The organism is Pseudomonas sp. QS1027, from assembly GCF_002814235.1.
Lineage (GTDB): Bacteria > Pseudomonadota > Gammaproteobacteria > Pseudomonadales > Pseudomonadaceae > Aquipseudomonas.
The window spans coordinates 229,569-344,063 of record NZ_PHSU01000011.1 but is presented as its reverse complement, the minus strand read 5'-3'; the positions used below and the strand labels follow the sequence as shown (position 1 = coordinate 344,063).

Here is a 114,495-nt window from a genome sequence, read left to right as displayed (position 1 = left end):
GGTGTCGGCGGCCTCGAAGCCGAGAGCGTGATGCTCGGCCGGGCGTCCTGGATGCGCCTGCCGGAAAGCGTCGGCGTCGAACTGACCGGCAAGCTGCAACCGGGCATCACCGCCACCGATATGGTGCTGGCGTTGACCGAGTTCCTGCGTAAACAGAAAGTGGTCGGCGCCTGGCTGGAGTTCTTTGGCGAAGGCGCCTCGGCCCTGACCCTGGGCGATCGCGCGACCATTTCCAACATGGCTCCGGAGTACGGCGCCACGGCGGCGATGTTCTACATCGACCAGCAGACCATCGATTACCTGAAGCTCACCGGGCGTGAAGACGACCAGGTCAAGCTGGTGGAAACCTACGCCCGCCACACCGGGCTCTGGGCCGACAGCCTGAAAGGCGCGGACTACGAGCGTGGCTTGAGCTTCGACCTGTCCTCGGTGGTGCGCAACATGGCCGGCCCGAGCAACCCCCATGCCCGCGTTGCCACCAGCGACCTGGCGGCCAAGGGCATTGCCGGCCAGTGGGACGATGTGCCGGGGCAGATGCCCGACGGCGCGGTGATCATCGCCGCCATCACCAGTTGTACCAATACCAGCAACCCGCGCAACGTGATCGCTGCCGGCCTGATGGCGCGCAACGCCAACAAGCTCGGCCTGACCCGCAAGCCCTGGGTCAAGTCGTCCCTGGCGCCGGGTTCCAGGACCGTGGCGCTGTACCTCGACGAAGCCGGACTGACCAAGGAGCTGGAGCAACTGGGCTTTGGCGTCGTGGCTTTTGCCTGCACCACCTGCAACGGCATGTCCGGCGCGCTGGACCCGGCGATCCAGCAGGAAATCATCGACCGCGACCTCTACGCCACGGCCGTGTTGTCCGGTAACCGCAACTTCGACGGGCGCATCCATCCGTACGCCAAGCAGGCCTTCCTCGCCTCGCCGCCACTGGTGGTGGCCTACGCCATCGCCGGCACCATCCGCTTCGATATCGAGAAGGACGTGCTGGGCCTGGACGCCGACGGCCAGGAGATCCGCCTCAAGGACATCTGGCCGAGCGACGAAGAGATCGACGCGGTGGTCAAGGCCTCGGTGAAGCCGGAGCAGTTCCGCAAGGTCTACATCCCGATGTTCGCGATCCACGAAGACACCGGTCCCAAGGTCGCGCCGCTGTACGACTGGCGGCCGATGAGCACCTATATCCGCCGTCCGCCGTACTGGGAAGGCGCCCTGGCCGGTGCGCGGCCGCTCAAGGGCATGCGCCCGCTGGCGGTGCTGCCGGACAACATCACCACCGACCACCTGTCGCCGTCCAACGCCATCATGCTCGACAGCGCGGCTGGCGAGTACCTGGAGAAAATGGGCCTGCCGGAAGAGGACTTCAACTCCTACGCGACCCACCGGGGTGACCACCTGACCGCACAGCGCGCGACCTTCGCCAACCCGAAACTGTTCAACGAAATGGTCGTGGAAAACGGCAAGGTCAAGCAGGGCTCCCTGGCGCGGGTCGAGCCGGAAGGCCAGGTCATGCGCATGTGGGAAGCCATCGAAACCTACATGGCACGCAAGCAGCCGCTGATCATCATTGCCGGTGCCGACTACGGCCAGGGTTCGTCCCGTGACTGGGCGGCCAAGGGCGTGCGCCTGGCCGGGGTCGAGGCGATTGCCGCCGAAGGCTTCGAGCGTATCCACCGCACCAACCTGGTGGGCATGGGCGTGTTGCCGCTGGAGTTCAAGCCGGGTACGGACCGCAAGACCCTCGGCATCGACGGCACCGAGACCTTCGACGTGATCGGTGAGCGCACCCCGCGTAACACCCTGACCCTGGTCATCAATCGTCACGACGGCGAGCGTCTCGAAGTGCCGGTGACCTGCCGCCTCGACACCGCCGAAGAGGTCTCGATCTACGAGGCCGGCGGTGTCTTGCAGCGTTTTGCCCAGGACTTCCTCCAATCGGCCACGGCTGGCTAGGCGACCTGCCGGGGCGGCAGTCCGCCCCGGCCCTCACAGGACACGATTTCATGGCCCACGTAGCGCAAATCAAGATCCCCGCCACCTATATGCGTGGCGGCACCAGCAAAGGGGTGTTCTTCAACCTCAACGACCTGCCCGAAGCGGCGCAATTGCCCGGCGCGGTGCGCGATGCGTTGTTGTTGCGGGTGATCGGCAGCCCCGATCCCTATGAGAAGCAGATCGACGGCATGGGCGGGGCGACCTCCAGCACCAGCAAGACGGTGATCCTGTCCAAGAGCATCAAGGCCGACCACGACGTCGACTACCTGTTCGGCCAGGTCTCCATCGACAAGCCGTTTATCGACTGGAGTGGCAACTGCGGCAACCTGTCGGCGGCGGTCGGTTCGTTCGCCATCAGCGCCGGCCTGGTGGATGCCGGGCGGATCCCGCGCAATGGCGTGGCGGTGGTGCGGATCTGGCAGGTGAATATCGGCAAGACCATCATCGCCCATGTGCCGATCACCGAGGGTGCGGTGCAGGAAACCGGTGACTTCGAACTCGACGGCGTGACCTTTCCGGCCGCCGAAGTGCAGCTGGAGTTCATGGATCCGGCGGCCGAGGAAGAGGGCGCCGGCGGTTCGATGTTCCCCACCGGTAATCTGGTGGACGACCTGGAGGTGCCGGGTGTCGGTACCTTCAAGGCGACCATGATCAATGCCGGGATTCCGACGATCTTCGTCAATGCGGCGGATATCGGCTACACCGGTACTGAGTTGCAGGGCGATATCAACGGCGATCCCAAGGCCCTGGCGATGTTCGAGACGATCCGTGCCTACGGTGCCGTGCGCATGGGCTTGATCCGCCATATCGATGAGGCGGCGACCCGTCAGCACACGCCGAAGGTGGCGTTTGTCGCGGCGCCGGCGAGCTACACCGCGTCGAGCGGCAAGCCGGTGGCGGCGGCGGATCTGGATCTGCTGGTACGGGCCTTGTCCATGGGCAAGCTGCACCACGCGATGATGGGCACGGCGGCGGTGGCCATCGGCACGGCGGCGGCGATCCCCGGCACCCTGGTGAACCTGGCGGCGGGCGGTGGCGCGCGCAGTGCGGTGCGTTTCGGCCATCCGTCGGGCGCCTTGCGGGTCGGCGCCGAGGCCACTGAGGTCAACGGCGAGTGGACCGTGGTCAAGGCCATCATGAGCCGCAGTGCGCGGGTCCTCATGGAAGGCTGGGTGCGTGTGCCGGGCGATGCCTTTTGAGCTGAACCACCCACGGAGTGAAGCGAAGATGAGTGCCAACGTTGATCTGAACATCCGTCCCGATTACGACCAGGTCCTGCAGGACATCGCCGACTACGTTCTCGGCTACCAGATCGAGTCCGCGGAGGCGCTGGATACCGCGCGCAATTGCCTGATGGACACCTTGGGCTGCGGCCTGCTGGCCCTGCGTTTTCCCGAGTGCACCAAGCATCTCGGGCCGTTGGTCGAGGGCACCGTCGTGCCGTTCGGCTCCCGTGTGCCGGGGACGAGCTTTCGCCTCGATCCGGTCAAGGCCGCCTGGGATATCGGCTGCATCGTCCGCTGGCTCGATTACAACGACACCTGGCTGGCGGCCGAGTGGGGCCACCCCTCGGACAACCTCGGCGGGATTCTCGCGGTGGCCGATCATCTGTCGCAGAAACGCGTGGCCAACGGCGAGGCGCCGCTCAGCGTGCGGGTGGTGCTGGAAGCGATGATCATGGCCCACGAGATCCAGGGCGTGATCGCCCTGGAAAACTCCTTCAATCGGGTCGGCCTTGATCACGTGCTGCTGGTGAAAGTCGCTTCCACCGCGGTCACCGCCAAACTGATGGGCGCCAGCCGTGAACAACTGCTGGCGGCGCTGTCCCATGCCTTTGTCGATGGCCAGGCGCTGCGCACCTATCGTCATGCACCGAATGCCGGCTCGCGTAAATCCTGGGCAGCGGGGGATGCGACCAGCCGTGGCGTACGCCTGGCGGATATCGCCCTGCGCGGGGAAATGGGCATTCCCGGGGTGTTGAGCGCGCCGCAATGGGGCTTCTACGATGTGCTGTTCAGTCACACCAACAAGGATCTGGCGCTCAAGCCCGAGGACAAGCGCACTTTCAGCCTTTCCCAGCCGTATGGCAGCTATGTCATGGAAAATGTGCTGTTCAAGATCAGTTTCCCGGCCGAGTTCCATGCCCAGACCGCCTGCGAGGCAGCGGTGACGCTACATCCGCAGGTCAGGAACCGCCTGGGCGAGATCGAGCGGATCGTGATTACCACCCATGAGTCGGCGATTCGCATCATTTCCAAGGTCGGCAAGCTGGCCAATGCCGCCGACCGCGACCACTGCCTGCAGTACATGACGGCGGTGCCGCTGGCTTTCGGCAACCTGGTGGCCGAGCACTACGAGGACGATTTCCACGGGAGCCATCCGATCATCGACGTACTGCGCGAGAAGATGGTGATCGTTGAGGACCCGCGTTACACCCGTGAATACCTGGAGGCCGACAAGCGTTCGATCGCCAATGCGGTGCAGGTGTTCTTCAAGGACGGGACGAGTACCGCGCAGGTGCTGGTGGAATACCCGATCGGCCATCGCCGCCGTCGGGCCGAGGGCATTCCGTTGCTGGAAGACAAGTTCAAGGCCAATCTGGCGACGCGCTTTACCGCCCAGCGCAGTGCCGAGATCCTGGCCCTGTGCAAGGACCCGGCGCGCCTGGAGGCGACGCCGGTGCATCGGTTTGTCGATCTCTTCGTGATCTAGGCGCGTTACTTGAAGCGCCGCTCCACGCCTTTCTCGACGAGAATCTTCGCGGAAATCTCTTCCACCGAGAAATGCGTTGAATTGATATGGGCGATGTTCTCGCGGCGGAACAGGTTTTCCACCTCGCGCACTTCGAACTCGCACTGGGCATAGCTGGAGTAGCGGCTGTTGGGCTTGCGCTCGTTGCGGATCGCGGTGAGGCGGTCCGGGTCGATGGTCAGGCCGAACAGCTTGTGCTGGTGGGCGCGCAGGGCGGCCGGCAGTTGCAGGCGCTCCATGTCGTCCTCGGTCAGCGGGTAGTTGGCCGCGCGGATGCCGAATTGCATCGCCATGTACAAGCAGGTCGGGGTCTTGCCGCAGCGCGACACGCCCACCAGGATCAGGTCGGCCTTGTCGTAATAGTGGGTGCGGGCGCCGTCGTCGTTGTCCAGGGCGAAGTTCACCGCCTCGATGCGCTCCATGTAGTTGGAGTTGCCGCCGATGGAGTGGGACTTGCCCACCGAGTAGGACGAGTGTTCGCTCAGTTCCTGTTCCAGCGGGGCGAGGAAGGTGGAAAAGATGTCGATCATGAAACCATTGGACGTGGCGAGGATCTCACGAATGTCCTGGTTGACGATGGTATCGAAGATGATCGGGCGAAATCCGTCCTTTTCGGCGGCGATATTGATCTGTTGCACCATGGCCCGCGCCTTGTCCACGCTGTCGATGTACGGGCGGGTGAATTTGGCGAAGGTAATGTTCTCGAACTGCGCCAGCAGGCTTTGACCCAGGGTTTCGGCGGTGATGCCGGTACCATCGGAGATAAAGAAAGCAGATCGTTTCATTTGCGCCTTGGGCCTTAAGCTGGTGACGATTCTTGGATATGATAGGCGGGATTTGTCCGCCAGGAATGGCTGGCATTCTCACTTATTTTCCAGGTCCAGGCCACATGGCGGATAACCTGCCCATTAGAGCAGTCCGCTCCTGAGCTTTTCCAACACAGTTAGTGGAGAGATCACCTTGGTAGAGTACGTAGTTTCCCTCGATAAGCTCGGCGTCCATGATGTAGAGCACGTAGGGGGCAAGAACGCATCCCTGGGCGAGATGATCAGTAACCTCGCGGGTGCCGGTGTATCGGTCCCCGGCGGCTTTGCCACTACGGCTCAGGCGTATCGTGATTTTCTCGAACTCAGTGGCCTGAACGACCAGATCCATGCGGCGCTGGATGCGCTGGATGTCGATGACGTCAATGCCCTGGCCCGCACTGGCGCACAGATCCGCCAGTGGATCATGGAAGCCGAGTTCCCCGAGAAGCTCAACGCCGAGATCCGTACTGCCTTCGCCGCCCTGTCGGCGGGCAATCCGGACGTGGCTGTGGCCGTGCGTTCCTCGGCCACCGCCGAAGACCTGCCGGACGCGTCCTTCGCCGGCCAGCAGGAAACCTTCCTGAACATCCGCGGCGTGGAAAACGTGATCCGCGCGGCCAAGGAAGTCTTTGCCTCGCTGTTCAACGACCGCGCCATTTCCTACCGGGTGCACCAGGGCTTCGACCACAAGCTGGTGGCCCTGTCCGCCGGTGTGCAGCGCATGGTGCGTTCGGAAACCGGCACCGCCGGCGTGATGTTCACCCTCGACACCGAGTCGGGCTTCCGTGACGTGGTGTTTATCACCGGCGCCTACGGCCTGGGTGAAACCGTCGTCCAGGGCGCGGTGAACCCGGATGAGTTCTACGTACACAAGGGCACCCTCGAAGCCGGTCGTCCCGCCATCCTGCGCCGCAACCTGGGCAGCAAGGCGATCAAGATGATCTACGGCGACGAAGCCAAGGCCGGTCGTTCGGTCAAGACCGTCGACGTCGACAAGGCCGAGCGCGCGCGTTTCTGCCTCAGCGATGCGGAGGTCAGCGAGCTGGCCAAGCAGGCGATGATCATCGAGAAGCACTACAAGTGCCCGATGGACATCGAGTGGGCCAAGGACGGTGACGACGGCAAGCTGTATATCGTCCAGGCCCGTCCGGAAACCGTGAAGAGCCGCACCCAGGCCAACGTCATGGAGCGCTACCTGCTCAAGGAAACCGGCACCGTGCTGGTGGAAGGCCGTGCCATCGGCCAGCGCATCGGCGCCGGCAAGGTACGGATCATCAAGGACGTGTCCGAGATGGACAAGGTCCAGCCAGGCGACGTGCTGGTCTCCGACATGACCGACCCGGACTGGGAACCGGTGATGAAGCGCGCCAGTGCCATCGTGACCAACCGTGGCGGGCGTACCTGCCACGCGGCGATCATCGCCCGTGAGCTGGGGATTCCGGCGGTGGTCGGTTGCGGTAACGCCACCCAACTGCTGAAAGACGGCCAGGGCGTGACCGTTTCCTGTGCCGAAGGCGATACCGGCTATATCTTCGAAGGCGAGCTGGGCTTCGATATCAAGAAAAACTCCGTCGACGCCATGCCGGAATTGCCGTTCAAGATCATGATGAACGTCGGCAACCCGGATCGCGCCTTCGACTTCGCGCAGCTGCCGAACGCCGGTGTGGGCCTGGCCCGCCTGGAGTTCATCATCAACCGCATGATCGGCGTGCACCCCAAGGCGCTGCTGAACTACGCCGGGCTGCCAACGGAAATCAAGGACAGCGTCGACAAGCGCATCGCCGGTTATGACGATCCGGTCGGCTTCTATGTCGAGAAGCTGGTGGAAGGGATCAGCACCCTGGCGGCGGCGTTCTGGCCGAAGAAGGTCATCGTGCGGCTGTCGGACTTCAAGTCCAACGAATACGCCAACCTGATCGGCGGCAAGCTCTATGAGCCGGAAGAAGAAAACCCGATGCTGGGTTTCCGCGGCGCCTCGCGTTACATCAGCGAGTCGTTCCGTGACTGCTTCGAACTCGAATGCCGTGCCCTCAAGCGCGTGCGCAACGAGATGGGCCTGACCAACGTCGAAATCATGGTGCCTTTCGTCCGTACCCTGGGCGAAGCCAGCCAGGTGGTCGACCTGCTCGCCGCCAACGGCCTGGCCCGTGGCGAGAACGGCCTGCGGGTGATCATGATGTGCGAGTTGCCCTCCAACGCCATTCTCGCCGATGAATTCCTCGAGTTCTTCGATGGTTTCTCCATCGGTTCCAACGACCTGACCCAGCTGACCCTGGGCCTGGACCGCGACTCCGGGATCATCGCGCACCTGTTCGACGAGCGTAACCCGGCGGTGAAGAAGCTGTTGTCCAACGCCATCCAGGCCTGTAACAAGGCAGGCAAGTACATCGGCATCTGCGGCCAGGGGCCTTCCGATCACCCGGACCTGGCGCTCTGGTTGATGGAGCAGGGCATTGAAAGCGTGTCGTTGAACCCGGATTCCGTGCTGGAGACCTGGTTCTTCCTGGCTGAAGGGCAAGCGCAGGCCTGACTGAATAGGGCGCCGACCTGAACGGTCGGCGCCATTTTGAAGTTGGGTGTTACAAACCTTATTGTCAGGGCGAGTCCACATGGGCCGCCCTTTTTTGTGCAAGAGCCTTATGCAAAGCAGCAGCAATCTTTTTCCGGTGGCTTTGATCAGCGCCGAGCGTCGTGGCGATCTCTGTGAAGACGTCTATCGTTTGAAACCGGGCAACAGCCCCGATGGCACCGTCGAGCTGGCGGTCACCCGCCTGGGCCTCGCCGACGAGCCCGAGGCACGTGGCGTGCCGGTGATCCTGTTGCATGGCAGCTTTTCCAACCGGCGCTTCTGGTATTCCGCCAAGGGCATTGGCCTGGGCGCCTATCTGGCGCGTGCCGGGTTCGACGTCTGGATCCCGGAAATGCGCGGTCATGGGCTGTCGGCGCGCAATCACGGTTATCGACGCAATCGCGTGGCCGATTACGCCCGTTATGACCTGCCGGCCATTGCCGCCTTCGTGCGCGAGCAAAGCGGGCAGATTCCCCACTGGATCGGCCATTCCCTGGGTGGCACCACCCTGGCGGCGGCCCTCGGCGGTCAATACCTGGGGGCGCCCGCGGTGGCTTCGGCGGCCTTGTTCGGCTGTCAGGTCAGTCGCACCTACTGGCCGTTGAAGATTCCGCCAGTGGAGTGGGGCGGTCGCCTGCTGCTGCGGCGTTTCGCCCATTTGTCCGGTTCGCGCCTCAAGCGCGGCCCGGAGGACGAGCCCATCGGCCTGGCCCTCGAAAGCCTGCGCTGGTATGGCCTGTTCGGGCGTTTCCGGGACGCCGAGCGGGATTGGTGGGGTGGCCTGGCCGAAGTGGATGTGCCGGTGCTGGCCGTCACCGCTGTCGGCGATCACCAGGACCCGGCCTGGGCCTGTCGCAAGCTGTTCGAGCAGATCGGCTCGGCGCACAAGCACTTTCTCTGCCTGGGCCGCGAGCAGGGTTTCAGCTCGGATTTCGGCCATGTCGAGATGCTGGTGAGCAAGCCGGCACAGGCCGAAGTCTGGCCAAAGGTGGCCGATTGGCTGCGGGACCAGCAGGTTTTCCTACAGGCCGAGTCAGCCGTCGTTCAGGAAACGGTCTGACAAGGGCATTCCGCTCACGGGTGGTAAAGGCTAAGATATGACGCATTGAGCGGTTTGGGTCATTGTCTAAACATTCGACCGGGACAAGCGTTTCATCTTGTAGCGCGACCTGCGTAGTCTGGCATTCTCGATTCCACCTACAGGAGTTTCCCCCATGGACCATTACGTCACCCCCGACCTGTGCGACGCCTATCCGGAGTTGGTACAGGTGCTTGAGCCGATGTTCAGCAATTTCGGTGGCCGCGATTCCTTCGGTGGTGAGATCGTCACCATCAAGTGTTTCGAGGACAACTCCCTGGTCAAGGACCAGGTCGAGCTTAATGGCCAGGGCAAGGTGCTGGTGGTCGATGGTGGTGGTTCCCTGCGCCGTGCCCTGCTCGGCGACATGCTGGCCGAGAAGGCGGCGAAGAACGGCTGGGAAGGGCTGGTGATCTACGGCTGCATCCGCGATGTCGACGTGATTGCCCAGACCGACCTGGGGGTGCAGGCCCTGGCCAGCCATCCGATGAAAACCGACAAGCGTGGCATTGGCGACCTCAATGTCCCGGTCACCTTTGCCGGCGTGACCTTTCGCCCGGGCGAGTACATCTACGCGGACAATAACGGCGTGATCATTGCGCCCAGCCCGCTGAAGATGCCTGAGTAAATTTTTGCAACACAATGGGGTAAGGATGTTCGAGGAAGAAAACGCGCAGTGGGGGCTGGTTCATGCCCTGGTTCTGGATGGTAGGGGCGGTGCGCGCTCGATTGCTCGGACGGAGCTCGATGGCCTGCAGCTGCAGTCGGAGGAAAGCCTCTGGTTGCACTGGGATCGCAGCCATCCGCAGACCCATACCTGGTTGCGCACTTCCAGCGGCTTGAGCGAGTTCAACTGTGACCTGCTGCTGGAAGAGAATACCCGGCCGCGTTTGTTGCCGTTGCCCGAAAGCGAGTTGCTGCTGTTTCTGCGCGGGGTCAACCTCAACCCCGGCGCCGAGCCTGAAGACATGGTCTCGGTGCGGGTCTTCGCCGCCCATCAGCGGGTGATTTCCCTGCGCTTGCGGCCGTTGCGCGCCACCGATGAGTTGCTGGTGCAACTGGAACAGGGCAAGGGGCCGAAAAACGCCGCCGAACTGATTCTCTACATCGCGCAATACCTCACCCTGAAGGTGCAGGATCTGGTCAGCGACCTCTCGGAAGTGGTCGATGACGAAGAGGAAAAGATAGATGCCGACGAACGGTATAGCCCCGAACATGGCGCCATCGTGCAGATACGTCGCCGGGCCGCCGGGCTGAAACGTTTCCTGGCGCCGCAGCGGGATATTTTCGGCCAGTTGAGCCGGATCAAGCTGCCCTGGTTCGCCGATGAAGAAGCCGGTTACTGGAACGAATTGAACAACAGTCTGACCCGTTACCTGGAAGAGCTCGAATTGACCCGCGAGCGCGTGGGGCTTGTACTTGAGGCCGAGGACCGACGTCTGAACGTGCGCATGAACAAGACCATGTATCGCTTCGGGATCATCACCGGGATCTTCCTGCCGATGAGCTTCCTGACCGGTCTGCTGGGGATCAACGTCGGGGGTATTCCGTGGTCCGGAGACCCCTACGGTTTTGTCATCGCGTGTCTGCTGATCGTCGCCGTTGCCGTCGGACAATGGTGGCTTTTCCGACGTTTGCGCTGGGTTTGAAACATGTTTCATGTGACCTGCAAAAAAATGATCGCGTCTTTCACAGATATACCGAGAGGTGCGTATGCACGATCCGTTCGAACAATCCCTGCGTGACATGCTCAAGGCCTCGCCGTCCACCCGTGACGACGACGCTTGCCTGGGGCGTGTCCTGAAAACCGCCAACCGGCAGGTTGGCGCCGGTGATCTCTTCAGTCTGATGGGCCGTTGGCTGCAGGCGCTGATGATCGCCCTGAACAACGGATCGGCCCATGTTTCGCCGGTCTCCCGTCGTACCCCTGTTGCTCGCTCCACGGATAAGGCTGACTGAATATGGAACTTGATCTCTGGACCCAGAGCCTCGTCACGGCAATGACTGCCTTGTGGACCAAAGTCGCGAACTTCATCCCCAATCTGTTCGGGGCGCTGGTGGTGGTGTTGCTGGGCTTCGTCGTGGCCAAGCTGCTCGACACCCTGCTGTCCAAGCTGCTGGCCAAGTTGGGCCTGGATCGCCTGATGGGCGGTACCGGGTTGACCAAGTTGCTCGGCCGTGCCGGCCTCCAGGTGCCGATCTCGACATTGATCGGCAAGATCGTTTATTGGTTCATTTTGCTGATTTTCCTGGTTTCTGCGGCCGAATCCCTTGGACTTGAGCGAGTTTCAGCTACGCTCGACATGCTGGCCCTGTATTTGCCGAAGGTATTCGGTGCGGCCCTGGTGCTGCTGGTGGGGGTTTTGCTGGCACAGCTGGTCAGCGGGCTGGTGCGCGGTGCGGCCGAAGGGGTTGGCCTGGATTATGCCTCGGGCCTGGGGCGGGTTGCCCAGGGCCTGGTGATTATCATCAGTATTTCGGTGGCGATCAGTCAGCTGGAGGTCAAGACCGACCTGCTGAACCATGTGATTGTCATCGTGCTCATTACCGTTGGTCTGGCCGTTGCGCTGGCCATGGGGTTGGGTAGTCGGGAGATCGCCGGGCAGATCCTGGCGGGAATTTATGTGCGTGAGTTGTATCAGGTTGGGCAACAAGTGCGAGTGGGTGAGGTCGAAGGACAGATTGAAGAGATTGGCACGGTCAAGACCACATTGCTGACCGATGAGGGTGAGCTAGTCTCTCTCTCCAATCGGATCTTGCTGGAGCAGCATGTGAGCAGTCGCTAACCCGGCAAACCCTGCTACTCTATGCCGCCGCAAAAATGCCCGCAGCCATGGGCTGCGGCGGACATTGACCTGACTGTCGGCCCGACTCGTTTTGAATAAAGCTCAATCGCTCTCCATGCGCTACGACCCCCGCGAACTCACCGATGAGGAGTTGGTGGCGCGTGCGCATTCGGAGCTGTTTCATGTGACTCGCGCCTATGAAGAATTGATGCGGCGCTATCAACGCACCTTGTTCAGCGTTTGTTCAAGATATTTAGGGAACGAACGCGATGCGGACGATGTCTGTCAGGAAGTGATGTTGAAGGTGCTGTATGGCCTCAAGAACTTTGAGGGTAAATCCAAGTTCAAGACATGGCTATATAGCATCACGTACAACGAATGTATTACGCAGTATCGCAAAGAGCGCCGAAAGCGGCGCCTGATGGATGCGTTGAGTCTCGACCCCCTCGAGGAAGCGTCTGAAGAGAAGACGCCGAAACCTGAGGAGAAGGGCGGACTGGATCGATGGTTAGTGCATGTGAACCCGATTGACCGGGAAATTCTGGTGCTACGATTTGTCGCAGAGCTGGAGTTTCAGGAGATTGCAGACATCATGCACATGGGCTTGAGCGCCACGAAAATGCGCTATAAACGGGCCTTAGACAAATTGCGTGAGAAATTTGCGGGTATCGCTGAAACTTAGTTCAGCGCAAATGTCTCTTACGTGTAGGCAAGTTCTGCTACACTTGCCGCCGAGTTGTCCCCCGGTTTGTGGGACTGCTTTACAATCACCAGATGGGGATTTAACGGATGAAACTGAAAAACACCTTGGGCTTGGCCATTGGTTCTCTGATTGCCGCTACTTCGTTCGGCGCACTGGCACAAGGCCAAGGCGCGGTCGAAGGTGAGCTGACGTACGGCAAAACCTGGAACCACAGCGTCGATGACTACCAGAATGGTCGTACCAACGCCGCTTCGATCGGTTACTTCCTGACCGACGATGTTGAAGTGCTCCTGCAGTACGGCACTGACAAGTACACTCGTTCGAGCACCGACACTGGCAACCAGAACATCAATGGCGATCACTTCGCACTGAAGTCCCAGTACCACTTCGGCACCGTTGGCGACGCTATCCGTCCTTATGTTGAAGGCGGCGTGGCTCACGGCAGCATGACCAACGTAGCTGCTGATGGCCACACTGGCCGTGACCAGTCCTCCTACCTGACCGCTGGCGCTGGCGCCAAGTGGTACATCACCGACAACCTGTACACTCGTGCCGGCGTTGAAGCTGACTACAAGATGGACAACGGTCGTTGGGACTACCAGGCTCTGGTCGGCCTGGGCGTGAACTTCGGCGGCAGCGGCGGCAAAGTAGCTCCGGCTCCAGCTCCTGCTCCAGTAGAAGCGGCTCCAGCTCCAGTAGCTGAATCGGCTCCTGCTCCACAGGTTGTCAAAGTTGAGCTGGACGTGAAGTTCGACTTCAACAAGTCCGTGGTCAAGCCTAACAGCTACGGCGACGTGAAGAACCTGGCTGACTTCATGAAGCAGTACCCAGCAACCAACACCGTTGTTGCTGGTCACACTGACAGCGTCGGTCCAGATGCTTACAACCAGAAGCTGTCCCAGCGTCGTGCTGACGCTGTGAAACAAGTTCTGGTCAAAGACGGTATTGCTCCTAGCCGCATCCAGTCGGTTGGCTACGGCAAAACCCGTCCAGTGGCTGACAACGCCACTGAAGCTGGTCGCGCCATCAACCGTCGCGTAGAAGCGTCGGTAGAAGCCCAAGCTCAGTAATTAGCTTGCGGTAAGAAAAAGCCCGGCTTCGGCCGGGCTTTTTTTCGCCTGCGATTTGAGCCCGGCGCGAGCACCGACCTGCGCTCGGGTGCTTTCGGACAACGCTTCATCAGATTTTCATCATGATTGGCTGGCGCCACCCGGCCATCATCGCACCGCTCAATAAGAACGAGACGGGGCGCAGTGTGCAGAGTAATCAACTACCCGCGACCAGGTGTCCGGGCTTTTTATGTGGTGAACAGGTTGTACAGGTACGGGCGGGGGAGGCCGGCGTGTGCCTGGCCCATGACGAGGCGAACGTCTCCTGGTGCCTGCCGGCGGGCTGGCAGGGCTTGCTGGTGGCGCGGGGCATGTTGCGGGTCATTGGCGGTGACCTGCTCAGCGAGCGCCCCGTGGAGGCGAGCCTGGTCAAGCTGCAGGTGTTTATCGACCAGGGCATGAGCTTTGAACGGGCACGATCGGCCGCCGCGCCCTGGGCGGCCTTGCCCCTGGCGGCCGGGGTCTCGGCCAGCCGGACCTTGCTCGAATCCTGGTATATCGACTGCGCCTTGCGCGCCGATCCCGCCTATCAGCGTTTTGCCGAAGTCCTGCGGCAAAACCAGGACTACTGGCTGGTGCGTTTTCTCCTGGAGCAGGGCACCACCAGCGAGAAACTGATTGGCCTGGCCAAGCGTTATGGCGTGTCGGTCTCGCATTTTCGCCGGTTATGCCATCAGGCCCTGGGCTGTGCGGCCAAGCCCGAGTTGCGTGACTGGCGCACGGCCAAGGCGCTGCTGAGCATGATCGGCGGCGAGTGTTCGCTGACCGATGTGGCGCTGGAATTCGGTTATGCCTCTTCGTCGCATTTTTCCAAGGAGGTCCGTGAACTGCTGGGCGTGGCGCCCAGTCGCCTCTGCGATATCCAGGCGTCCATGGGTTTGATGATCTCGTGACAGTCAAGACGTCAGCCACTGACGTGTTCCTCGGGGGTGTGGTGATGGGTATCCCGAAAGAGGCGCTCAAGGAGATGAGCGAAACCGGTAACGAACAGGTGCAGGGCCTCTATGCCCACGCCTGTCAGTTCCAGGAGCAAGGACGCCTGGAGGAAGCGGAAAAACTCTTCCGTTTCCTGTGTATCTACGATTTTTACAACAGTCATTACTGGATGGGGCTGGCGGCGGTCTATCAGGTCTCCGGGCACTACCGCAAGGCCATCGAGCTGTATGCGGTGGCGTTTGCCCAGGACCGTGGCGACTACCGGCCGATGTTCTATACCGGCGAGTGCCAACTGGCGCTCGGCGCGCACGCCAAGGCCCGGGAGTGTTTTGACTATGTGCTCGGACAGGCGGTTCACGGCGAGCTGCCACGGCGCTCGCGGGCCTATCTCGAGGATTTGCAGGCGGTCCTCCTGTCGTCATGTTCCGGCGTGGTTTGCGGGAAAATGAACCCATGAGCTACCTGGTTCCGGGAGAGTGTGACTACTTTATCGAGCAACAGGTGATGGTGCTGCTCGCCGAGCATTTTTCAGTACCGCGCAGAAGGATCCGCTTCGAGTCGAGGCTGCTCGAAGACCTGGGCAGCAACGACATGGACCGTGCCGAACTGGTTGAGCGGCTCAATGCGGCGTTCCGTATCAGGTTATCGGTCGGTGAGGTCGTACGCTGGCGGACCGTGGCGGATCTGTGTCGCCTTGTAGGAAACGCCCGGGGAGAGGCGAGGAGCTACTAAAACTCCTGCATTTTGGCGCAGTTTGTATGAAGGAATCGGCCTCGGACCTGTAGGTTTTGTCGAGTGGGCTGCTTTGTTGAATATTCCTTTTCCATGCGGGAAATGTCCTACCGACATGGCTCGATGTGAATTCCTATAGTCGTGACGTTCCTCGTGAATAGGCCCTTTTCCCGGGTTTATTTTTGAATGGTCGTACATCTCTATAGAGGATTGCGTCGAGGTTATGGACAGCGTCACTGGAAAGACTCCGCGACAAACCTTCGTCTTTGGTCAATGGATATTGCAAAGCGATGGAAACCTGGTGAGATGCGGCCGGGGCGTTCATCTGCCGCCCAAGGAGTTGCAGGTGCTGCGCCTGTTGCTGGGTTCGGCTGGCCGGCTGGTGACCAAGGATCGTTTGCTCGACAGCGTCTGGCCTGGCATGGACGCGGCCGAGGAGTCGCTGACACGCTGTATCTATGTGCTGCGCAAATTGCTCGAGGAGAGCAAGGGCTACATCGCCACCGTCTACGGCAAGGGCTATCGTTTTACCGGTCCGGTGGTGCCGTTGCTGCCGGTGTTGGAGGACCCGCTGGGCGCCTTGCCGACCGAGCTGATAGCCGCCTGTTGCGAGCCCTGGAGTGCGCTGCAACTGGCCGATACCTGGCTGGCCTTGTCGATGCTCGGTTTGTGTGATCGCGGCGCGGGGGTCGAGCAGGCGCGGGCGGCGGTCGCCCGGGTCCTGGAGCTGGAAGCCGGCAATCAACAGGCGCTGGCCCGCCTGGCCCTGGTCACCAGCCTGCAAGGTTGCGCCGAGGCGACCGCGTTGCCGCCTTGTGGATGAGCCGGGCTCGTGGTGCGCCTATGGTTTTTGCCGGGTCCCGGCTATAATCGCCGGCCACTATCGCCGCCATCCGAGTCAAGCCCGCCCATGTATAACCTGGCCCGCCAGCTGTTGTTCAAGTTTTCTCCGGAAGTCTCCCACGATTTGTCCCTGGACCTGATCGGCGCGGGTGGCCGCCTGGGACTTAACAGCCTGTTGTGCAAGGCCCCGGCGTCGAACCCGGTGACGGTCATGGGCCTGGACTTTCCCAACCCGGTGGGCCTGGCCGCGGGCCTGGACAAGAACGGCGCGGCCATCGACGGTTTTGCCCAGCTGGGCTTCGGCTTCGTTGAAATCGGCACAGTGACGCCACGGCCGCAGCCGGGCAATCCGAAACCCCGGATCTTCCGCCTGCCGCAAGCCGAGGCGATCATCAATCGCATGGGCTTCAACAACCTGGGTGTGGACAACCTGGTGTCGCGGGTTCGCGCCGCGCGCTACAGCGGCATCCTCGGGATCAATATCGGCAAGAACTTCGATACGCCGGTGGAGCGTGCCGTCGATGACTACCTGATCTGCCTGGACAAGGTCTACGCCCACGCCAGCTATGTGACGGTCAACGTCAGCTCGCCGAACACCCCGGGCCTGCGCAGCCTGCAATTCGGCGATTCGCTCAAGCAACTGCTCGAGGCCCTGCGCGTGCGCCAGGCTCAGTTGGCCCAGCAGCATGGCAAATACGTGCCGCTGGCGATCAAGATCGCCCCGGACATGACCGACGAAGAGACGGTGCTGGTGGCCCAGGCGCTGCTGGAGTCGGGCATGGACGCGGTGATCGCTACCAACACCACCCTGAGTCGCGTCGGTGTCGAAGGCCTGGCCCATGGCGACGAGGCCGGTGGCCTGTCCGGCGCGCCGGTGCGCGAGAAGAGTACCCATACCGTCAAGGTGCTGGCTGCTGAACTGGCCGGGCGTTTGCCGATCATCGCGGCCGGCGGTATCACCGAGGGCGAGCACGCGGCTGAGAAGATCGCCGCCGGGGCGAGCCTGGTGCAGGTGTATTCGGGGTTCATCTACAAGGGACCGGCGCTGATTCGCCAGTCGGTGGATGCCATCGCGGCCTTGCGGCGCTAAGCCTGGGGCATTAAAAAGGGCTCCGTAGGAGCCCCTGGGCCGAAGCCCGCCGCCCGGATGGGGCGTGCATGGTAAGTCGGTTGTTGCTCAAATTGTCATGTCGGAATGTGCCCTGATCAGCCGACAGCGTGAAGTTCGTTGAGTCTGTGGATTCCCGCAGTGCCGGTCATACCGTCCCAGTTGTCGCCGCGTCCTTCTCGCCAGCCATTGATCCAGGCTTGGCGTACCGACGGTAGAGTAAAGGGGCAAAGCTCACGGGATTTGCCATGAACGCCGTATTGATATCCGCGTAAAAATGCTCTTTCCAACGGATCACGCTTAAGTCTTCTCATAGGGTGTTGCCCTCACTGGTTGACTGTTATATGTCCCGTCGACCTCTTGGCGAAGTCGGGCAGAATGCATCTACCTTGGTGCTCGCTGCCGGCGTGGCGAGCTCCGCCCTGGTACGAAAAAGCACTTGGGCGATTTCGCGGTAGGGCGGGGTGTTGACGCCATTGCGACGTCAACCTGATGTGAGTTCTAACCAATGCGCAGGGGCGTGTGAATGACCGTTTTGTCATAAGGACGTAACGATAATGGTGTTATGGCCATAAGATGTGATGGCCGTTGGCTCGAGTAGCGGAAGAAAACCCAGCTATGATCAGCCCTTAGATGAATGATGAGTTTCATTCTCTGTTGCGAATGCCGACCCGTTGTAGTCAGGTATTATTCGACGAAGGGTCACGATGTGACTTTTTGTTACGAGAGTTTTTGTTAAAAAAGGACTTTTATTACGAGAGTTGAGCTGTCCAGGCATCAAGGTTCTTTCAACCCCTCCGGTTGCAGGATCTGCCTGGATGGACAGGCGCAATGGTGCGCCACACGAGCGCTCTTCGAGAAAAGCGCTTGATCGAAACCGAGCGGGCGATGCGTTTGCCCGTTCCTTGAAGGCTTGAAGCCCGGGAATTCCCATGTCGGATCGTTACGAACTCTTCCTCACTTGCCCTAAAGGCCTTGAAGGCCTGCTTCTTGAGGAAGCCGTCGGGCTTGGCCTTGAGGAGGCGCGCGAGCACACCTCGGCCATCCGTGGCACGGCCGATATGGAGACCGCCTATCGTCTGTGTCTCTGGTCGCGACTGGCCAACCGTGTACTGCTGGTGCTCAAGCGCTTCCCGATGAAGGACGCCGAGGACCTTTACCATGGCGTGCTCGACGTCGACTGGCAGGACCACATGGTCTCCGACGGGACCCTCGCCGTTGAGTTCAGCGGCCATGGTTCGGGCATCGACAACACCCATTTCGGCGCCTTGAAGGTCAAGGATGCGATTGTCGACAAACTGCGCACTCCGACCGGCGAACGTCCGTCCATCGACAAGATCAGCCCGGACCTGCGCATTCACCTGCGCCTGGACCGTGGCGAGGCGATCCTCTCCCTCGACCTGTCCGGCCACAGCCTGCACCAGCGCGGCTATCGCCTGCAGCAGGGGGCCGCGCCGCTGAAGGAAAACCTCGCGGCGGCGATCCTGATCCGCTCCGGCTGGCCGCGGATTGCCGCCGAAGGCGGGGCCCTGGCCGACCCGATGTGTGGTGTCGGGACCTTCCTGGTCGAGGCCGGGATGATCGCCGCCGATATGGCGCCCAACCTCAACCGCGTGCACTGGGGCTTCGACGCCTGGCTCGGTCACGTACCGGCGCTGTGGAAGAAACTTCACGAAGAAGCCACGGTGCGTGCCGAAGCCGGCCTGGCCAAGCCGCCGCTGTGGATTCGCGGTTATGAAGCCGATCCACGGCTGATCCAGCCCGCGCGCAACAACATCGAGCGCGCCGGCCTGAGTGAATGGATCAAGGTCTACCAGGGCGAAGTGGCGACCTTCGAGCCGCGCCCGGACCAGAACCAGAAAGGCCTGGTGATCTGCAACCCTCCCTACGGCGAACGCCTGGGCGACGAAGCCAGCCTGCTCTACCTCTACCAGAACCTCGGCGAGCGCCTGCGCCAGTCCTGCCTGAACTGGGAGGCGGCGGTGTTCACTGGTGCCCCGGACCTGGGCAAGCGCATGGGCATTCGCAGCCACAAGCAGTATTCGTTCTGGAACGGCGCCTTGCCGTGCAAGCTGTTGTTGATCAAGGTCGTGCCGGATCAGTTCGTCACCGGCGAGCGTCGCACACCGGAACAACGCCAGATCGAACGCGAACAGGCTGAAGTCCTGGCGCAGGAGGTGGCCGAAGCACCGAAATTCAACAAGAACGGCAATCCGATCAAGCCGGCACCGACCCCTGCGCCAGTGGTCGAGCAGGCCCGCCTGAGCGAAGGCGGGCAGATGTTCGCCAACCGTTTGCAGAAGAACCTCAAGCAATTGGGCAAGTGGGCCCGGCGTGAAGGCGTCGACTGCTATCGGGTGTATGACGCCGATATGCCGGAATACTCGCTGGCCATCGACCTGTACCACGACTGGGTGCACGTCCAGGAATACGCCGCGCCGAAGTCCATCGATCCGGAAAAGGCCCAGGCCCGACTGTTCGATGCCCTGGCGGCGATTCCCCAGGCGTTGAACGTCGACAAGAGCCGGGTGATCATCAAGCGCCGCGAGCGCCAGAGCGGCACCAAGCAATACGAGCGCCAGAGCGCCCAGGGCAAATTCACCGAGGTCAACGAAGGTGGCGTGAAGTTGTTGGTCAACCTGACCGACTACCTCGACACCGGTCTGTTTCTCGACCACCGGCCGATGCGCCTGCGGATCCAGAAAGAGGCGGCCGGCAAACGCTTCCTCAACCTGTTCTGCTACACCGCGACCGCCAGTGTGCACGCGGCCAAGGGCGGTGCGCGCACCACCACCAGCGTCGACCTGTCGAAAACCTACCTGGACTGGGCGCGGCGCAACCTGTCGCTCAATGGCTTCTCCGACAAGAACCGCCTGGAACAGGGGGATGTGATGGCCTGGCTGGAGGCCAGTCGTGATGAGTTCGACCTGATCTTCATCGATCCGCCGACCTTCTCCAACTCCAAGCGCATGGAAGGCGTGTTCGACGTCCAGCGTGACCACGTGCAGTTGCTCGACCTGGCCGTGGCCCGCCTGGCACCGGGCGGCGTGCTGTATTTCTCCAACAACTTCCGCAAGTTCCAGTTGGACGAGCACCTGGCGACGCGTTATGCCGTCGAGGAAATCAGTGCCCAGACCCTGGACCCGGATTTCGCCCGCAACAGCAAGATCCACCGCGCCTGGAAAATCAGCGCCCGCTGATCACAACGGATCCCGGGCCCTGATATTCAGGGCTCGGGTTATTCGTCCGCGTCGGGCACGTTGGGTTGGCGGTACAGGTCCAGCAACACCTGATCGAGTACCGAGGAGGCACCCCAGGGTTTCGGGTCGTTGAGAATCGCCACCACCGCCCAGGTGGTGCCGTTATCGTCGCGGCTGAAGCCGGCAATGGCGCGCACGGTGTTCAGGGTCCCGGTCTTGATATGGGCCTCGCCACGCATGGCCGTCTGCTTCAGGCGTTTGCGCATGGTGCCGTCGGTACCGACGATCGGCAGCGAACTGATGAACTCCGCGGCATAGGGGCTCTTCCAGGCCGATTGCAGCATGCTCGCCATTTCCCGCGCGCTGACCCGCTCGGCACGGGACAGGCCGGAGCCGTTCTCCATCACCAGGTGCGGCGCGATAATGCCTTTTTTCGCCAGCCACTGACGCACCACCCGCTGCGCCGCCTTGGCGTCATCGCCGTCGGCATCGTTGCGATACTCCGCACCCAGGCTCAGGAACAGTTGCTGGGCCATGGTGTTGTTACTGTATTTGTTGATGTCGCGGATGATTTCCGTCAGGTCCGGCGAGTAGGCCCGAGCCAGCAGGCGGGCGCTCTTGGGCACCACGTCGGAACGGTCCTTGCCATGGATGCTGCCGCCCAATTCCTGCCAGATGGCGCGCACGGCACCGGCGGCGTAGGTCGGGTGGTCGAGCAGCGACAGGTAGGTCTGCGAGCTGCAGCCTTCGGCCAGTTGGCCGCTGACGGTGACCAGGGTACTGCCGTCGTCCTGGACCACCGGGTTGTAGCGCACGTCGCCGGAGCACTGTTTGGCATTGACCGCCTTGACCTGGTTGTCGATGCGGATGCTGGCAATCGGCGGCTCCACCGAGACCAGCACCTTGCCCGAGTCGTTGCGCGCGACGAAGCGCAGGGCCTTGAGGTTGACCATCAACGCATCGGGCTTGACCAGGAACGGCTTGTTCTCGTCGTTGCCGTCGTCATTGAATTCCGGCAGTTGCGGCTGGATGAAGAAGCTGCGGTCGAGGACCAGATCGCCGGTCACCTGGTTCACGCCATTGGCCCGCAGATCGCGCATCAGCAGCCAGAGTTTTTCCATGTTCAGCTTCGGGTCGCCGCCGCCCTTGAGGTACAGGTTGCCTTGCAGGACGCCGTTGCTCAGGGTGCCGTCGGTGTAGAACTCGGTTTTCCACTGGTGGTTGGGGCCGAGCATTTCCAGGGCGGCGTAGGTGGTGATCAGCTTCATGGTCGAGGCCGGGTTCACCGACACGTCGGCGTTGACCGCCGTGGGGATGCCGGGGCCGTCGAGTGGCACCAGCATCAGGGACAAGGCGTCGTTTTGCAGCTTGCTGGCTCTGAGCGCCTGCTGGACCTTGGGAGAGAGGGTGGTGTTGACGGGCGCTGCGTAGGAGGGGAGGGCCAGGGGAAGGAGAAGACCGGCGAGCAGCAGCGGACGTAAAGATTTGATCATATGAAATGGAACCCTACCGTCGAAGGGGAAATACGAGGGCATGTGGACAAAAATCCCTCAATGGTCGTGAAATTGACGGCATTATGCCCCAGGGCAGCGGAACTTGGGCCTTGGGCCGGCCACGTATTACTGATTTTTTTCCGCGGATCGGCCCGGCGGCAGCACAGATCCGGGCAATTGCAGCCTTAAACTGATAAAGTGCCGCCCGTTATTACTTTTGAGGATTGTTTCATGGCGACTAACCGTTCCCAGCGTCTGCGCAAAAAGCTGTGCGTCGATGAATTTCAGGAGTTGGGTTTTGAGCTGAACCTGGATTTCAAAGAAGACCTGAGTGAAGAGGCTATCGACGTTTTCCTCGACGCATTCCTGAAAGAAGCGATGGAAGCCAACGGTCTTGGCTATGTCGGCGGCGATGACTACGGTCTGGTTTGCCTGCAGAAGCGTGGCTCGGTCAGCGCTGAACAACGTGCTAACGTTGAAGCCTGGCTCAAGACCCGCAGCGAACTGACCTCCGTTGAAGTCAGCCCGTTGATGGACGTCTGGTACCCGGACAAGCCGATCAATCCGGTCGCCTGATTTCCCGGTAACGCATAAAAAACGGACAAGCCTGGCTTGTCCGTTTTTTTATGCCTGGGATTCCATCAATCGTAGATGGCTTTCTTCTTCCAGTCGGCGTCGGCTTCGACGTCCTTCAGGCCCATGGTCAGCTCGTTGACGTCTTCTTCAGTCGGCTTGATGTTGGTGAGCACCATGGAGTTGGCGCGGGCCAACAGCTTCTCCATGAAGATCAGCTGTTCGTTATAGACCGCCGGCTCAGGCTGCTTGCGCAGGTATTGCACGCCGCGCTCGAAGGCCAGGCGCGCCTGTCCCGGCTGTTCCTGTTGCAGGGCATGCTGGCCGAGGTTGTTGAAGAACTCGATATGCAGCAATACCAGGATATGCCGCACTTCACGGATCCAGTGCTTGGCTTCGGTGGCGGGGAGGAAACCGTCCTGGGCCGCGCGGGTGATCTGGCCGTGCAGGGCTTCCAACAGGAAGCGTACATCCTTGGCCTTGGCTTCGGTCTGGATCGGGCCGGGCGGGTTGTTGACCGGAATCGACTCGCCCTGGCTGACCAGCGCCGTGAGCTCGGTCACCCGGGCCTTGAATTTGCTGTTGGTCTTTTCCATGTTCAGCAGCCGCTGGTTCACGTTGAGTTCCAGGCGTGTCAGCAGCAGCTTGAGGGCCGGGCTCATCAATTGGCCGGGGAAGGTCTCGGTGATTTCTCCGCAGCGGCGCAGGCGGTCATTGAGCTCGACCTTGAGTCGGGCCTTCTCCAGCTTGCGGCTTTCCGCCATATGATTGAGGAAGCCGATGGCGATCAGGAGAAAGATCCCGGCTGCGACCAGCAGGGTGATCATGAATGGTGTCACCGTTAAGACCTCTTCAAGGTGTAATGCGAACGAGTGTAGTGGCTTGGCGTTTTCGCCGATAGCATTGATCGACGCGCTGCATGGCGCCTGGGATAGAGCACATCGCCACTATTTCCCGAGATCACTATAACGTCTTGTCGGGCGCCAGAATATAGGCGCCAAGGGGCAGACGCGAGGAGCGCCGGGAAAGCCCTGTAAAGGGTGGCGAAGTCATTGATTTAAATAAATTTATCCTTGGGGGTTGACGCCCCCTCGATCCATCCATAGAATGCGCGCCACTTGCAGCGTAAAGCACACAGCGAAGCGCGGCAGGGAGTGAAGTTGTAGTGTGTCCCCTTCGTCTAGTGGCCTAGGACACCGCCCTTTCACGGCGGTAACAGGGGTTCGAGTCCCCTAGGGGACGCCAATGCGGGAATAGCTCAGTTGGTAGAGCACGACCTTGCCAAGGTCGGGGTCGCGAGTTCGAGTCTCGTTTCCCGCTCCATTTTTAAACAGCACTGCTTTCGGGCGGGGCTGAGTGAAACCAGAACCGATATCTTCGGATGCGGATTTGGGCACTGGAATACACACCATGTGTTTCAGTTAGCGTGTCCCCTTCGTCTAGTGGCCTAGGACACCGCCCTTTCACGGCGGTAACAGGGGTTCGAGTCCCCTAGGGGACGCCATTTGCGGGAATAGCTCAGTTGGTAGAGCACGACCTTGCCAAGGTCGGGGTCGCGAGTTCGAGTCTCGTTTCCCGCTCCATATTCAATGAAAACGCCGCTCAGTGATGAGCGGCGTTTTTGTGTGTGCGTGATTCAGCAGTTGCTGTTCGACTTCGCGTCGGATCAAGGCAGTGGACCCGCCAGAAGGGCGGGTCCTATAGGGCTCAGAGCTTCGGCATCTGCCCGATGCTCCCCATCATTTCGGTCACGATCTGCAGGTCCAGGAGGAATTGCTCGACCGTCTTGAACTCGTTGTCGGTGTGACCGGTGTACTTGACCTCGGGCCTGGCCAGGCCGAACTGCACGCCATTGGGCAACTCATGGGCCGAGGTTGCGCCGGCCGAAGTGCCGAACTTGTGTTCCATGCCCAGGTTTTCGCTGGCCACCGCCAGCAATGCCTTGACCCATTCACCCTCGGGGTTGCGGTACATCGGTTCGGCGATCGAGTAGTCGAAGGCCGGCGCAATGTGGGTCTTTTCGCTCCAGGCGCTCAGCTTGCCGGCGATTTCGCCCTTGAGCGTTTCCGGAGACTTGCCCTTCGGCACCCGCAGGTTGACCGCGAGCTTGAAGGTTTTTTCATCCATCCCGACATAGGTCAGGGATGCCGTCAGCGGTCCCATGAAGGCGTCGGAAAAGCCCACGCCCAATTTGCCACCCAGGTAGTCCAGGCCCCAGTTGTCGGCGGCGTAGCGGGCGGCGTCGGTGATGTGGTTGTGCTTGAGCGCGATCTTGCCGTCCAGGCTGTTGATGAAGTCCAGCATTCTCGCCACCGGGTTGACCCCTGACTCGGGCTCGGAGGAGTGGGCGGAAACGCCGGTGACCGTCAGCTTGACCTCCTTGCCGACGACTTTGGCGGTGATATCGAAGTTGCCGCCATTGCGCTTGGCATAATCGGTACCGGCCTGCTGCAGGCTGGCGGCCAGTTCGGCGGGCTTGTCACTCGCCAGGGTGGCGACCGACGTCGACGGAATCTGGTTGGTGGCCATGCCTCCGGTCAGCGAGAGGATTTCCGCGCCTTTGCCCTCGGCTTTGCGTCGGGCAAAGTTGGCCATGACCGTGCCGTAGCCTTTCTCGGCAATCACCACCGGGTAGCCGCCATCCAGCGCCAGGTTATAGCTGGGGACCGGGTTGTGTTCGAAGTAATAGGGGATGGCGTCGCCGGTGGTCTCTTCGGTGGTGTCCACCAGCAGTTTGAAGTTTCTCGCCAGTGGCAGCTTTTCTTCCTTGATGATCTTCATGGCGTAGAGCGCCACCACGATGCCGTTCTTGTCATCCTCGGTGCCCCGGCCGTACATGCGGTCGCCGATCAGGGTGACCTTGAACGGGTCGAGGCGGGTGCCGTCTTTCAGTACCCAGTTCTCCGGTGTCACCGGCACCACGTCGGCATGGGCGTGAATGCCCACGAGTTCATCGCCACTGCCGTCCAGGGAAATTTCATAGACGCGGTTGTCGACGTTGCGGAAGTTCAGGTTGAAGGCCTGGGCCAGATCCTTGATTTTTTCGCCGATCCTGATGAATTCGGGATTCTCGTGCTGGGCCACGCCGTCCACGCGGACGGTCGGGATAGCCACCAGCTCACGCAAGGTCTCGGTGGCCGCGTTGCCGTATTTCACCCGAGCATAGAGGCCCAGCAGGCGATGGATCTCGTTCTGCTGTTCGGGGGAAAGGGTTTTGTTGTCGAGGAATGCACCGATGGCCGGGCCGAGGTCGTCGATCTTGGCCAGGTCGCTCTTGCCCAGGCGTCCGAGGAACTGCCTGAAATCCGTGACCGATGCGTCACTGAAGGTGCCCAGGATGGCCGCACTCTGTTGCGGGGTGATGTTGGCTTGTGCGGGCGTGGTGAGCAACGAAAGGCTGGCCAGCATCAGGGTGGTGGTGGCCAGGTGTTTGAGTGGGAAATTCATTACGGGAAGCATTCCTTTGCAGGTAGTTTGTGAGAAAAATCTGATCGATAGGACAGATATTTTCCCAAGCTAACACCATAGGGCCGCTGTGCGGGAGTCCTTGATGTAGGATTTTTCCTGGGGAAATACAAACCACGCTGAATCTTTTCCCGCTCAAGGGCCTCGTCGGTGGGCTGCTTATAAAGACAGCATCAGGCGCCCGGCAAACAGAATCAGCACCACGCCCATGGTGCGTTCGAACCAGTGACCCATTTTCAGGAACGCCTGGCGGACCCGCTCGCTGGAAAACAGCAGGCTGACCAGGATGAACCACAGCGCATTGACGCTGCACATCCACAGGCCATAGAGCGCCTGGATCTCCAGTGGGGTCGAGGCGCTGACCACCGTGGTGAAGATTGCCAGGAAGAACAGCGTGGCCTTGGGGTTGGTGGCGTTGGTCAGGAAGCCGATCATAAATGCCTTGGCCAGGCTTTGCCGTGGGAGGTCGTCGGCGGCTTGGCCGAAATCTGTGCGCGCTGCCTGGGCTTTGCTGCGCAGCAGGTTGATGCCCAGGTAGAGGATGTAGCCACCGCCGATCACCTTGGCGACGTTCAGCAGCCAGGGTGCGCTGTGCATCAGCGCGCCGACGCCGAGCAGGGTATAGAGCACATGCACCGAGATCCCGGCGCCGATGCCGAGGGCGGTGATTACGCCGATGAGCCGGCCGAAGCGCACGCTCTGGCGAATGGTCACGGCGAAATCCGGGCCGGGGGCGACCACGGCGAGAAAGTGAATGGCCGCCAGGGCGAGGAATTCGTTCAGGTATTGGCTGTGCATAGGTGTTCCTGAATATCTGCGCTGGAGGGGATCAATTCACGCGGTAGCTGACGGCGAGGGTGCCTTTCTTTTCGCTGATGGACAGGACTTCGACCTGGCCGATCTCACTCAGCGAACGGACATGGGTGCCGCCACAGGGGTAGGCGGGCAGTTCGCCGAAACTCACCTCCCGTTGCTCGCCCGCCACGTGCAGGTGGCGCGGTTTATCCGCCTTGATCCACTCTTCCAGGGCCTGCCGGATGGCGCTTGCCTCCATGGTTTTCGGCTGCTCGCCGCGGCTGAACGAGACACGGCTTTCCCCAGGCCAGTGATGGGCCTTGAGCGGTTTCCAGCCCTGGCTCTCGCCGTAGTGGCCGATCAGATGACCGGCAGAGTGCAGGCGTGCATGCAGCGAACGTCGCTCGGCATCGACCCGGGCCCGGGCCGATCCCTTGGGGAGCGCGCGATCGACATGGTGCGCGATACCTTCGGCGGTTTGTAGAACACGCAGCACCTGGCTTTCGCCGATCCAGCCGGTGTCGAAGGGTTGGCCGCCGCCCTGGGGGTGAAAGGGAGTGGCGTCGAGGGTTACGACGAAGCCCTCTTCATGGGCTGTGCAGGCAAGCACTTCGACCTCGCAGGTCAGTTCGTCGCTATTGAAAAAAAGGCGCTGGGTCATGATTCGGATCTCCATCAGGCTGTCGGTTGCCAGTATAAAAAGGCCATAGGCGTGTGATAATCCGATCAAATCTCAATGGACCTGTGCGTCATGAGCATCAATCTACCGCTGGCGTTGCTGAGCGAAATGGCGATTTTCGTCAAGGTGGTCGAGACCGGCAGCTTCTCGGAAGCCGCGCGCCAGCTCGGTTCATCGCCTTCGGCGGTGAGCCGCTCGATTTCCCGTTTGGAAAAGGCCCTGGCGACCCGGCTGCTGCAGCGCACCACGCGCAAATTGCGCCTGAGCGACAGTGGCGAGGAGACCTTCAAGCGTTGTCGGGAAATGGTCAGCGCGGCGCGCTCGGTGATGGAGATCAGCGGTCAGTACACCCACGAGGCCCAAGGGCTGGTGCGGGTCAGCGTGCCGAAGGCGGTGGGGCGCTTTGTCGTGCATCCGCATATGCCAGAGTTCCTGCGACGTTATCCGCAGGTGGATGTGCAGATGATTCTCGAGGACCGGCCAGTGGACCTGATCGAGGACAATGTCGACCTGATCCTGCGTATTACCGACCATCCGCCGGTCGGCTTGGTGGGCCGCCAGTTGATGCCCATCGAGCATCTGCTCTGTGCGACGCCGCAGTACCTGGCCGAACACGGTACGCCGCAGCACCCCCATGACCTGCTGGAGCACAGTTGCATCTATCTGGGGGATACGCCCAACGACGCGCGCTGGAAGTTCAGGCAGGGCAGCAAGTCGGTGACCGTCGGGGTCCGCGGGCGCTATGCGGCCAACCACACGGGGGTGCGGCTGGATGCGGTGTTGCAGCATATCGGCATTGGCAGCCTGCCGTATTTCACGGCGCGGCATGCCCTGGAGCAGGGCTTGATCGTCCAGGTGCTACCGGCCTGGACGTTTCTGGCGTCCTATCACGGCGGCCTCTGGCTGCTGTATACGCCGACGCCCTACCTGTCGCCGAAGTTGCGGGTGTTTATCGACTACCTGGTGGAGCGCCTGGCCCGGGAGCCGACGTTGCGCAAGGCGTTGTAGGCGCCCAGCCAGATGGAGCGGTTTTGATCAGTGCTTGCTGTCCTGGGTCGAGAGCGCCAGCAGCTGTTTTTCCTGGTTCCAGTCGAACGGTTCGTCGTTCTGTTCGGCTTCATAGCGGCGCTCTTCCAGCGCCTGGTACAGCTCCAGTTCGTCATCCGGCATGTAATGCAGGCAGTCACCGCCAAAGAACCACAGCAGGTCGCGTGGCACCAGGTGGGCAATTTGCGGATAACGCAGGATCACCTGGCACAGCAGGTCCTGGCCCAGGTACTGGCTTTCCACCGGTTCGACCGGCAGTTGCGCACGCAACTCATCGAAACGTTCGAGGAACAGCGCGTGACTTTCTTCGGGGACCTGCTCGGCTTCGCCGACGGCGACCAGAATGCTGCGCAGGTGGTCGAGCAGGACCAGGTGATCGGCAACGAGGTTGGACATGACAGGGGTCCTCAAGGGTAAAACGGGCGCGAGAGTATAAGACTCTCGGCGCCCGTTGTCGTGTCAGGCTGTCTACCTGGGCCCCTAACGAACCTTGCCTTGGCCCGGGCGCAGTTCTTCCTTGCTGAAATCGTCCACGTCGATGACCTTGCGCCGGGCTGCTTCCGCCTGGCGCAGGGTTTCGGCTTCGGCGGGCTGCAATACACCGGCCTCCAGGGCGGCATCGATGGCCGACTCTTCGGCACGAGGCTTGACCTGGCCGCTCTTGAGCGCGCTGTGGAGCTTTTTCTGCAGCTCATGACTGGCACCCAGCAAGTCGTAGGCGTGTTGCAGGGCGCCGACCGGATCGCTTGCCGATTGCGGGCGATAGCAGCCTTCGAGCACGGCTTCCAGTGCCGGATCGCCCTTGGCCCGACCGAGTACGGCGGCGACTTCGGCATCCAGTTCGTCGGAAGGGCCGGTATGTCGACGACCGAAGGGGAATACCACCACTCGCAGCAAACAGCCGAGTACGCGGTTCGGGAAGTTTTTCAGCAACTCGTCGAGGGCCCGTTCCGAGTGCCCGAGGCTCTCTTCCATGGCCCAGGTGAACAGCGGTTGCAGATATTCCGGGGAGTCGAGGTCGTGATAACGCTTGAGTGCCGCGGACGCCAGGTACAGATGGCTGAGTACATCTCCCAGGCGTGCCGACAGTCGTTCGCGGCGCTTCAGTTCACCGCCCAGCAGCATCATGCACAGGTCCGCCAGCAGGGCGAACGCCGCCGCCTGGCGGTTCAACGCGCGGAAATAACCCTGGCTCAGGCGATTGCCCGGCGCCGCTTCGAAATGCCCGAGCCCGAGGTTCAGGACCAGGGTACTGGCGGCATTACTGATGGCAAAACCGATGTGATCGAGCAGCAGCTTGTCGAACTCCACCAGCGCCTGGTCGTGGTCCTCGCGGGCGGCCAGGGCCATTTCCTTGAGGACGAAGGGGTGGCAGCGAATTGCGCCCTGGCCAAAGATCATCAGGTTGCGCGAGAGGATATTCGCCCCTTCCACCGTGATGAAGATCGGCGCGCCTTGCCAGCTGCGGCCCAGGTAGTTGTTCGGGCCCATGATGATGCCCTTGCCGCCGTGCACGTCCATGGCGTGGGCGATGCACTCGCGACCGCGTTCGGTCAGGTGGTACTTGAGAATCGCCGAAAGCACCGAGGGTTTCTCGCCGAGGTCGACGGCATTGGCCGTGAGCATCCGCGCACTGTCCATCAGCCAGGCGTTGCCGCCGATACGGGCCAGGGCTTCCTGGATACCCTCAAAGGCGGCCAGCGGTACGTTGAACTGCTCGCGGACCTGAGTGTACTGGCCGGTCACCAGGCTGGTGAACTTGGCCGCGCCGGTGCCCACCGCCGGCAGGGAGATCGAACGGCCCACCGACAGGCAGTTCATCAGCATCATCCAGCCCTTGCCGAGCATGTCCTGGCCGCCGATCAGGAACGACAGCGGAATGAACACGTCCTTGCCCGAGTTCGGGCCGTTCATGAAGGCCGCGCCGAGGGGCAGGTGGCGCCGGCCGATTTCGACCCCCGGGGTGTCGGTGGGAATCAGTGCGAGGCTGATGCCCAGGTCTTCCTCGTCGCCCAGCAGATGTTCCGGGTCATGGGCCTTGAAGGCCAGCCCGAGCAAGGTCGCCACCGGGCCCAGGGTGATGTAGCGTTTTTCCCAGTTCAGGCGCAGGCCGAGGACTTCCTCGCCTTGCCATTGGCCCTTGCAGATAACCCCGGTGTCCGGCATGGAGCCGGCATCGGAACCGGCCAACGGGCCGGTCAGGGCAAAACACGGAATATCGTCGCCACGGGCCAGGCGTGGCAGGTAGTGATTGCGCTGCTCGTCGGTACCGTAATGCAGTAGTAACTCGGCCGGGCCCAGTGAGTTGGGCACCATCACGGTGGAGGCGAGGTCGCCGCTGCGGGTCGCCAGTTTCATCGCCACCTGGGAGTGGGCATAGGCGGAAAAGCCCTTGCCGCCGAACTCCTTGGGGATGATCAGGGCAAAGAAGCCGTGCTCCTTGATATGCGCCCAGGCTTCGGGCGGCAGGTCCATGGCCTGGCCGATCTGCCAGTCGCTGACCATGGCGCAGAGCTCCTCGGTCGGACCGTCGATAAACGCCTGTTCCTCCTCGGTCAACCGGGCCTTGGGATAGGCCAGCAGCTTGTTCCAGTCCGGGCGCCCGCTGAACAGCTCGCCATCCCACCAGACGGTACCGGCGTCGATGGCGTCGCGTTCGGTCGCGGACATCGGCGGCAGGACCTTGCGGAACCAGGCGAACAGCGGGGCGGTGAACAGCTTGCGGCGCAGATCGGGCAGCAGCAGCGTAGCCGCGACCACTGCCAGCAGCACCCACAGCACCAGCATCAGGCTGCCCGGCGCATGGCCGAAGCGGCCCATCGCGACAAGGTAGACGGCGACTATGCCGAGTACGGGAAGCGGAGCGATTCGGCGATGCGCCAGCCAGGCGACGCCGATCACCAGTACCAGTATCCACAACAGCAGCATATTCAATCCTCCTTAAAGACAGCGCCAAGGTGCCGATTGAGCTTAGTCGGCATCCGCTAAACGGGGCTTGGGGCTGTGTGTCCAAATCTGTAGGCACATGCGTGCAGGTGCAACGGCCCGGGCGACCTGGTCCAAAAGTGAGCAGGCTAACGATAGTGACCATCCCGTGTCGGTGGAGTTCGCTGGTTTCGTCACGGTCCAGGTTGCGATGAGCCTTATCCGCTCTGCTACTTTCCTCGTGTGCAAGGATTTGAGCCAGGGCCGTTCGGGCGTAGACTGCGTCGGCATTTATCCATAGAGAGGCTGTCATGCTGAAAATCTGGGGTAGGAAAAATTCGTCGAACGTCAGAAAAGCCTTGTGGTGTGCCGAAGAGCTTGGCCTGCCCTACGAGTCTCTGGATGCCGGCGGAGCGTTCGGTATCGTCGATACTCCCGAATATCGTGCGAAAAACCCTAACAAGCTGGTGCCGATGATCGAGGATGGCGATTTTGTCCTCTGGGAATCGAACACCATCGTGCGCTATCTGACCGCCAAGCATGCCGCCGGCTCCAACTGGTTCTCCAATGATCTGCAGGCCCGGGCCAGGGCGGACAAGTGGATGGACTGGACCACCTCGTCCTTTGCCACCCCCTTTCGCGGGGTGTTCTGGGGCGTATTGCGTACCCCCGTCGAGCAACAGGATTGGGCCGCGATCAACGCTTCGCTGAAGATCTGCGCCGACCTGCTGCTGCGAGTCGATGAGGCGCTGGCCGAGCAACCCTACCTGTCGGGCGACGAGATCGGCATGGGTGATATTCCCCTCGGCAGCTTTATCTATGCCTGGTTCGAAATGCCCATCGAACGCCCGCCGATGCCTCATTTGAGTGCCTGGTACGAGCGCTTGAAGCTGCGTCCGGCCTATCAGCGTGCAGTCATGACCGCGTTGACTTAATAGCCATTATTAACGCCGGTTGCTGTACTTGTGCGGCGAGGCCAAGCACCATGAGCCTGGTTCGCCGCCGTTGCATTGAAAACGGCGTGCCCTTATTTAGTTCTTTCCTCCCTTCTTGGTGCATGAATCCGATATGAGTTCCGCTCTGTCCATCCGGCAGCTAACCAAAACCTACGGCAACGGTTTCCAGGCCCTGAGTGGTATCGATCTGGACGTCGCCGAAGGTGATTTCTTCGCCTTGCTCGGCCCTAACGGTGCCGGCAAATCCACTACCATCGGCATTCTCTCGACCCTGGTGAACAAGTCCAGCGGTACGGTGAAGGTGTTCGATCACGACCTGGATCGCGAACCCGCCGCACTCAAGCGCTGCATTGGCGTGGTGCCGCAGGAGTTCAACTTCAACCAGTTCGAGAAGACCTTCGATATCGTCGTGACCCAGGCCGGGTACTACGGCATTCCGGCGAAAATCGCCAAGGAACGTGCCGAGCAGTACCTGACCCAATTGGGCCTCTGGGACAAGCGCGACGTGCCATCGCGGTCGTTGTCCGGCGGCATGAAGCGCCGGCTGATGATCGCCCGGGCGCTGGTGCATGAACCGCGCCTGCTGATCCTCGACGAGCCGACTGCGGGGGTCGACATCGAACTGCGTCGTTCGATGTGGACCTTCCTCACCGAGCTGAACCAGAAAGGCATCACCATCATCCTCACCACCCATTACCTGGAGGAGGCTGAGCAGTTGTGCCGCAATATCGGCATCATCGATCACGGCACCATCGTCGAAAACACCAGCATGCGCCAGTTGCTCGGCCAACTGCATGTGGAGACCTTCCTGCTCGACCTGAAGAACGACCTGCAGCACCCGCCGCAGCTGATCGGCTATCCGAGCAAGCTGCTCGACAGTCGCACCCTGGAAGTCCAGGTCGACAAGGCGGTGGGCATCACGGCGCTGTTCGGGCAACTGGCCACGCAGCAGGTCGAAGTCCTGAGCCTGCGTAACAAAACCAATCGCCTCGAGGAGCTGTTCGTGTCCCTGGTGGAAAAAAACCTGTCGAAGGTGGCGGTATGAGTTCGGAACTGCAACCCAACCTGGTCGCCCTCAACACCATCGTCTACCGCGAAGTCCGGCGTTTTACCCGGATCTGGCCGCAGACCCTGCTGCCGCCGGCCATCACCATGGTCCTGTACTTCGTGATCTTCGGTAACCTGATCGGCAGGCAGATCGGTGGCATGGGTGGTTTCACCTACATGGAGTACATCGTGCCGGGCCTGATCATGATGTCGGTGATCACCAACTCCTACGGCAACGTGGTCTCGAGTTTCTTTGGCAGCAAGTTCCAGCGCTCTATCGAAGAGTTGATGGTTTCGCCGGTCTCTCCCCATACCATCCTGATCGGCTACACCCTTGGCGGTGTCCTGCGCGGGCTGATGGTGGGGATTATCGTGACCCTGCTCTCGCTGTTCTTCACCCATTTGCAGGTCCATCACCTGGGCGTGACCCTTCTGGTGGTGATACTGACGGCGACGATCTTCTCGCTGTTGGGGTTCATCAACGCGGTCTTTGCACGCAACTTCGACGATATCTCGATTATCCCGACGTTCGTGCTGACGCCGCTGACCTACCTCGGCGGGGTGTTCTACTCGATTACCCTGCTGCCGCCGTTCTGGCAGACCGTGTCGCTGGCCAATCCGGTGCTGCATATGGTCAACGCCTTCCGCTACGGCATTCTCGGGGTGTCGGACATCCGCATCAGCGTGGCCATCACCTTCATGGTCGTGGCGACCCTGGCCCTGTACATCGGTTGTGCACGGCTACTGGTCAGCGGCCGCGGTATGCGCCAGTAAGGGTTTTCATGGATGGCGGCGTCGTTCCAGGCGCCGTTTCCATTGCCTGGCCACCCACCAGCGCCAGTAGCTCATGGTCAGGTAATAGCCCAAGGCGCCCAGCGCCACTCCCAATACCACTGAACCCAGCAACAGCGGTTGCCAGAGCGTCGACAGCTGCCCGCTGATCCAGGCCCAGGTCAACTCGTCCGGCAGGCCGCGGGGCGGCACGTGCAGCAACCAGGCACCGAGCTGGTAGGCGCAATAGAAAATCGGCGGGATCGTCAGCGGGTTGGTCAGCCACACCAGGCTGACGGCAATCGGCAGATTGCCGCGCACCAGAATCGCCAGGAACGCCGCCAGCAGCATCTGCAAGGGCATCGGCATCAAGGCCGCGAACAAACCCACTGCCATGGCCCGTGCCACCGAGTGCCGATTGAGGTGCCAGAGGTTCGGATCGTGGAGCAGGGGACCGAAAAAACGTAAGTGTTTGTGTTCCCTGATGCGGGTCGGGTCCGGCATGTAGCGTTTGAATAAGCGACGCGGCATAAGGCTTCTCGGGCAGTTCAGGCGGGCAGTATGCCCGGATTTTACGGGGGGCCGATTCAGACTTTGTGACAGTAAATAAAGCACCGCCCGCATAACCCGGCTATTCCGAGAGCTGAACAGGTTCAAGGAAGGCTTTATGCGAACAGGGATGTTGGCGCTGGCGGCGGGGCTTGTGCTCTTGCGATTGCTCCCGCAATTGCCGCCCGTTGGGCTGTTGCTGGTGCTGCCGGTGCTTGGCTTGATGCTGTTGTCATTTCGCACTTATCCGCTGGCGTTGTTTCTGCTCGGCTTCAGTTGGGCCTGTTTCCAGGCGCAACGGGCGCTGGACGATCGACTGGCGCCGGAGCTGGACGGCCAGACCCTGTGGGTGGAGGGCCGGGTGGTCGGTTTGCCGCAACGGGACGAACGGGTGGTGCGCTTCGAACTGGAGGGCGCGACTTCGCGTCGGGCCCGGCTGCCGGCGCGTTTGCGGCTGTCCTGGTTCGGCGGCCCGGATCTGCGCAGTGGCGAGCGCTGGCGCCTGGCGGTGCAGCTCAAACGTGGGCACGGCTTGCTCAATCCCGCCGGGTTCGACTATGAAGCCTGGCTGCTCGCCCGGCGTATCGGCGCTACCGGCACGATCAAGGACGGGCAATTGCTGGTGCCCGCCAGCGGTGCCTGGCGCGATGGGATCAGGCGGCGCTTGCTGGAGGTCGATGCCCAGGGACAATCGGCCACTCTGGTGGCGCTGGTGCTCGGTGACGGTTCGGGCCTGTCAACGCAGACCTGGCGGGTGCTGCAGGACACCGGCACCCTGCATCTGCTGGTGATTTCCGGCCAGCATATCGGTTTGCTCGCGGGATTGGTCTACGCCCTGATCGCCGGATTGGCGCGTTATGGCCTGTGGCCGGGTCGCTGGTCCTGGTTGCCGTGGGCCTGTGGCCTGGCGTTTGCGGCGGCGCTGGGCTATGCGCTGCTGGCCGGTTTCGGCGTGCCGGTGCGTCGGGCCTGCGTGATGCTCGCGATGGTGCTGCTGTGGCGTTTGCGTTATCGCCACCTGGGGGCGCTGGTGCCGTTGCTGGCGGCCTTGAACCTGGTGCTGTGGTTCGATCCGCTGGTGAGTCTGCAGGTGGGATTCTGGCTGTCCTTCGCCGCCGTGGCGGTGCTGATCTTCACCTTCAGTGGACGACTGGGGGCCTGGCGCCCCTGGCAGAGCTGGACCCGTGGGCAATGGGTGATCGCCCTCGGCTTGTTTCCCGCGTTGCTGTTGCTGGGCCTGCCGGTCAGCCTCAGCGCGCCGTTGGCCAACTGGATCGCCGTGCCCTTGATCGGTCTGCTGGTATTGCCCCTGGCCTTGCTCGGCACACTGCTGTTGCCGCTGCCCTGGGTGGGCGAGGGGCTGCTGTGGCTGGCCGGCGGTTTGCTCGCGGGGTTGTTTCAAGGGCTCGAATGGCTGGCCGCGCAAGTGCCGGCCTGGATACCGGCGGCGGTTCCACCCTGGGCCTGGGCGCTGAGTGGCCTGGGTATCCTGCTGTTATTGCTGCCGGCCGGTATCCCTCTGCGTCCCCTGGGTTGGCCATTGGCGGCGCTGGCGGTGTTTGCGCCTTCGACCCAGGTGGCGCCGGGCGAGGCCGAGGTCTGGCAACTGGATGTCGGCCAGGGCCTGGCGATCCTTGTCCGAACCCGTGAGCACACCTTGTTGTACGACGCCGGACCGCGTTTCGGCGAGTTCGACCAGGGCGAGCGGGTGGTGCTGCCATCCTTGCGCAAGCTGGGAGTGCGCCAGCTCGATACGCTGCTGCTCAGCCATGCCGATGCCGATCATGCCGGCGGGGCCCTGGCCGTGCGCCGCGGACTGCCGGTGAGCGAGGTGCTTGGCGGCGACGTCGAGGGTTTGCCCGCGGCGTTGCAGGCCCAGCCCTGTGTCAGTGGCCGGCACTGGCAGTGGGACGGCGTGCGCTTTTCCCTGTGGCGCTGGCCCTTGGCCCGGGACAGCAATCAATCTTCCTGCGTCTTGCAGATCGAGGCCAACGGCGAGCGCCTGCTGCTGACCGGCGATATCGATATCGAGGCCGAACGGGCGTTTCTCGACAGTCCGTTGGCCGTTGCCAGCGATTGGTTGCAGTCGCCCCATCACGGCAGCCGCAGTTCCTCGTCAATGGTCTTCCTGCAACGCCTGGCCCCGCGCGGCGTGCTGATTTCCCGTGGGCGCGGTAATTCCTTCGGGCATCCCCACCCGCAGGTCATCGCACGTTACAAAGCCTTGGACATGGCCATCTTCGACAGCGCGGAGCAGGGCGCACTGCGTCTGGTGCTGGGGCGTTTCGACGAACCGCAGTCCCTGCACGCCGCGCGGCGTTTCTGGCGGCAATAGTCCGCAGTGTTTCAATAACCCTGGGTTATTAAAGTCCCCCTGGATGCGACATCACGATCTTCGGCCCGCGCAACCCCTATGTTAGAGTGGCGCACTTTTTCGAGGGGACTGTCACTGTGTGGGAATTGGTCAAGTCCGGCGGCTGGATGATGCTGCCGATCATTTTGAGTTCCATCGCTGCATTGGGCATTGTCGCCGAGCGCCTGTGGACGTTGCGGGCCAGCCGCGTGACCCCGGAGCATCTGCTCGGGCAGGTCTGGCGCTGGATCAAGGACAAGCAACTGGACAAGGAAAAGCTCAAGCAACTGCGTGCCGATTCGCCCCTGGGCGAGATCCTCGCCGCGGGCCTGGCGAACTCCAAGCATGGTCGCGAGATCATGAAAGAGTGTATTCAGGAAGCCGCCGCCCGGGTCATCCACGAACTGGAACGCTACCTCAGTGCCCTCGGCACCATTGCCGCCATGGCGCCCTTGCTCGGGCTGCTGGGGACGGTGCTGGGCATGATCGATATCTTCAGCTCGTTCATGGGCACGGGCATGACCACCAATGCCGCCGTGCTCGCCGGGGGGATTTCCAAGGCGCTGATCACTACGGCTTCGGGCCTGATGGTCGGGATTCCGGCGGTGTTCTTCCATCGTTTCCTGTTGCGTCGGGTCGATGAGCTGGTGGTGGGCATGGAGCAGGAGGCGATCAAGCTGGTCGAGGTGGTGCAAGGCGACCGCGATGTCGACATGCCAGAGGGTAAAGCGTGAAATTCCGCCGCAAGCCCCTGGAGCCCGTGGATATCAACGTGACGTCGTTGATCGACGTGGTGTTCGTCCTGCTACTGTTTTTTGTCACCACCACCACCTTTACCCGCCAGACCGAGTTGCGGGTCGACCTGCCGCAGGCGGTCAGCGGCTCGCCAGCCGAAGACCATATTCCCAAGGAACTGGATATCGCCATCAGTGCCGAGGGGGTCTATACGGTGAACAACCAGCGCCTGCCAGCCAATGACCTGGCCAGCCTGATGGATGCGGTGCAGAAAGAGTCCGGCGGCGATACCAGCCTGCCGCTGTCGATCAGCGCCGATGGCAAGACCCAGCACCAGGCCGTGATCACCGCCATGGATGCGGCCGGCAAGCTGGGCTTCAGCCATCTGCGCATGACCACCGTCGAAGCGGCGCCGGCACCCTGATGAGTTTCTCCGAGCGTCTGCTCGCCGCCTGGTACGACGGTCATCCGGCGTTGAGCCTGCTGCGCCCGCTGGAGTGGCTGTATCGGTGGGTGGTCGATGGCAAGCGTGCGCGTTTCGTCGCGGGCGAAGGCACGATCTACCAACCACCGGTGCCGTTGATCGTGGTGGGTAATATCACCGTCGGCGGCACCGGCAAGACCCCGATGATTCTCTGGCTGATCGAACATTGTCGGCAGCGCGGCCTGCGGGTCGGCGTGGTCAGCCGTGGCTATGGCGCCAAGCCGCCGCAGTTGCCCTGGCGCGTGCAGGCCGACCAGGCCGCGGCGCTGGCCGGTGACGAACCTCTGCTGATCGTCCAGCGCAACGGCGTGCCGTTGATGATCGACCCGGATCGCAGTCGCGCGGTCCAGGCCTTGCTGGCGACGGAAAAACTCGACCTGATCCTGTCCGATGATGGCTTGCAGCATTACCGCCTGGCCCGCGACCTGGAACTGGTGCTGATCGACGCCGTCCGGGGCCTGGGCAATGGCCGTTGCCTGCCCGCCGGCCCACTGCGCGAACCGGTCGAGCGTCTGCAAAGTGTCGATGGCGTGCTCTACAACGGCGCCAGCGAGGACCGTGACAACGGCTTCGCCTTTCGCCTGCAACCGACGGCGCTGGTCAACCTGCTGACCGGCGAGCGCAAGCCGGTCGATCATTTTCCACCCGGACAGGCCGTGCATGCGGTCGCCGGTATCGGCAACCCGCAACGTTTCTTCAATACCCTCGAAACGCTACACTGGCAGCCAGTACCCCATGCCTTTGCCGACCATGCCGAGTACAGCGCCGGGGCCTTGAGCTTCGAACCGACGCTGCCGCTGGTCATGACCGAAAAGGATGCGGTGAAATGCCGGGCCTTCGCGGCGCCCGACTGGTGGTACCTGGCGGTGGATGCGTTGCCGTCCGAGGCCTTCACGGCCTGGTTCGACACCCAGCTGCTGCGCCTGTTGCCCGACCGTCTCTTGCCCTAAACCCGTTTTTATCCAGGGAATCCTCATGGACACCAAACTGCTCGACATCCTCGCCTGCCCGATCTGCAAAGGTCCCCTCAAGCTCAGCGCCGACAAGACCGAGCTGATCAGCAAGGGCGCGGGCCTGGCCTATCCGATCCGCGACGGCATCCCGGTGATGCTGGAAAGCGAAGCCCGGACCCTGAGCACCGACGAGCGCCTGGACAAATGAGCACCCCGTTCGTCGTTGTCATTCCGGCGCGCTTTTCCTCCACCCGCCTGCCGGCCAAGCCGCTGCAACTGATCGCCGGCAAGCCGATGATCCAGCACACCTGGGAACAGGCGTGCAAAAGCAGCGCCCAGCGGGTGGTGGTCGCCACCGACGATGCGCGTATTGTCGAGGCCTGCCGGGCCTTTGGTGCCGAAGTGCTGCTGACCCGCGAAGATCACGAGTCCGGCACCGATCGCCTGGCTGAAGTGGCCACTTTGCTGGGCTTGGCGGCAGATGACATCGTCGTCAATGTCCAGGGTGATGAGCCGCTGATTCCGCCGGTGGTGATCGATCAGGTCGCGGCCAACCTGGCGGCCCACAGCGAAGCGCGCATGGCTACCCTGGCCGAGCCGATCCATGACCTGGAAACCCTGTTCAATCCGAATGTGGTCAAGGTGGTCAGCGACATCAACGGCCTGGCGCTGACTTTCAGCCGCGCGACCCTGCCCTGGGCGCGGGATGACTTTGCCATCAGTCGTGAGCAGATGCCGTCAGGCGTACCGTTCCGCCGTCATATCGGCATCTACGCCTATCGCGCCGGCTTCCTGCATGATTTCGTCAGCTGGGGGCCGTGCTGGCTGGAAACCACCGAACGCCTGGAGCAACTGCGGGCCCTGTGGCACGGCGTGAGGATTCATGTCGCCGATGCCCTGGAGGCGCCACCCACCGGCGTCGATACGGAGCAAGACCTCGATCGCGTTCGTCGGTTGCTGGAGGTCTGATGCGGGTTCTGTTTGTCTGCCTGGGCAATATCTGTCGTTCGCCCACGGCCGAAGGTGTGTTGCGGCACAAATTGCGCGAGGCCGGCTTGGCCGAGCAGATCGAAGTGGCCTCCGCCGGCACCGGTGCCTGGCATGTCGGCAAGTCGCCGGACAGCCGCAGCCAGCGGGCGGCGCGGATGCGCGGCTATGACCTGTCGGCCCAGCGTGCCCGGCAGGTTGCTGCGGCGGATTTCAATCGCTACGACCTGATCCTGGCCATGGACCAGAGCAACCTGCGCAACCTCAAGTTGTTGCAACCGGCTCAGGGCAAGGCCGAACTGGACCTGTTCCTGCGACGTTATGACGGGGCGGTGGAGGAAGTGCCGGACCCTTACTACGACGAAGAACATGGTTTCGAGCAGGTCCTGGATCTGATCGAGCAGGCCAGCGATCGGCTGGTGATCGAACTCAAGGGGCGTCTATGACCCTGCCAGTGTTAGCCGGGGTGTCCCTCAAACCCTATAACAGCTTTGGCGTCGATGTCCGTGCGCAGTGGTTCGCCGAGGCCCACAGCGATGCCGATGTCCGTGAGGCCCTGGCCTATGCGGCGCAGCATCAACTGCCGTTGCTGGTGATCGGTGGCGGCAGCAACCTGTTGCTGACTGCCGATATCCAGGCGCTGGTGTTGCGCATGGGCACACGGGGAATTCGCCTGCTGCACGATGACGGCCTCAATGTCGTGATCGAAGCCGAGGCCGGCGAGCCCTGGCATCCGTTTGTGCTGTCGACCCTGGCCCAGGGCTGGAGCGGTCTGGAAAACCTCAGCCTGATTCCCGGTACCGTCGGCGCGGCACCCATGCAGAACATTGGCGCCTACGGGGTCGAGATCAAGGATGTGTTCGCTGGCCTGACCGCGCTGGATCGCGAGACCGGCGAGTTGCGCGAGTTCTCCCTGCAGGAATGCCGGTTCGGTTATCGCGACAGCCTGTTCAAGCACGCCGCCGGGCGTTGGTTGATCCTGCGTGTACGCTTTGCCTTGAGTCGTGCCGAGCATCTGCACCTGGGTTACGGCCCGGTGGCCCAGCGCCTGATCGAGCAGGGTATCAACCAGCCGACCGCCAGCGATGTCAGTCGGGCCATTTGCAGTATCCGCAGCGAAAAACTGCCCGACCCGGCCGTATTGGGCAATGCCGGGAGTTTCTTCAAGAACCCGTTGGTGTCGGCCGTGCAGGCTGGTGAATTGAAGCTGGCGCATCCCGGGCTGGTGAGTTATCCACAGCCTGATGGCCAGGTGAAACTGGCGGCGGGCTGGCTGATCGAGGCGGCGGGCTGGAAAGGCTTTCGCGAAGAAGATGCGGGTGTACATCTTTTGCAGTCGCTGGTGCTGGTCAACTACGGTACGGCGAGCGGCCTGCAATTGCTGGCCCTGGCACGGCGGATCCAGGCTGACATTTTGCAACGATTTGCCGTTGAGCTGGAAATGGAGCCGAATCTCTACTGAAGCTATGCTGCAAGGTGGGTTCACCCAGAAAGCCCTGTATATGTAGCGTATACAGGGCTTTTTTTATTGATACGGCTTTCCTTGAGCCGATTAACGCTGTAAATACTGACTTCAATAACGGATTCATGAAGCGTTCACTTCATGAAAAATCCGATCAGCCTGAGTTCATCCGCCATGCCGTCCGTGCGGCAACCCTTGGCAGAGGGCTCGACCCCATAACCTCGAACTATGCGGGCGTGCTTATGATTACCCTGAAACTCAACGGTCAAGACCATCCGCTGGACGTCACCGAGGACATGCCGCTGCTCTGGGCGATCCGCGACGTGGCGGGTTATACCGGGACCAAATTCGGCTGTGGCATGGGGTTGTGTGGTGCCTGCACCGTGCATATCGACGGATTGCCGGTGCGTTCCTGCATCACCCCGGTCGGTTCCGTGGCGGGGCAGAGCGTCAGCACCATCGACAACCTGCACAGCGACCCGGTCGGCCAGGCGGTGCAGCAAGCCTGGCTGGACGGTGGCGTCGCCCAGTGCGGTTTCTGCCAGGGCGGGCAGATCATGTCGGCGACAGCCTTGCTCAAGGTCAACCCCAAGCCCAGCGATGCCCAGATCGAAGAGGCCATGCTCGGCAATATCTGCCGCTGCGGCACCTATAACCGCATCAAGACCGCCATTCACCAAGCCGCGGCCCATCTCCAGGAGACCAAGGCATGAACCCGTCCCTGAACGATTTTGTCCTGAGCAACCTCAGCCGGCGCGGTTTTCTCAAGGGCGTCGGCGCCACCGGTGCGCTGGTCCTGGCGGCGAGTTGGGGCCTGCCTTCGGCCTTTGCCGAAGGTGAGCAGAAATACGGTGCCGATCGGATGCCGAATGGCTGGGTCGATGATCCCAAGGTCTATGTGAGCATCGAGGCCGACGGCAGCGTGACGGTGATCTGCAACCGCGCCGAGATGGGCCAGGGCGTGCGCACCAGCCTGAGCATGGTGGTGGCGGACGAGCTCGAGGCCGACTGGGCAAGGGTCAAGGTCAGGCAGGCGCCGGCCGACGAGGTGCGTTTCGGCAACCAGGACACCGATGGTTCGCGCAGCATGCGTCACTGGTATGAACCGATGCGGCGTTGCGGCGCGGCGGCCCGGAGCATGCTCGAACAGGCGGCGGCCGCGCAGTGGAAAGTCCCGGTGGCGGAATGCCGGGCGCAGTTGCACAAGGTTATCCACAGCCCGAGCGGGCGTGAGCTCGGTTATGGGGCCCTGGCGACCGCCGCGGCCGCGCTGGCGGTTCCTGCCCGCGACAGCCTGAAGCTCAAGCAACCATCGGAATTCCGCTATATCGGCAAGGAGTCGACCCGGGCCATCGACGGTGCGGATATCGTCAATGGTCGCGCGCTGTACGGTGCCGATGTGCATTTTGAAGGCACCGTCTACGCCACCGTGGCCCGCCCCCGGGTATACGGCGGCAAGGTCAAATCCTTTGATGCCACCGCTGCGCTGAAGGTCCCGGGGGTGCTCAAGGTCGTGGAAATCGAAAGTCGTCCGTTGCCTTCCGAATTCCAGCCGCTGGGCGGTGTGGCGGTGATTGCCAGCAACACCTGGGCGGCGATCAAGGGCCGCGACGCGCTGACGATCGTCTGGGATGACGGCGCCAACGCCAGTTATGACTCGATTGCCTACCGTCAGGAACTGGAAACTTCGGCACGCCAGCCCGGCAAGGTGGTGCGCGATACCGGCAATGTCGAGGAAGCCTTGAAGCGCGCCGACAGCCAGTTCGAAGCCGGTTATTACCTGCCGCACCTGTCCCAGTCGCCAATGGAACCGATGGTTGCCATCGCCCGTTTCAACGACGGCCACTGCGAAGCCTGGGCGCCGACCCAGGCGCCTCAAGTGACCCGTGAGCGCATCGCCGAACGCCTGGGCATAGGCTTTGACCAGGTGACTATAAACGTGACCCTGCTCGGCGGCGGTTTCGGGCGCAAGTCCAAGCCGGACTACATCATCGAGGCGGCCATTCTCGCCAAGGCGATGCCCGGCCAGGCCGTGCGCGTGCAGTGGACTCGCGAGGACGATATTCACTACTCGTATTTCCACACCGTGTCGGCGGAATACCTGCGGGCCAGCCTGAACCAGGACGGCACGCCTTCCGGTTGGCTGCATCGCACCGTGGCACCGAGTATCAGCGCATTGTTCGAACCCAATATCAGCCATGAGGGCGCCTCCGAGCTGGGCATGGGGTTTACCAACATGGCCTACAACATTCCCAATGTGCGCCTGGAGAACCCGGAAGCGAAGGTGCATACGCGGGTGGGTTGGTACCGCTCGGTATCGAATATCCCCCATGGTTTCGCCATCCAGAGCTTTGTCGACGAACTGGCCCACAAGGCCGGCCAGGACCCCTTGGCCTATCAGCTCAAGTTGCTGGCGCCGGATCGCCAGATCGACCCGCGTACCCTGAGCGATCAGTGGAACTACGGTGAGTCTCCCGAGCGTTATCCGATCGATACCGGGCGTTTGCGCGCGGTCCTGGAAACTGCGGCCAAGGCCGCCGGCTGGGGGCGTGAGCTGCCGCCGGGACGCGGCCTGGGGTTGGCGGTGCATTACAGCTTTGTCACCTACGTGGCAGCGGTGATCGAGGTCGAGGTCAAGGATGACGGCAGCCTGATCGTGCACAAGGCCGATATTGCCGTGGACTGCGGTCCGCAGATCAATCCGGAGCGGATCCGCTCGCAGTTCGAAGGGGCTTGCGTCATGGGCCTGGGCAACGCGGTGCTGGGCGAGATCAGTTTCAAGGAGGGTAAGGTCCAGCAGGACAATTTCCATATGTACGAAGTGGCGCGCATGTCCCTGGCACCGAAGCAGGTGGCGGTGCATCTGGTCACGCCGCCGGGGGAGGTGCCTTTGGGCGGGGTCGGTGAGCCGGGTGTGCCGCCGATTGCGCCGGCGCTGTGCAACGCGATCTTTGCCGCCACCGGAAAGCGTATCCGCAACCTGCCGGTGCGTTACCAGCTGCAAGGCTGGAACCAGGTGAAAGCCTGATGGACAGTGCGGATCTGAACGTCCTGCGCAGTGTCCTGCAATGGCGCCGCGCGGGGCAGCGGGTGGTGCTGTACAGCGTGGTCCAGACCTGGGGCAGCGCACCGCGCCAGCCGGGGGCGATGTTGGCCTTGCGCGGGGACGGGGTGGTGATCGGTTCGGTGTCCGGTGGCTGCATTGAAGACGACTTGATTGCCCGTTTGCAGGATGGCCGCCTGCCTGAGGAGGGGCCGCCGGTGCAACTGGTGACCTACGGCGTGAGCCGTGACGAGGCAGCGCGTTTTGGTCTGCCTTGTGGCGGGACCTTGCGCCTGACCGAGGAACGGGTCGGCGATCCGGCCTGGGTCGCCGAGCTGTTGCAGCGCTGCGATGCCCACGAGATCGTGGCCCGTGAACTGGACTTGCACAGTGGGACGGTGACCCTGCATCCGGCGGACAAACAGGAGGTCCTGGCGTTCGACGAACGGACGCTGCGGGCGATCTACGGGCCGCGTTGGCGCTTGTTGTTGATCGGTGCCGGACAGTTGTCGCGTTATGTGGCGGAAGTGGCGCGCTTGCTGGATTTCGAAGTCCTGATCTGTGATCCGCGCAGCGAGTTTGTCCAGGGCTGGGAGGCGCAGCACGGGCGTTTTGTGCCGGGAATGCCGGATGAAGCGGTACTCAGTATCGAAACCGATGAGCGTACGGCGATTGTCGCCTTGACCCACGATCCGCGCCTGGATGACATGGCGCTGCTCACGGCACTGAATTCCCGGGCGTTTTATATCGGGGCGCTGGGCTCGCGGGTCAACAGTCGCAAGCGCAGGGACAATCTGGCGTTGCTGGGCTTGAGCCGTGAGGCCATCGGGCGTTTGCACGGGCCTATCGGATTGCATATCGGCAGCCATACACCGCCGGAGATTGCCCTGTCCTTAATGGCGGAAATCGTCGCGATCAAGAACGGCGTCGAGTTACGGCAGAAAAAGCCGGAGTTGGCGACCAGTGAGTGAGTCGGTTGCGGCCCTTGTCCTGGCGGCGGGGCAGGGCAGTCGCTTTCGCCAGGTGGCGGGTGCCGATCAGGACAAGTTGCTGGCGCGCTGTGTCGGACGCGATGGTGTCGAGCGGGCGGTGGTGGAGTATGTGCTGCTGGGGTTGCCGCAGGGGCCTGGAGCCCGGTTGCTGGTGACGACGGCGGATCGGGTCGAGGTGATTCGCCTGGCGCAGGTGTATGGCTGCCGGGTGTTGCTGATCGAGTCGACGGGTATGGGCGATAGCCTCTGCGCCGCGGTGACGGCGACGGCCGATTCGGCGGGGTGGCTGGTGCTGCTGGGGGATATGCCGTTTATCCTGCCGGAGACCGTTGCTCGGGTAGTGGCGGGGATTGAAGATGACGCTATCTGTGTGCCGGTTTTTCAGGGGGAGCATGGGCATCCGGTAGGGTTCGGGCGCTCGTTTGGGCCTGTTTTGATGAGGTTGTCCGGGGATCGTGGGGCCAAGCCGCTGTTTGCGGGAGGTAACGTGCGAGAGGTGTCTGTCGAAGACCCAGGTGTGCTTTGGGATGTTGATAGGCCCGAGCATTTGGTATTTTTGCGGAATTTTTTTTGATATCGGAACAGGTTTAATCGTACTCGTATGTCGGTTCGGAGCAGGTGAGTGCTCCTATTTTTTGGCCTTTGATGGGGATCAGGCAGTCGTATCTCTCACGTGCTGCAGGTAATAGAGGAAATACAAGCAGGCTGCTTTTTATTCCTTTCTCAGAGAAAGTTATTTTTTCGAAATCGGAATAGGTAACCTGATCGATAAAGGATTTTCCATTTATAGAGCATATTTTCTTTCTGGACAGAATGATCCATTTTTTGTCCGGATCTAACACCTCTATGATCAGGCAAGGGTCGTCATGGGTTTTGATGTAACGGGCTACTACCTCACCGATTCTTCTTGAGTGAGCCTCGTATATGGTGTTGTAGTTTGCTTTCTCACTGGCTGCGTAGGTGGTGGCGGAAATGAGTAATAGAAGCATTGTGCTCTTCATTTTTTTCACCTGGATTTATCTAGGTAGTTTATGCGCCTGTTGAATCGGTCGCTGGGTACATTTGGCCAGTTTGACGGGGTGCTGATGACCGAATACAGTTTGTCAATGTCATTGTTTATAAAGTGTCGTTGCAGTAGTGCCCTGGATCGGGCGTCGTAATCCCCTCGGTATCTTAAATCGATTATTAGATCTTTAATTGTTTTGCGGATCGAGTGCCAGTTCAACTCCCCATATTTGTCTTTGTTGTCGACTTTTCCTGAGACCCTAATGACTTCGCTTTCCATAAAGTCGTAGATGGGGTGGAATAGTTCGTGCTGTTGTTTTCTGGAGATGGAAAACCTCTTTATCTCCGGACTGGCGGCTTTCAGGTAGTTTCTTGCCGCCTGCCCACGAAGCCCTTTGGCTCCAATCAGCCAGCTATACAACGGCTCAGGAATATTGGCGGCTGCCAGATCGGCTTCAGCATTTTTGTTCTGTCCTAGATCATACCCACGACCAATGGTTATCCCCGACGCCCCACCTGGCCAGTGCACCTTGCGACTGAAGTAGATATGCAACGGATGGGCAGGGTCATCAATATCATTACCCTCTACATCAAACGTCAGTTGCCCTCGCTCCACCGTGAGCCACTTGAGGTCGTTTTCATCTTCGATGGCCACAAAGTTCGCCAGTAATCCAATGGGATGGAAGTACCAGGCTTTCCCGTCCGGATTGATCCCATGTTTTCCCGCCAACTCGGCCCACCAGGACAGTTTCTGAATCCGCCTTTTCTCCTCCTCCCAGCGTTTATTGGGCTCGTTGTCACTATGCCGTAGCAGGTGATCCAGCTCATTCCATTTGTCGGGGTTCCAGAACCACTCGCTTTCGTAATGGACAATCAACTGCGAAATGGCCTGGGCGTGATGGGGATTGTCCAGCGCGGCGCGAATCCGCTTCGGCGTCAGCAGCGGACTGACCGCGATGGAATCAGCGTTGCCCTGGATAATCTGGCGCAGTCGGGTCCTGATCGGACCGTTGTTCGCCTTGTGCACCTGCAAGTCGTAGTCGGCCTGTCGCGCCTTGCTCAGCAACTCCAGGGCCTGGAACTGACAGGCCAGCTGTTCGCTATGGCAGGTCGTTTCGCGCAGGCAATCAAAGCCGGGCCAATCCCACGGACTGTAGTCGTCGAAGAACAACGTGCTCTCGCCCAGCCAACCGCTGACACGCTGGCCACTGGCATCGGCCATGCGGTTCTTGAGGTGCCACCATTGTTGGGTGTAGGGCTTCAGGCCGGGCGGGGCAAAGGTGTTGCGGATCCGATGATCGGACGGCAGGTTATCGAGGACCACCCGTGGCAGGATCAGGCCAGGGAGCGTCCGCAGGCTGCGCTTCGCCATCTTCGGTGGGTTATTGGCGTTGATATCAGGTGTGTGAGGCGCCAGCGCGCTGGCAATTTTACTGATGCCCGCCAGGCTTCTTTCACTATCGGGAAGGCGAGCGGCATAGGCCCGACTCTTTTCGACAAAGGCCGGTACATCGTCGCAACTGAAGACTTCCAGGTGCAGCAGGCCTTCGCCATCCCCATGGCTGGGGGTGCTGAAGGTGCCGGGATGACCGATCAGTTCCCCGGCCTTGATGGCGAAGGGGGGGTCGAGCGGGATGACCCGTCCCTTGGCTTCCGGCTCTTCCATCCAGAACCTGGGCCTGGTTCTGTCGGGTTCACGCTGGTAATGCTCCCAACTGAGCAAATGCATGTACAGGCTGTAGAACGTAAGCGCTGTCGGTAGTGGAGCGATAGCGCTGTGTGGCTCGGCAGGCAGGCTCAGGCGATGCTTGACCAGTACGAACCCCGTTGAATAGGCCGCCGGCTCGCCATTGGCCTTGGGGGCGGTGGGATAGGTCTGATCGATGCGATAGGCAATGACTTCGCCATCGGCAATGCAACGTACGTCTGTCTGATCGAGGAGCGCAGCAGTGTTCTTGTCGAAATGCACCCCGCCATGCCAGAGGCCGCCTTGCCCCAGCGGGTAGGTGCCGCCCGTGGCTTTGGCCAGGGCGTCGTAGCCGATTTGCGGATCAGCGATTTCGCGGCTGCGGGCGCCGGCCGTCTTGAAAGGAAAGCACCAGGCCAGCGTCTTGTTTGTGTTCTTCATGAACATTGCCCTCTCACCTGTCCCTGAGAAGCTGACTGTGCGCCGTCGAAAAGTGGGAGTCAGTCAGCGGGCTTCAGTTCGTGATGTAGGGCTTTTCCTTGTTGTATGGCGGCTGGATCTTCAGGCAGGAGAGGAGGAGGGCGCTGAATCGCGGACAAAAAAAGCCCCGCCTGCATCGCTGCAGGCGGGGCTTTTCAACAGCCGTCAGAATCAGGCGAGGGGTTTAGGCTCGTGGGCTTCTTCCAGGGCTTTGTGGCTGTGTTCAACCACTTCTTCGACGTGCTGCAGGTTTTCGTCGATGGTCGGTGCAGCCGCTTCGCTTTCAGCCGGCACGAACTCCGCTGGAGCCGCTTCAGGCGCAGGCGTTGGTTCGGCAGCAACCACGGCTTCTACTGCGGGGGCAGCAGCGGCACGTTCGGCAGCTTCCTGGGCCAGACGCTCTTCTTCACGCTTGCGACGACGCACTTCACGTGGATCGTTCGGGGCGCGACCGTTGCTGGTCAGGGCGCTGGCCGGAGCCGCCTCGACAACCGGTGCAGCGACTTCAGCCACGACTGGGGCAACCACCGGAGCAGGCTCTGGCTGTGCAACCACGGCTGGCTCTTCAGCCGCCACGGTTTCAATCACGGGGGCCTGAGGTGCTTCGACGGCTGGCTCGGACCATTGGAACGCGGCCTGGACTTCCTGAGCCGGCTCTGGCGCAGGTTCCGCAACCGGAGCTTCGACGACAGGGGCCTGGGCAACTGGTTCTTCAACGACTGGCGCTGCGATAACCGGTGCTTCGATAACCGGGGTTTCGATGGCCGGTTCAGGCGCCACGAATACTGGCAGTTCAGCGGCAACCGCTGGCTCGACAGGGGCGTGAGCGACAGGCTCGACGTCACGAACCGGATCGACTTCCACTTCCGGTACTGCTGGCGCTTCCACAGGAGTGGTTGCCTCAACGACCGGTGCTTCAACCGCTGGAGCTTCCTGGGTCGCGGCAGTGGCCAGTTCGGCCTGCTGATGCGCCTCGGCTTCGGCTGGAGCACTGATCACGCTGCTGGCGACGGCGGCGGTCACGGCCAGGCCGGCAGCCAGTTCGGCACCGGTGGCTGGTTCGTGGTGTTCTTCGCTGCCTTCTTCCGAGCCTTCGATCACATTGCCGTTGGCATCACGCTGACGCTCGCGACGGTTGCTGCGACGACGCTGACCACGGGAGCGGCGACGTGGACGATCGCCACCTTCGGCGTTGTCCTGGCCGTCGTCCTGCAGATGCTCTTCGCCCTGCAACACTTCTTCTTCACCGGCAACAGCAGGCTGCTCGGCACGCGGTTGGCGTTCTTCACGCGGTGCACGCGGCTGACGTTCTTCACGTGGAGCACGGGCTGGACGCTCTTCAGCGACTACCGCAGCCGTTGCAGCAGCGGCGACGGCCGGTGCGGCATCCAGCGGCTCACGCAGTTCACGCACGCGTTCTTCACGCTCGCCACGTGGCTTGCGATCTTCACGCGGGGCGCGTGGTGCGCGTTCTTCACGCGGGGCACGTGGAGCACGTTCCTCGCGGGCTACGGCCGGTGCTTCGTCACGCACTTCGCGGACTTCACGTGGCGCACGCTCTTCACGCGGAGCGCGTTCTTCCCGTGGGGCGCGTTCTTCACGCGGCTCGCGCGGTGCACGTTCTTCACGTGGCGCACGCTCTTCGCGCGGCTTGCGCTCTTCATCGCGGCGACCGTTACGGTTGCGGCTCTGCTGGCGACCGTTGCGACGCTCTTCGTTACGGGCCGGACGCTCGGCTGCCGGCTTTTCAACCACGGCCGGTGCAACAGGCTCTTCCTTGCTGGCGAACAGGCTGACCAGCGACTTCACCAGGCCCTTGAACAGGCTTGGCTCGGCGACAACCGGCGCAGGGGCTGCAACCGGAGCGGCGACTTCTTCGGCCGGAACCGGAGCGTTGGCGCGGACCGGAGCGGTCTTGACCGCGGCTTCCTGGCGAACCAGGGTGCGGGTGGCCGCAGCCGGCTGGACTTCTTCCACTTCGGCAGCGGCAGCGGCGATTTCGTAGCTGGACTGGTTGGTGTGGGCTTCCGGGCTGTCATCACGCAGACGTTGCACTTCGAAGTGCGGCGTCTCCAGGTGATCGTTCGGCAGGATCACGATGCGTGCACGGGTGCGCAGTTCGATCTTGGTGATCGAGTTGCGTTTTTCGTTGAGCAGGAAAGCTGCAACCGGGATCGGCACCTGGGCGCGGACTTCGGCGGTGCGGTCTTTCAGGGCTTCTTCTTCGATCAGGCGCAGGATCGCCAGGGACAGCGATTCGACGTCACGGATGATGCCGGTGCCGTTGCAACGCGGGCAGACGATGCCGCTGCTTTCGCCCAGGGACGGACGCAGGCGCTGACGGGACATTTCCAGCAGGCCGAAGCGCGAGATGCGACCGACTTGTACGCGGGCACGGTCGGCTTCCAGGCACTCGCGGACCTTCTCTTCCACGGCGCGCTGGTTCTTGGCCGGGGTCATGTCGATGAAGTCGATGACGATCAGGCCGCCGATGTCGCGCAGGCGCAACTGACGGGCGATTTCTTCAGCGGCTTCCAGGTTGGTCTGCAGCGCGGTTTCTTCGATGTCGCTGCCTTTGGTGGCGCGCGCCGAGTTGATGTCGATGGACACCAGGGCTTCGGTCGGATCGATGACGATGGAACCGCCGGAAGGCAGTTCGACGACACGCTGGAAGGCGGTCTCGATCTGGCTTTCGATCTGGAAACGGTTGAACAGCGGGACGCTGTCTTCGTACAGCTTGATCTTGCTGGCGTACTGCGGCATCACCTGGCGGATGAAGGTCAGGGCTTCGTCCTGGGCTTCAACGCTGTCGATCAGGACTTCGCCGATGTCCTGGCGCAGGTAATCGCGGATGGCGCGGATGATCACGTTGCTTTCCTGGTAGATCAGGAAAGGCGCGGAGCGATCCAGCGAGGCTTCTTTGATGGCGGTCCAGAGTTGCAGCAGGTAGTCGAGGTCCCACTGCATTTCTTCGCTGCTGCGGCCCAGGCCGGCAGTGCGCACGATCAGGCCCATGTCGGCCGGGGCCACCAGGCCGTTCAGCGCTTCACGCAGTTCGTTGCGCTCTTCGCCTTCGATGCGACGGGAGATACCGCCGGCACGCGGGTTGTTCGGCATCAGCACCAGGTAACGACCGGCCAGGCTGATGAAGGTGGTCAGGGCTGCGCCCTTGTTGCCACGTTCTTCTTTCTCGACCTGGACGATGACTTCCTGGCCTTCGCTCAGGACGTCCTTGATGTTGACGCGGCCTTCGGGGGCTTTCTTGAAGTATTCGCGGGAGATTTCTTTCAGCGGCAGGAAGCCATGGCGCTCAGAGCCGAAATCGACAAAGGCAGCCTCAAGGCTTGGCTCGATGCGAGTAATCCGGCCTTTATAGATATTGGCCTTCTTCTGCTCGCGTGCACCGGACTCGATGTCCAGGTCGTAGAGGCGCTGGCCGTCTACCAGGGCAACACGCAACTCTTCGGGTTGAGTTGCGTTAATCAGCATTCTTTTCATGTAGTACCGTCGGTTTCCGGGCTGCCGGAAACGGCGTTCGGCACACACGACTTCTCACGGTCGGTGTCAGGTGCGTCAGGAGTGGTTGGCCATTCCTGTGTCTGGCGAGGTTCATCCAGAGGGGACGAAGTCGCGACTCACGCGTCCTGCTTCTTGGGGTGACAAAAGACACCTCACAAGCAAAAGCTCTGTCAGGAGGAGGAATCAACCGCGGGTGTGGACGATATGAAGCGTCTTGATAAAGCCTAATGCTACACAGTCCGACGGTTGTGCATCTCCACCCTACACGTATCCCTGATAATTCGGGTGCGGCCGCGCGCAGAATCCGCAGCGGGTTGGCATTTACCGTGTTTTCCAAAAGGGAAAAGCACGCTCATGGCTAATTAGGCGTTGTTTCCGATGCCTTCGCCCAGGTGTGACTCGTGACCGACTGCACTTTGTGAACTGGCCGTTAATACCGGCTCGGGAAACGAGTGTTGACTCAGTTTTCCGGCGCGCTTCAGGCCTCATGTCACCTGCGCTTGTTACGATCGCGAACCTTTCCTCGAACGGCGAAAGCCCCGTAGGACGGCCTCGCATCCTGATGAATTGCGTTGGGCAGGGCCGGCTGTTGGCCGTTGGTCCTCTGTCCAGCCGCTTTTGGCGGCGTTCGCGACTATAGCAGCAATGATTAAGTGCTTCAATTCCATAAAAAATTGTTATCATCGCCGGCATGACGACGACTACCCCCCCGACTCCAGGCGTACAACTGCTTGAGGTCTCGCCGGAATATGCCGGCCAGCGCATTGACAACTTCCTTCTCGCTCGGCTCAAGGGTGTGCCCAAGACCTTGATTTACCGCATTTTGCGCAAAGGCGAAGTGCGGGTGAACAAGGGGCGCATCAAGCCCGAGTACAAACTCCAGGCCGGCGATATCGTGCGGGTTCCGCCCGTGCGCGTCCCCGAGCGCGACGAGCCGGTGCCTTTGGCCCAGGGGCTGTTGCAGCGCCTGGAGGCTTCGATTGTGTTCGAAGACAAGGCCTTGATCGTGATCAACAAGCCGGCCGGCATTGCCGTGCACGGCGGCAGTGGCCTGAACTACGGCGTGATCGAAGCCTTCCGTCAGTTGCGCCCGGATGCCAAGGAACTGGAGCTGGTCCATCGCCTGGACCGCGACACCTCCGGCCTGCTGATGATTGCCAAGAAACGCAGCATGTTGCGCCATCTGCACGAAGCCCTGCGCGGCGACGGTATCGATAAACGTTATATGGCCCTGGTCCGCGGTAACTGGGCGGCCTCGATCAAGCAGGTGCGTGCACCCTTGCTCAAGAGCAACCTGCGCTCCGGCGAGCGCATGGTCGAGGTCAACGAAGAGGGCAAGGAAGCGCTCACGGTATTCAAGGTGCTGCGCCGTTTCGGTGACTTCGCCACCATGGTCGAGGCCAAGCCGGTCACCGGTCGTACCCACCAGATTCGTGTGCACACCCTGCACGCCGGGCACTGTATTGCCGGTGACAGCAAGTACGGTGACGATGGCTTCACCAAGGAAATTCGCGATCTGGGCGGCAAGCGCCTGTTCCTCCACGCCTATATGCTGACCGTGCCGCTGCCCGATGGTGGCGAGTTGAAGTTGCAGGCGCCGGTGGATGAAATGTGGGCCAGGACGGTGGAGCGACTGAGTGCGGTCTGAATACAAGCTGCTGATTTTCGATTGGGACGGCACCTTGGCCGATTCCATTGGTCGGATTGTCGAGGCGATGGGGGTGGCGGCCGCGCGTTCGGGGTTTGTCCTGCGCGATGAGACGGCGGTGAAGGGCATTATCGGTCTCGGCTTGCCGGAAGCGATTTGCACCCTGTACCCGGCGATCACCGATGAAGAACTGGTGATCTTCCGCCAGCACTATGCCGACAGCTACATTGCCCTTGAGACGGTTCCTTCGCCGCTGTTTCCTGGCGTGTTGGAGTCCATGGAAGCGTTTCGCGCCGCCGGCTACCAGTTGGCGGTCGCGACCGGCAAGAACCGTCGCGGACTGGACCGGGTGTTGAAGGCCCATGGCTGGCTGGATTATTTCGATATCACCCGCGCCGCCGATGAAACCGCCAGCAAGCCACACCCGCTGATGCTCGAGCAGATTCTCGCCCATTGCGCTGTCCCGGCTTCCCAGGCCCTGATGATCGGGGACTCGGCGTTCGATTTGCAAATGGCGCGCAACGCTGGCATGGATTCAGTGGCCGTAGGTTATGGTGCCTTGTCGCTGGATGAGTTGCGGGTGTTCGAGCCGCGCTTGGCGATTGACAGTTTTCCACAGTTGCATGCCTGGCTCGATGGCCGGGTCAATTGAATTCGTTGGGGTGAGTACGCATGTCTGATGAATGGGGCGCGCCGCCAAAGGCGAATGCCGAATCCGGTGATGACAAGAGCTGGAAGTTGCTGGAAAAGACCCTGCTGGCTGGTGTGCAGGAGCAACGTCGCTCGCGGCGCTGGGGAATATTCTTCAAGCTGTTGACCTTTGTGTATCTGTTTGGCGCGTTGGTGATGTTCTCGCCGCTGATCAATCTGGAGAAGAGTGCCACTCGTGGGGCGCACTACACCGCCCTGATCGAAGTGCGTGGGGTGATTGCGGACAAGGAGTCGGCCAGTGCCGACAATATTGTCGGCAGCCTGCGCACGGCCTTCGAGGACCCCAAGGTCAAGGCGATCATCATGCGAATCAACAGCCCGGGCGGCAGTCCGGTGCAGTCGGGTTATGTGTTTGACGAGATTCGTCGCCTGCGTGGCCTGCACCCGGATACCAAGGTGTATGCGGTGATTTCCGATATCGGTGCGTCGGGTGCCTACTACATCGCCAGTGCGGCGGACGAGATCTATGCCGACAAGTCCAGCCTGGTCGGTTCCATTGGTGTGACGGCGGCCGGCTACGGTTTTGTCGGTACCATGGAGAAGCTGGGGGTGGAGCGCCGTGCCTACTCTTCGGGGGAGCACAAGGCGTTTCTTGATCCGTTCCAGCCACAGAAGGCCGATGAGACCAGGTTCTGGCAGAGTGTGCTGGACACCACCCATAACCAGTTCATCGCCAGTGTGAAGAAGGGTCGTGGTGATCGCCTGAAAGACAAGGATCATCCCGAGCTGTTCTCCGGGCTGGTCTGGTCCGGCGAGCAGGCGCTGCCGCTGGGGCTGATCGATGGCCTGGGCAGTGCCAGCTCGGTGGCGCGGGATGTGATCGGCGAGAAGGAGTTGGTGGACTTTACCGTTCAGGAATCGCCTTTCGATCGCTTCTCGAAAAAACTCGGTGCCAGTGTCGCGGAGCAGTTGGCGATGTGGATGGGCTTCCAGGGGCCGACCTTGCGCTGATAGTTGCATGGCAATAAAAAAACCGGTCGCCAGTGACCGGTTTTTTTATTGGCTCAGGGAATCTGCACGCCCTCGACCAGGAGCATGTCCACAAGGCGAATCAGGGGCAGTCCGATCAGGCTGGTGGCATCCGGCCCTTCCGTGCTCTGGAACAGGCTCACACCCAGTCCCTCGGCCTTGAAGCTGCCAGCACAGTCATAGGGCTGTTCGGCGTGCAGGTAACGTTCGATGCGTTCGACCGTCAGGCTGCGCATCTGCACACTGAAGGGGATGCAGTCCACCTGGCACTCCCCGGTCTGGCTGTTGAGCAGGGCCAGTCCTGTGAGGAAACTGACGCGGGTGCCGCTGGCGGCCAGCAGCTGTTCGCGGGCCTTCTCGAAGTCGTGGGGCTTGCCGAGTATCCGTCCGTCGAGTACCGCGACCTGGTCCGAGCCGATGATCAGGTGCGCTGGATGGTGGGCCGCCAGGGCCCGGGCCTTTTCCTCGGCGAGGCGTTTGACCAGCTCGATGGCCGCTTCGCCGGGGCGCTGGCTTTCGTCGATATCCGGCGAGGCGCAGGTAAAAGGCAGGCGCAGGCGGGTCAGCAATTCCCGGCGATAAGCCGAGCTTGAGGCAAGTAACAAAGGCAGCATGCGGTTCTCCTGAAGAAGGCCGCCGATTCTAGTCGGCTCGCCAGCTGACGGACAGGGCCTAATTTCCTTTGACAGTGGCAGGGTGCATCCCTAGAATGCTGCGCCTATGTTGAATGACCCGATTCCACCTCACGTTGACCCGCGCAAATTGGCTGATCGTGGCACCACCCTTCAAGGTGAACTGCTGCTGGCCGATTTGGAGAGACTCTGCGACTCGCTTTCCGACACTGTCGGTACGGTGCAGGCTAAATTCGTTTTTGAACGAGATGAACGTAAGGCTGTGATGATTCACAGTTTTATCGACACCGAGGTCAAAATGGTTTGCCAGCGTTGTCTTGAGCTGGTCACCCTGCCGATCCACAGCGAATGCAGTTATGCTGTGGTGAAGGAGGGTGCGAATACCCAGTCGTTGCCGAAAGGTTATGACGTGCTGGAACTGGGCGAAGATCCTTTGGATCTGCAGGCATTGATCGAGGAAGAGCTTCTGCTCGCCTTGCCCATTGTGCCTGCTCATCATCCGGAAGAATGCCAGCAGCCGGCGGGGCTCGATGAGCCCGAACCGAGCGAGGACGAGGTAACGCGGTCCAACCCGTTCAGTGTATTGGCGCAGTTAAAGCGTGACCCAAACGTTTAGGAGTTAATCAATTATGGCTGTTCAGCAGAACAAAAAATCCCGCTCCGCCCGTGACATGCGTCGTTCGCACGACGCCCTCGAGGCAAGCACCCTGTCTGTGGAAAAGACCACCGGTGAAGTTCACCTGCGTCACCACGTATCGCCAGAAGGCGTATACCGTGGCCGTAAAGTGATCGACAAGGGCGCTGACGAGTAAATCTTGTCCGCTCAGATCATCGCGATCGACGCAATGGGCGGGGACTTCGGTCCCCGCAGCATTGTCCAGGCCAGTATTGCCTGCCTGTCTGCTACACCCTCGCTGCACCTGACCCTCGTCGGTCAACCTTCCCAGCTTGAACCCCTGATCGCCAGTCATCCGACTGTGGATCGCGCGCGCCTGACGATTACCCCCGCCAGCGAAATCATCACCATGGACGAGCGCCCGTCCCAGGCCTTGCGTGGCAAGCCGGATTCGTCGATGCGCGTGGCCCTGCAATTGCTGCGCGATGACAAGGTCCAGGCCTGTGTCAGCGCCGGTAATACCGGTGCCTTGATGGCCTTGTCGCGGCATGTGCTCAAGACCCTGCCGGGAATCGATCGTCCGGCCATGGTCGCGGCCATCCCGACCCAGCGCGGCTATTGCCAGTTGCTGGACCTGGGGGCGAATGTCGATTGCAGTGCCGAGCACCTGTTCCAGTTCGCCGTGATGGGTGCGGTGGCCGCCGAGGCCCTTGGCGTGGTGCGGCCGCGTGTCGCGCTGCTCAATGTCGGTACCGAGGACATCAAGGGCAACCAGCAGGTCAAGCTGGCGGCGACCCTGTTGCAACAGGCGCGAGGGCTGAACTACATCGGCTTCATCGAAGGTGACGGGCTGTATCGCGGCGAGGCCGATGTGGTGGTGTGCGACGGTTTTGTCGGCAATATCCTGCTCAAGTCCAGCGAAGGCCTGGCGACCATGATCGCCGCACGGATCGAGGCGCTGTTCAGGCAGAGCCTGGCCTCACGGCTGGTCGGCGCCCTGGCCCTGCCGCTGCTCAAGCGCCTGCAGGCCGATCTCGCCCCGGCACGGCACAACGGCGCGAGTTTTCTCGGCCTGCAGGGCATTGTCATCAAGAGTCACGGCTCCGCCGGTGTCGAGGGTTTTCAGAGCGCAATTGCCCGGGCCCTGATCGAGATCCAGGAAAACCTTCCCGAGCGTCTGCACGGTCGCCTGGAGGAGCTATTGCTTTAGGCGTTTTCCCGCGGGAATGCTTAAATGTGACCGCTCAGTTCAATCAGCCATCCAAACTGACAGTTTCTTGCGTCCGCCAAGGCGGGACGTCAATTCTTCGACGACAAGATCATTAGGGGCTTGTTACATGTCTACATCCCTCGCATTCGTCTTTCCAGGACAGGGTTCGCAGTCCCTCGGCATGCTCGCCGAGCTGGGCGCGCAATACCCGCTGATCCTGGAGACCTTCAAAGAAGCCTCCGATGCCCTGGGCTATGACCTCTGGGCGCTGACCCAGCAGGGGCCGGAAGAGCAACTGAACCAGACCGACAAGACTCAACCCGCGATCCTTACCGCTTCCATTGCCTTGTGGCGCCTGTGGCTGGCTGAAGGCGGTGCGCGTCCGGCCTATGTCGCCGGTCACAGCCTGGGCGAATACAGTGCGCTGGTTGCCGCTGGCAGCCTGAGCCTGGGTGATGCGGTGAAGCTGGTGGAGCGCCGTGGCCAACTGATGCAGGAAGCCGTTCCGGCCGGGCAGGGCGCCATGGCGGCGATCCTCGGGCTGGACGATGCCGATGTGATTGCGGCGTGCGCCGAATCCGCCCAGGGCGAAGTGGTCAGTGCGGTGAACTTCAACTCGCCAGGCCAGGTGGTGATCGCCGGCGCCAAGGCCGCCGTCGAACGCGCCATGGAAGCCTGCAAGGCCAAGGGCGCCAAGCGTGCCCTGCCGCTGCCGGTCAGCGTACCGTCGCATTGCGAACTGATGCGCCCGGCCGCCGAGCGCTTCGCCGAATCCGTTGCCGCCATCGACTGGCAGGCACCGCAGATCCCGTTGGTGCAGAACGTCAGTGCCCAGGTGGCCACGGATCTCGCGACCCTCAAGCGCGACCTGCTGGAACAACTTTACAAGCCAGTGCGTTGGGTCGAGTCGGTCCAGTGCCTGGCGGCCAACGGCGCCACCGAGCTGGTCGAATGCGGTCCCGGCAAGGTGCTGGCCGGCCTGAACAAGCGTTGCGCCGATGGCGTCAATACTTCCAACCTCAACACCCCGGATGCCTTCGCCGCCACGCGCGCGGCGCGGGCCTGAATCAGGAGAAGCCTGCATGAGTCTGCAAGGTAAAGTTGCACTGGTCACCGGCGCCAGCCGTGGCATCGGCCAAGCCATCGCCCTCGAGCTGGGGCGTCTTGGCGCCGTGGTCATCGGCACCGCGACCTCGGCCTCGGGTGCCGAGCGGATTGCCGCGACCCTCAAGGAACATGGCATTCAAGGCACCGGCCTGGAGCTTAATGTAACCAGCGATGAGTCGGTTGCCGCAGTGCTGTCGAGCATCAGCGAGCAGTTCGGTGCGCCGGCGATCCTGGTCAATAATGCCGGCATCACCCGCGATAACCTGATGATGCGGATGAAAGATGACGAGTGGTACGACGTGGTCGATACCAACCTCAACAGCCTGTTCCGCCTGTCCAAGGGCGTTCTGCGCGGCATGACCAAGGCCCGTTGGGGCCGAATCATCAATATTGGTTCGGTAGTGGGTGCCATGGGCAACGCAGGCCAAGTAAACTACGCAGCAGCCAAGGCCGGCCTCGAAGGTTTTAGTCGTGCACTGGCGCGTGAAGTCGGTTCGCGCTCGATTACGGTAAACTCGGTGGCCCCAGGGTTCATCGACACCGATATGACCCGTGAATTGCCTGAAGCGCAGCGTGAGGCCTTGCTGACGCAGATTCCGCTGGGCCGTCTGGGCCAGGCTCAAGAGATCGCGCAAGTGGTCGCTTTTTTGGCCTCGGACGGTGCGGCATACGTGACTGGGGCTACAATCCCGGTGAACGGCGGGATGTACATGTAATTCAAATGTGACGGATTGCTTCAAAAAAATGTCATACCAGCTGTCTAAAATCCGTTATAAAGCTGCAACTTATTGAGGGGCAGAGGGCAAAGGGGGACAAAGGCTGAAGCTTTCGGTTGAAAAGCTGAAAAGCCTTTCTATACACTTACCTACCGGCCAGCTGCCTGAATTTTTCCATTAGGAGTGAAAACAAGGTATGAGCACCATCGAAGAACGCGTCAAGAAAATCGTTGCCGAGCAACTGGGCGTCAAGGAAGAAGAAGTGAGCCTCACTTCTTCCTTCGTTGAAGACCTGGGTGCCGACTCCCTTGACACCGTTGAGCTTGTGATGGCTCTGGAAGAGGAATTCGAGACCGAAATCCCTGACGAAGAAGCTGAAAAAATCACTACCGTACAATTCGCTATCGATTACATTGTGGCCCATCAGGCGTAATAGTTTGTAATCGTTGCCTGCTGTCATGGAAAAACCGCACTGCCATTACGGCGTGCGGTTTTTTCTTTAAGGTGTGAGGCAAAGTGTCGTCAACAGGATAAAGGAGAGTGCTGTGTCGCGTAGACGCGTCGTAGTCACCGGCATGGGGATGTTGTCGCCATTGGGTACGGATGTTCCGAGTACCTGGCAAGGCATCCTGGCTGGCCGTAGTGGCATTGGTCTGATCGAACACACGGACCTTTCTGCCTATACCACCCGTTTTGGCGGCTCGGTAAAAGGTTTCAATGTCGAAGAGTACTTGTCGGCCAAAGAAGCCCGCAAACTCGACCTGTTCATTCAATACGGCCTGGCAGCCGGTTTCCAGGCAGTGCGTAACGCCGGCCTTGAAGTCACCGATGCCAACCGTGAGCGCATCGGCGTGGCCATGGGTTCGGGTATTGGCGGCCTGACCAATATCGAGGAAACCTGCCGCACGTTGCACGACCAGGGCCCACGGCGCATTTCGCCGTTCTTCGTGCCCGGTTCGATCATCAATATGATTTCCGGTTTCCTGTCCATCCACCTGGGTGCCCAGGGGCCGAACTATGCCATCGCGACGGCGTGCACCACCGGCACCCACTGTATCGGCATGGCGGCGCGCAACATTGCCTACGATGAAGCCGATGTGATGATTGCCGGCGGCGCCGAAATGGCCGCCTGCGGCCTCGGCATGGGTGGTTTCGGCGCGTCTCGCGCGCTGTCCACGCGTAATGACGAGCCGGCCCGTGCCAGCCGTCCGTGGGACAAGGGCCGTGACGGCTTCGTGCTGTCCGACGGTGCCGGCGCCCTGGTGCTCGAAGAGCTGGAGCACGCCAAGGCCCGTGGCGCGACCATCTACGCCGAGCTGATCGGCTTCGGCATGAGCGGCGACGCCTACCACATGACCTCGCCACCCGCCGACGGCGCCGGTGCGGCCCGTTGCATCGCCAACGCGATGCGTGATGCCAAGCTGAACCTGGATCAGGTGCAGTACATCAATGCCCACGGCACTTCGACCCCGGCCGGCGACCTGGCCGAAGCCGAGGCGATCAAGCGGGTGTTCGGTGAGCACGCCTACCAGATGGCGATCAGCTCCACCAAGTCGATGACCGGCCACCTGCTGGGCGCCGCCGGTGCCATCGAGGCGATTTTCAGTGTGCTGGCCATCGCCGACCAGGTGGCGCCGCCGACCATCAACCTCGACGAGCCCGATGAAGGCTGCGACCTGGATTTCGTGCCCCACGAAGCCCGGCGGATGCCCATCGATGTGGTGCTGTCCAACTCCTTCGGCTTTGGCGGTACCAACGGCTCCCTGGTGTTCCGCCGGTTCGCCGGGTGATGGAAAGCTGGGTCGACGGCCAGCCGGGCGATGCGTTGTCCCTCAAGGACCGCGGCCTGGCCTACGGCGATGGTCTGTTCGAGACCTTTGCCGTCAAGGGCGGTCGACCGTTGCTGCTCGAGCGGCACCTGCAACGCCTGGCTGAAGGCTGTCGACGGCTGGGTATCGCGGCGGATCACGAGTGGGTTCGCCGCGAGCTGCTCGCTTACGCTGCGGCACTGGGGGAGGGCGTGCTCAAGCTGATCCTCACCCGTGGTGATAGCCAGCGCGGCTACGCGACCTCGGCGCAGGCTGTGCCGCGGCGTATCCTGCAAGGTAGCCCGTTACCCACTTATCCACAGGCCTACGCGCAACAGGGTATTGGTCTTTTCCCCTGTGCGACGCGTTTGTCCGAGCAGCCCTTGCTGGCCGGGCTCAAACATCTCAATCGCCTGGAACAGGTCCTGGCCCGTGCAGAGTGGCAGGGTGCCGAACATGCCGAGGGCCTGATGCTCGACACCTCGGGTCGGGTGATCGAAGGGGTGTTCAGCAATCTGTTTCTGGTGCGTCAGGGTATGCTCTTCACCGCTGACCTCAGCCGTTGCGGCGTAGCGGGAGTGATGCGGGCGCAGCTGTTGGAAGAAGCCCAGGCACTGGCGATACCCATAGATATTTCCGACATCAGCCTGGAGCAATTCCGGCAAGCTGATGAAGTCTTTCTCTGTAACAGCGTCTACGGTGTCTGGCCTGTTCGGGCTTTTACCGACCTGAGCTGGTCGGTTGGCCCGCTCACCCGTAAACTGCAAGGCATTGCCCGCGCGCTATTGGAAGTTTGAATTGAGACGTAAATTCTTGGTGCTGCTGCAAGCCGTTCTGGTGCTGGCCGGTTTGCTGCTGGGCGGTTCTGCCTGGAAGCTGCATTCGGCACTGGAGCAGCCCCTCAACCTGACGCAGGAACAACTGCTGGATGTCCCGGCCGGTGCGACACCGACGGGCACGTTCAATCGCCTCGAGTCCGAAGGCTTGCTCAAGGACGCCTTCTGGTTGCGCCTCTACTGGCGCTTCAATCTTGCCGGCGTGCCGTTGCACAGTGGCGAATACCGGATCACACCGGGCATGGACGTACGTGCGCTGCTGTCACTGTGGCAGCGCGGCGAAGTGGTGCAGTACAGCCTGACCCTGGTCGAGGGCTGGAATTTCCGCCAGGTGCGTGCGGCTCTGGCCAAGAACGAAAAGCTCCAGCAGACCCTGGCCGGTCTCAGTGACAGCGAAGTCATGACCAAGCTGGGGCACAAGGGCGTGTTCGCCGAAGGGCGCTTTTTCCCGGACACCTACCGCTTCGTGCGCGGCATGACCGATGCCGAACTGTTGGAGAAGGCCTATGATCGCCTGGACAGCGTCCTGGCCCAGGAGTGGCAGAAGCGCTCCCCTGATGCGCCTTACACCGAGCCCTATCAGGCCCTGATCATGGCCTCGCTGGTGGAAAAGGAAACCGGCGTGCCCCAGGAGCGTGGCCAGATCGCCGGGGTATTCGTGCGGCGGATGCAGCAGGGCATGTTGTTGCAGACCGACCCGACGGTGATCTACGGCCTGGGCGAGCGTTATACCGGCAAGCTCACCCGTGCCCATCTGCGTGAGGCCAACCCCTACAATACCTACATGAACGCCGGCCTGCCGCCGACCCCGATTGCCATGGTCGGACGCGAGGCGATCCATGCCGCGTTGAACCCGGTAGCGGGCAACAGCCTGTACTTCGTCGCGCGCGGCGATGGCAGCCATGTCTTCTCCGACGACCTGGATTCCCATAACAACGCGGTGCGCGAGTTCCAGCTCAAGCGCCGGGCCGACTACCGCTCCAGCCCCGCGCCGGCAACTGCACCTGCGCCAGCGGTTCCGACGTCTGCTCCGACAGCTGCACCTGCACCGACGATCCCGACGCCTGTTCCGGCAGCCGCACCTGAGCCGACGGCTCCGGCGGCCGCCCCGGCGACAGCGCCGACCTCGGTCCAGAGCCCGGCTCCCGAGGCGTCCGAGTCGGCGTCGAAACCCGCACCGGCCCCGGTTGTCGAACCTGTACCCGCGGCACCCGCGTCAACCGACGCCGAGGCGAAAGACTCGCAATGACCCAGATTAAGGATTGCCCGTGACTGGCTTGTTTATCACCCTGGAAGGCCCGGAAGGCGCCGGCAAAAGCACCAACCGCGATTACCTGGCCGAATGCCTGCGAGCCCGGGGCGTCGATGTCCTGCTGACCCGCGAGCCCGGCGGTACGCCGCTGGCCGAACGGATCCGCGAACTGCTGCTGGCAACCAGCGATGAAGCCATGTGTGCCGATACCGAACTGCTGCTGGTGTTCGCCGCGCGCGCCCAGCACCTGGCCACGGTGATCCGCCCGGCCCTGGCCCGCGGCGCGGTGGTGTTGTGCGATCGTTTTACCGATGCCACCTATGCCTACCAGGGCGGTGGTCGCGGCCTGTCCCATGAGCGTATCGCCACCCTGGAAAATTTTGTCCAGGGCGAACTGCGTCCGGACCTGACCCTGGTCTTCGACCTGCCGGTGGAAGTCGGCCTGGCCCGCGCCAGCGCCCGGGGTCGGCTGGATCGTTTCGAGCAGGAAGGCCGGGTGTTTTTCGACGCCGTGCGCAGCACCTACCTGAAACGCGCCGAAGCCGATCCGTCGCGCTACCGACTGGTGGAGGCGGCCCAGCCGCTGGCCCAGGTGCAACAATCCCTTGACCGCCTGCTGCCGGAAATCCTGGAGCGGCACCGTGGCTGAAGCCTATCCCTGGCAGGACAGCCTCTGGCAGCAAATGGCCGGGCGGCCCCAGCATGCCCACGCCTATCTGCTCCACGGCCCGGCGGGTATCGGCAAGCGTGCCCTGGCCGAACGGCTGATGGCGCTGCTGTTGTGCAAGAGCCCGGAGAACCTCAATGCCTGTGGGCACTGCAAGTCCTGCCTGTTGCTGAAAGCCGGCAGCCATCCGGACAACTACATCCTGGAACCGGAAGAAGCCGACAAGGCGATCAAGGTCGACCAGGTCCGCGATCTGGTCAGTTTCGTGGTCCAGACCGCGCAACTGGGCGGGCGCAAGGTGGTGCTGATCGAGCCGGTGGAGTCGATGAACATCAACGCCGCCAACGCCTTGCTCAAGAGCCTTGAAGAGCCTTCCGGCGATACCGTGCTGTTGCTGGTCAGTCACCAGTCGAGCCGTTTGCTGCCGACCATCCGCAGCCGTTGCGTGCAACAGGCCTGCCCGCTGCCGAGCGAGGCCATGAGCCTGCAATGGCTGGCGACGGCCTTGCCCGACAGCAGTGCGGAAGAGCGCGTCGAATTGTTGACCCTGGCGGCGGGTTCGCCCCTGGCCGCGGTCAGCCTCCAGGCCCAGGGTGTTCGCGAACAGCGGGCGCTGGTGGTCGACGGGGTGAAGAAATTGCTCAAGCAGCAGCAATCGGCCACCCAGTTGGCCGAGGGGTGGAATGCGATCCCCCTGTTGTTGCTGTTCGACTGGTTCTGCGACTGGTCGAGTCTGATCCTGCGTTATCAGCTGACCGAGGACGAAGCCGGCCTGGGTCTGGGGGACATGCGCAAGGTGGTGCAGTACCTGGCGCAGAAAACCGCCCGGGACAAGGTCCTGTCGATCCAGGACTGGATTCTCGCCCAACGCCAGAAAGTCCTGAGCAAGGCCAACCTCAATCGGGTGCTGTTGCTCGAAGCGCTGCTGGTGCAATGGGCAGCTTTACCTACCCAACACTGAGGCGATGGGCCTAGAATCGGCTATCTGCATGACCGGAGCGAGTATGAACGAACCCATTGGTCCCGGCCCGCGCAACGGCATCCTGTCCCTGACCATCAAGGACAAGTCCGTGCTGTACGCGGCCTATATGCCATTTATCAAGAATGGTGGCCTGTTCATCCCTACCAGCAAGAGCTACAAGCTGGGCGACGAGGTGTTCATGTTGCTCAACCTGATGGACGAGCCGGAAAAGATCCCGGTCGCCGGCAAGGTCGCCTGGATTACCCCCAAGGGTGCCCAGGGCAACCGCGCGGCGGGCGTCGGTGTGCAATTCAACGACGGTGACAATAGCGCTCGCAGCAAGATCGAAACCCACCTGGCCGGCGCCCTGAAGTCCGACCGTCCCACCCATACGATGTAGTTGTCGCCTTTTTATGCTTGTAGATTCCCATTGCCACCTTGACCGTCTTGATCTCGCCGAACATGCGGGCTCCCTGGATGCGGCGCTCGACGCGGCGCGTCAGCGCGGGGTCGGGCACTTCCTGTGCATCGGCGTGAGTGTCGATAATGCGGCAGACGTGAAGGCCCTGGCCGAGCGTTATGCCGATGTCGATTGTTCGGTCGGCGTGCACCCACTGGACGTCAAGGCCGATGCCGCGCCGGCGCTCGACTGGTTGCTGCGCGAGCTTGAGCATCCCAGGGTCGTGGCGATCGGTGAGACCGGCCTGGATTATCACTACGAGCCTGAAGCCGCCGAACTGCAGCAGGCGTCCTTCCGCTTGCACCTGCAAGCGGCCGGGCAGACCGGCAAGCCGGTGATCGTCCATACCCGTGGCGCGCGCGCCGATACCCTGGCGTTGCTGCGCGAGGCGCAGCTGCCCCAGGCCGGCGTGCTGCATTGCTTCACCGAAGACTGGGAGATGGCCAGGGCCGCGCTGGACCTGGGCTTCTACATTTCCCTCTCGGGTATCGTCACCTTCCGCAACGCCGACGCCTTGCGCGACGTTGCGCGGCAGGTGCCGGCCGATCGCCTGCTGGTGGAAACCGACTCACCATACCTGGCGCCGATTCCCCATCGCGGCAAACCGAACCTGCCGCAGTATGTGCGCGATGTCGCCGAGTACCTGGCGATGCTGCGCGGGGTGCCGTACGAGCAGTTCGCCGAGCAGACCACCGAGAACTTCAAGCGCCTGTTTCCCCTGGCCCATGTGCTCGGCTGAGCCGAGAGGGTAAATCGAAGGCAAAAAAAACCCGGGTTCTGGGGGGTGAATCCGGGTTAAGACCATTAGGAGTAAAACAAAGGTACACGGTCCTTCGGCACCTTTATCAGCGCGCCACTTGGGGGAGATGTCGCGCCGACAATTCAAGTATTGGTCAGGATCGCCTGACGTCCAGTCAGCATTGCTCATTTTTTAAACAGATTTGGAATACAGGCGCTTCTGTTGAGTTCTCATCGTGCCAGGAGGCTTTTCGACGGCCGACGGTGGCGACGATCCGTGACCCCGGCGAAGACTTTCTGACCGAGGCGGCCTGATTCGTCGACAGTGAAAACGAAAAGCCTCGGATGATTCGTGCAATTTGGCGCGAGTCAGGCATAATACTTGGCTTCGATTTTGCCCCTACAGACCTTTTCTTATGCATAAAGAACCCCGTAAGGTCCGTGAGTTTCGTCGCCGCGAGCAGGAAATTCTCGATACCGCGCTAAAGCTGTTCCTCGAACAAGGTGAAGACAGTGTCACCGTCGAGATGATCGCGGATGCCGTCGGTATCGGCAAAGGCACCATCTACAAGCATTTCAAATCCAAGGCGGAGATCTACCTGCGCCTGATGCTCGACTACGAGCGTGATTTGAACGAGCTGCTGCACTCGGCGGATGTCGACAAGGACAAGGAAGCCCTGTCCCGGGCCTACTTCGAATTCCGCATGCGCGATCCCCAGCGTTATCGCCTGTTCGACCGCCTGGAAGAAAAAGTGGTCAAGGGCCACCAGGTACCGGAGATGGTCGAGGAACTGCACAAGATCCGCGCGTCCAACTTCGAACGCCTGACCTTGCTGATCAAGGGCCGCATCAGCGAAGGCAAGCTCGAGGACGTGCCGCCGTACTTCCACTACTGCGCCGCCTGGGCCCTGGTGCATGGCGCTGTCGCGCTGTACCACTCGCCGTTCTGGAGCAATGTGCTGGAAGATCAGGAAGGGTTTTTCCAGTTCCTGATGGATATCGGCGTGCGCATGGGCAACAAGCGCAAGCGCGACCCCGAAACGCCAGCAGCCTGACCCGCGCGCGCGGCGTATACTCGGTGAAAACCTGTAGGAGCCGGCTTGCTGGCGATGAACGATAACGCGATTCAACTTGAGATTCGCGTCGCCTGGATCGCCAGCAAGCCGGCTCCTACGGATAGGGCTTGTCAAAACCTGATTTATGAGTCAAGTTTTGCGCGTTCCACAGTCCATCGCCGGAGTGTTCCATGATCGTTGACCGTCAAGGCAGGCGTTTTCGCAACCTGCGCATCAGCCTGACATCCGCCTGCAACTATGCCTGTACCTACTGCGTGCCCAATGGCAAGCGGCTGGTGGCTGCGCAGGACGAACTGTCGGCGCAGGCCATGGCGCGCGGCGTGGAATACCTGATCGAGGCGGCGGGGATCGAACGCCTGCGCATTACCGGCGGCGAACCCCTGGTCAGTCCGAAGCTGGAAGCCTTCATGGGCGCGGTCGGCCAGATGGGCCTGGAAGATATCAGCCTGACCACCAATGGCCAGTTGCTCGCGCGCAAATTGCCGCTGCTGGTGGACGCCGGGATCAAACGGATCAACGTTTCCCTCGATACCCTGGATGCCAGTGCTTTTCGTACGATCGCCCGTGGTGGTGACCTGGCCAGCGTGCTCGACGGCATGGCGCGGGCACGGGCGGCGGGGCTGAAGATCAAGGTCAATATGGTGCCGTTGCGCGGACAGAACCTGGATCAGGTGATGCCGCTGCTGGATTACTGCCTTGAGCACGGCTACGAGCTGCGCTTTATCGAACTGATGCGCATGGGCCACCTGGCCAGTGACGGCAATGCCTTTCTCCAGCAGTTCGTCAGTCTCCAGCAGTTACTGGGGCTGATTGGCGAGCGTTATGAATACCAGCAGGCCGACGCACCGGTGGATGCCACCGCCGTGCGTTATGCGATTCCGGGCCGTGGCCACTTCGGGGTGATCGCCAACGAAAGCGTGCCGTTCTGTCGGACCTGTTCGCGCTTGCGTTTGTCGTCCACCGGTTGGCTGCATGGCTGCCTGTCGTCGAGCAACCGGCACTATGTCGGCGACCTGCTCGACAAGCCGCGCCACGAGGCGCTGCCGGCGTTGCAGCGGTTGCTGGTCAAGGCCTTGGGCGACAAGCAGGAAGTGGCCTTCTCGGGCGGCGCGACAGTGATGAAAATCATCGGCGGCTGATCTGGCGCGGAAGCTGCATCCACGCGACTAATCGCCGGTTTTCCGTCACCGGCCTCTGGAGGGTAGGATGCGTAGCCTGGTTGTGCTGCTGGCGTTTTTGGCGCTGGGCGGCTGCATGAGTGTCAGTGACATGGGCGAAGGTGCTCGCCATCAGATGAGTGATGCGGGACTGCTCGATCATAGCGATACGCGCCGGATCCGCTCGTTCCGCATCCAGCCGGACTCCTTTATCTATATTGCCCAGGGCGCCTTTACCCCGCCCGGTAGTGCCTACCCGCGTCCCAACGTGGTGGCCGAGGAAGCCTTCAACGGTTTTATCGAGTACTTCCCGATGGTGCGCCGCGCCCGTGCGCCCCTCGGTCTCGACCAGGCCATGGCCGAAGCCCGCTCCGCCGGTGCGCACTATCTGCTGTACACGCGCTTCGCCAAGGCGGACGACCGTATCGGCAACGCCGACGAGTGGGCCGATCAGGAATCCGTCGACCGCCTGGGCGTGGATACCGGCGTGATCCAGATCATGTTGATCGAGACCGGCACCCAATACCTGATCGATACCGCGCGGATCAAAAGCCGTGGTGGCGTGCTGACGTTCCACAACAACAAGCCCGAAGACCTGATCGCCGCCCCCTTGGCCGAATATGCGCGTAGTCTGTTGGGTGTCGGTGAACAGTGGATGTCGGATTGAGTATGAGTGAGCCGGGCAAGGCCAGCGACCTGTTGGCACAAATCCCCAGGACGGAAAAAGGCCTGCCGCCGGTCCACTTGTGGAATCCAGCGTTTTGCGGCGATATCGACATGCGTATCGCCCGTGATGGCACCTGGTATTACCAGGGCACGCCGATTGGTCGCAAGCCGATGGTCAAGCTGTTCTCCACCATCATGCGCCGCGACGGCGATGATTATTTCCTGATCACGCCGGTGGAAAAGGTCGGGATCAAGGTCGACGATGCGCCTTTTGTCGCGGTGACCCTGGAGGTCGAAGGGCAGGGCGAGGCACAGCAGCTGCGGTTTACCACTTACGTCGATGAACAGGTGACGGCCGGTGCCGAACACCCAATCCGGGTGGTGATCGATCCGATCAGCCAGGAACCGGCGCCTTACGTGCATGTGCGCAGCAATCTTGAAGCACTGATTCACCGCAATGTGTTCTATCAGTTGGTAGAGCTGGCGGTCAGTCGTGAGATTGACGGCCAGTCCTGGCTGGGCGTGTGGAGCGGCGGCGAGTTTTTCCCGATCGGCCTCGAACCCTGAGCGATTCTCAATCACACCACCATTCATCTGCCTGAAACATAAATCCCTTGCACCCCGAGGCCTGTTTCGGTTATCAATTTGTACATGATTAGACATGTCCGATTTGATAAGAAAAAAAAGGTGGTCGATGAGCTGATCCGGCGCATCGAAAGCGGTCTTCTTGAAGACGGCTTGCTGTTGCCGGGTGAACATCAGTTGGCCGAAGAATTCTCGGTGAGCCGTGGCACGCTGCGCGAGGCCCTGGCCGAGCTCAAGCGGCGCAACTACATCGCGACCCAGAGCGGCGTGGGCTCCATCGTCACCTACGATGGCATTCCCCTCGACCAGCGCGCCGGCTGGGCCCAGGCCCTGGCGGACAGCGGGGCGCTGATCAACACCGAGGTGTTGCGCCTGGAAGCGGTGACGCGGCCGGACCTGTTCAGTCGCTACGGCACCGAACAGTTCATCGCCCTCGATCGGCGCCGGCGCAATACCGAAGGCACCGCGGTTTCCCTCGAACACTCGCTGATACCGGCCAGCGGCGGCCTGGAAGGCCTGCCCCGTGTCGGTCTGATCGACAATTCCCTGACCATTACCCTGGCGGCCTACGGCTATGTCGGCGATCGCGGCGATCAATGGATCGGCGCCGAACCCTTGTCCGATGAAGATGCCGAGTTGCTCGGCCGTCCACAGGGCACGGTCTTTCTCAAGGCCTTGCGCACCACCTATGACAAGCAGGGACGTTTCATGGAGCAGGTCGAAAGCCTGCTCGACCCTTTGCATTTCCGCCTGCACCTGGCGTTTGGAAACCCGACATGACCCCGATTCATCGCGCCCTTGGCGCCTTCTACGGCCTCGCCCTGGGCGACGCCCTGGGCATGCCGACCCAATCCCTGAGCCGCGCCCAGATCCAGGCGCGCTTCGGCAGCATCACCACGTTGGTCGACGCCGGTCCCGACCAGCCGATCGCGCCGAACATGCCCGCCGGCTCCATCACCGACGACACTGAACAGGCGATCCTGGTCGGGCAGTTGCTGATCGACGGTAACGGCCATATCGAACCGGCGCTGCTGGCCGAGCGGCTGATCGCCTGGGAAGCGGTGATGCAGGCCAAGGGGTCGCAGGATCTGCTCGGCCCATCGACCAAGCGCGCCATTGAAATGATCCTCGCCGGTCACAGCCCCGAGGAAGCCGGGCGCTACGGCACCACCAACGGTGCGGCCATGCGTATCACCCCGGTGGGCATCGCTGCCGATATCGCCCAGCCCCAGCACTTTCTCGAGGCGGTGATCCAGGCCTGCCAGGTCACCCACAACACCAGCCTGGGAATCTCCAGCGCCGCCGCGGTTGCCGCGGTGATTTCCTGCGGGATCAACCGCCAGAGCCTGGCGCACGCGCTGGATATCGGCACCGAGATGGCCTTTACCGCCGAGCAGCACGGCCACTGGGTTGCCGGCGGGCGCCTGGGACCACGGATTCGCTGGGCCCGTGAGCTCAGCCGCAATTGCCCGGACGCCGAATTGGCCGACCTGCTGTATGACGTGGTCGGCACTTCGGTGGCGTCCCAGGAGTCGGTGGTGGTGGCCTTCGCGCTGGCGCAACGGGTCGCCCTCGGCAAGCTCAACGCCTTCGACGCCCTCTGCCTCGCCGCCAGCATCGGCGGCGACACCGACACCATCGCCGGCATTCTCGGCGCCATGCTCGGGGCCTGCGACGGCCTGGACTGCTGGCCCGCCGAGATGATCGCGAAAATCATCGAAGTCAACGCGCTGGAACTGGTGCCACTGGTTCAAGGGCTGATCGCCCTGCGCAACGCCTGACACAAAAAAACACGCAATGGACTGCAGACGAAGGGGGCCCGGAAGTGGCCCAGGGGTTTCTACACCTTCCGCACTGCCCAACAACCACAACAATTGGCATCAGGAGCGCAATACCATGACCTCATCAAACGCCGGACAGAGTGCCGGCCAACTGGAAACCCGCGGTATAGAACCGGTCCCGGAAGCCGAGTGCAACGGCCATCCGCTGCAGCTGTTCTGGGTCTGGTTCGCGGCCAACATCAGTATTCTCGGCCTGCCGCTGGGGGCGACCCTGGTGGCCTTTCGCGGGCTGGCGATCTGGCAGGCGATCATCGTCGCGATTCTCGGTGCGGCGGGTTCCTTCGCCGTGGTGGGGATCATCTCCATCGCCGGTCGTCGCGGTCACGCGCCGAGCCTGACCCTGTCGCGAGCGATTTTCGGCGTGCGCGGCAATATCGGTCCGACCATCGTTTCGCTGATGTCGCGCCTGGGCTGGGAAACGGTCAACACCACCACCGCCGCGTTCGTGCTGCTGTCGTTGTGTTCGATCCTGTTCCACTCGCCGGTGGAGGCCAAGAGCGCGCCGGTACTGACGCTGCTGTTTATCGCCATCTTCGTGCTGCTGACCCTGTCGGTCTCGGGCCTGGGGCATGCCACCTTGCTGGTGATCCAGAAGTGGGCGACCTATGTCTTCGGTGCCCTGAATATCCTGGTGGGCGGCTTCCTCTGCGCGACCATCGACTGGAGCGCGGTGTTCAACGCCACCCCGGCACCGATGAGCGCGATGATCATCGGCATCGGCACCATGGCGGCCGGTACCGGGATCGGTTGGGCCAACGCCGGCGCCGACATGTCGCGCTACCAGCACAAGAGCGTCAAGGCGGTCCGTCTGGTGGCCTCGGCGGCTTTCGGCGCGGGGATCCCGCTGGTGCTGCTGATCACCCTCGGCGGCCTGCTGTCGGTGGGCAACCACGATCTGGCCCAGGCGACCGACCCGATCATCGCGATCCGCGACATGCTGCCGACCTGGATGGCCGTGCCGTACCTGATCACCGCGTTCGGCGGGCTGTTGCTGTCGAACAACCTGTCGGTGTACTCAGCGGGCCTGACCACCTTGACCCTGGGTCTGAAGGTCAAGCGCGTGCATGCGGTGATCGTCGATATCGTCGCGATCTTTGCCGGCTCCATCTACTTCATGTTGATCGCCGACAGCTTCTACGGCCCGTTCATCACCTTCATCTCGCTGCTGGCGGTGCCGATCACCGCCTGGGTCGGGATCTTCGTGGTCGACCTGGTGCATCGCCAGTACTACAGCCCCAAGGACCTGCTGGACGTCAGTCCGACCAGCGCCTACTGGTACAGCGGCGGCATCGAATGGCGCGCTTTCGGTGCCTGGGCCGTGGCGATTGTCCTGGGCTTCAGCTTCACCACCATCGGTACCACCGCCGAGACCACCTGGTTCCGTGGTTTCCTCTCCGATTCCTGGTTGGGCCACAACGGCCTGGGCTGGATCGTCACCTTCCTGGTTGCCGGCGGTATTTACGCCGTGCTCGGCGGTGCGGCGGATCGTCGTGCGGCCTTTGTAGAGAATGCCAATGGCTAGACTGATGCATACCGGCCAGGTCATGGTTGACCTGGTCATGTCCCTCGACCAGTTGCCAGCGACCGGTGGCGATGTGCTGGCTAATGCCGCCAGCTTTGAAGCCGGTGCGGGTTTTAATGTCATGGCCGCGGCCCGGCGCAACGGTTTGCCGGTGGTCTACCTGGGGCGCCACGGTAACGGGCGCTTCGGTGACATAGCCCGCCAGGCGATGGCGGCGGAGGGGGTCGAGATCGCCCTTGAGCGCGATGGCGAGAAGGACACCGGGCTTTGCGTGTCGCTGACCGAGGCCAGTGCCGAGCGCACCTTTATTTCCTATATCGGTGCGGAAGGCGGTGTGTCGGCTGAAGAACTGGCGCGGGTGTCGGTGCAATCCGACGATTACGTCTATGTCAGCGGCTACAGCCTGCAATACCCGGACAAGGCGCCGGCGCTGCTGGAATGGGTATTGGCCTTGCCGAAGGCGGTGACCGTGGTGTTCGATCCGGGGCCGTTGGTCAATTCGCCGGACGCAGAGCCGATGGCGGCGTTGTTACCGCGCATTGATATCTGGACCAGCAACAGTGTCGAATCCCTGCGGTTTACCGGTGCAACGGATATTGCCGGCTCCCTCGACAGTCTGACCGAGCGTTTGGCCGACGGTGCGCTGCTGGTGGTGCGCGACGGTCCGAACGGTTGCTGGGTCAGCCGGGCAGGGGAGCACCGGCATGTGCCCGGTTTCAAGGTGCAGGCGGTGGATAGCAATGGCGCGGGCGATGCCCATTCCGGTGTATTCCTCGCCGGGCTGGCGGCGGGGCTCGATGCCGTCGAGGCAGCCCGGCGCGCCAATGCGGCGGCGGCCCTGGCGGTCACGCGCTGGGGGCCGGCTACCTCGCCTGGGACCCGGGAAGTGGATGCCATGCTGGCTGAAGGCTGAACCCGGTTTCTGCTGTGGGTACCGCACATCACTGCAATCAACACGGTCCTTGTAGGAGCCGGCTTGCTGGCGATGCGATCTGGCCGTCGACACTGCCGTCGCCTGGAAAATCGCCATCGCCAGCAAGCCGGCTCCTACACGGTTCTATCGCGTTCACCAGGCGGTGACAGGTCCGTAGCGAGGGGCCGCGCCGGTACAACTGTAAGAAAATACTGTAATAGATAGTGGTTTTGCTTTCGCTCGGAAGACGAAACACTGGAAACCCATACGCCAGCTGTTCTACCCTAGTGCGTTGGCTACCTTTGCGACGCCTGGACCCCGGCCTGTGTGCACCGGGCCACCAGGTGCATGAGAGGTAGCGTGTCCTTTCGACTTCTGTGACGACGCCCGTGAAACTCATCATTATCGCTGTTTACGTCTTGTCCATCGCGTACGTACACCTGCGCGGCAAGGTCCGGCACAAGCTGGGCCGGCAACTGAGTGACCACTCGACCTTCCTGGCCCCGATCAACTGCTTCCTCTACCTGTTCTCCAAGGTGCCGAGCCGTCCGTACCTCGACACGGCCGGTTTCCCCGAGCTCAAGCCGCTGCAGGACAACTGGGAGGAAATCCGCACCGAGGCCCTGGCCCTGTTGCGCGCCGGTGAGATCAAGAAATCCGAGACGCCCAACGACGTCGGCTTCAACTCCTTCTTCAAGACCGGCTGGAAGCGTTTCTACCTCAAGTGGTATGGCGACAACCATCCCTCCGCCGTCGAGCTGTGCCCACGCACCACGGAACTGCTCAACAGCATCGGCAGCATCAAGGCCGCGATGTTCGCCGAATTGCCGCCGGGTTCGCGCCTGGTCCGCCACCGCGACCCCTACGCCGGTTCCTTGCGCTACCACCTCGGCCTGGAAACGCCGAACGACCCGGGTTGCTACATCAACGTCGACGGCCAGGACTACCACTGGCGCGATGGCGAGCCGGTGATGTTCGACGAGACCTTTATCCACTACGCCGAAAACAAGACCGACCAGAACCGCGTGATCCTGTTCTGCGACGTCGAGCGTCCGTTGAAGTATCGCTGGGCGACGGCGTTCAACCGCTGGTTCAGCCGCAACGTGATGTCGGCCGCCGCCTCGCCGAATGACGCGAACGACAAGACCGGTGGGATCAACAGGTTCTTTACCAAAATCTACGGTATCCGTCTGCGCGGCAAGGCCTTGAAGAAGACCAACCGCACTCGCTACTACCTGGAGAAGTGGGCGATCTTCGGCGGCTTGCTGGCGTTGTTCCTGCTGATCTAGTTCACGCTGCCGCTTGACGAATCCGGCCGGGTCCCCAATGGGAGCCCGGCCGTTTTTTTGCGCTATCGCCCAAGGTTGTCGCGGCGCTTGCAGGTCATGAGCGACTAGCGCTCCAGCACCCCACGAAACGCCGCACTCAGCGCCCGCAGGGTTTCCTGCGAGCGGGCATCCGTGTGCCGGGCGTGGAGGATGATTTCGGTGACCGGCAGGGTCGGCAGCCCGAGTTGTTCACCGACTTCTATCGCGCCGGCCGGTGCCACCCGTTTGGCCAGCGCCGCCACGCCGAGCCCGGCACTCACCGCCGCGCCCACCGCCATCACACCGCCGCCGATAAACACTTCGGTCCAGGGGATGCCGGCGTCGTCCAGCACCCGCACCGCCAGATGCCGCACGCCACAGGGCGCGGCCATGGTCGCCAGGCGCAGGACGCTGCCGGGGATGTGTTGCCAGGTGGGCGCGGCGAACCAGCCGAAGCGCTCCACCACCAGCACCTCACCGTCGTGACGATCGCCTTCGCTGCGCACGATGGCCGCATCCAGCTCGCCACGATCGAAAGCCGCGCTGAGGTCCCGGGACGAGGCGATCCGCACCTCGATGATCAGCAGGGGATCGTAGTGCGCCAGGCGACTCAGCAGGATCGGCAAGTCCGGCCCCGCCACGTGGTCGCTGATGCCGATGATCAAGCGACGATTGGGCGTGGCGCTCATATCCCCCAGCGCCCGCTCGTGGGCCTGGAGCAAGGCGCGGGCGGCATGGATAAATTGCTCGCCCGGGGGCGACAGCCGCACATGCCGGGGTGTGCGCTCCAGCAGGCGGTAGCCGAGACGCTCCTCCAGGCGCTTGAGTTTCAGGCTGATGGCCGCCTGGGAAGTGTCCAGCGCCTGGGCCGCGCGGGTGAAACTGGCGAAATCGGCAATCAGCACAAAGGCCTGGACGGTGTCGATATCGAGAGGCTTGACGGCTTCAGTCATATCTATCTCTTATCACACATATATCTATCGATATCTTGTTGTAATTATAGATCCTGCGCAAGCTGGCTCCAGGTTCTCGATAACCTTTTCCCACAGGAGTGTCGCCATGTTTGCCAAACAGTATTCACACCGCTTGCCCGCCAACTACGACCTGGGCTTGATCCGCAGCCGCGCCGCCGAACTGGGTCCGCTCTGGGACGATGCCCAGGGGCTGATCTTCAAGGCGTTTATCGCCGAGGAGCGCGGGGTCTTCGGGGCCCAGGCCAATCTGTATTCGTCGGTGTATCTCTGGTCCGATCCGAGCGCTGCTGCGGGCTTTCTGATGGACGAGCGTTTCCAGCGGGTGATCGACTCATTCGGCCGTCCGGATATCGAGGCCTGGCTGCCGCTGGACCTGCAACTGGGCAGCGCGCCGCGGGCCCGGGCGCTGTACCGCGAAGCCTTGCCGTTCGATGCAGAGGCGGATCGTGTGCAGTTGCTGGCGACGGAGGTGCAGCGTAACCAGGCCATCGTTCGTCAGGACGACACGGTGGCTGTGTTCCTCGCGCTGGATACTGCGGCCTGGCAGTTGATCCGGGTCACCCTGTCGTCGTCCGAACCTGACCGTCGTCGCGCGGGCAAGGCGTATGAGGTGCTGTACCTGGCACAACCGGGACTTGAGCAATTGCGCCATGGTGCGTGAAGAGGAGGGCAGTGGACATTGGCAGTGCCTGGGTTTCCATCTGCTCGGACTGGGTATCGGCGCCGGGCTGATCCTCGGTTTGACGCTGCTGGCCTGCCTGTTGACGGTGAATTTTTATTGAAGTGATTCAAGCCGTCGCACAATCCGCATAGCATGGGCGACTTCACCGACTCTGGAAGCGCCCATGTCCCTTGAAATACGCGAAGCCCGGCCCAGCGATGCGCCGCAGATCCTGGCCTTTATCACTGAACTGGCCGAGTACGAGCGGGCCCGCCATGAAGTGATCGCCAGCGTCGTCGACATTGAGCGCAGCCTGTTTGGCGAAGGGGCTACGGCCCACGGTTTGATCTGCCTGCGCGATGGCGAGCCGGTCGGTTTTGCGGTGTTTTTCTTCAGCTACTCCACCTGGCTCGGGCGTAACGGCCTGTACCTGGAGGACCTCTATGTGTCACCGCAACAACGCGGTGCCGGCGCAGGCAAGAAACTGCTGCGGCACCTGGCGCAGATCGCCTGTGCCAATGACTGCGGACGCCTGGAATGGAGTGTGCTGGACTGGAACGAATCAGCGATTCGCTTCTACGAATCCATCGGCGCGCAACCCCAGAGTGAATGGGTGCGCTACCGCATGGATGGCGAAGTGTTGAAGAACTTTGCCCACTCGCAGGATTGAGCGGAAATCCTGAAGTCACCACGCAATTGAACGTGCCGCGAAATCTGCAGGAGCCGGCTTGCTGGCGATAGCGGTGGTGAAGGTGACATCGCTATCGCCAGCAAGCCGGCTCCTACGGTAGAGCGTGTTCAATCAGTGGCGGCGGTTTACTTGAACCACTGCCACAACAACAGCGTGCCAATCAGCCCGACCACGGAAACGATGGTCTGCAACACCGACCAGACCCAGATCGTCTGCTTGAGTTGCAAGCCGAAGTACTCGCGGACCATCCAGAAGCCGGCGTCGTTGACGTGGCAGAAGAACACCGAGCCGGCGCCAATGGCCAGGGCCACCAGCGAGCTTTGGGTGGTTGCGAGGCCAGCCATCAGCGGCGCGAGAATGCCCGCCGTGGTGGTGGTCGCCACGGTCGCCGAACCGGTGGCCTGGCGCAGTGCCACGGCAATCAGCCAGGCCAGCAGGATGTAGGACATGTTCGCGCCGGTGGCGACCTTGCTGATGGTGTCGCTGATGCCGGCTTCCAGCAGGGTCTGTTTCAGACCGCCGCCGGCACCGATGGTCAGCAGCAGCACGGCAATCGGCCCGAGGCTCTTGCGCAGCACACTGCCGACTTGATCACGGGCCATGCCGATCGACCAACCCAGGCAGATCACCGCCGCGATCACCGCGATGCCCAGGGCGATCAAGGGTTCGCCGAGGAACTTCAGGGTGATGGCGAGGTTGCTTTGCGGCGCCATGGCGACCTTGGCCAGGGTGCTGCCGAGCATCAGCAGCACCGGCAGCAGGATGATCAGCAGCGAGATGGCGAAGCTCGGCTTGCGTCGGGTCTCGACCTTGGCGGTGAACAGGGCGCCGAGTTCGGCCGGTTCCTTCACATCCATGCGCCTGGACAGCCAGATACCGTAGAGCGGGCCGGCGAGGATCACCGCCGGGACCGCGATGCAGAAGCCCAGCAACATGGTCATGCCGAGGTCGGCGTGCAAGGCGCTGACGGCGATCAACGGGCCCGGATGAGGCGGCATCAGTGCATGCAGGGTGGTCATGCCGGCCAGGGCCGGAATCGCCACCCTAAGCAGCGGCTGGCCGGACTGGCGGGCGATCACGAAGATGATCGGCACCATCAGCACCAGGCCGACTTCGAAGAACAGCGGCAAGCCGATGACCATCGCCACCAGCGCCATGACCCAGGGCAGGGCCTTGCCCCGCGCATGGCGCAGGAGAGTCGAGGCGATACGATCGGCGGCCCCGGATTCGGCCATCAGCGCACCGAGCATCGCGCCCAGGGAAATAATGATCCCGGCTTCACCGAGCAGGCTGCCGGCGCCCTTGCTGAACGCCTTGGCCACTTCTTCAGGCGGCAGCGAAGCGCCGATCCCGGCGACAAAGGTGCCGATCAGGATGGACAGGAAGGGGGGCAATTTGGTCAGGCTGATCAGCACGATGATGGTGGCAATGGCCAGCAGGCAGCAGACGATCAGGCGGGTGTCGTGGGCAAGCCACGCGGCATGTGAAAGATCCAACGGGAACCCCTTCTTGTAATATTTTGTCACTCGTTTGGAAGGAATATACCTGATGGATTCATATAGATGATTACATGAGCGAGGTTTTTTTTACGAACGGGAGTATGAAAGTCCAGGCCGATTGACGTCGTTCGGCAGCCATCCCCGAGTGGGCTCAGTCCATCAGCATCGGCGGTAAGGTGCCCAGCAGCGAGACGGCGAGAATCGCCCCCAGCCCGAGCAGCCATTCGATCGTCACGCTGGTGCGCAAGACACTGAAACGTCCGCGCGGGCTCATCACCCGGTTGAACAGGGCCAGCCCCAGCATCAGCACGACCATCAGCACCTTGATCAGCAGGATCAGGGCGAAGCCGTTGAACAATGGCGTCGGCCAGAGGGCTCCCGTGAGGACCCGCACATTGATCAGGCCGGTGATGATAATCACGGCGACCAACAGGTAACCGAGGTTGCCGAAGCGTCGCAGGACCTGCTTGATGTCATGTTCCGCCGGTTTGTTCAGCATCAGGGCGAGCAACATCAGGCCACCGACCCAGGCACCGACGCCGCTCAGGTGGATGAGCTGGTTGAGCATCAGCAAGCGTCCGTCGAGGCCGTCGAGCATGGCGCCGTGGCCGACCGGGGCGAGGGTCGCCAACAGCAGGAAACCGAGCAGCAGGTTGATGGCCGGGCGGGTGTTGGCCTGCAGGCTGAGCACCAGCAACAGGCACAAGCCCAGGTGCCAGCTCCAGACCTGACCGAAAAAGGTCTTGCCCAGGACCAGTTGGAGAGTGGCGGGATTCAGGGTATCGGCCCAGTCGCCGGTCATATTGGCGGTGGTCAGCAGCAACCAGCCGCCAGCGCTGAGCAAGGCCAGCAGCGCCAGCCAGCGCTTGATCCTGAGCAGCTGTTGATCCAGTGCCGGGCTGGCTGCGCTGCCGATCAACCAGGGCCTGAACAGGCAGGCCCCGAACAACGACAACACCACGGCGAAATGCAGGAAGCGGCACAGGACCATGGCGTTTTGCATAGACTCAGTTGCCCACCGTGAAGCTGTAGTTGCCTTCGCTCTTGTGGGTATCGACCGACACGGCGTGCCATTCGACCTTGTACTCACCGGCCGGGAGTGCCGCGGCGGGGGTGACGATCAGGGTTTTCTTGTCAGACGGATCTGTGGCAATGCTTTTCAGCGTGACGGTCTTGCCGGAGCTGCTGACTTCGACCTTGGTCAATGCCGCTTCGACCCCTTCACTGAACACCAGGCGCAATTCGGCCGGCGCGCTGACGGTGGCGTCCTTGGCCGGGGTTTCGCTTTTCAGGTGGGCATGGGCGAAGGCGACGTTCGCACCGGCCAGACCGGCCAGCAGGAGCAGGGTACCGAGCATCTTCTTGAGCGGGGCAGCAGGCATCGATCAGTTCCTCGTGGGATGAAGTGAGCTGACTATACTAGCTCGCTCTGCAGCCGAACGTCGTATTTGAGCCTTTGTTCGCTTGAGCGATACTTGCAATACCGGCTGAGTGACTTCCCGGTATGTTGAGCCACGACACGGACTGCCTTTCGGAACACACCCTTATGTCGATTCGTTTGAGCTTTGTTTGCCACGCCCGCACCGAGGCTCAGCGCCTGGGCCGTTTTCCGCTGGACGAACCGGTCGAGCCCAAGGGCTTGCTCAAGGCGGCCGAGCTGGCGGCGCGCCTGAAGAAACCGGTGCGCATCCTCAGTGCTCCGGAAACCCGCGCCTGGCAGACCGCCGAGGCCTTGGGTGGAGAGGTCGAGATTGTCCCGGAGCTGGGTGACCTGGATGTCGGCGAATGGCAGGGTGTCATGTTGACGGACTTGCTTGAGAGCGAACCCGAATTGCTCGCGGCCTGGACCTCGGACCCGACGCAGGTCCCCCCGGCAGGCGAGTCGGTGGCGGCATTGTGTGCCCGGGTCGGGGCCTGGCTCGAGGGGTTTCGCGAGGAAGGGCATTTTATCGTGGTGACCCATCCCTTCGTGATCCGTGCGGCACTTCTGCATGCACTGGGAGCCAGCCCCGCCTCCTTTAATGCGATCGATATCGAACCGTTATCCGTGGTCGACCTGCGCCGTAACGGGCACTGGCGGTTGCGCTTCTGAGGCAGCGCGCTGTTGCCTTTTTTGATCGCGGGGGGGTTGCCAGATTCAAACCGACCGTAGGATGATCGAGCCCATGAACCGGAATCCGCTGAACCTCACCCAGAGCACCACGACCGCCTATGGCGGGCGTGAGGTCGGTGCGTGAGTCGGTAAACGCAGTGAACCCAGGCCCCGCCAGCAATGGACGGGGCCTTTTGGTTTCTGGGCCTTTGCTGGCATCACACGGAAGGAGCAATACCCATGCAAGCAGAAAGCGCAAAGCGTTCGGCCCTGTTGATCATCGATATGCAGGTCGGTCTGTTCCACGGTCCCGACCAGCCCTGGGAAGGGCTGCGGGTGCTGGAGAATATCAATCAACTGATGGGTGCGGCCCGGCAGGCCGATGCGCCGATTTTCGCGGTCCGGCATACCGGGCCTGAAGGCTCGCCGATTGCGGCGGGGAGTGCGCTGTGGCAACTGGTGCCGGAGTTGCGGGTCGATCCCGCGGTGGATCGTCTGGTCGACAAGACGCGCCCCAGTTGTTTCTTCAATACCGGGTTGGCCGAGCAGTTGGATGATGCCGGGATCGGACGTTTGGTGATTGTCGGGATGAAGACTCAGTATTGCGTCGATACCACTTGCCGGTTGGCGCGGGATCTGGGGTTCGAGGCGGTGCTGGTGGGTGATGCCCATACCTGCATGGAAACGCCCGGGTTGTCGGCCCGGGCGATTGTCGAACATCACAACGCGACGTTGAATGGAGCGTTTGTGCAGGTGTTGAGTACGGCTGACGTGCGGTTCTGAGGGGCGACCGCTACGCGGTCATCGCCAGCAAGCCGGCTCCTACAGGTTTTACGTCGTATACAAGATTTCGGTACGACGCGGACATTGTAGGAGCCGGCTTGCTGGCGATAGCGGGCTATCTGGCGCCGCTATCCTCAGGGCTTTTTCACCGGCGTCGGCAAGGTCACCAGCGAGACGTAGTCGTTCCAGAATTTCTTCTGGTCCACCGCGAAGACGATTTTGGCTTTCTGCGTCCCCACTGGCGGGCTCTTCTTGTAGCCCAGTGCACGACCGTAGTCCGGGCCGAAGTGGGTATCGACATCGATCCACATGTCGCGCGACTCGGTGACGATCTCAGGCTCGGCGAGGAACAAGGCCGGCAGGCTGTCCCAGGTAAAGCTGTGATAACCCGGGTCCTTGGCGAACTGCGGCCCGAACACGCTCTTGTACAGTTCCGGCACCGCGCCCTTGGCGGCAATCACCCGGTTGTAGACCGAGGCATCGAAGGTGACTTTCTCACAGACATCGTTGGGGAAGATCACATGTTCGATGGGCGAGCGCAGGACGATCTTCGCCGCCTCCGGGTCGAACCACCAGTTGAATTCCGCCGCCGGCGTGGTGTTGCCGGGAATCTCGATGGCGCCGCCCATGTACACGATGCGCTTGATCAGCGGCACGATATCCGGCGCCTGGCGGATCGCCAGGGCCAGGTTGGTCAGCGGACCGATGGCCAGCAAGGTCACTTCGTGGGGGTATTTGCGCACGCTGTCGATAATGAACTGCGGGGCGGTTTCGCTGCGCAGCTTGGTGTGGGTCGCCAGGCCATCGGGCGGTGCGACCAATTGCGCAGCCGAGGTCGGCCGCGGGTTCTTGAACGCCCCCGGCCAGCCGGCACCGAACATCGCCTGCTCCTGTGGATAAGTGGCGAAGTCATGCAGCAGCGGATAGGCCGCGCCGGAGTAGACGCCGATCTCCTTTTCCACCCCCATGCGTTCCACGGCCTTGAGCGCGTCGACCTGTTCCTGGTCGACCCAGGCGTTGCCGCTGACCAGGGTCATGCCCAGCAGGTCGATCTTCTTCTGCGCGTGCAACTGCGCCAGCATGATAAAGGCCTGGCCGTCGTCGTTCAGTACGTTGAAATCGGTGTCGATGATGACTTTTTCAGCCGCTTGCAGCGAGCCGGCGGACAGGCCGACAGCCAGCGCCAGCGCGCAGCCCTTGAGAAAGCGTTGCATGGTGATGTGCCCCAATGAGTTGTTGTTGTATTGCGGTAGCCCAGCATGCCTGCCGACGCCTGGAAAGGCCATCGGCAGGTAAGTGGCTACTTAACGATTGACCAGTTTTGCCGGCAGGGCGATCACCAGGAAGCTGCTCAGGATCAGGCAACCGGCGAAGAACCAGAGGGCCCCGGCGCTGCTGCCGGTGAGGTCGATGGCCACGCCCATCAGCGAGTTGCTGACCAGTCCGGCGATGTTCGCCAGCGAGCAGGCCAGGGCAAAACCGGTGGCCGCCGCGGTGCCCTTGAGGAAGGTCGCCGGCAGGCTGAAGAACACCGGCACCGCGCCGATGATCGCCGCCGAGGCAATGGCGAACAGGGCCACCGTCGCCACCACGTTATGGGTGAAGAAGGTGCTGGTGGCCATGGCAGCCGCGCCGATGAAAAACGGCACGATGATGTGCCAGCGACGTTCGCGATGCTTGTCGGAACTGGCGCCGATCAGCAGCATGCCGAGCAGGGCGGCGACACTCGGCAAGGCGGTGAGCACGCCGATATGGAAGGTGTCGGTGATCCCCGCGTTGCGGATGAAGGTCGGCATCCAGAAGCCCATGGCGTAGGCGCTGAGCAGGATCGAGAAGTCGATACCGCCGAGCATCCAGACCTTGAGGTTGAAGAAGCCGTCGCGAAAGTGCTGCTTGCTGTCGGGGCTGCTGGCCTCGTCGTTTTTCAGTTCGCTTTCGAGTACGGCCTTTTCTTCCTCATTGAGCCATTTGGCCTGGCGGAAGTGGTTCGGCAATGCCCAGAAGGTCAGGATGCCGAGCAACACGCTGGGCACGGCTTCGATCAGGAACAGCCATTGCCAGCCGCGCAGTCCGTTGACCTGGTCGAAGTGGCCCATGACCCAGCCCGACAGCGGTCCGCCGATAACGCTGGAGAGCGGCAGGCCGATCATGAACAGGGCAATGATGCGCCCGCGTCGATGGGTCGGGAACCAGGTGGTCAGGTAGAACAGCACGCCCGGCAGAAAGCCGGCCTCGGCGGCGCCGAGCAGGAAACGCAGGATGTAGAACTGGGTGGTGGAGGTGACCAGCATGGTGCAGGCCGAGAGCAGGCCCCAGGTGATCATGATCCGCGCGATCCAGATTTTTGCGCCGACCTTTTCCAGTACCAGGTTGCTCGGCACTTCGAAGAGGATATAACCGACGAAGAACAGCCCGGCACCGAGGCCGAAGGCGGTTTCGCTGAAGTGCAGCTGGTCGAGCATCTGCAGTTTGGCGAAGCCGATATTGATCCGGTCGAGGTACGCGGCCAGGTAGCAGAAGCACAGGAACGGGATCAGTTTCCAGGTGATCTTGTGGTAAAGCGCTTGGGTCGGGTCGGCGACCGTAGTCGCTGATGTTGCATTCGCAATGGGCATTGGTTGTCTCCTGGCGGTGACTTATGGTTTTTATTACAGCCGCTTTTTCCAGCACTCTGGAGCGCGGTAAAGGCGGCTTCCAAAGGCAGTGTCAGAAGACTGGGCGTCACGCTCCGCACGGAGGCGACGCTCAGTTTTTTACGCGACCATGCTCTGTGGCACGGTTCTGCGGTCAAGCTCCCTGGAACTTCGAGATCGCTTCCTGTTTGCTGACGACATCGCCGTACTTGCTGTCGATGTCGAACAGATTCGCTTCATGGGGCGCCGAATGGCGGTCGCCCACGCATTCACGTACCACGATGGTCCTGAAACCGTGCTGCACGGCATCCACCGCTGTCGCGCGGATGCAGCCGCTGGTGGAACAACCGGCCAGCACCACGGTATCGATGCCTTGGGCGTGCAACTGCGAGGCCAGGCTGGTGCCGAAAAACGCACTGGCGTACTGCTTGCTGATCACCACTTCCGACGGCAGCGGCAACACCGCTTCGCAGAACGCCGCGAGCGGATTGCCTTCGACCATGTCCTTCATCACCGGCGCCTTGCGCACCCAGATGCCACCGTCGGCGAAATGCCCCGGATGGTAGCGAATATTGGTGTGCACCACCGCAACGCCGTGATGGCGGGCGCAGTCCAGCAGCTCGACGCTTTCGGCCACGGCGCTGACCACGCCGGGGGCGAACAGCGGCGCGCCCTCGGTGGTGTAGCCCTGCATGAAATCGATCATCAGCAGGGCCGGTTTCTGGCCGAAGCCGATCCGCTGGCCCCAGACGCCCTGGTAATTGTCATTGGCGCTTTGTTCGCTCATGGCGAGGTTCCTCGATCAGTACGCGCCGGAGAGCAGGGCGCCGGCACCGGGCACGATCGGCTCCAGGTCCAGGGCCTTGAGCATGGCGTAGGTGGTGGCGATGGCGGCGGTCAGTACCGGCTTGCCGGTCTGTGCCTCGACCTTGGCCACCGCCGGCAGCGACTGCATCTGCACGCAGGCCGAGAGCACGATCACATCGACGCCCTCCAGGTTCATGCCGGCGACGATGCCTGGCAGGTTGGCCGGGTCGTGGCGGGCCACTTCGAGGTTGTCGGGGATCTCCAGGGCGCGCCAGTCGACCACCTCGAAACCTTCTTCGCGGATGTAGTTCACCACCAGTTCGGTCAGCGGCTTCATGTACGGCGCGACAATCGCGATGCGCTTGGCACCCATGACTTTCAGGCCTTCGATCAGGGCGCCGGCGCTGGTGATCACCGGAGCGTTGGCGTCGTTGTCGGCGGTGGCCTTGCGCAGGCGCGCTTCGGATTGGCGGTGATAGCCCAGGCCCATGGCCATGATCGCCACCAGGCAGGCGTAGCCCAGTACGTCGACCTTGGCGTCGGACAGCTCGACGGCGCAACGGTCGGATTCACCGTCCATGGCCGCCAGCTCTTCCTTGCGCACCTGCTTCATGCGCATGCGGCTGGAGTGAAAGGTGAAGCGTTCCGGACGGATTGCCTGGCGTGCGTTGAGCATCGCCGGGATCTCGGTTTCCATGGTGGTGTTCGAGCTGGGTACGATCTGACCGATACGGTAGGGCTTGATCATGCTTGTCTCCTTAAATCGATGATTCAGGTCACACATCACTCTGTAGGAGCCGGCTTGCTGGCGATCAGGCCTGTGAGCCTTGCATCGTCTGGTTGGTCGCCATCGCCAGCAAGCCGGCTCCTACAAGGTTTGTGTGTTGTTCAAGAGGTCAGGCTCACGCCGAGGAAGTCGCCGAAGGCGGCGAAGAAACCGTCCAGGTCGTCCCAGGGAATCATGTGGCCGGCATTGGGCACGTGGGCGATCCGGATGCCCGGTTGCAGCGCGCGGATTTCGGCTTCGTCCTCAGGCAGGATCACGCCGCCGCGACCGGCCACCAACAGCAGCGCGGGGGCGCCGAGCTGGGGCAGGTCCTGGTGGAAGTCCACCGTATGGAAGTCGTTGAACGCCCTGACAATGGCCGGCTCGTAGCAGGTGTGCAGCCATTCGGCGCGCAGTTGCAGTTGCTCCGGGGTCCAGGTGGCGCAGAAGGCGCGCATCGCCTCGGCATCCATCCCGATCAGCGACTGGTGGATCGAGTCGACGTACCAGGGCAGCTTGCTCGGGTATTCGCGACGACCCGGCCCGGATACCGGCGGGTCGATCAGCACCAGGCTCTTGACCCCGGCGGGGTTGAGCACGGCACTGCGCACGGCAAAGCGTGCGCCCATGGAATGGCCGACCAGGTGGTAGCTGTCCAGGCCCAGGGCGGCGGCGAAGGCGGCGATATCGTTCGCGCAGGTCTCGGCGCTGTAGTCCAGTTCCGGACCGCTGGAAGACAGGCCGCGTCCGCGGACATCCAGCACATAGGTGTCGAAGTGCCGGCCGAAGCGTTCGGCAACGAAGCCCCAGGTGATCGCCGGGCTGGTGATACCGGGGATCAGGATCAGCGCCGGGCCCTGGCCGCCATAGCGCAGGTAGTGCTGGCGAATGCCGTTGGCCTGGACGTTGCCGCCGTGGACGAAAGTGCTCACGCCGCCACCCCCGATTTCAGCACCTGGGCGTAGAGGTCGTAACCGTAGACCCAGGCCGGATCTTCCTGGGTGCGCAGCCAGGTGTTGGCGTTGGACACCGCCTGGACCCGCGAGGCGCGCTCCTTGCGGTTGGCTTCATAGAGTTCGAAGGCGGTGCGGTGGTCGCTGAGGCCGGTTTCCTGCAGGCAACGCGTGAGCATGGCGGCGTCTTCGATGGCCATGCCGGCGCCCTGGGCCATATGCGGTTTCATCGGGTGGCAGGCATCGCCCAGCAGCACCAGGCGCCCACGGCTCCACAGCGGCAGCGGGTTACGGTTGCGCAACGGCCATTTGGTCACGCTGTCGGTGGATTCGATCAGTGCCTGCACGGTGGGGTGGTAACCCTGGAAGGCTTCGAACATCTCTTCGCGGCTGCTGTCGACGAACGGGCCTTCGAAGTCCAGCTCCGGGTGCGGCACGCCGGTGACGTAGTAGTACTCGTCGCGCTTGCCGGTGGTGTAGTAGACCATCATGTGCCGGTCCTCGCTCCACCACTTGATGCAGTCCTCGAAGTTGAGGTCGTAGCGGGCCAGCTTGTCGCGGGTGATCAGTGCGCGGTGGGCGACCCAGCCGCTGTACAGCGGTGCTTCGTGGCCGAGCAGTTCTTCGCGGATCTTCGAGTTGATGCCATCGGCGCCGATGACGATATCGGCGCTGGCCGTGGTGCCGTCGGTAAAGCTCAGGCGCACCTGGTCGCCGGTGTCTTCGATCTTTTCCAGGCGCTTGTTGAAGTGCAGGGTGCCGGGTTTGATCGTCGACATCTGCAAGGCATGCAGGTCGCCACGGTGCACGGTGACATAGGACGCACCGTATTCCTTGCGAGCGAATTCGCCCAGGGGAATCCGCGACAGGTAGTCACCGCTCATGCCGTCGCGGCTGAACCAGTGATCGGGGTGCGAGCCCATCTGGTCGAGCTGCTGCTCGATGCCCATGCGCCGGAAGATCTTCATGATATTCGGACCCATGTGGATCCCGGCGCCCAGGCGGGAAAACTCCGGGGCCTGCTCGTAGATCGACACATCGAATCCAGCTTGTTGCAACAGCGTGGCGGCGGCGGCGCCACCCAGGCCTGCGCCGACGATGGCGATTTTTTGCGTGCTTGCCATGGGGCTTGCTCCTCGTTCCGAGTGTGGGGTGGCAGGTTCGGCCACCGGGTTTTTAAAGTGTATACGCTCTTTTTTTCAAAAGAGAAGATCCGCGATAAAAATTAAATTTTTACTGGTTTCAGCCTTTGGTAACGCTAAGTAACCTTTTTTTATTGGGTGTGTGTGGGTTGGTAACGTTTTGGTCTGCTGCTTGCAGAGCGCTGTGAATTCAGGTCTTATCGATATTAAATGGTGTATACGCTATAAAAACGCACTAGACTGAAGCGTCGCGCCTCGACTTGGTGCAGCGCGAGCGAAGAGGAGAGAGGAAAATGCCGGTAAGTGATTGCGAACTGACGCAAATGTTTGAGCACGTGTTGAAGCTGTCGAAAGTCGACTCGACCCAGAGTGTCGCGGTGCTCAAGAGCCATTACTCCGATCCGCGCACCGTGCGTTCGGCGATGGAGGCGGCGCAGCGCCTGGGGGCCAAGGTGTACGCGGTGGAATTACCGTCGTTCAACCACCCGACGGCCATGGGCAACGACATGACCGCCTACTGTGGCGACACCGCGCTGACCGGCAATATCGCCGCGCAGCGGGCGTTGGAAGCGGCGGATCTGATCGTCGACACGATGATGTTGCTGCACTCGCCGGAACAGGAGCAGATCCTCAAGACCGGCACGCGCATCCTGCTGGCGGTGGAACCGCCGGAAGTGCTGGCGCGGATGCTGCCGACCGAGGCGGACAAGGTGCGGGTGCTGGCGGCGGAAGAGCTGTTGAAGAAGGCCCGTTCGATCCATGTGACCTCCCGCGCCGGCAGCGATTTCCGCGCGGCGCTGGGGCAGTATCCGTCGGTGACCGAGTATGGTTTTGCCGATGAGCCGGGGCGTTGGGACCATTGGCCGAGCGGCTTTCTGTTCTCCTGGCCGAACGAGGAAACCGCCGAGGGCGTGCTGGTGCTGGATGTCGGCGATATCCTGCTGCCGTTCAAGACCTACACCCGGGAGAAGATCACCCTGGAGATCGAGAAGGGGTTTATCACCTCGATCCACGGTGGTTTCGAGGCCGAGTACCTGCGTGACTACATGAAGTATTTCAATGATCCCGAGGTGTATGGCATCTCCCATATCGGCTGGGGCCTGCAGCCGCGGGCGCAGTGGACGGCGATGGGGTTGCACGACAAGAACGACGGCATGTGCATGGATGCCCGGGCGTTCTATGGCAACTTCCTGTTCTCCACCGGGCCGAATACCGAGGTCGGCGGGACGCGCAAGACGCCGTGCCATATGGACATTCCGTTGCGCCATTGCGATGTGTACCTGGATGACCAGGCGGTGGTGATCGGCGGCGATGTGGTGGCGCCGGAGGCGTCGCGGGCTCGCTGAGTCTGGGACGGAGGGGGCTGTCAGTGAGGCTTTTGGTGGTCTTGCGGGCCCCTTCGCGGGCAAGCCCTGCTCCTACAGTTTTGTGCCATGCGCAAAATCTGTGTACGACGCGAAACTGTAGGAGCAGGGCTTGCCCGCGAAGGGGCCCTGTCAGACAACCTCACACTTGAGTCCCTCCCACAATCTGTCCATCATGCCTGCCCATTCCTCCTCGCCTTTTCGAGCCTGCCGTGCCGGATACTCCTGATTCCAACCCTTATGTGTTTTCCGAACAAGTCGGCCACCTGCTGCGCAAGGCCTACCAGCGGCATATGGCGATCTTCCAGCAGAATGTCGGCGACTCGCAGCTCACCGCCGTGCAGTTCGTCACCCTGTGCGCGGTGCGCGATCACGGCCCCAGCTCCCTGACCGAACTGGTCAAGGCCACCGCCGTGGACCAGGCAACCATTCGCGGCATCGTCGAGCGGCTCAGGGCGCGTGAGTTGATCACCCTGGAGCCCGATCCCGAAGACCGGCGCAAGGTTATCGTCGGTTTGTCCGAGGCCGGCAGCCGGCTGGTGCAGCAGACCGTGCCCTGCGCGGCGAAGATCAGTGAACTGACCATGAGCAACCTCAATCCCGCCGAACAGGTCGCGGTGCTGTTCCTGCTGCGCAAGATGATCGACGACCGCGACGAATAATCCTTTCTGGATGCGGGCCTGTGTGGCGCGGAGCTTGTCGGGACGCCGTATGTGTATTCACCGCGAAATACCCTGGTGCACAGACCCTTGTAGGAGCTGGCTTGCTGGCGATGCGATCTGATGGTCGACATCGCCGTTGCCTGATAAACCGCTATCGCCAGCAAGCCGGCTCCTACAGGTTTTATGTTTCGCCAGCGGCCTGGTTGGACGCCTGAAAGTCCAACTGGCACTCTTCTTGCTCTCCCTTCATGTAGTAACCACTTCATCGAAAAAAGTGTGTCGTCAGGAGACATAGTCCTCGACCCACGCCCTTTTAATGTAGTGGTTACTTCATCAAATGAAGCGAGCGCAATCCATGACGACGCAGGAAATCACGGTAGCCCTTGAGGTCAACGGCCAACGCCATTCGGTGACGGCCATGGCCGATACCCCGCTGTTGCTGGTGCTGCGCAACGACCTGCGGCTCAACGGTCCCAAATACGGCTGTGGCCTGGGGGAGTGCGGCGCCTGCACGGTGATCGTCGACGGCGTGGCCGCGCGCTCCTGTGTGTTTCCCCTGGCCGGCGCCGTGGACCGGCAGATCGTCACCCTCGAAGGCCTCGGCAGCCGCGAAGCGCCGCACCCGGTGCAACAGGCCTTTATTGACGAGCAGGCGGCCCAGTGCGGCTACTGCCTGAACGGCATGATCATGACCGCCAAGGCCTTGCTCGACCGCATCCCGCACCCCAGCGAAGCGCAGATCCGCCAGGAACTGTCGGCCAATCTCTGTCGTTGCGGCACCCATATCGAAATCCTTCGCGCGGTGCTGCGTGCCGCCCGTCCATTGCCTTGAACCAGGATCGACGACCATGAGCGACGCCATCCCCACCCGCGACCAATGGCTGGCCAAGACCGGCGTGCTGCTGATCGTCGACGATATCCTGCCGCCCTCGGGGCCGGTGGCCAAGGGCGGCACGCCGGTGGTCAAACCCAAGGAGCTGGGGCTGTTTATCGCGGTCAACGACGACGGCCTCGTCTATGCCTTCAACGGCCATGTGGACCTGGGCACCGGCATTCGCACCTCGTTGGCGCAGATCGTCGCCGAAGAGCTGGACCTGGAGGTGGAGCAGGTGTGCATGGTGCTCGGCGACACCGAGCGCGCGCCTAACCAGGGCGCGACCATTGCCAGCGCGACCCTGCAGATTTCCGCGATTCCCCTGCGCAATGCCGCGGCCGAAGCCCGGCGCTTCCTGCTGGAGCGGGCAGCCGGACGCTGGTCGGTGAGCGTGGAAGCGCTGCGGGTCGAACGCGGTATCGTCAAGGCGGCGGACGGTCGGGCCTTGAGCTACGGCGAACTGGTAGCGGGCGAGCATGACGAGTTGCGCATCAGCGGCAGTGCGCCGCTCAAGCCGGCCGAAGACTATCGGCTGGTGGGCAAGGGCACGGCGCGGGTGGATATCCCGGCCAAGGCCACCGGCGAGCTGATCTATGTCCATGACATGCGCGTGCCGGACATGCTCCACGGTCGGGTCGTGCGCCCACCCTATGCCGGTTTCGACAGCGGCGACTTTGTCGGCAACAGCCTGCTGGAGGTCGATGAGTCGTCCATCGCCCATATCCCCGGGATCGTCGCGGTGGTGGTGATCCGCGACTTTGTCGGGGTGGTCGCGTTGCGTGAAGAGCAGGCGGCGAAGGCCGCGCGGGAACTGCGGGTGCGCTGGAAGGACTGGACGCAGAAACTGCCGGATTTGAGCGATGTCGAGCAGGCGATCCGTGACAATCCGCGGATCAAGCGCACGGTGCTGGACCAGGGCTATGTCGATGCCGCACTCGCCGGTGCCAGCCAGCGCATGCCGCGCACCTACCTCTGGCCCTATCAGATGCACGCTTCCATCGGCCCGTCCTGTGGCCTGGCGGATTATCACGAGGAGGGCATCCGGGTCTGGTCAGGCAGCCAGAATCCGCACCTGCTGCGGGCCGACCTGGCCTGGCTGCTGGAGTACCCGGAAGAACGTATCGAGATCATCCGCATGGAGGCCTCCGGCTGCTACGGTCGCAACTGCGCCGATGACGTCTGTGCCGACGCCCTGTTGCTGTCCCGCGCCGTGGGCAAGCCGGTGCGGGTGCAACTGACCCGCGATCAGGAACACGCCTGGGAACCCAAGGGCACGGCGCAATTGATGGATATCGATGGCGGCCTGAATGCCGACGGCAGTGTGGCGGCCTACGACTTCGAGACCAGCTACCCGTCCAACGGCGCACCGACCCTGGCCCTGCTGCTGACCGGGCGGGTCGAGCCGGTGGCGGCGATGTTCGAAATGGGCGACCGTACGTCGATCCCGCCTTATGCCTATGAGCATATGCGGGTCAGCATCAACGACATGTCGCCGATTGTCCGGGCGTCGTGGATGCGCGGCGTGTCGGCCTTGCCCAACACCTTTGCCCATGAGTCCTATATCGACGAACTGGCCTTCGCCGCCGGGGTCGATCCGGTGGAATATCGCCTGCGCTACCTGCCGGACCAGCGGGCCGTGGACCTGGTGAAATCCACCGCCGAACGGGCCGGCTGGACCCCGCGCACCGCGCCGATGCAAACGCCGAACGAAGACCATCTGCTGCGCGGTCGCGGTTTTGCCTATGCGCGTTATATCCACAGCAAATTTCCCGGCTTCGGCGCGGCATGGGCGGCCTGGGTCGCCGATGTCGCGGTGGACCGGCAGACCGGTGATGTGTCGGTGACCCGGGTGGTGATCGGCCATGACTCGGGGATGATGATCAACCCCGACGGGGTGCGGCATCAGATTCACGGCAACGTGATCCAGTCCACCAGCCGGGTGCTCAAGGAGCGGGTGACCTTCGAGGAATCGACGGTGACGAGCAAGGAGTGGGGCGGTTATCCGATCCTGACCTTTCCCGAGGTGCCGCAGATCGATGTGCTGATGATGCCGCGCCAGAGCGAGCCGCCCATGGGGGCCGGCGAATCGGCCTCGGTGCCGAGTGCGGCGGCGATTGCCAATGCGATCTTCGATGCCACCGGGATTCGTTTTCGCGAGCTGCCGATTACCCCCGAGCGGGTATTGCAGGCGCTCAATGCCGGGACCGCCGGGGATCCGCCGAAGTCGCCGGAGAAACGTTCGAAATGGTTGTTCGGCTCGTTGTTCGCTGCCTTCGGTGCGCTGCTCGGCATGGCCGCCACGGCGTGGCCCTGGCATGGTGAGATCGCGCCCATTGCACCGCCCAGTGCCGGGACCTGGTCGGCCGCAACCCTGGAGCGCGGGCGCTTGCTGGCGGCGGTCGGCGATTGCGCGGTGTGCCACACGGCGCCGGGTGGCGCGACCAATGCCGGCGGGTTGGCGATGGAGACGCCGTTCGGCACGCTCTACAGCAGCAATATCACCCCGGATGCGAAGACCGGCATCGGCAGCTGGTCGTATCCGGCCTTCGAGCGGGCGATGCGCGACGGGATCGGCCGCGATGGGCGCAACCTGTATCCGGCGTTTCCCTATACGGCGTTTCGCAATATCAACGATGCCGATATGCAGGCGCTGTATGCCTACCTGATGTCCCAGGCGCCGGTCAGCCAGCCGGCCAAGGCCAACGCGATGAGTTTTCCGTTCAACCAGCGGCCGTTGATGGCGGGTTGGAATGCGCTGTTCCTGCGCAAGGGGGAAATCCAGGTGCAGCCGCAGCGCAGTGAACAGTGGAATCGCGGGGCTTATCTGGTCAACGGGTTGGGGCACTGCGCGGCCTGTCATTCGCCGCGCAATCTCCTCGGTGCGGAGAAGGGCGGGGCGGCGTTTTTGGGCGGGGCGATGGTCGATGGTTGGGAAGCGCCGGCGTTGAACGGTTTGTCGAAGGCGCCGACGCCGTGGACCGAGGATCAGTTGTTCAGCTACCTGAGCACCGGTTACTCCGATGCCCATGGCGTGGCGACGGGGCCGATGGGGCCGGTGGTCACTGAGCTGGCGAAATTGCCGAAAGAGGATGTGCGGGCGATGGCGGTGTACCTGGCGTCGCTCAATGGGGCGCAGGCCGAAGCGCAGGTGGTGGAGAAGGCGACCCGGCCGGTGGCCGCTGCGCAGAAGGTGGTGCCTGAGGTGAAGCTCTCATTGAGCAACGGTCAGCGACTGTTCGAAGGTTCCTGCCAGGGCTGCCATGCCGATGGACTGGGGCCGAAGTTGTTCGGGGTCAGCCCGTCGCTGGCGACCAACAGCAATGTGCACAGCGATGTGCCGGACAATCTGCTCAAGGTGATCCTGCAGGGTATCCAGAATCCGGCGACCCGGGACCTGGGTTATATGCCGGGGTTCAAGGACAGCTTGTCGGATACCCAGGTGGCGGAGTTGGCGGCGTATCTGCGCAGCCGGTTTGCCGGTGAGGCGCCGGTGTGGCAAGGGCTGGAGAAAACGGTGGCGCATGTACGCGCCAATCCCGGTACGCACTGACGAACGCTGTTAATTGCCACACTGCGAACCTGTAGGAGCCTGGCTTGCCAGCGATGAGGCCATCAAGCCTTGCGGCGCTCATCCGGCCGTCTTCGCTGGCAAGCCAGGCTCCTGCAGGTTTTGCGTCGGGCACAAGAGTTACGGCAGGCGCAACACCCCGCGTACCACCAGGTCACTGATAAACGCCAGCCAGTCCTGCTGCTGGCGTTTCTCCGCCAGCGGCTCACCGAGGAACGAGCTCAGGGTGTGCTGGTTGGAATTATAGAAATAACAGAGCGAGGCGATCATCAGGTACACGTGCTTGATGTCCAGGTCCTCGCGAAAGATGCCCTTGGCCTGACCGGCCTCGATGATCGGTCGCAGCACGCCCACCGCTTCACCGGAAAGCCGGCGCAGCTCGCCCGACTGCTGCGCATGCTGGCCCTTGTGCAGGTTCTCGATGCTCAGGATAGCGACGAATTCGGGGTGCTTGACGTAGTAGTTCCAGACGAAGGCCACCATGTCCTGCAAGGCTTGCAGCGGTTCCTCGAGGTTCAGCTTGAGCTTGCTTTCGGCTTTGTTGAACTGCTCGTAGGTATGCTCCAGCACGCAGATGAACAGGCGTTCCTTGCTGCCGAAGTAGTAGTAGAGCATGCGGTCGTTGGATTCGGCCTCGCGGGAAATGCTCTCGACCCGGCCACCGGAATAACCGTCGCGGGTGAACACCTTCACCGCCGCCTTGAGAATGCGTGCTCGGGTCTGGTCGGCTTGCTGGGCTCTGATGCCGGTCTTCTTGTTCACGTCGGCATTCCTTCTGTGGGTCGGAAAGGGACGCGAATATAGCATGGGGGCGTTATACGGATGCAGGCCCGGAGGGAGGGGCAGGAGCCGGTTTAGCGGCTCCTGCCGTGGCGCGCGCGGTCTTTATCAGGCCTTGAGGGTCGCCATGTCGATCACGAAGCGATATTTCACATCACCGGCGATCATGCGGCTGTAGGCCTCGTTGATCTGGCGGATGTCGAGCATCTCGATGTCGCAGGTGATGCCGTGCTCGGCGCAGAAATCCAGGACTTCCTGGGTTTCGGCAATGCCGCCGATCAGCGAGCCGGCCAGTACCCGGCGCTTGAGCACCAGCTTGGCGGCATGCAGCGCCGGGTCCACCGGTTCGATCAGGCCCACCAGGATATGCACGCCGTCGAAGGCCAGGGTGTCGAGGTAGGGGTTGAGGTCGTGCTGCACCGGGATGGTGTCCAGCAGGAAGTTGAAGCGGCCCGCCGCTGCGGCCATCTGCTCGGCATCGGTGGACACGATCACATGGTCGGCGCCCTGGCGACGACCTTCCTCGGCCTTGCTCGCCGAACGGGTGAACAGGGTGACTTCGGCGCCCATGGCCTTGGCGAACTTGATGCCCATATGGCCCAGGCCGCCCATGCCGAGAATCCCGACCTTGTCGCCCGGCTTGACGCCATAGTGCTTGAGGGGCGAGTAGGTGGTGATGCCGGCGCAGAGAATCGGCGCGGCGCTGGCCAGGTCGAGTTTTTCCGGAATGCGCACGACGAAGTGTTCGCTGACCACGATGCTGTCGGAGTAGCCGCCCATGGTGTTGCTGCCATCGACCCGATCCGGGGTGGCGTAGGTCATGGTCGGGCCTTCGAGGCAGTATTGCTCGAGGTCCGCGTGGCAGGCTTCGCAATGACGGCAGGAGTCGACCATGCAGCCGACGCCGACCAGGTCGCCGACCTTGTGCCGGGTGACGCTGGCGCCGACGGCAGTGACCTTGCCGACGATTTCATGGCCGGGCATCAGCGGGTAGACGGCAATGCCCCACTCGTTGCGGGCCTGGTGGATATCGGAGTGGCAGACGCCGCAGTAGAGGATTTCGATGGCGACATCGTCAGGTCGCGGCGAGCGACGCTGGAAGGACATGGGGGCGAGGGGCGTGGTAGGCGACTGGGCGGCATAACCGATGGCGGTGTACATGAGGAGCCTCGCAAAGCTGTGACGGTTGAGGCGATGCATTGTCGGCGTCGAGGGTGGACACGGCCATGGCGATTCCTCCGCGTGTCTTGCCTATTCCTCCGGTATCGCGTTTTCGCCATTCGCCTGTGTCCCCGGACCTGCGAAGATGTTCTCATCCCTTTTTCCGTGAAGTTTTTGCCATGCAGTTGACCCGTCATCTGGACGCCAATGCCCCCCTGGTTGCGCTGATCGAGCCCCTGGCCACTCGTGACGGCTTCGTCCCGACCCTGTTGCCGGGCGTGCAGGTGTTACGCGTCGGCTGCGATGTGGCCCGTGGTCCGCAGATCTACGAGCCGAGCCTGATGATCATTGTCCAGGGCAGCAAGCTGGCCTACCTGGGGGTGCGGACCCTGGAATATGGTGCCGGACACTATCTGATCCAGGCCCTTTCGGTGCCCTTCGAGTGCGAGACCTTTGCCGGGAGTGATGGTGCGCCCCTGCTGGGGATTTCCGTTGCTATCGACCGGGCGATGCTGGGGGAGCTGGTCTTGGCCATGGGCCTCACCCATGACAGCCCGGCGGCGGCCCAGACCCCGGAATCCATGGCCTCGGTGGTACTGGATGACAGCATGCGCGGTTGCGTCGAACGCTTGCTGCGTTGCCTGCGGGACCCGCTGGAGTGTCGTGTCATGGGGGAGGCGCGGGTGCGCGAGTTGTTGTTCGCCGCCTTGCGCGGGCCGCAGTCGGAAGTGCTGCGTGCGCTGGTGGAGCAGCAGGGGCATTTTTCCCGGATCGCGGCGTCCCTGGGCCTTTTGCATGCCCATTACACCGAGCCCTTGAACGTCGAGACCCTGGCCAGTTGCGCGAACATGAGCCTGTCGACCTTTCACGAGCATTTCAAGCGCGTCACCCTGCTGTCGCCGGTGCAATACCTCAAGCGCCTGCGCCTGCTCAAGGCGCAACAATTGTTGCTGGCCGACGGCCTGGGCGTGGCGCAGGTCGCCCATCGGGTCGGGTATCAGAGCTCCTCGCAGTTCAGTCGCGAGTACAAGCGTTACTTCGAACGTAGCCCCGGGGACGAACGGGCGGCTTGAACCTGGCTTGACGGGTTGGCCGCTGCCTCGCCGATCACCAGGATCGCCGGGCTCTTGAGCGCGAACGCCAGGGTGTCGTCGTGCCTGTTCGCCAGGTCGCTTCAGCCGTGCAGTCGCCAGGCTAGCAGAGTCAGGTTCAGTAGCAGGGAGCCAAGGGCCAGGGCGCGCCAGACCTTGAGCGGTTCGCGTTCCAGCAGGGGGCGGGGGCGTGGCGGCGGTAAGTGCTCGGCCTGTTGCAGGGCCAGCAGCCATTCCTCGGCGGTTTCGTAGCGCTGGGCCGGGTCGCTGGCCAGGGCCTTGCCGAGGCTGTGTTCGAGCCAGTCGGGCAGGTCCGGGCGATAACGACTGGCTGGCACCGGAGAACCGAATCGCGGACGCTGGAAGGCTTCGATTTCTCCATAGGGGTAGTGCCCGGTCAGCAGGTAATACAGGCTGACGCCGACGCTATACAAATCTTGCGCCGCACTCGGTGGCGCGCCTCCGTAGGCTTCCGGCGCGATATAGCTGGGGGTGCCCGGCAACTCGGCATCGCGCTGGCGGTTCAGTCCGGGGCAGTAGGCCAGTCCGAAGTCCAGCACCCGCAGTTCGCCGTCGGTCCCCAGCAGCAGGTTTTCCGGCTTGATATCACGGTGCAGGAGATTGCGCCGGTGCAGCAGGCCCACCGCCCGCAGCAGTCGTAACGCCAACTCCAGCCCCTGGTTGAGACCCAACTGGCCGTGAGCGTCGAAGTGTTCGGCGAGGGTCATCCCCGCGTATTCGCGCATCAGGTAATACAGGTGTTGACGCTGCCCGGCGGGATGCACTTCGGGAAAGTGGCGGCCCGTCATGCGCCGCAGGAACCATTCCTCCAGCAGCAGGCTCTGGGCCGCGGCCGTGTCGTCCTGGCGTTGCACAGGCAGGGTCTTCAGCAGCCAGGGTTGTTGCTGCGCATCGTGGACCCGGTACAGCAGCGACTGGCGGCTCTGTTTCAACAGGCCCTCGACCTGCCAGCCCTCGAACCACTGCCCCGGTTTCAGTGCCGGTGGCAGCGGCCATTGCTCGGCCTGCCCGAGCAGATCGTCGAGGTCGGTGCCGGCCAGTTCGTCGACGCGCACCAGCACGGCACTGGCATTGTCCTGGCTGCCGGACCGATGCGCGGCCTCGACCAGGGCCAGGGTGGTGTTTTCCAATGACAGGTCACGTTGCAGGATGTCGGCGATCGAGGCGTCGTTGAGGGTCGCCCAGACACCGTCGCTGAGGATCAGGAACTGTTCGTCCTGGCGTAATTCGCCCTCCAGGTAGTCGACCACCAGATGCTGTTCCAGGCCCAGGGCACGTTTGAGCACATGCTGCATGCCGGCCTGGTCCCAGACGTGATCCTCGCTGAGGCGCTGCAGCTGCCCGGCAAACCAGCGATAGACCCGACAATCACCGATATGCGCGAGGGTGAATGAACGCCCGCGCAGCACCAGCGCACTGAGGGTGGTCAACAGCGGCGACTGCCCGCCATTGGCATGCAGCCAGCGATTCTGCGCCAGCAACACCCGGTCCAGGGCCTGGGACACGCCCCAGGTCGGCGGCGTGGCGTAATAGTCCAGCGCCAGGGCCTGCAAGGTCGAGCGCGCGGCCAGGCCGCCGTCGGCACACTGGCTGACACCGTCGGCCAGGGCGAACAGGTAACCCTTGCTGGCGGCCAGGACCGGCACCGGAATCACCAGGCGCGTCGCATCCTGGTTCTGCTCCCGGGGGCCGCTGGCGCTGGCCTCGGCATAACTGAGCTGCAGGCCCATGGTCGCTACTCAGACCCGGGCGGCGGAGAAGGCCGCCGAACCCCAGGTGGTTCTCCAGCGGCGCTTGACCCCGTAGAGGCCGAACCAGGCGATCAGCCCCAGGCTGGCGAACAACCACAGGGCGAGTTGGTAGTCACCGGTGCTCTGTTTGATCGCCCCCAGCCCTGCCGTGAGCAGAAAGCCACCGATACCGCCGGCCATGCCGACCAGGCCGGTCATCACGCCGATTTCCTTGGTGAAGCGCTGCGGCACCAGTTGGAACACCGCGCCGTTGCCGGCGCCGAGGCCGAGCATGGCCATGACGAACAGCGCCAGGGCCGCCACCGAGCTGGACAGGTGGAAACCCACCGCGCCGATGCACAGGGTGGCGATGGCGTAGGTGCCGAGCAGGGCGCGAATGCCGCCGAAACGATCCGCCAGGGCGCCGCCCAACGGACGCATCAGGCTGCCAGCGAACACGCAGGCGGCGGTGTAGTAGCCGGCGGTTTGCGGGTTGAGGCCGTACTGGTCATGGAAGTAACCGGGCAGGGCGCTGGCCAGGCCGATAAAGCCGCCGAAGGTGACGCTGTAGAAAAACATGAACCACCAACTGTCACGGTCGCCGAGGGCGTTCAGGTAGTCGGCCATGGATTTGGCCTTGGCGCGGTTGGGTGCGTTGCGCGCCATCAGGCTGAACAGTATCAGGGTCAACACCAGGGGGATCAGGGCCAGGCCGAACACGTTGACCCAACCGAAGGCGGCGGCCAGCAACGGTGCCGCCAGGGCGGCGATCACGGTGCCCGAGTTGCCGGCGCCGGCGATGCCCATGGCCTTGCCCTGGTGCTGCGGCGGATACCATTGCGACGCCAGGGGCAGGGCGACTGCGAAGGAGGCCCCGGCCATGCCCAGGCAGACGCCCAGCAGCAGGGCTTGTTCATAGCTGCGGATACCCAGTTGCCAGGCCGTCAGCAGGCCGACGATAACAATCACCTGGCCGATGATGCCGGCGGTTTTCGGCGACAACTGGTCGGCGAGCATGCCCATGATGAAACGCAGGACGGCGCCGGCCAGGATCGGCGTGGCGACCATGAAGCCACGCTGTTGGGTGGTCAATTGCAGGTCGCTGGCGATCTGCACCGCCAGTGGCCCGAGCAGGTACCAGACCATGAAGCTCAGGTCGAAATACAGAAACGCCGCGAACAGGGTCGGTGTATGGCCGGCTTTCCAGAAACTGTTGTGCATCTAACACCTCATCTGCCAAAGGGTTCAACGACGGTTCGGGGCCTGCGCACGGGTGATGTCCACCGGCCGCCTGCCCCTGTTTACCGACGTTAAAAACGCAAAAACGCCGCATCCCGGTTCGTTTGCACGATGGGAAATGCGACGTCTTTGTCGGAGTGGGGCAGCCGCCGTTGGCTACCGGGTATTGCCTGAGCACTATATGTGCCAGTTTCTGCTGCGGCCCGTTGCGCAGCTCAATTACGGCCTTGCGAGGGCATCACCCGCCGGTCGCGGGTCAGGGCGGGGAAAAAAGCCCGTGCCCCACAACGCAGCCCGTTGATGAGGCCGTGCTGCGTTGCGGTGCATCTCAGTCGAGCAGTTCGCTCATGGCGATCACCTGCTCGGCGACCTGGATCAGTTTCTGCTGTTTGCTCATGGCCTGGCGGCGCATCAGGGTATGGGCGGCGGCCTCGTCGCAGCCCTTCATTTTCATCAGCAGCCCCTTGGCCATCTCGATACGTTTGCGCTCGGCGATCTGCTGGTCGCGGGCCTGTAACTGCGCGCGCAGGTGCTGGTCGCTTTCGAAGCGGGCCATGGCCACGTCCATGATCGGTTGCAGGCGCTGGGACTGGATGCCTTCGACGATATAGGCACTGACCCCGGCCTTGATCGCCTGGCGCATCACGGCGGGGTCGTGTTCGTCGGTAAACATGACGATCGGTCGCGGTTGGTCGCGGCTCAGCAGCACCACCTGCTCGAGCACGTCACGGCTGGGGGAGTCGGTGTCGATCAGCAGTACATCCGGACGCACCGCCTCGACCCGCGCGGGCAGGTCGATGGTCAGGCCGGATTCGTCGATCACCTCGAAACCGGCTTCACTCAAGGCCGTGCGCAGGCGCCCGAGCTTCTTCGACGTGTCGTTGATCAGGAGGATTTTCAGCATGGCGGCCAGCTCCCGTCAGTGATCATTGAGGGCATGCAGGGCAAAACCACGGGCGTAGGCCTCGGGGTTGGAGCCGTCCCAGAGTTGGCCGTCGAGCAGTTGGCTGCTGCGCATCGGTGCGCCGGGCATGGGGATGTCCAGGGCGTTCGCGGCTCGGCTGTAGAGGTCGAGTTGCTGGACCTGGCTGGCCACGCTCAGGTAATCCGGCGCCTCGCGCAGCAGGCCCCAGCGACGGAACTGGGTCATGAACCACATGCCATCGGAGAGGTACGGGTAGTTGGCCGCGCCACGGTCATGGAAGGTCAGGGCATGGGGATCTTGCCAGTGCCGGCCGAGGCCATCGTCGTAGCGACCGAGCAGGCGTGGCTCGATGCTCGCCAGGGGCGCGTCGAGGTAGTCGCTGCCGCTGAGCAATTGTGCGGTGCTGCGCAGGTTTTCCTGGCTCTCTTCGATAAAGCGGCTGGCCTCCAGGATCGCCATCACCAGGGCTTGCGCGGTGTTGGGATACTGTTCGACGAAGGCGCGGGTGCAGGCCAGGACCTTTTCCGGATGGTCCGGCCAGATCGCCTGGCTGGTGGCGAGGGTAAAACCCTGGCCCTGCTCGATGGCATGGGCGGCCCAGGGTTCGCCGACACAGAAGCCGTCGATGCGTCCGGCTTGCAGGTGTTCGAGCATTTGCGGGGGCGGCACCACCACACTGTTGACGTCTTCCAGCGGGTGGATGCCCTGGCTGGCCAGCCAGTAATACAACCACATGGCGTGGGTGCCGGTGGGGTAGGTCTGGGCGAAGGTCAGTTTGGCCTGGCCGCTACGGGCCCGTTGTTGCAGGGCCTGGGGGCTGGTGACGCCGGCCTCCTTGAGCGGTTGCGAGAGGTTGATGCTCTGGCCGTTCTGGTTCAGGCCCATCAGCACCGCCATGTCGGTGGCCGGTGTGCCGCTGATGCCCAGCTGGATGGCGTAGATCATTCCGTACAGGCCATGGGCGGCATCCAGCTCGCCGCTGACCAGTTTGTCGCTCAGGCCGGCCCAGGAGTTCTGGCGCTGCAGATTGAGGGTCAGGCCATAGGGCTGGGCGAAGCCCTGGGTGGCCGCGACCACCAGGGAGGCGCTGTCGCTCAAGGGCATATAGCCGAGGTTGAGGACGTTTTTTTCCGGGGCATCGCTGCCGGCTACCCAGGCCAATGGGGACCTTGTCAAATCGTTGTGCATGCGGTGATTCCTGAAGCTGTGGGGCTGACGCCTGTCACAAGGCGGAGCAATAGTTGTGCCGATAGCCGTCGGTCAAGGCCGAACACGGTCCCTTGTAGGAGCCGGCTTGCTGGCGATGAGGCCGGGAAGTCTTGCAGTGATCATGCGGACGTCATCGCCAGCAAGCCGGCTCCTACAGGGGGCGTTGCATTGGCGGTCCCGGTCAGTAGACATCGCGCAGATAACGCCGATCCTTGCTCATGGCACTGACATACAGGCCCGCCGCGCCGCCGCTCATCCGACCGTGGACCTGGACGATTTTCTTCAGCGCGGCGTCGACGTCCTTGGCCATGCGGCTGGCATCGCCACAGACATAGACGCTGGCGCCTTGCTCCAGCCAGCTCCAGAGCTGCGCGCCAGCTTCGAGCATGCGCTGCTGCACGTAGATCTTTTCAGTCTGGTCACGGGAGAAAGCGGTGTCCAGGCGGCTCAGGTGACCGCTGCGCAGCCAGGCTTCCAGTTCCTCTCGGTAGTAGAAGTCGCTGGCGGCGCGTTGTTCGCCGAAGAACAGCCAGTTCCTGCCCTCGGCACCCTGGGCCTGGCGTTCCTGCAGGAAGGCGCGAAACGGCGCGATGCCGGTACCGGGGCCGATCATGATCATCGCTGTTCGCGGATCTTGCGGAACCCGGAAGTGCGTGCTGCGCTGGATAAACAGGCGGGCGCCGATACTGGTGGCACGGTCGGCGAGAAAGGTCGAACAGACCCCGCCACGGATCTGCTCGCCATGCCGGTAGCGTACCGTGGAAACCGTCAGGTGCACCTGCGCCGGGGTGACTTTCGCACTGGAGGAAATCGAATACAGCCGTGGCTGCAAAGGCTTGAGCAGGCTGATCAACTGATTGGCGCCGAGGCTGATGGGGAACTCCTGCAGCAGGTCCAGCAGTTGCCGGCCCCAGAGCCAGTCCTTGAGCCGGGCCTGGTTGGCTTCCTCCTGCAATTCGTCCAGCCAGGGACTGGCGCAGAGCCCGCAGACCCGGCGCAGGATTTCCGGGGTGATCCGGGTGATATCCAGGTGATCGAGCAGCGCCTCGCGCAGTGCCATCGGCGCCTTGTCCTTGAGCGTGACCCCGCTGTCGCCGTCCAGTTGCAGGATATCCAGCAGCTTGTCGACCGACTCCGGGCAATTGCTCGGCCAGACGCCGAGGGCATCGCCGGCCTGGTACGGGAAGTCCTGGTCGCCGAGGTCGAACGCCAGATGGCGGGTTTCCTTTTCCGCCCCCGGGGCATTGAGCACCTGGTTGTGCAGAAGGCGGGCGTGCAAGGGGTGATGGCGGCTGTAGGGGCTGCCGATGTCGGTCAGGGCGGGTTGTGTCTTTGCGAGCACATCCGCGCTGGCGATGATTGCCGGTGGGGCGGATGGACTGCTGAGCGTCGTGCACAAACTCGTGAGCCAGGGTTCGACAGCCTGCTGGGCGTCCTGCTCGCACTCCAGGCGTGGCAGCAGGCGTTCGGCGCCGAGTTCGTTCAGGCGCTCGTCGAGCTTGCGGCCGAAACCGCAGAACTGATCGTAGTTGCTGTCGCCCAGGGCCAGCACGCTGTAGCGGCTTTGCGCCAGGGCTTGGCCCTGGGCACCTTGCAGGGTCTGCCAGAAACCCGTGGCATTGTCCGGCGGGTCGCCGTCGCCAAAGGTGCTGGTGACCAGCAATACGCTGCTGGCGGCACGCAGCTCGTCAAGGCTGGCCTCGTCCATGGCCCGCAGGCGGGCTCGTTGGCCGGCGCTGTCCAGGCGCTTGGCGCAGGCCTGGGCCAGTGCTTCGCTGTGGCCGGTTTGCGAGGCCCAGAGCACCAGCCATTCAGGCGTTGTCGCCTGAGCCTTGGCGGCGATCTGCGGTTCCAGCGTGGTGCTCGTCGTGCGGGAAAACAGTCCGGCGAGCAGGCCGTCCAGCAACAGGCGTTTGTCGGCGCCAAAGGGCGCGCTGGCGGGCAGGGTGGGCACGCCCGGCGCCTTGGCCTCGGCACTGCGCAGGCCCAGCAGGTAACCCTGCATATACAAGCGTTCGTCGGCGGCCAGGCTCAGCTCCGCCGGAATATCGAGGTTGAGCAGGCGGGCGAAGGCGTTGATCTGCATGGGGGAAACGTTCTCCGGGGCGGCAGCCGAGGTGTCGGCCGGCGCGAGTTCGGGGACAAGGTGGGTGGGCTCTGCAGCCAGGGCCAGCAGGTTGACCGCACAGAACTTGAAGGCCGGCTGCAACGACAGCGGGTCGATGGCGTCGCTGGTCAGCGCGTTGATCGCCAGGTCGTCGCCGAACACATCGTTCCAGTGAAAGGGCGCAAAACAGTTGCCCGGGCGGACCCGGTCGGTGATCACCGCCGGCAGTACCGCACGGCCGCGTCGCGAACGGATCTGCACCGGGTCGTGTTCCTTGATGCCCAGGCGCGCGGCATCCTCGGGATGGATTTCCACGAAGGGCCCGGGGTTGAGTTTGTTCAGGGTCGGCACCTTGCCGGTCTTGGTCAGGGTGTGCCATTGGTGCTGGACCCGCCCGGTGTTGAGCACCAGGGGGAATTCCTCGTCGGGCATTTCCGCCGGCATCAGGTGCGGCCGGGCAAAGAATTGCGCCTTGCCGCTCTCGGTCGGGAAGGCGATCGCCGGTGGCTGGCCGTCCTGGTCGTATTTCAACGCCTGGCTGAGGCCGTTGTTGAGGTAGCGGATCGGGTTACGCGTGGCCCCCTGGGCCTCGGCGCAGGGCCATTGCAGCGGTTGCTCGCGCAGGCGGGCATAACTGGCGCCGCGCAGGTCGTAGCCGGTCTTGGGGTTCCAGGCCTGTTTGATCTCCTCGAACACCGCCTCGGCGCTGTCATAGGCAAAGGCCTCGGCATAACCCATTTCGCAGGCCACGCGAGCGATGATCTGCCAGTCGGGGAGGGTCTCGCCCGGAGGCTGCACGGCCTGCTGCATCAGGGTCAGGTTGCGTTCGGAGTTGATCATCACCCCTTGCGCTTCGGCCCACAGGGCGCCGGGCAGGAGGATATCGGCATAGCGGTTGGTTTCGGTATCCAGATAGGCGTCCTGGCTGATCACCAGTTCGGCGCTTTGCAGTGCCTCGATAACGTTCTGCCGGTTAGGCACGCTGGCCACCGGGTTGGTGCAGATAATCCAGCAGGCCTTGATGCTGCCGGCGCGCATGGCCTCGAACATCGCCACCGTGCCTTCGCCGGCTTCGGCCCGCAGGTTGTCGGGAGCCAGTTGCCAAAGTTGCTCGATAAAGGCGCGGTCATCCGCCACCAGTGCCGAGCGCTGGCCCGGCAGGCCGGGGCCCATGTAGCCCATCTCGCGACCGCCCATGGCGTTGGGTTGCCCGGTCAGGGAAAACGGCCCGCTGCCAGGCCGGCAGAGGGTGCCGGTGGCCAGGTGCAGGTTGCACAGCGCGTTGGTGTGCCAGGTGCCCTGGACGCTCTGGTTGAGGCCCATGGTCCAGCAGCTCATCCAGTTGGCGGCCTGGCCGATCCACTGGGCGACCTGGTGCAGGTCGGCTTCGGCCAGGCCGGTCAGCTCGGCGACCCGGGCCGGTGGGTAGTCCTCGAGGAAGTCGGGCATCACTTCCCAGCCTTCGGTGAAGGCGGCGATAAAGTCGCGGTCGTCATGGCCGTTTTTCACCAGCAGGTGCAGCAGGCCGTTGAGCAGGGCGAGGTCGGTACCGGGTTTGATCTGCAGGAACAGGTCGGCCTTGTCGGCGGTGCCGGTGCGCCGCGGATCGACGACGATCAGCCTGGCGCCGGCCTTGACCCGATCGAGCAGGCGCAGAAACAGGATCGGGTGACAGTCGGCCATGTTCGCGCCGATCACCAGGAACAGCTCGCTGTGCTCGAAATCCTCATAGGAGCCCGGCGGGCCGTCGGCCCCCAGGGACAGTTTGTAGCCGCTGCCGGCGCTGGCCATGCACAGGCGCGAGTTGGATTCGATATGCCGGCTGCGGATAAATCCCTTGGTCAGCTTGTTGGCCAGGTACTGGGCTTCCAGGGACATCTGCCCGGAGACATAGAGCGCCACGGCGTCCGGGCCATGGTTGTCGATAATGTCCCGCAGGCGACTGGCGGTGGCGCTGATGGCCTGGTCGATGCCGACCCGGGCCGGGTCGCGGCTGCGTTGCGAACGCAGGAAGGCATGCTCCATGCGCCCGGAGTTGGCCACCGCCTGGCCGCAGGTGCTGCCCTTGGTGCACAGGCGACCGAAGTTGCTCGGGTGTTGCTTGTCGCCCGAGACCTTGACGATCAGGTTGTTCTCGACCTGCATGACGATGCCGCAACCCACGCCACAATATGGACAGACGCTGCGCACGGTGTTGCTGGCCACCTGGGTATCGGTCATGGTGCGTCCTCGGGGTTGGAAACCGGGTCCGGCAGAAACGAAAAAAGCGCCGGCTGCCCCACGTTTTTCAACGGGAGCGGCACGGCGCCTTTGTCGTGAATGTTGCCTGAAGAGTGAACTACACAGCCATCGACGTTGATGGCCTGGTCAGGCTGTAGCAATGCGCGCGCCAACTGTTTCACTGGCGCTCGGCAGGGTGCGGTGGGCAAGGCTGGCATGGGGTAAGGTCAGGCTGCTGGCGCAACTCCGAGAGATGCAAATCAGCGTCGCGATGGGGCGGGCCGAGGGTGACTGCATCTTTTTGGTGCTTTTGTGTGGAGGTGTCCGTCGCCTTGCCAATGGCATATCGAGTGCGTCACGCAACCTGTAGGAGCCGGCTTGCTGGCGATGGCGATCTGCGCAGCGCCGCGAGAACCTCAGCCTGCCGGCTGATCGCCAGCAAGCCGGCTCCTACAGGGATCGTGTTGGATTGGGCCTTGGCACAAGCGATGCATAGCCCCTGATACCTCACCGCGATGGCGCGAGTGGGATGCCCCGTCGATCAACGGCGATCGTTTGGCCACAACCGGCCCGGGTGAACATGACTGCGTCGGGCCTATGGGCCGGCAGCACGAACAGGCAAAGGCGCCTGGAACCTTTTGGTTCCGGGCGCTTTTTTTTGCCTTCGAAAAACCGGATTGGCTTTGACGGATGCTTCCTATGAACAGCTATTCAGCGACCTCGAACAACCGGCCAACGCTGGTGGTGATCGGCAACGGCATGGTGGGTCACCATTGCGTCGAGCAACTGGTCGAGCGCGGTGCCCTGGCGCAGTATCAGATCCATGTGTTCAGCGAGGAACCGCAGCGAGCCTACGACCGTGTGCACCTGTCCGAATACTTCAGCGGCCGCGATGCACAGGCCCTGGCCCTCGGCGATATCGCGCTGTACCGGACCCCCGGTGTCACCTTGCACCTGGGCCGCGCGGTATTGGAGATCGACCGCGCGCGTCATGAGGTGATCACCGCCGATGGCTGTGTGGCGTACGACAAGCTGGTGCTGGCGACCGGTTCCTTTCCCTTCGTCCCGCCGATTGAAGGCGCCGAGGGCGACTCGCGGCTGGTCTATCGGACCCTGGGGGATCTCGACCGCATTCGCGACGCCTCTAAAAATGCTCGCCGTGGCGTGGTGGTCGGCGGCGGCCTGTTGGGCCTTGAAGCGGCCAATGCCCTCAAGTCCCTGGGGCTGGAGGCGCATGTGGTGGAGTTCGCGCCGCGGTTGATGCCGGTCCAGCTGGATGAGCAGGGCGGTCAGGCGCTCAAGGATCAGATCGAGGCGCTGGGGGTCAGTGTCCATCTGTCCCGTGGCACCCAGTCGATCAGCGCCGGCAGTGAATACCGCTACCGGATGAACTTCGCCGGCGAGGATTTCCTCGAGGCCGACCTGATTGTGTTTTCCGCCGGCATCCGTCCCCAGGATGCCTTGGCCAAACAGTGTGGTCTGGAGCTCGGCCCGCGTGGCGGGGTGGCCATCGACAGCCAGTGCGCCAGCAGCGACCCGGACATCTACGCCATCGGCGAGTGCGCGGCCTGGAACGGCGGGATCTTCGGCCTGGTGGCCCCGGGTTACCAGATGGCCCGGTCGGTCGCGACGCAACTCTGTGGCGAAGACAGCGAACCGTTCATGGGCGCGGACATGTCGACCAAGCTCAAGTTGCTCGGTGTCGATGTCGGCTCCATTGGCGATGCCCAGGGCGCCACGCCCGGTTCACGTAGCTACCGCTTTATCGACGAGGCCAGCGCCAGCTACCGGCGCCTGGTGGTGTCCGCCGACGGCAAGCGCGCCCTCGGGGCGGTGTTGGTGGGCGACAACAGTTATTACGACACCTTGTTGCAGTACGTCAGCAATGGCATCGACCTGCCGGCCGATCCCGCCGGGTTGATCCTGCCATTGGGCGAAGCGGCACCGGCCCTGGGCGTGGATGCCTTGCCCGCTACCGCCACCGTGTGTTCCTGCCATAACGTCAGCAAGGGCGCGATCTGCTCGGCCATCGACGGCGGTTGCAGCGAACTTTCCGAACTCAAGGCCTGTACCCGTGCGGCCACTGGTTGCGGTGGTTGTGCCGCGTTGCTCAAACAGGTTTTCGAACATGAGCTGAGTGCTCGCGGCGTCACTGTGGACAAGAGTCTGTGCGAGCATTTCGCCCATACCCGCCAGGAGCTTTACGCCATTGTCCGGGTCGAACGCATCGAGTCCTTCGACGCGCTGCTGGCACGCCACGGCAAGGGCCATGTCGGCTGCGATATCTGCAAGCCGGCGGTCGGCTCGATCCTCGCCTCATGCTGGAATCAGCCGATCATGGACCCGGCGTTGGTGCCGTTGCAGGACACCAATGACACCTTCATGGCCAACATGCAGAAGAACGGCACCTATTCGATCATCCCGCGTATCGCCGGTGGCGAGATCACCCCGGACAAACTGATCGCCCTGGGGGCGGTGGCGAAGAAATACGAGCTCTACACCAAGATCACCGGCGGCCAGCGGATCGACCTGTTCGGCGCCCAGTTGCATGAGTTGCCGCAGATCTGGGGCGAACTGGTGGACGCCGGCTTTGAAACCGGACACGGCTACGGCAAGTCGCTGCGCACGGTGAAGTCCTGTGTCGGCAGTACCTGGTGCCGGTATGGCGTGCAGGACAGTGTCGCCATGGCCTTGCTGCTGGAGAACCGCTACAAGGGTGTGCGGGCGCCGCACAAGTTCAAGCTGGCGGTCTCCGGCTGCACCCGCGAATGCGCCGAGGCACAGAGCAAGGACATCGGCGTGATCGCCACCGACAAGGGCTGGAACCTGTATGTCGCCGGCAATGGCGGCATGCGTCCGCGACATGCCGAGCTGTTCGCCACCGATCTCGATGACGCGACCCTGGTCCGCTACATCGACCGTTTCCTGATGTTCTACATTCGCACCGCCGACCGCCTGCAACGCACCTCGGTGTGGCGTGAAAGCCTGGAAGGCGGCCTCGACTATCTCAAGGCGGTGATCATCGACGACAGCCTGGGCCTGGCCGCCGAGCTGGAAGGGCAGATGCAACTGCTGGTAGACCGCTATCAGTGCGAGTGGGCCAATGCCTTGCAGGACCCGGAGAAGCTCAAGCGCTTCCGTACTTTCGTCAATGACAGCGGCGGCGATCCCGCCATCCGTTTTGTCGAGGAGCGTGGTCAGCGTCGTCCGGCCCGTGCCGACGAACTTCAACTGATCCCTGTCGCCGAGGAGTTGAACTGATGAACACCACGACCCTGGAACGTCCGCAGAATGCTGTGGAATGGAAAACCCTGTGCAACCGTGCTGACCTGGTGGCTGATTCCGGCGTGGTCGCCTGGCTCGACGGCGCCCAGGTGGCGCTGTTCCATCTGCCGGCTATCGACGGTGGCGAGCAGGTTTTTGCCATCGATAACCGCGATCCGAAATCGGGGGCCAATGTGATCGGCCGTGGCATCGTCGGTACGCTGAAGGGCGAGCTGGTGATTGCCTCGCCCTTGTACAAACAGCACTTCCGCCTGGCGGATGGCACCTGTATCGAATACCCCGAGCAGCACTTGCGGATCTGGCCGGTGCGCTTGAATGGCGATCGGGTGGAGGTGGGGGTGAACTGAGGCGCAGCGCTGGAGCGTGAGGGTGTCAAAAGCTTCGCGGGCAAGCCCTGCTCCTACAGTATTGTGTCGTACACAAAATCAGTGGTCGACGCTTAGCTGTAGGAGCAGGGCTTGCCCTCGAAGAGGGCCTTGAGAACGCTACAAACTCTGCGGATAGCACAAACTTCAGCCAGGTTTGAGAGCATTCTCAAGTAAGCAGAAAGGCCCCCGAAGGGGCCTTTCTGTTATGCCGTGGACTTACATGTTCGGGTAAGTCGGGCCGCCGGCGCCTTCCGGGGTGACCCAGGTGATGTTCTGCGAAGGGTCCTTGATGTCACAGGTCTTGCAGTGCACGCAGTTCTGGGCGTTGATCTGGAAACGCTTCGCGCCGTCCTCCTGGGTGATCACTTCATACACACCGGCCGGGCAGTAACGCTGTGCCGGCTCATCATAGAGCGGCAGGTTCTTGCCGATCGGGATGCTCGGGTCTTTCAGCTTCAGGTGGCAGGGCTGCTCTTCTTCATGGTTGGTACCGGAGATGAACACCGAGCTGAGCTTGTCGAAGCTGAGCTTGCCGTCCGGTTTCGGATAATCGATTTTCGTCGAGTCCTTCGCCAGCTTCAGGCAGGCATAGTCCGGCTTGGTGTCGTGCAGGGTGAACGGCAGCTTGCCACCGAAGATGTTCTGGTCGAGCCAGTTGAAGCCGGCACCGACGATCGGACCGAACTTGTGCATCGCCGGGCCGAAGTTGCGGCTGGCGAACAGTTCTTCGTACAACCAGCTCGATTTGAACGATTCGACGTAGCTGTGCAGCTCATCGCCACCCTCGGCACCGGCCAGCAGCTTCTCGGCCACGGCTTCGGCGGCGAGCATGCCGGACTTCATCGCGGTGTGGCTGCCCTTGATCTTGGCGAAGTTCAGGGTGCCGAGGTCGCAACCGATCAGCGCGCCGCCGTTGAAGACCATCTTCGGCAGCGAGTTCAGGCCGCCTTTGCAGATGGCGCGGGCGCCGTAGCTGATGCGCTTGCCACCTTCCAGGTATTGCTTGAGCACCGGGTGATGCTTGAGGCGCTGGAATTCGTCGAACGGCGACAGGAAGGTGTTGCTGTAGGACAGGTCGACGATCAGACCCACCACCACCTGGTTGTTTTCCAGGTGATAGAGGAACGAGCCGCCGGTGTTCTCGGCGCTCATGATGTCCAGCGGCCAGCCGGCGGTGTGCACCACCAGGCCTGGCTCATGCTTGGCCGGATCGATTTCCCAGATTTCCTTCAGGCCGATGCCGTAGTGCTGGGCATCGGCATCGCTGTCGAGCTTGAAACGCGAAATCAGTTGCTTGCCGATATGCCCACGGCAACCTTCGGCGAACAGCGTGTACTTGCCGCGCAGTTCCATGCCGGGGGTGTAGAGACCGTCTTTCGGATGGCCTTCACGGTCGACACCGAGGTCACCGGTGATGATCCCGCGAACCACGCCGTTCTCGTCGAACAGCGCTTCCTGGGCAGCGAAGCCCGGGTAGATTTCCACGCCCAGGTTCTCGGCCTGCTGGGCCAGCCAGCGGCACAGGTTGCCCAGGGATATGATGTAGTTGCCTTCGTTGTGCATGGTCTTGGGCACAAAGAAGTCGGGAACCTTGGTCGAGGTCTCGTGGCTGCGCAGGACATAGATGTCGTCGCGCTTGACTGGGGTGTTCAGCGGCGCGCCGAGCTCTTTCCAGTCCGGGAACAGCTCGTTCAGGGCCCGTGGCTCGAACACCGCGCCGGAAAGGATGTGGGCACCGACCTCGGAACCTTTCTCCACGACGCAGACGCTGATTTCCTGACCCGCTTCAGCCGCTTTCTGTTTCAGCCGGCAAGCGGCGGACAGGCCTGCGGGGCCGGCACCGACGATGACCACGTCGAATTCCATGTATTCGCGTTCCACAGACTCTCTCCTACTCAAGGCTCTACAGTTTTTTTCTAATTGGAGGTTTGGTGTCGCGCTCCAGTCTTCCTGCACCACGTCGGGAGGAGGATCACGGATGAGACATCTTTCTCTCTAGGCGGCGCATTATATCTACACCACTACCAGCGTCCAATACAAACGTTTGTTTGAATTCGCTGCAGGCTAGATAAATCAAAGAAGCGCGGCTTATGACTGGCCATTTTGCCGTATTGACCGGAATGGGCGTTCCGGTCAAGATACGGGCGGTTTCGCGCTCGCCGTAGGCTGAATCAAGGATTCAGGAGCCCCTCTAAAGACAGGGCGAAGGCAGTGGGAAGTACAGCGGCATGCCGGTCTGGCGCGGAGTTTACACGCCTTGGCGGTCCATGACTGCCCGGTCACGTCCGACGGACGGTATGGGGTGGTCGGCAGCGGTATTTTCGCTTCAAGTGCCGGCGTTTTTCGAGGTGCCCTTGAGCTTCTTACTGGAGTCGTGCGCCGTTGAGCATCAACCGCCAGGTCAATCCTGGCGATTTCCTTTTCACCGGAGAGTAACGAGGAATCCATGAAGGTTCTTGTAGCTGTCAAACGCGTTGTCGATTACAACGTCAAGGTCCGCGTCAAGGCGGACAATTCCGGCGTCGACCTCGCCAACGTCAAGATGTCGATGAACCCGTTCTGCGAAATCGCAGTGGAAGAAGCGGTACGCCTGAAGGAAAAAGGTGTAGCGACTGAAATCGTCGTCGTCTCCGTTGGTCCGTCCACCGCTCAGGAGCAACTGCGCACCGCGCTGGCCCTGGGTGCCGACCGTGCCATCCTGGTTGAATCGGCTGAAGAGCTGACTTCCCTGGCCGTGGCCAAGCTGTTGAAAGCTGTTGTCGACAAGGAACAGCCACAGCTGGTGATCCTCGGCAAACAGGCCATCGACAGCGACAACAACCAGACCGGCCAGATGCTGGCAGCCCTGAGCGGTTACCCTCAAGGCACCTTCGCTT

Annotated in this window: 104 protein-coding genes and 4 tRNA genes (2 of these 108 running past the window's edge); 76 read left to right on the top strand and 32 right to left on the bottom strand. The window is 62.4% G+C overall.

Features of this window, described 5'->3' with window-relative positions; translation table 11 throughout:
- The 3 genes in view from acnD to prpD are tightly spaced (at most 50 nt apart) and all read left to right on the top strand, a layout consistent with a single transcriptional unit that may run on beyond the window.
- Positions 1-1,953: the 3' portion of a Fe/S-dependent 2-methylisocitrate dehydratase AcnD gene (gene acnD / locus CWE01_RS12390; RefSeq protein ID WP_100940809.1), read on the top strand. Its footprint begins 642 nt before the window's first position; 1,953 of the gene's 2,595 nt are visible here — the last part of the coding sequence; its start codon lies beyond the left edge, outside the window; it ends in the stop codon at positions 1,951-1,953.
- Between the two features lie 50 nt (positions 1,954-2,003).
- The gene (gene prpF / locus CWE01_RS12385; RefSeq protein WP_100940808.1) at positions 2,004-3,194 is read left to right on the top strand and encodes a 2-methylaconitate cis-trans isomerase PrpF; all 1,191 of its coding nucleotides are present in this window, start codon (positions 2,004-2,006) and stop codon (positions 3,192-3,194) included.
- Between the two features lie 28 nt (positions 3,195-3,222).
- Positions 3,223-4,707 (top strand): 2-methylcitrate dehydratase, encoded by a 1,485-nt coding sequence (gene prpD, locus CWE01_RS12380; RefSeq protein WP_100940807.1) that lies wholly within the window; start codon positions 3,223-3,225, stop codon positions 4,705-4,707.
- Between the two features lie 5 nt (positions 4,708-4,712).
- Here prpD and CWE01_RS12375 read toward each other — a convergent pair whose 3' ends face one another.
- Positions 4,713-5,531, bottom strand: a complete 819-nt coding sequence (locus CWE01_RS12375) for a pyruvate, water dikinase regulatory protein (protein WP_100940806.1) — start codon at positions 5,529-5,531, stop codon at positions 4,713-4,715.
- A gap of 175 nt (positions 5,532-5,706) precedes the next feature.
- On the opposite strand from CWE01_RS12375, the gene ppsA reads away from it, so the two are divergent.
- From ppsA to CWE01_RS12310, 13 genes are all read left to right on the top strand, one after another.
- Complete coding sequence (ppsA, locus tag CWE01_RS12370) at positions 5,707-8,082, top strand: phosphoenolpyruvate synthase (RefSeq protein WP_100940805.1); 2,376 nt, start codon at positions 5,707-5,709, stop codon at positions 8,080-8,082.
- 109 nt (positions 8,083-8,191) lie between these two features.
- Positions 8,192-9,181: an alpha/beta fold hydrolase gene (locus CWE01_RS12365; protein ID WP_100940804.1), complete on the top strand. Its 990-nt coding sequence runs from the start codon at positions 8,192-8,194 to the stop codon at positions 9,179-9,181.
- Between the two features lie 154 nt (positions 9,182-9,335).
- On the top strand, positions 9,336-9,827 hold the full coding sequence (gene rraA, locus CWE01_RS12360) for a ribonuclease E activity regulator RraA (RefSeq protein ID WP_100940803.1): 492 nt from the start codon (positions 9,336-9,338) through the stop codon (positions 9,825-9,827).
- 25 nt (positions 9,828-9,852) lie between these two features.
- Positions 9,853-10,848 (top strand): zinc transporter ZntB, encoded by a 996-nt coding sequence (locus tag CWE01_RS12355; RefSeq protein ID WP_100940802.1) that lies wholly within the window; start codon positions 9,853-9,855, stop codon positions 10,846-10,848.
- A 58-nt stretch (positions 10,849-10,906) separates the two neighbouring features.
- Positions 10,907-11,158 carry a CrfX protein gene (locus CWE01_RS12350; protein WP_371917139.1) on the top strand — a complete coding sequence of 84 codons (252 nt, stop codon included), beginning with the start codon at positions 10,907-10,909 and terminating at the stop codon, positions 11,156-11,158.
- Positions 11,159-11,160: 2 nt separating this feature from the next.
- Entirely contained in the window at positions 11,161-11,985 is an 825-nt protein-coding gene (locus CWE01_RS12345; RefSeq protein ID WP_100940800.1) for a mechanosensitive ion channel domain-containing protein, read from the top strand.
- A gap of 91 nt (positions 11,986-12,076) precedes the next feature.
- Positions 12,077-12,667 (top strand): RNA polymerase sigma factor SigX, encoded by a 591-nt coding sequence (gene sigX, locus CWE01_RS12340; RefSeq protein ID WP_100940799.1) that lies wholly within the window; start codon positions 12,077-12,079, stop codon positions 12,665-12,667.
- Between the two features lie 107 nt (positions 12,668-12,774).
- On the top strand, positions 12,775-13,758 hold the full coding sequence (locus CWE01_RS12335; protein WP_100940798.1) for an OmpA family protein: 984 nt from the start codon (positions 12,775-12,777) through the stop codon (positions 13,756-13,758).
- Positions 13,759-13,880: 122 nt separating this feature from the next.
- Positions 13,881-14,690 (top strand): helix-turn-helix domain-containing protein, encoded by an 810-nt coding sequence (locus tag CWE01_RS12330; protein ID WP_100940797.1) that lies wholly within the window; start codon positions 13,881-13,883, stop codon positions 14,688-14,690.
- Positions 14,687-15,190: a SycD/LcrH family type III secretion system chaperone gene (locus CWE01_RS12325; protein WP_256579345.1), complete on the top strand. Its 504-nt coding sequence runs from the start codon at positions 14,687-14,689 to the stop codon at positions 15,188-15,190. The genes CWE01_RS12330 and CWE01_RS12325 overlap by 4 nt, the downstream gene beginning before the upstream one ends.
- On the top strand, positions 15,187-15,465 hold the full coding sequence (locus tag CWE01_RS12320; protein ID WP_100940795.1) for an acyl carrier protein: 279 nt from the start codon (positions 15,187-15,189) through the stop codon (positions 15,463-15,465). The genes CWE01_RS12325 and CWE01_RS12320 overlap by 4 nt, the downstream gene beginning before the upstream one ends.
- Before the next feature lie 301 nt (positions 15,466-15,766).
- A complete protein-coding gene (locus CWE01_RS12315) occupies positions 15,767-16,288 on the top strand; it encodes a winged helix-turn-helix domain-containing protein (protein ID WP_256579344.1) in 522 nt (173 codons plus the stop codon).
- Between the two features lie 87 nt (positions 16,289-16,375).
- On the top strand, positions 16,376-17,398 hold the full coding sequence (locus CWE01_RS12310) for a quinone-dependent dihydroorotate dehydrogenase (RefSeq protein WP_100940793.1): 1,023 nt from the start codon (positions 16,376-16,378) through the stop codon (positions 17,396-17,398).
- Between the two features lie 116 nt (positions 17,399-17,514).
- Here CWE01_RS12310 and rmf read toward each other — a convergent pair whose 3' ends face one another.
- Positions 17,515-17,730, bottom strand: a complete 216-nt coding sequence (rmf, locus tag CWE01_RS12305; RefSeq protein ID WP_002553055.1) for a ribosome modulation factor — start codon at positions 17,728-17,730, stop codon at positions 17,515-17,517.
- Between the two features lie 618 nt (positions 17,731-18,348).
- On the opposite strand from rmf, the gene rlmKL reads away from it, so the two are divergent.
- Positions 18,349-20,616: a bifunctional 23S rRNA (guanine(2069)-N(7))-methyltransferase RlmK/23S rRNA (guanine(2445)-N(2))-methyltransferase RlmL gene (rlmKL, locus tag CWE01_RS12300; RefSeq protein ID WP_100940792.1), complete on the top strand. Its 2,268-nt coding sequence runs from the start codon at positions 18,349-18,351 to the stop codon at positions 20,614-20,616.
- A gap of 38 nt (positions 20,617-20,654) precedes the next feature.
- Here rlmKL and dacB read toward each other — a convergent pair whose 3' ends face one another.
- Positions 20,655-22,109, bottom strand: a complete 1,455-nt coding sequence (dacB, locus tag CWE01_RS12295; protein ID WP_100940791.1) for a D-alanyl-D-alanine carboxypeptidase/D-alanyl-D-alanine-endopeptidase — start codon at positions 22,107-22,109, stop codon at positions 20,655-20,657.
- Between the two features lie 231 nt (positions 22,110-22,340).
- Between dacB and CWE01_RS12290 the strand changes: the two genes are divergently transcribed.
- Positions 22,341-22,685 (top strand): YggL family protein, encoded by a 345-nt coding sequence (locus CWE01_RS12290; protein WP_100940790.1) that lies wholly within the window; start codon positions 22,341-22,343, stop codon positions 22,683-22,685.
- Between the two features lie 65 nt (positions 22,686-22,750).
- On the opposite strand, the gene CWE01_RS12285 is transcribed toward CWE01_RS12290, so the two are convergent.
- A complete protein-coding gene (locus CWE01_RS12285; RefSeq protein ID WP_100940789.1) occupies positions 22,751-23,509 on the bottom strand; it encodes a hypothetical protein in 759 nt (252 codons plus the stop codon).
- A gap of 342 nt (positions 23,510-23,851) precedes the next feature.
- Here CWE01_RS12285 and CWE01_RS12280 point away from each other — a divergent pair.
- From CWE01_RS12280 to CWE01_RS12265, 4 genes are all read left to right on the top strand, one after another.
- Positions 23,852-23,927: transfer RNA gene (locus CWE01_RS12280), tRNA-Glu, on the top strand.
- 2 nt (positions 23,928-23,929) lie between these two features.
- Positions 23,930-24,005: transfer RNA gene (locus CWE01_RS12275), tRNA-Gly, on the top strand.
- A gap of 105 nt (positions 24,006-24,110) precedes the next feature.
- Positions 24,111-24,186, top strand: a tRNA-Glu gene (locus tag CWE01_RS12270).
- A gap of 3 nt (positions 24,187-24,189) precedes the next feature.
- Positions 24,190-24,265, top strand: a tRNA-Gly gene (locus CWE01_RS12265).
- A gap of 124 nt (positions 24,266-24,389) precedes the next feature.
- Here the strand turns inward: CWE01_RS12265 and CWE01_RS12260 are convergent.
- From CWE01_RS12260 to CWE01_RS12250, 3 genes are all read right to left on the bottom strand, one after another.
- A complete protein-coding gene (locus CWE01_RS12260; protein ID WP_100940788.1) occupies positions 24,390-26,129 on the bottom strand; it encodes a dipeptidase in 1,740 nt (579 codons plus the stop codon).
- 177 nt (positions 26,130-26,306) lie between these two features.
- A complete protein-coding gene (locus CWE01_RS12255) occupies positions 26,307-26,945 on the bottom strand; it encodes a LysE family translocator (protein WP_100940787.1) in 639 nt (212 codons plus the stop codon).
- 31 nt (positions 26,946-26,976) lie between these two features.
- Positions 26,977-27,603, bottom strand: a complete 627-nt coding sequence (locus tag CWE01_RS12250; RefSeq protein ID WP_100940786.1) for a hypothetical protein — start codon at positions 27,601-27,603, stop codon at positions 26,977-26,979.
- Positions 27,604-27,693: 90 nt separating this feature from the next.
- Between CWE01_RS12250 and CWE01_RS12245 the strand changes: the two genes are divergently transcribed.
- Positions 27,694-28,629 carry a LysR family transcriptional regulator gene (locus tag CWE01_RS12245; RefSeq protein WP_100940785.1) on the top strand — a complete coding sequence of 312 codons (936 nt, stop codon included), beginning with the start codon at positions 27,694-27,696 and terminating at the stop codon, positions 28,627-28,629.
- Between the two features lie 27 nt (positions 28,630-28,656).
- Here the strand turns inward: CWE01_RS12245 and CWE01_RS12240 are convergent, their stop codons facing one another.
- Complete coding sequence (locus CWE01_RS12240) at positions 28,657-29,064, bottom strand: PA2817 family protein (protein WP_100940784.1); 408 nt, start codon at positions 29,062-29,064, stop codon at positions 28,657-28,659.
- An 84-nt stretch (positions 29,065-29,148) separates the two neighbouring features.
- Complete coding sequence (locus CWE01_RS12235; RefSeq protein ID WP_100940783.1) at positions 29,149-31,596, bottom strand: acyl-CoA dehydrogenase; 2,448 nt, start codon at positions 31,594-31,596, stop codon at positions 29,149-29,151.
- A gap of 308 nt (positions 31,597-31,904) precedes the next feature.
- Between CWE01_RS12235 and CWE01_RS12230 the strand changes: the two genes are divergently transcribed.
- The 3 genes from CWE01_RS12230 (at position 31,905) to CWE01_RS12220 (ending at position 34,370) form a co-directional block, all read left to right on the top strand.
- The gene (locus tag CWE01_RS12230; RefSeq protein ID WP_100940782.1) at positions 31,905-32,528 is read left to right on the top strand and encodes a glutathione S-transferase; all 624 of its coding nucleotides are present in this window, start codon (positions 31,905-31,907) and stop codon (positions 32,526-32,528) included.
- A 133-nt stretch (positions 32,529-32,661) separates the two neighbouring features.
- Complete coding sequence (locus CWE01_RS12225; RefSeq protein ID WP_100940781.1) at positions 32,662-33,594, top strand: ABC transporter ATP-binding protein; 933 nt, start codon at positions 32,662-32,664, stop codon at positions 33,592-33,594.
- On the top strand, positions 33,591-34,370 hold the full coding sequence (locus tag CWE01_RS12220; protein ID WP_100940780.1) for an ABC transporter permease: 780 nt from the start codon (positions 33,591-33,593) through the stop codon (positions 34,368-34,370). Before CWE01_RS12225 ends, CWE01_RS12220 begins: the two co-directional genes overlap by 4 nt.
- 6 nt (positions 34,371-34,376) lie before the next feature.
- Here CWE01_RS12220 and CWE01_RS12215 read toward each other — a convergent pair whose 3' ends face one another.
- The gene (locus CWE01_RS12215; protein ID WP_100940779.1) at positions 34,377-34,898 is read right to left on the bottom strand and encodes a DUF2062 domain-containing protein; all 522 of its coding nucleotides are present in this window, start codon (positions 34,896-34,898) and stop codon (positions 34,377-34,379) included.
- 136 nt (positions 34,899-35,034) lie between these two features.
- Here CWE01_RS12215 and CWE01_RS12210 point away from each other — a divergent pair, with 136 nt between their 5' ends.
- The 12 genes from CWE01_RS12210 (at position 35,035) to CWE01_RS12155 (ending at position 46,499) form a co-directional block, all read left to right on the top strand.
- Positions 35,035-37,251, top strand: coding sequence for a DNA internalization-related competence protein ComEC/Rec2 (locus tag CWE01_RS12210; RefSeq protein ID WP_100940778.1), 2,217 nt, complete (start codon positions 35,035-35,037; stop codon positions 37,249-37,251).
- A gap of 116 nt (positions 37,252-37,367) precedes the next feature.
- Positions 37,368-38,003, top strand: coding sequence for a MotA/TolQ/ExbB proton channel family protein (locus tag CWE01_RS12205; RefSeq protein ID WP_177144214.1), 636 nt, complete (start codon positions 37,368-37,370; stop codon positions 38,001-38,003).
- Positions 38,000-38,428, top strand: coding sequence for a biopolymer transporter ExbD (locus tag CWE01_RS12200; protein WP_100940776.1), 429 nt, complete (start codon positions 38,000-38,002; stop codon positions 38,426-38,428). The genes CWE01_RS12205 and CWE01_RS12200 overlap by 4 nt, the downstream gene beginning before the upstream one ends.
- Positions 38,428-39,438, top strand: coding sequence for a tetraacyldisaccharide 4'-kinase (lpxK, locus tag CWE01_RS12195; RefSeq protein WP_100940775.1), 1,011 nt, complete (start codon positions 38,428-38,430; stop codon positions 39,436-39,438). The genes CWE01_RS12200 and lpxK overlap by 1 nt, the downstream gene beginning before the upstream one ends.
- A 25-nt stretch (positions 39,439-39,463) precedes the next feature.
- Positions 39,464-39,649 (top strand): Trm112 family protein, encoded by a 186-nt coding sequence (locus tag CWE01_RS12190; protein ID WP_007931663.1) that lies wholly within the window; start codon positions 39,464-39,466, stop codon positions 39,647-39,649.
- Entirely contained in the window at positions 39,646-40,410 is a 765-nt protein-coding gene (kdsB, locus tag CWE01_RS12185; RefSeq protein ID WP_100940774.1) for a 3-deoxy-manno-octulosonate cytidylyltransferase, read from the top strand. Before CWE01_RS12190 ends, kdsB begins: the two co-directional genes overlap by 4 nt.
- The gene (locus tag CWE01_RS12180) at positions 40,410-40,874 is read left to right on the top strand and encodes a low molecular weight protein-tyrosine-phosphatase (protein ID WP_100940773.1); all 465 of its coding nucleotides are present in this window, start codon (positions 40,410-40,412) and stop codon (positions 40,872-40,874) included. The genes kdsB and CWE01_RS12180 overlap by 1 nt, the downstream gene beginning before the upstream one ends.
- Positions 40,871-41,890 carry a UDP-N-acetylmuramate dehydrogenase gene (gene murB, locus CWE01_RS12175; protein ID WP_100940772.1) on the top strand — a complete coding sequence of 340 codons (1,020 nt, stop codon included), beginning with the start codon at positions 40,871-40,873 and terminating at the stop codon, positions 41,888-41,890. The genes CWE01_RS12180 and murB overlap by 4 nt, the downstream gene beginning before the upstream one ends.
- 242 nt (positions 41,891-42,132) lie before the next feature.
- A complete protein-coding gene (locus CWE01_RS12170; protein ID WP_100940771.1) occupies positions 42,133-42,603 on the top strand; it encodes a (2Fe-2S)-binding protein in 471 nt (156 codons plus the stop codon).
- Entirely contained in the window at positions 42,600-44,918 is a 2,319-nt protein-coding gene (locus CWE01_RS12165) for a xanthine dehydrogenase family protein molybdopterin-binding subunit (RefSeq protein ID WP_100940770.1), read from the top strand. The genes CWE01_RS12170 and CWE01_RS12165 overlap by 4 nt, the downstream gene beginning before the upstream one ends.
- The gene (locus CWE01_RS12160) at positions 44,918-45,904 is read left to right on the top strand and encodes an XdhC family protein (protein WP_100940769.1); all 987 of its coding nucleotides are present in this window, start codon (positions 44,918-44,920) and stop codon (positions 45,902-45,904) included. Before CWE01_RS12165 ends, CWE01_RS12160 begins: the two co-directional genes overlap by 1 nt.
- Positions 45,897-46,499 carry an NTP transferase domain-containing protein gene (locus tag CWE01_RS12155; RefSeq protein ID WP_100940768.1) on the top strand — a complete coding sequence of 201 codons (603 nt, stop codon included), beginning with the start codon at positions 45,897-45,899 and terminating at the stop codon, positions 46,497-46,499. The genes CWE01_RS12160 and CWE01_RS12155 overlap by 8 nt, the downstream gene beginning before the upstream one ends.
- A gap of 13 nt (positions 46,500-46,512) precedes the next feature.
- Here CWE01_RS12155 and CWE01_RS12150 read toward each other — a convergent pair whose 3' ends face one another.
- The 3 genes from CWE01_RS12150 to rne all read right to left on the bottom strand — a co-directional run bounded on the left by CWE01_RS12150 (position 46,513) and on the right by rne (position 52,595).
- Entirely contained in the window at positions 46,513-46,926 is a 414-nt protein-coding gene (locus CWE01_RS12150) for a hypothetical protein (RefSeq protein WP_157815207.1), read from the bottom strand.
- Between the two features lie 5 nt (positions 46,927-46,931).
- The gene (locus CWE01_RS12145; RefSeq protein WP_100940766.1) at positions 46,932-49,064 is read right to left on the bottom strand and encodes a hypothetical protein; all 2,133 of its coding nucleotides are present in this window, start codon (positions 49,062-49,064) and stop codon (positions 46,932-46,934) included.
- 204 nt (positions 49,065-49,268) lie between these two features.
- Complete coding sequence (rne, locus tag CWE01_RS12140) at positions 49,269-52,595, bottom strand: ribonuclease E (RefSeq protein ID WP_177410469.1); 3,327 nt, start codon at positions 52,593-52,595, stop codon at positions 49,269-49,271.
- Positions 52,596-53,307: 712 nt separating this feature from the next.
- Here rne and rluC point away from each other — a divergent pair.
- From rluC to CWE01_RS12125, 3 genes are read left to right on the top strand one after another with little or no spacing between them, the layout of a single operon-like run.
- Positions 53,308-54,264, top strand: coding sequence for a 23S rRNA pseudouridine(955/2504/2580) synthase RluC (gene rluC / locus CWE01_RS12135; protein ID WP_100940764.1), 957 nt, complete (start codon positions 53,308-53,310; stop codon positions 54,262-54,264).
- On the top strand, positions 54,254-54,916 hold the full coding sequence (locus CWE01_RS12130) for an HAD-IA family hydrolase (RefSeq protein ID WP_100940763.1): 663 nt from the start codon (positions 54,254-54,256) through the stop codon (positions 54,914-54,916). The genes rluC and CWE01_RS12130 overlap by 11 nt, the downstream gene beginning before the upstream one ends.
- 20 nt (positions 54,917-54,936) lie before the next feature.
- Positions 54,937-55,926 (top strand): S49 family peptidase, encoded by a 990-nt coding sequence (locus CWE01_RS12125; RefSeq protein WP_100940762.1) that lies wholly within the window; start codon positions 54,937-54,939, stop codon positions 55,924-55,926.
- A 53-nt stretch (positions 55,927-55,979) separates the two neighbouring features.
- On the opposite strand, the gene CWE01_RS12120 is transcribed toward CWE01_RS12125, so the two are convergent.
- Positions 55,980-56,558, bottom strand: a complete 579-nt coding sequence (locus tag CWE01_RS12120; protein ID WP_100940761.1) for a nucleoside triphosphate pyrophosphatase — start codon at positions 56,556-56,558, stop codon at positions 55,980-55,982.
- 106 nt (positions 56,559-56,664) lie between these two features.
- On the opposite strand from CWE01_RS12120, the gene CWE01_RS12115 reads away from it, so the two are divergent.
- The 22 genes from CWE01_RS12115 to lpxO all read left to right on the top strand — a co-directional run bounded on the left by CWE01_RS12115 (position 56,665) and on the right by lpxO (position 75,996).
- Positions 56,665-57,192 carry a YceD family protein gene (locus CWE01_RS12115; RefSeq protein WP_100940760.1) on the top strand — a complete coding sequence of 176 codons (528 nt, stop codon included), beginning with the start codon at positions 56,665-56,667 and terminating at the stop codon, positions 57,190-57,192.
- Positions 57,193-57,205: 13 nt separating this feature from the next.
- Positions 57,206-57,388 carry a 50S ribosomal protein L32 gene (gene rpmF / locus CWE01_RS12110; protein WP_003179396.1) on the top strand — a complete coding sequence of 61 codons (183 nt, stop codon included), beginning with the start codon at positions 57,206-57,208 and terminating at the stop codon, positions 57,386-57,388.
- Positions 57,389-57,391: 3 nt separating this feature from the next.
- Positions 57,392-58,402 (top strand): phosphate acyltransferase PlsX, encoded by a 1,011-nt coding sequence (gene plsX, locus CWE01_RS12105; RefSeq protein ID WP_100940759.1) that lies wholly within the window; start codon positions 57,392-57,394, stop codon positions 58,400-58,402.
- A gap of 127 nt (positions 58,403-58,529) precedes the next feature.
- Positions 58,530-59,468 carry an ACP S-malonyltransferase gene (fabD, locus tag CWE01_RS12100; protein ID WP_100940758.1) on the top strand — a complete coding sequence of 313 codons (939 nt, stop codon included), beginning with the start codon at positions 58,530-58,532 and terminating at the stop codon, positions 59,466-59,468.
- Between the two features lie 16 nt (positions 59,469-59,484).
- Positions 59,485-60,225 carry a 3-oxoacyl-ACP reductase FabG gene (fabG, locus tag CWE01_RS12095; RefSeq protein ID WP_100940757.1) on the top strand — a complete coding sequence of 247 codons (741 nt, stop codon included), beginning with the start codon at positions 59,485-59,487 and terminating at the stop codon, positions 60,223-60,225.
- A 196-nt stretch (positions 60,226-60,421) separates the two neighbouring features.
- Complete coding sequence (acpP, locus tag CWE01_RS12090; protein WP_100940756.1) at positions 60,422-60,658, top strand: acyl carrier protein; 237 nt, start codon at positions 60,422-60,424, stop codon at positions 60,656-60,658.
- Between the two features lie 112 nt (positions 60,659-60,770).
- Positions 60,771-62,015, top strand: a complete 1,245-nt coding sequence (gene fabF, locus CWE01_RS12085; protein ID WP_100940755.1) for a beta-ketoacyl-ACP synthase II — start codon at positions 60,771-60,773, stop codon at positions 62,013-62,015.
- Positions 62,015-62,830, top strand: a complete 816-nt coding sequence (gene pabC, locus CWE01_RS12080; protein WP_100940754.1) for an aminodeoxychorismate lyase — start codon at positions 62,015-62,017, stop codon at positions 62,828-62,830. Before fabF ends, pabC begins: the two co-directional genes overlap by 1 nt.
- A 1-nt stretch (position 62,831) precedes the next feature.
- The gene (mltG, locus tag CWE01_RS12075; protein WP_100940753.1) at positions 62,832-64,118 is read left to right on the top strand and encodes an endolytic transglycosylase MltG; all 1,287 of its coding nucleotides are present in this window, start codon (positions 62,832-62,834) and stop codon (positions 64,116-64,118) included.
- A gap of 19 nt (positions 64,119-64,137) precedes the next feature.
- Positions 64,138-64,770: a dTMP kinase gene (tmk, locus tag CWE01_RS12070; RefSeq protein WP_100940752.1), complete on the top strand. Its 633-nt coding sequence runs from the start codon at positions 64,138-64,140 to the stop codon at positions 64,768-64,770.
- Positions 64,763-65,749 (top strand): DNA polymerase III subunit delta', encoded by a 987-nt coding sequence (locus CWE01_RS12065; RefSeq protein WP_100940751.1) that lies wholly within the window; start codon positions 64,763-64,765, stop codon positions 65,747-65,749. The genes tmk and CWE01_RS12065 overlap by 8 nt, the downstream gene beginning before the upstream one ends.
- Positions 65,750-65,792: 43 nt before the next feature.
- Entirely contained in the window at positions 65,793-66,149 is a 357-nt protein-coding gene (locus tag CWE01_RS12060) for a PilZ domain-containing protein (protein WP_100940750.1), read from the top strand.
- A 13-nt stretch (positions 66,150-66,162) separates the two neighbouring features.
- Positions 66,163-66,948 carry a TatD family hydrolase gene (locus CWE01_RS12055; protein WP_100940749.1) on the top strand — a complete coding sequence of 262 codons (786 nt, stop codon included), beginning with the start codon at positions 66,163-66,165 and terminating at the stop codon, positions 66,946-66,948.
- Between the two features lie 415 nt (positions 66,949-67,363).
- Positions 67,364-68,002, top strand: coding sequence for a TetR/AcrR family transcriptional regulator (locus tag CWE01_RS12050; protein ID WP_100940748.1), 639 nt, complete (start codon positions 67,364-67,366; stop codon positions 68,000-68,002).
- 191 nt (positions 68,003-68,193) lie between these two features.
- A complete protein-coding gene (locus CWE01_RS12045) occupies positions 68,194-69,162 on the top strand; it encodes a GTP 3',8-cyclase MoaA (protein ID WP_100940747.1) in 969 nt (322 codons plus the stop codon).
- 67 nt (positions 69,163-69,229) lie between these two features.
- Entirely contained in the window at positions 69,230-69,847 is a 618-nt protein-coding gene (locus CWE01_RS12040; RefSeq protein ID WP_100940746.1) for a DUF4823 domain-containing protein, read from the top strand.
- Positions 69,848-69,849: 2 nt separating this feature from the next.
- Positions 69,850-70,413, top strand: coding sequence for a DUF1285 domain-containing protein (locus tag CWE01_RS12035; RefSeq protein WP_100940745.1), 564 nt, complete (start codon positions 69,850-69,852; stop codon positions 70,411-70,413).
- A gap of 84 nt (positions 70,414-70,497) precedes the next feature.
- Positions 70,498-71,211, top strand: a complete 714-nt coding sequence (locus CWE01_RS12030; protein WP_100940744.1) for a GntR family transcriptional regulator — start codon at positions 70,498-70,500, stop codon at positions 71,209-71,211.
- Positions 71,208-72,212, top strand: a complete 1,005-nt coding sequence (locus CWE01_RS12025; RefSeq protein WP_100940743.1) for an ADP-ribosylglycohydrolase family protein — start codon at positions 71,208-71,210, stop codon at positions 72,210-72,212. The genes CWE01_RS12030 and CWE01_RS12025 overlap by 4 nt, the downstream gene beginning before the upstream one ends.
- Positions 72,213-72,327: 115 nt before the next feature.
- Positions 72,328-73,794, top strand: a complete 1,467-nt coding sequence (locus CWE01_RS12020) for a cytosine permease (RefSeq protein WP_100940742.1) — start codon at positions 72,328-72,330, stop codon at positions 73,792-73,794.
- Entirely contained in the window at positions 73,787-74,707 is a 921-nt protein-coding gene (locus CWE01_RS12015; RefSeq protein ID WP_100940741.1) for a PfkB family carbohydrate kinase, read from the top strand. The genes CWE01_RS12020 and CWE01_RS12015 overlap by 8 nt, the downstream gene beginning before the upstream one ends.
- A gap of 389 nt (positions 74,708-75,096) precedes the next feature.
- On the top strand, positions 75,097-75,996 hold the full coding sequence (gene lpxO, locus CWE01_RS12010) for a lipid A hydroxylase LpxO (protein WP_100940971.1): 900 nt from the start codon (positions 75,097-75,099) through the stop codon (positions 75,994-75,996).
- 104 nt (positions 75,997-76,100) lie between these two features.
- Here the strand turns inward: lpxO and CWE01_RS12005 are convergent, their stop codons facing one another.
- A complete protein-coding gene (locus CWE01_RS12005; protein ID WP_100940740.1) occupies positions 76,101-76,967 on the bottom strand; it encodes a LysR family transcriptional regulator in 867 nt (288 codons plus the stop codon).
- 106 nt (positions 76,968-77,073) lie between these two features.
- Here CWE01_RS12005 and CWE01_RS12000 point away from each other — a divergent pair, with 106 nt between their 5' ends.
- From CWE01_RS12000 to CWE01_RS11995, 3 genes are all read left to right on the top strand, one after another.
- Positions 77,074-77,649, top strand: coding sequence for a DUF4865 family protein (locus CWE01_RS12000; protein WP_100940739.1), 576 nt, complete (start codon positions 77,074-77,076; stop codon positions 77,647-77,649).
- On the top strand, positions 77,639-77,770 hold the full coding sequence (locus CWE01_RS33855) for a hypothetical protein (protein WP_256579343.1): 132 nt from the start codon (positions 77,639-77,641) through the stop codon (positions 77,768-77,770). Before CWE01_RS12000 ends, CWE01_RS33855 begins: the two co-directional genes overlap by 11 nt.
- 63 nt (positions 77,771-77,833) lie before the next feature.
- Positions 77,834-78,319: a GNAT family N-acetyltransferase gene (locus tag CWE01_RS11995; protein WP_100940738.1), complete on the top strand. Its 486-nt coding sequence runs from the start codon at positions 77,834-77,836 to the stop codon at positions 78,317-78,319.
- 146 nt (positions 78,320-78,465) lie between these two features.
- Here the strand turns inward: CWE01_RS11995 and CWE01_RS11990 are convergent, their stop codons facing one another.
- The 3 genes from CWE01_RS11990 to copC all read right to left on the bottom strand — a co-directional run bounded on the left by CWE01_RS11990 (position 78,466) and on the right by copC (position 81,221).
- Entirely contained in the window at positions 78,466-79,836 is a 1,371-nt protein-coding gene (locus CWE01_RS11990; protein WP_100940737.1) for a gluconate:H+ symporter, read from the bottom strand.
- A gap of 154 nt (positions 79,837-79,990) precedes the next feature.
- Positions 79,991-80,842 (bottom strand): copper homeostasis membrane protein CopD, encoded by an 852-nt coding sequence (gene copD / locus CWE01_RS11985; RefSeq protein WP_100940736.1) that lies wholly within the window; start codon positions 80,840-80,842, stop codon positions 79,991-79,993.
- Positions 80,843-80,846: 4 nt separating this feature from the next.
- Complete coding sequence (gene copC / locus CWE01_RS11980; protein ID WP_100940735.1) at positions 80,847-81,221, bottom strand: copper homeostasis periplasmic binding protein CopC; 375 nt, start codon at positions 81,219-81,221, stop codon at positions 80,847-80,849.
- 164 nt (positions 81,222-81,385) lie between these two features.
- Here copC and CWE01_RS11975 point away from each other — a divergent pair, with 164 nt between their 5' ends.
- Both CWE01_RS11975 and CWE01_RS11970 read left to right on the top strand, forming a co-directional pair.
- Positions 81,386-81,931 (top strand): histidine phosphatase family protein, encoded by a 546-nt coding sequence (locus CWE01_RS11975; RefSeq protein ID WP_100940734.1) that lies wholly within the window; start codon positions 81,386-81,388, stop codon positions 81,929-81,931.
- 240 nt (positions 81,932-82,171) lie between these two features.
- Positions 82,172-82,714: a cysteine hydrolase family protein gene (locus tag CWE01_RS11970; RefSeq protein WP_100940733.1), complete on the top strand. Its 543-nt coding sequence runs from the start codon at positions 82,172-82,174 to the stop codon at positions 82,712-82,714.
- Positions 82,715-82,848: 134 nt separating this feature from the next.
- Here the strand turns inward: CWE01_RS11970 and CWE01_RS11965 are convergent, their stop codons facing one another.
- The 6 genes from CWE01_RS11965 to CWE01_RS11940 all read right to left on the bottom strand — a co-directional run bounded on the left by CWE01_RS11965 (position 82,849) and on the right by CWE01_RS11940 (position 88,997).
- A complete protein-coding gene (locus CWE01_RS11965) occupies positions 82,849-83,928 on the bottom strand; it encodes a nucleoside hydrolase (RefSeq protein ID WP_100940732.1) in 1,080 nt (359 codons plus the stop codon).
- A 90-nt stretch (positions 83,929-84,018) separates the two neighbouring features.
- Entirely contained in the window at positions 84,019-85,329 is a 1,311-nt protein-coding gene (locus CWE01_RS11960) for an MFS transporter (RefSeq protein WP_100940731.1), read from the bottom strand.
- A gap of 172 nt (positions 85,330-85,501) precedes the next feature.
- Positions 85,502-86,134, bottom strand: a complete 633-nt coding sequence (locus CWE01_RS11955; protein WP_100940730.1) for an N-carbamoylsarcosine amidohydrolase — start codon at positions 86,132-86,134, stop codon at positions 85,502-85,504.
- Positions 86,135-86,149: 15 nt separating this feature from the next.
- A complete protein-coding gene (locus CWE01_RS11950; RefSeq protein ID WP_100940729.1) occupies positions 86,150-86,902 on the bottom strand; it encodes an Asp/Glu racemase in 753 nt (250 codons plus the stop codon).
- 140 nt (positions 86,903-87,042) lie between these two features.
- The gene (locus tag CWE01_RS11945) at positions 87,043-87,852 is read right to left on the bottom strand and encodes an alpha/beta fold hydrolase (RefSeq protein ID WP_100940728.1); all 810 of its coding nucleotides are present in this window, start codon (positions 87,850-87,852) and stop codon (positions 87,043-87,045) included.
- Positions 87,849-88,997, bottom strand: coding sequence for an FAD-dependent monooxygenase (locus CWE01_RS11940; protein WP_100940727.1), 1,149 nt, complete (start codon positions 88,995-88,997; stop codon positions 87,849-87,851). The genes CWE01_RS11945 and CWE01_RS11940 overlap by 4 nt, the downstream gene beginning before the upstream one ends.
- A gap of 311 nt (positions 88,998-89,308) precedes the next feature.
- Here CWE01_RS11940 and CWE01_RS11935 point away from each other — a divergent pair, with 311 nt between their 5' ends.
- The 4 genes from CWE01_RS11935 (at position 89,309) to CWE01_RS11920 (ending at position 95,465) form a co-directional block, all read left to right on the top strand.
- Positions 89,309-90,361 (top strand): 2,5-dihydroxypyridine 5,6-dioxygenase, encoded by a 1,053-nt coding sequence (locus CWE01_RS11935; protein ID WP_100940726.1) that lies wholly within the window; start codon positions 89,309-89,311, stop codon positions 90,359-90,361.
- Between the two features lie 230 nt (positions 90,362-90,591).
- On the top strand, positions 90,592-91,041 hold the full coding sequence (locus CWE01_RS11930; RefSeq protein ID WP_100940725.1) for a MarR family winged helix-turn-helix transcriptional regulator: 450 nt from the start codon (positions 90,592-90,594) through the stop codon (positions 91,039-91,041).
- Between the two features lie 355 nt (positions 91,042-91,396).
- Positions 91,397-91,873 (top strand): (2Fe-2S)-binding protein, encoded by a 477-nt coding sequence (locus CWE01_RS11925; protein ID WP_100940724.1) that lies wholly within the window; start codon positions 91,397-91,399, stop codon positions 91,871-91,873.
- Positions 91,874-91,889: 16 nt separating this feature from the next.
- Positions 91,890-95,465 carry a molybdopterin cofactor-binding domain-containing protein gene (locus CWE01_RS11920; RefSeq protein WP_100940723.1) on the top strand — a complete coding sequence of 1,192 codons (3,576 nt, stop codon included), beginning with the start codon at positions 91,890-91,892 and terminating at the stop codon, positions 95,463-95,465.
- A gap of 138 nt (positions 95,466-95,603) precedes the next feature.
- Here the strand turns inward: CWE01_RS11920 and CWE01_RS11915 are convergent, their stop codons facing one another.
- Together CWE01_RS11915 and CWE01_RS11910 are read right to left on the bottom strand one after the other, a co-directional pair.
- Positions 95,604-96,290 carry a TetR/AcrR family transcriptional regulator gene (locus CWE01_RS11915; protein ID WP_100940722.1) on the bottom strand — a complete coding sequence of 229 codons (687 nt, stop codon included), beginning with the start codon at positions 96,288-96,290 and terminating at the stop codon, positions 95,604-95,606.
- Positions 96,291-96,371: 81 nt separating this feature from the next.
- A complete protein-coding gene (locus CWE01_RS11910; protein ID WP_100940970.1) occupies positions 96,372-97,424 on the bottom strand; it encodes an NAD(P)-dependent alcohol dehydrogenase in 1,053 nt (350 codons plus the stop codon).
- Between the two features lie 179 nt (positions 97,425-97,603).
- Between CWE01_RS11910 and CWE01_RS11905 the strand changes: the two genes are divergently transcribed.
- A complete protein-coding gene (locus CWE01_RS11905) occupies positions 97,604-98,497 on the top strand; it encodes an AraC family transcriptional regulator (protein WP_100940721.1) in 894 nt (297 codons plus the stop codon).
- 101 nt (positions 98,498-98,598) lie between these two features.
- Here the strand turns inward: CWE01_RS11905 and CWE01_RS11900 are convergent, their stop codons facing one another.
- The 5 genes from CWE01_RS11900 to CWE01_RS11880 form a co-directional block, all read right to left on the bottom strand.
- Positions 98,599-100,266, bottom strand: coding sequence for a bifunctional protein-serine/threonine kinase/phosphatase (locus CWE01_RS11900; protein ID WP_100940720.1), 1,668 nt, complete (start codon positions 100,264-100,266; stop codon positions 98,599-98,601).
- Positions 100,267-100,275: 9 nt separating this feature from the next.
- Positions 100,276-101,487 carry a NarK/NasA family nitrate transporter gene (locus CWE01_RS11895; RefSeq protein ID WP_100940719.1) on the bottom strand — a complete coding sequence of 404 codons (1,212 nt, stop codon included), beginning with the start codon at positions 101,485-101,487 and terminating at the stop codon, positions 100,276-100,278.
- 346 nt (positions 101,488-101,833) lie between these two features.
- On the bottom strand, positions 101,834-102,409 hold the full coding sequence (locus CWE01_RS11890) for an ANTAR domain-containing response regulator (protein ID WP_100940718.1): 576 nt from the start codon (positions 102,407-102,409) through the stop codon (positions 101,834-101,836).
- A 15-nt stretch (positions 102,410-102,424) separates the two neighbouring features.
- A complete protein-coding gene (locus CWE01_RS11885) occupies positions 102,425-103,618 on the bottom strand; it encodes a CmpA/NrtA family ABC transporter substrate-binding protein (protein WP_100940717.1) in 1,194 nt (397 codons plus the stop codon).
- A 202-nt stretch (positions 103,619-103,820) separates the two neighbouring features.
- Positions 103,821-107,951 carry a bifunctional nitrate reductase/sulfite reductase flavoprotein subunit alpha gene (locus tag CWE01_RS11880; RefSeq protein WP_100940969.1) on the bottom strand — a complete coding sequence of 1,377 codons (4,131 nt, stop codon included), beginning with the start codon at positions 107,949-107,951 and terminating at the stop codon, positions 103,821-103,823.
- 714 nt (positions 107,952-108,665) lie between these two features.
- On the opposite strand from CWE01_RS11880, the gene nirB reads away from it, so the two are divergent.
- A complete protein-coding gene (gene nirB, locus CWE01_RS11875) occupies positions 108,666-111,227 on the top strand; it encodes a nitrite reductase large subunit NirB (RefSeq protein WP_100940716.1) in 2,562 nt (853 codons plus the stop codon).
- Complete coding sequence (nirD, locus tag CWE01_RS11870) at positions 111,227-111,598, top strand: nitrite reductase small subunit NirD (protein WP_100940715.1); 372 nt, start codon at positions 111,227-111,229, stop codon at positions 111,596-111,598. Before nirB ends, nirD begins: the two co-directional genes overlap by 1 nt.
- A gap of 237 nt (positions 111,599-111,835) precedes the next feature.
- Here the strand turns inward: nirD and CWE01_RS11865 are convergent, their stop codons facing one another.
- The gene (locus CWE01_RS11865) at positions 111,836-113,500 is read right to left on the bottom strand and encodes an electron transfer flavoprotein-ubiquinone oxidoreductase (RefSeq protein WP_100940714.1); all 1,665 of its coding nucleotides are present in this window, start codon (positions 113,498-113,500) and stop codon (positions 111,836-111,838) included.
- A 565-nt stretch (positions 113,501-114,065) separates the two neighbouring features.
- Between CWE01_RS11865 and CWE01_RS11860 the strand changes: the two genes are divergently transcribed.
- Positions 114,066-114,495 carry the 5' portion of an electron transfer flavoprotein subunit beta/FixA family protein gene (locus tag CWE01_RS11860; RefSeq protein ID WP_100940713.1) on the top strand. 320 nt of this gene lie beyond the right edge of the window, so only the first 430 of its 750 coding nucleotides appear in the window; the start codon lies at positions 114,066-114,068; its stop codon lies off the right edge, out of view.

Excerpts from the sequence above, each read along its gene's own strand:
- CWE01_RS12160 (WP_100940769.1), top strand. The coding sequence starts at position 44,918 with ATGGACAGTGCGGATCTGAACGTCCTGCGCAGTGTCCTGCAATGGCGC.
- dacB (WP_100940791.1), bottom strand. The coding sequence starts at position 22,109 with ATGATCAAATCTTTACGTCCGCTGCTGCTCGCCGGTCTTCTCCTTCCC.
- CWE01_RS12145 (WP_100940766.1), bottom strand. The coding sequence starts at position 49,064 with ATGTTCATGAAGAACACAAACAAGACGCTGGCCTGGTGCTTTCCTTTC.
- CWE01_RS12235 (WP_100940783.1), bottom strand. The coding sequence starts at position 31,596 with ATGCTGCTGTTGTGGATACTGGTACTGGTGATCGGCGTCGCCTGGCTG.
- CWE01_RS11920 (WP_100940723.1), top strand. The coding sequence starts at position 91,890 with ATGAGCGACGCCATCCCCACCCGCGACCAATGGCTGGCCAAGACCGGC.
- CWE01_RS12015 (WP_100940741.1), top strand. The coding sequence starts at position 73,787 with ATGGCTAGACTGATGCATACCGGCCAGGTCATGGTTGACCTGGTCATG.
- CWE01_RS11885 (WP_100940717.1), bottom strand. The coding sequence starts at position 103,618 with ATGCACAACGATTTGACAAGGTCCCCATTGGCCTGGGTAGCCGGCAGC.
- pabC (WP_100940754.1), top strand. The coding sequence starts at position 62,015 with ATGGAAAGCTGGGTCGACGGCCAGCCGGGCGATGCGTTGTCCCTCAAG.
- CWE01_RS11960 (WP_100940731.1), bottom strand. The coding sequence starts at position 85,329 with ATGCCCATTGCGAATGCAACATCAGCGACTACGGTCGCCGACCCGACC.
- CWE01_RS11955 (WP_100940730.1), bottom strand. The coding sequence starts at position 86,134 with ATGAGCGAACAAAGCGCCAATGACAATTACCAGGGCGTCTGGGGCCAG.
- CWE01_RS11975 (WP_100940734.1), top strand. The coding sequence starts at position 81,386 with ATGTCGATTCGTTTGAGCTTTGTTTGCCACGCCCGCACCGAGGCTCAG.
- fabD (WP_100940758.1), top strand. The coding sequence starts at position 58,530 with ATGTCTACATCCCTCGCATTCGTCTTTCCAGGACAGGGTTCGCAGTCC.
- prpF (WP_100940808.1), top strand. The coding sequence starts at position 2,004 with ATGGCCCACGTAGCGCAAATCAAGATCCCCGCCACCTATATGCGTGGC.
- CWE01_RS12020 (WP_100940742.1), top strand. The coding sequence starts at position 72,328 with ATGACCTCATCAAACGCCGGACAGAGTGCCGGCCAACTGGAAACCCGC.
- CWE01_RS11895 (WP_100940719.1), bottom strand. The coding sequence starts at position 101,487 with ATGCACAACAGTTTCTGGAAAGCCGGCCATACACCGACCCTGTTCGCG.
- fabG (WP_100940757.1), top strand. The coding sequence starts at position 59,485 with ATGAGTCTGCAAGGTAAAGTTGCACTGGTCACCGGCGCCAGCCGTGGC.
- CWE01_RS12245 (WP_100940785.1), top strand. The coding sequence starts at position 27,694 with ATGAGCATCAATCTACCGCTGGCGTTGCTGAGCGAAATGGCGATTTTC.
- copC (WP_100940735.1), bottom strand. The coding sequence starts at position 81,221 with ATGCCTGCTGCCCCGCTCAAGAAGATGCTCGGTACCCTGCTCCTGCTG.
- CWE01_RS12120 (WP_100940761.1), bottom strand. The coding sequence starts at position 56,558 with ATGCTGCCTTTGTTACTTGCCTCAAGCTCGGCTTATCGCCGGGAATTG.
- CWE01_RS12060 (WP_100940750.1), top strand. The coding sequence starts at position 65,793 with ATGAACGAACCCATTGGTCCCGGCCCGCGCAACGGCATCCTGTCCCTG.
- CWE01_RS12260 (WP_100940788.1), bottom strand. The coding sequence starts at position 26,129 with ATGAATTTCCCACTCAAACACCTGGCCACCACCACCCTGATGCTGGCC.
- CWE01_RS11900 (WP_100940720.1), bottom strand. The coding sequence starts at position 100,266 with ATGGGCCTGCAGCTCAGTTATGCCGAGGCCAGCGCCAGCGGCCCCCGG.
- CWE01_RS12025 (WP_100940743.1), top strand. The coding sequence starts at position 71,208 with ATGACCCCGATTCATCGCGCCCTTGGCGCCTTCTACGGCCTCGCCCTG.
- CWE01_RS12250 (WP_100940786.1), bottom strand. The coding sequence starts at position 27,603 with ATGACCCAGCGCCTTTTTTTCAATAGCGACGAACTGACCTGCGAGGTC.
- CWE01_RS12345 (WP_100940800.1), top strand. The coding sequence starts at position 11,161 with ATGGAACTTGATCTCTGGACCCAGAGCCTCGTCACGGCAATGACTGCC.
- kdsB (WP_100940774.1), top strand. The coding sequence starts at position 39,646 with ATGAGCACCCCGTTCGTCGTTGTCATTCCGGCGCGCTTTTCCTCCACC.
- CWE01_RS12170 (WP_100940771.1), top strand. The coding sequence starts at position 42,133 with ATGATTACCCTGAAACTCAACGGTCAAGACCATCCGCTGGACGTCACC.
- rluC (WP_100940764.1), top strand. The coding sequence starts at position 53,308 with ATGACGACGACTACCCCCCCGACTCCAGGCGTACAACTGCTTGAGGTC.
- CWE01_RS33855 (WP_256579343.1), top strand. The coding sequence starts at position 77,639 with ATGGTGCGTGAAGAGGAGGGCAGTGGACATTGGCAGTGCCTGGGTTTC.
- CWE01_RS12220 (WP_100940780.1), top strand. The coding sequence starts at position 33,591 with ATGAGTTCGGAACTGCAACCCAACCTGGTCGCCCTCAACACCATCGTC.
- CWE01_RS12215 (WP_100940779.1), bottom strand. The coding sequence starts at position 34,898 with ATGCCGCGTCGCTTATTCAAACGCTACATGCCGGACCCGACCCGCATC.
- CWE01_RS12320 (WP_100940795.1), top strand. The coding sequence starts at position 15,187 with ATGAGCTACCTGGTTCCGGGAGAGTGTGACTACTTTATCGAGCAACAG.
- CWE01_RS11915 (WP_100940722.1), bottom strand. The coding sequence starts at position 96,290 with ATGCTATATTCGCGTCCCTTTCCGACCCACAGAAGGAATGCCGACGTG.
- CWE01_RS12190 (WP_007931663.1), top strand. The coding sequence starts at position 39,464 with ATGGACACCAAACTGCTCGACATCCTCGCCTGCCCGATCTGCAAAGGT.
- CWE01_RS12255 (WP_100940787.1), bottom strand. The coding sequence starts at position 26,945 with ATGCACAGCCAATACCTGAACGAATTCCTCGCCCTGGCGGCCATTCAC.
- nirB (WP_100940716.1), top strand. The coding sequence starts at position 108,666 with ATGAACAGCTATTCAGCGACCTCGAACAACCGGCCAACGCTGGTGGTG.
- rlmKL (WP_100940792.1), top strand. The coding sequence starts at position 18,349 with ATGTCGGATCGTTACGAACTCTTCCTCACTTGCCCTAAAGGCCTTGAA.
- CWE01_RS12230 (WP_100940782.1), top strand. The coding sequence starts at position 31,905 with ATGCTGAAAATCTGGGGTAGGAAAAATTCGTCGAACGTCAGAAAAGCC.
- nirD (WP_100940715.1), top strand. The coding sequence starts at position 111,227 with ATGAACACCACGACCCTGGAACGTCCGCAGAATGCTGTGGAATGGAAA.
- CWE01_RS11940 (WP_100940727.1), bottom strand. The coding sequence starts at position 88,997 with ATGGCAAGCACGCAAAAAATCGCCATCGTCGGCGCAGGCCTGGGTGGC.
- CWE01_RS12210 (WP_100940778.1), top strand. The coding sequence starts at position 35,035 with ATGCGAACAGGGATGTTGGCGCTGGCGGCGGGGCTTGTGCTCTTGCGA.
- CWE01_RS11910 (WP_100940970.1), bottom strand. The coding sequence starts at position 97,424 with ATGTACACCGCCATCGGTTATGCCGCCCAGTCGCCTACCACGCCCCTC.
- CWE01_RS12355 (WP_100940802.1), top strand. The coding sequence starts at position 9,853 with ATGTTCGAGGAAGAAAACGCGCAGTGGGGGCTGGTTCATGCCCTGGTT.
- lpxK (WP_100940775.1), top strand. The coding sequence starts at position 38,428 with ATGAGTTTCTCCGAGCGTCTGCTCGCCGCCTGGTACGACGGTCATCCG.
- prpD (WP_100940807.1), top strand. The coding sequence starts at position 3,223 with ATGAGTGCCAACGTTGATCTGAACATCCGTCCCGATTACGACCAGGTC.
- CWE01_RS12165 (WP_100940770.1), top strand. The coding sequence starts at position 42,600 with ATGAACCCGTCCCTGAACGATTTTGTCCTGAGCAACCTCAGCCGGCGC.
- CWE01_RS12285 (WP_100940789.1), bottom strand. The coding sequence starts at position 23,509 with ATGATCACCCTGCTGGTCGCAGCCGGGATCTTTCTCCTGATCGCCATC.
- CWE01_RS12310 (WP_100940793.1), top strand. The coding sequence starts at position 16,376 with ATGTATAACCTGGCCCGCCAGCTGTTGTTCAAGTTTTCTCCGGAAGTC.
- CWE01_RS12180 (WP_100940773.1), top strand. The coding sequence starts at position 40,410 with ATGCGGGTTCTGTTTGTCTGCCTGGGCAATATCTGTCGTTCGCCCACG.
- CWE01_RS12375 (WP_100940806.1), bottom strand. The coding sequence starts at position 5,531 with ATGAAACGATCTGCTTTCTTTATCTCCGATGGTACCGGCATCACCGCC.
- rpmF (WP_003179396.1), top strand. The coding sequence starts at position 57,206 with ATGGCTGTTCAGCAGAACAAAAAATCCCGCTCCGCCCGTGACATGCGT.
- CWE01_RS12335 (WP_100940798.1), top strand. The coding sequence starts at position 12,775 with ATGAAACTGAAAAACACCTTGGGCTTGGCCATTGGTTCTCTGATTGCC.
- rne (WP_177410469.1), bottom strand. The coding sequence starts at position 52,595 with ATGAAAAGAATGCTGATTAACGCAACTCAACCCGAAGAGTTGCGTGTT.
- CWE01_RS12055 (WP_100940749.1), top strand. The coding sequence starts at position 66,163 with ATGCTTGTAGATTCCCATTGCCACCTTGACCGTCTTGATCTCGCCGAA.
- CWE01_RS11905 (WP_100940721.1), top strand. The coding sequence starts at position 97,604 with ATGCAGTTGACCCGTCATCTGGACGCCAATGCCCCCCTGGTTGCGCTG.
- CWE01_RS12115 (WP_100940760.1), top strand. The coding sequence starts at position 56,665 with ATGTTGAATGACCCGATTCCACCTCACGTTGACCCGCGCAAATTGGCT.
- CWE01_RS11970 (WP_100940733.1), top strand. The coding sequence starts at position 82,172 with ATGCAAGCAGAAAGCGCAAAGCGTTCGGCCCTGTTGATCATCGATATG.
- CWE01_RS11890 (WP_100940718.1), bottom strand. The coding sequence starts at position 102,409 with ATGCTGAAAATCCTCCTGATCAACGACACGTCGAAGAAGCTCGGGCGC.
- CWE01_RS11965 (WP_100940732.1), bottom strand. The coding sequence starts at position 83,928 with ATGCAACGCTTTCTCAAGGGCTGCGCGCTGGCGCTGGCTGTCGGCCTG.
- CWE01_RS12365 (WP_100940804.1), top strand. The coding sequence starts at position 8,192 with ATGCAAAGCAGCAGCAATCTTTTTCCGGTGGCTTTGATCAGCGCCGAG.
- CWE01_RS12045 (WP_100940747.1), top strand. The coding sequence starts at position 68,194 with ATGATCGTTGACCGTCAAGGCAGGCGTTTTCGCAACCTGCGCATCAGC.
- CWE01_RS12050 (WP_100940748.1), top strand. The coding sequence starts at position 67,364 with ATGCATAAAGAACCCCGTAAGGTCCGTGAGTTTCGTCGCCGCGAGCAG.
- CWE01_RS12030 (WP_100940744.1), top strand. The coding sequence starts at position 70,498 with ATGATTAGACATGTCCGATTTGATAAGAAAAAAAAGGTGGTCGATGAG.
- CWE01_RS12125 (WP_100940762.1), top strand. The coding sequence starts at position 54,937 with ATGTCTGATGAATGGGGCGCGCCGCCAAAGGCGAATGCCGAATCCGGT.
- CWE01_RS12040 (WP_100940746.1), top strand. The coding sequence starts at position 69,230 with ATGCGTAGCCTGGTTGTGCTGCTGGCGTTTTTGGCGCTGGGCGGCTGC.
- CWE01_RS11925 (WP_100940724.1), top strand. The coding sequence starts at position 91,397 with ATGACGACGCAGGAAATCACGGTAGCCCTTGAGGTCAACGGCCAACGC.
- acpP (WP_100940756.1), top strand. The coding sequence starts at position 60,422 with ATGAGCACCATCGAAGAACGCGTCAAGAAAATCGTTGCCGAGCAACTG.
- CWE01_RS12225 (WP_100940781.1), top strand. The coding sequence starts at position 32,662 with ATGAGTTCCGCTCTGTCCATCCGGCAGCTAACCAAAACCTACGGCAAC.
- rraA (WP_100940803.1), top strand. The coding sequence starts at position 9,336 with ATGGACCATTACGTCACCCCCGACCTGTGCGACGCCTATCCGGAGTTG.
- CWE01_RS12035 (WP_100940745.1), top strand. The coding sequence starts at position 69,850 with ATGAGTGAGCCGGGCAAGGCCAGCGACCTGTTGGCACAAATCCCCAGG.
- CWE01_RS11935 (WP_100940726.1), top strand. The coding sequence starts at position 89,309 with ATGCCGGTAAGTGATTGCGAACTGACGCAAATGTTTGAGCACGTGTTG.
- CWE01_RS11995 (WP_100940738.1), top strand. The coding sequence starts at position 77,834 with ATGTCCCTTGAAATACGCGAAGCCCGGCCCAGCGATGCGCCGCAGATC.
- CWE01_RS11950 (WP_100940729.1), bottom strand. The coding sequence starts at position 86,902 with ATGATCAAGCCCTACCGTATCGGTCAGATCGTACCCAGCTCGAACACC.
- CWE01_RS12000 (WP_100940739.1), top strand. The coding sequence starts at position 77,074 with ATGTTTGCCAAACAGTATTCACACCGCTTGCCCGCCAACTACGACCTG.
- CWE01_RS12290 (WP_100940790.1), top strand. The coding sequence starts at position 22,341 with ATGGCGACTAACCGTTCCCAGCGTCTGCGCAAAAAGCTGTGCGTCGAT.
- CWE01_RS12330 (WP_100940797.1), top strand. The coding sequence starts at position 13,881 with ATGATTGGCTGGCGCCACCCGGCCATCATCGCACCGCTCAATAAGAAC.
- murB (WP_100940772.1), top strand. The coding sequence starts at position 40,871 with ATGACCCTGCCAGTGTTAGCCGGGGTGTCCCTCAAACCCTATAACAGC.
- CWE01_RS12150 (WP_157815207.1), bottom strand. The coding sequence starts at position 46,926 with ATGAAGAGCACAATGCTTCTATTACTCATTTCCGCCACCACCTACGCA.
- copD (WP_100940736.1), bottom strand. The coding sequence starts at position 80,842 with ATGCAAAACGCCATGGTCCTGTGCCGCTTCCTGCATTTCGCCGTGGTG.
- rmf (WP_002553055.1), bottom strand. The coding sequence starts at position 17,730 with ATGAGAAGACTTAAGCGTGATCCGTTGGAAAGAGCATTTTTACGCGGA.
- CWE01_RS12005 (WP_100940740.1), bottom strand. The coding sequence starts at position 76,967 with ATGACTGAAGCCGTCAAGCCTCTCGATATCGACACCGTCCAGGCCTTT.
- CWE01_RS12240 (WP_100940784.1), bottom strand. The coding sequence starts at position 29,064 with ATGTCCAACCTCGTTGCCGATCACCTGGTCCTGCTCGACCACCTGCGC.